At 38.7% G+C, this 115,343-nt stretch carries 115 protein-coding genes, 1 tRNA gene and 3 pseudogenes (2 of these 119 cut by a window edge); 87 read left to right on the forward strand and 32 right to left on the reverse strand.

Annotated elements, in window-relative coordinates:
- Positions 1-68, forward strand: the end of a protein-coding gene (locus AC5WOC_RS08645; RefSeq protein WP_496055011.1) for a DUF3951 domain-containing protein. Its footprint begins 145 nt before the window's first position; 68 of the gene's 213 nt are visible here — the last part of the coding sequence; its start codon lies beyond the left edge, outside the window; it ends in the stop codon at positions 66-68.
- Between the two features lie 57 nt (positions 69-125).
- Here AC5WOC_RS08645 and AC5WOC_RS08650 read toward each other — a convergent pair whose 3' ends face one another.
- Positions 126-1,070, reverse strand: a complete 945-nt coding sequence (locus AC5WOC_RS08650) for an alpha/beta hydrolase (RefSeq protein WP_496055012.1) — start codon at positions 1,068-1,070, stop codon at positions 126-128.
- A 311-nt stretch (positions 1,071-1,381) separates the two neighbouring features.
- Here AC5WOC_RS08650 and AC5WOC_RS08655 point away from each other — a divergent pair, with 311 nt between their 5' ends.
- The 11 genes from AC5WOC_RS08655 (at position 1,382) to AC5WOC_RS08705 (ending at position 11,987) form a co-directional block, all read left to right on the forward strand.
- Positions 1,382-2,152, forward strand: coding sequence for a divergent polysaccharide deacetylase family protein (locus AC5WOC_RS08655; RefSeq protein ID WP_496055013.1), 771 nt, complete (start codon positions 1,382-1,384; stop codon positions 2,150-2,152).
- Positions 2,153-2,463: 311 nt separating this feature from the next.
- Positions 2,464-4,074 carry a peptide ABC transporter substrate-binding protein gene (locus AC5WOC_RS08660; protein WP_496055014.1) on the forward strand — a complete coding sequence of 537 codons (1,611 nt, stop codon included), beginning with the start codon at positions 2,464-2,466 and terminating at the stop codon, positions 4,072-4,074.
- A gap of 74 nt (positions 4,075-4,148) precedes the next feature.
- Positions 4,149-5,078 (forward strand): ABC transporter permease, encoded by a 930-nt coding sequence (locus tag AC5WOC_RS08665; RefSeq protein ID WP_496055015.1) that lies wholly within the window; start codon positions 4,149-4,151, stop codon positions 5,076-5,078.
- A 7-nt stretch (positions 5,079-5,085) separates the two neighbouring features.
- Positions 5,086-6,009, forward strand: a complete 924-nt coding sequence (locus tag AC5WOC_RS08670) for an ABC transporter permease (protein ID WP_496055016.1) — start codon at positions 5,086-5,088, stop codon at positions 6,007-6,009.
- A gap of 13 nt (positions 6,010-6,022) precedes the next feature.
- Positions 6,023-7,039: an ABC transporter ATP-binding protein gene (locus AC5WOC_RS08675; protein ID WP_496055017.1), complete on the forward strand. Its 1,017-nt coding sequence runs from the start codon at positions 6,023-6,025 to the stop codon at positions 7,037-7,039.
- Positions 7,036-8,010, forward strand: a complete 975-nt coding sequence (locus AC5WOC_RS08680) for an ABC transporter ATP-binding protein (RefSeq protein WP_496055018.1) — start codon at positions 7,036-7,038, stop codon at positions 8,008-8,010. The genes AC5WOC_RS08675 and AC5WOC_RS08680 overlap by 4 nt, the downstream gene beginning before the upstream one ends.
- A 67-nt stretch (positions 8,011-8,077) precedes the next feature.
- Positions 8,078-8,974: an RluA family pseudouridine synthase gene (locus AC5WOC_RS08685; RefSeq protein WP_496055019.1), complete on the forward strand. Its 897-nt coding sequence runs from the start codon at positions 8,078-8,080 to the stop codon at positions 8,972-8,974.
- Between the two features lie 95 nt (positions 8,975-9,069).
- Complete coding sequence (locus AC5WOC_RS08690) at positions 9,070-9,516, forward strand: MarR family winged helix-turn-helix transcriptional regulator (RefSeq protein ID WP_496055020.1); 447 nt, start codon at positions 9,070-9,072, stop codon at positions 9,514-9,516.
- 98 nt (positions 9,517-9,614) lie between these two features.
- Positions 9,615-10,418, forward strand: coding sequence for a glutamate racemase (gene racE / locus AC5WOC_RS08695; protein WP_496055021.1), 804 nt, complete (start codon positions 9,615-9,617; stop codon positions 10,416-10,418).
- Positions 10,419-10,476: 58 nt separating this feature from the next.
- Positions 10,477-10,800, forward strand: a complete 324-nt coding sequence (locus tag AC5WOC_RS08700) for a hypothetical protein (protein ID WP_496055022.1) — start codon at positions 10,477-10,479, stop codon at positions 10,798-10,800.
- Positions 10,801-10,961: 161 nt separating this feature from the next.
- Complete coding sequence (locus tag AC5WOC_RS08705) at positions 10,962-11,987, forward strand: GerMN domain-containing protein (protein WP_496055023.1); 1,026 nt, start codon at positions 10,962-10,964, stop codon at positions 11,985-11,987.
- Between the two features lie 129 nt (positions 11,988-12,116).
- Here AC5WOC_RS08705 and AC5WOC_RS08710 read toward each other — a convergent pair whose 3' ends face one another.
- The gene (locus tag AC5WOC_RS08710) at positions 12,117-12,323 is read right to left on the reverse strand and encodes a hypothetical protein (protein WP_496055024.1); all 207 of its coding nucleotides are present in this window, start codon (positions 12,321-12,323) and stop codon (positions 12,117-12,119) included.
- A gap of 236 nt (positions 12,324-12,559) precedes the next feature.
- Between AC5WOC_RS08710 and rph the strand changes: the two genes are divergently transcribed.
- The 3 genes from rph to AC5WOC_RS08725 are packed head-to-tail and all read left to right on the forward strand — an operon-like array spanning position 12,560 to position 14,466.
- A complete protein-coding gene (rph, locus tag AC5WOC_RS08715) occupies positions 12,560-13,306 on the forward strand; it encodes a ribonuclease PH (protein WP_496055025.1) in 747 nt (248 codons plus the stop codon).
- Positions 13,299-13,919: an XTP/dITP diphosphatase gene (locus AC5WOC_RS08720; RefSeq protein ID WP_496055026.1), complete on the forward strand. Its 621-nt coding sequence runs from the start codon at positions 13,299-13,301 to the stop codon at positions 13,917-13,919. Before rph ends, AC5WOC_RS08720 begins: the two co-directional genes overlap by 8 nt.
- Before the next feature lie 43 nt (positions 13,920-13,962).
- A complete protein-coding gene (locus AC5WOC_RS08725; RefSeq protein ID WP_496055027.1) occupies positions 13,963-14,466 on the forward strand; it encodes a metallophosphoesterase family protein in 504 nt (167 codons plus the stop codon).
- Between the two features lie 431 nt (positions 14,467-14,897).
- Here AC5WOC_RS08725 and cdd read toward each other — a convergent pair whose 3' ends face one another.
- Positions 14,898-15,335 carry a cytidine deaminase gene (gene cdd, locus AC5WOC_RS08730; RefSeq protein ID WP_496055028.1) on the reverse strand — a complete coding sequence of 146 codons (438 nt, stop codon included), beginning with the start codon at positions 15,333-15,335 and terminating at the stop codon, positions 14,898-14,900.
- Positions 15,336-15,496: 161 nt separating this feature from the next.
- Here cdd and AC5WOC_RS08735 point away from each other — a divergent pair.
- Positions 15,497-15,573, forward strand: a tRNA-Arg gene (locus AC5WOC_RS08735).
- A 495-nt stretch (positions 15,574-16,068) separates the two neighbouring features.
- On the opposite strand, the gene AC5WOC_RS08740 is transcribed toward AC5WOC_RS08735, so the two are convergent.
- Both AC5WOC_RS08740 and AC5WOC_RS08745 read right to left on the reverse strand, forming a co-directional pair.
- Positions 16,069-16,728, reverse strand: a complete 660-nt coding sequence (locus AC5WOC_RS08740; RefSeq protein ID WP_496055029.1) for a glutathione S-transferase family protein — start codon at positions 16,726-16,728, stop codon at positions 16,069-16,071.
- 67 nt (positions 16,729-16,795) lie between these two features.
- Positions 16,796-16,954 carry a hypothetical protein gene (locus AC5WOC_RS08745; RefSeq protein ID WP_496055030.1) on the reverse strand — a complete coding sequence of 53 codons (159 nt, stop codon included), beginning with the start codon at positions 16,952-16,954 and terminating at the stop codon, positions 16,796-16,798.
- Between the two features lie 73 nt (positions 16,955-17,027).
- Here AC5WOC_RS08745 and AC5WOC_RS08750 point away from each other — a divergent pair, with 73 nt between their 5' ends.
- Positions 17,028-18,023, forward strand: coding sequence for a cation efflux transmembrane domain-containing protein (locus AC5WOC_RS08750; RefSeq protein ID WP_496055031.1), 996 nt, complete (start codon positions 17,028-17,030; stop codon positions 18,021-18,023).
- Positions 18,024-18,093: 70 nt separating this feature from the next.
- Here AC5WOC_RS08750 and AC5WOC_RS08755 read toward each other — a convergent pair whose 3' ends face one another.
- Positions 18,094-18,693: a hypothetical protein gene (locus AC5WOC_RS08755; protein WP_496055032.1), complete on the reverse strand. Its 600-nt coding sequence runs from the start codon at positions 18,691-18,693 to the stop codon at positions 18,094-18,096.
- A gap of 218 nt (positions 18,694-18,911) precedes the next feature.
- Here AC5WOC_RS08755 and AC5WOC_RS08760 point away from each other — a divergent pair, with 218 nt between their 5' ends.
- The 4 genes from AC5WOC_RS08760 to AC5WOC_RS08775 all read left to right on the forward strand — a co-directional run bounded on the left by AC5WOC_RS08760 (position 18,912) and on the right by AC5WOC_RS08775 (position 20,217).
- Entirely contained in the window at positions 18,912-19,154 is a 243-nt protein-coding gene (locus tag AC5WOC_RS08760; RefSeq protein WP_496055033.1) for a hypothetical protein, read from the forward strand.
- Positions 19,155-19,229: 75 nt separating this feature from the next.
- A complete protein-coding gene (locus AC5WOC_RS08765) occupies positions 19,230-19,679 on the forward strand; it encodes an Hsp20/alpha crystallin family protein (protein ID WP_496055034.1) in 450 nt (149 codons plus the stop codon).
- Between the two features lie 28 nt (positions 19,680-19,707).
- Positions 19,708-19,950 carry a hypothetical protein gene (locus tag AC5WOC_RS08770; RefSeq protein WP_496055035.1) on the forward strand — a complete coding sequence of 81 codons (243 nt, stop codon included), beginning with the start codon at positions 19,708-19,710 and terminating at the stop codon, positions 19,948-19,950.
- 36 nt (positions 19,951-19,986) lie between these two features.
- The gene (locus AC5WOC_RS08775) at positions 19,987-20,217 is read left to right on the forward strand and encodes a hypothetical protein (protein ID WP_496055036.1); all 231 of its coding nucleotides are present in this window, start codon (positions 19,987-19,989) and stop codon (positions 20,215-20,217) included.
- A 10-nt stretch (positions 20,218-20,227) separates the two neighbouring features.
- Here the strand turns inward: AC5WOC_RS08775 and AC5WOC_RS08780 are convergent, their stop codons facing one another.
- The 9 genes from AC5WOC_RS08780 to AC5WOC_RS08820 form a co-directional block, all read right to left on the reverse strand.
- The gene (locus tag AC5WOC_RS08780) at positions 20,228-20,488 is read right to left on the reverse strand and encodes a hypothetical protein (protein ID WP_496055037.1); all 261 of its coding nucleotides are present in this window, start codon (positions 20,486-20,488) and stop codon (positions 20,228-20,230) included.
- A 7-nt stretch (positions 20,489-20,495) separates the two neighbouring features.
- Positions 20,496-20,882, reverse strand: a complete 387-nt coding sequence (locus AC5WOC_RS08785) for a hypothetical protein (protein WP_496055038.1) — start codon at positions 20,880-20,882, stop codon at positions 20,496-20,498.
- A 4-nt stretch (positions 20,883-20,886) separates the two neighbouring features.
- Complete coding sequence (locus tag AC5WOC_RS08790; RefSeq protein ID WP_496055039.1) at positions 20,887-21,105, reverse strand: hypothetical protein; 219 nt, start codon at positions 21,103-21,105, stop codon at positions 20,887-20,889.
- 120 nt (positions 21,106-21,225) lie between these two features.
- Positions 21,226-22,401 carry a Ger(x)C family spore germination protein gene (locus AC5WOC_RS08795; protein ID WP_496055040.1) on the reverse strand — a complete coding sequence of 392 codons (1,176 nt, stop codon included), beginning with the start codon at positions 22,399-22,401 and terminating at the stop codon, positions 21,226-21,228.
- 40 nt (positions 22,402-22,441) lie between these two features.
- Positions 22,442-23,611 carry a Ger(x)C family spore germination protein gene (locus AC5WOC_RS08800; protein WP_496055041.1) on the reverse strand — a complete coding sequence of 390 codons (1,170 nt, stop codon included), beginning with the start codon at positions 23,609-23,611 and terminating at the stop codon, positions 22,442-22,444.
- A gap of 48 nt (positions 23,612-23,659) precedes the next feature.
- Positions 23,660-24,835, reverse strand: a complete 1,176-nt coding sequence (locus AC5WOC_RS08805; protein WP_496055042.1) for a Ger(x)C family spore germination protein — start codon at positions 24,833-24,835, stop codon at positions 23,660-23,662.
- A complete protein-coding gene (locus AC5WOC_RS08810) occupies positions 24,819-25,919 on the reverse strand; it encodes a GerAB/ArcD/ProY family transporter (RefSeq protein ID WP_496055043.1) in 1,101 nt (366 codons plus the stop codon). Before AC5WOC_RS08810 ends, AC5WOC_RS08805 begins: the two co-directional genes overlap by 17 nt.
- A gap of 21 nt (positions 25,920-25,940) precedes the next feature.
- On the reverse strand, positions 25,941-27,509 hold the full coding sequence (locus AC5WOC_RS08815; RefSeq protein ID WP_496055044.1) for a spore germination protein: 1,569 nt from the start codon (positions 27,507-27,509) through the stop codon (positions 25,941-25,943).
- Between the two features lie 33 nt (positions 27,510-27,542).
- On the reverse strand, positions 27,543-27,680 hold the full coding sequence (locus AC5WOC_RS08820; RefSeq protein WP_496055045.1) for a hypothetical protein: 138 nt from the start codon (positions 27,678-27,680) through the stop codon (positions 27,543-27,545).
- 460 nt (positions 27,681-28,140) lie between these two features.
- Here AC5WOC_RS08820 and tig point away from each other — a divergent pair, with 460 nt between their 5' ends.
- The 12 genes from tig to AC5WOC_RS08880 all read left to right on the forward strand — a co-directional run bounded on the left by tig (position 28,141) and on the right by AC5WOC_RS08880 (position 41,285).
- Entirely contained in the window at positions 28,141-29,433 is a 1,293-nt protein-coding gene (gene tig / locus AC5WOC_RS08825; protein ID WP_496055046.1) for a trigger factor, read from the forward strand.
- A gap of 90 nt (positions 29,434-29,523) precedes the next feature.
- Positions 29,524-30,105, forward strand: a complete 582-nt coding sequence (gene clpP, locus AC5WOC_RS08830; RefSeq protein WP_496055047.1) for an ATP-dependent Clp endopeptidase proteolytic subunit ClpP — start codon at positions 29,524-29,526, stop codon at positions 30,103-30,105.
- 22 nt (positions 30,106-30,127) lie between these two features.
- Positions 30,128-31,393 carry an ATP-dependent protease ATP-binding subunit ClpX gene (gene clpX / locus AC5WOC_RS08835; RefSeq protein WP_496055048.1) on the forward strand — a complete coding sequence of 422 codons (1,266 nt, stop codon included), beginning with the start codon at positions 30,128-30,130 and terminating at the stop codon, positions 31,391-31,393.
- 204 nt (positions 31,394-31,597) lie between these two features.
- Entirely contained in the window at positions 31,598-31,780 is a 183-nt protein-coding gene (locus AC5WOC_RS08840; RefSeq protein ID WP_496055049.1) for a chorismate mutase, read from the forward strand.
- A gap of 432 nt (positions 31,781-32,212) precedes the next feature.
- The gene (locus AC5WOC_RS08845) at positions 32,213-33,349 is read left to right on the forward strand and encodes a lipid II:glycine glycyltransferase FemX (protein ID WP_496055050.1); all 1,137 of its coding nucleotides are present in this window, start codon (positions 32,213-32,215) and stop codon (positions 33,347-33,349) included.
- 85 nt (positions 33,350-33,434) lie between these two features.
- On the forward strand, positions 33,435-35,150 hold the full coding sequence (lonB, locus tag AC5WOC_RS08850; RefSeq protein ID WP_496055051.1) for an ATP-dependent protease LonB: 1,716 nt from the start codon (positions 33,435-33,437) through the stop codon (positions 35,148-35,150).
- Between the two features lie 45 nt (positions 35,151-35,195).
- Positions 35,196-37,538 carry an endopeptidase La gene (gene lon / locus AC5WOC_RS08855; protein ID WP_496055052.1) on the forward strand — a complete coding sequence of 781 codons (2,343 nt, stop codon included), beginning with the start codon at positions 35,196-35,198 and terminating at the stop codon, positions 37,536-37,538.
- Positions 37,519-38,118 (forward strand): ribosome biogenesis GTP-binding protein YihA/YsxC, encoded by a 600-nt coding sequence (gene yihA, locus AC5WOC_RS08860; RefSeq protein ID WP_496055053.1) that lies wholly within the window; start codon positions 37,519-37,521, stop codon positions 38,116-38,118. The genes lon and yihA overlap by 20 nt, the downstream gene beginning before the upstream one ends.
- Positions 38,119-38,152: 34 nt before the next feature.
- Entirely contained in the window at positions 38,153-39,235 is a 1,083-nt protein-coding gene (locus tag AC5WOC_RS08865; protein WP_496055054.1) for a D-alanine--D-alanine ligase family protein, read from the forward strand.
- Between the two features lie 116 nt (positions 39,236-39,351).
- Positions 39,352-40,281, forward strand: coding sequence for an ABC transporter ATP-binding protein (locus AC5WOC_RS08870; RefSeq protein WP_496055055.1), 930 nt, complete (start codon positions 39,352-39,354; stop codon positions 40,279-40,281).
- A complete protein-coding gene (locus tag AC5WOC_RS08875) occupies positions 40,274-41,038 on the forward strand; it encodes a DUF2705 family protein (protein ID WP_496055056.1) in 765 nt (254 codons plus the stop codon). The genes AC5WOC_RS08870 and AC5WOC_RS08875 overlap by 8 nt, the downstream gene beginning before the upstream one ends.
- Positions 41,039-41,120: 82 nt before the next feature.
- Entirely contained in the window at positions 41,121-41,285 is a 165-nt protein-coding gene (locus tag AC5WOC_RS08880; RefSeq protein ID WP_496055057.1) for a hypothetical protein, read from the forward strand.
- A gap of 791 nt (positions 41,286-42,076) precedes the next feature.
- Here the strand turns inward: AC5WOC_RS08880 and map are convergent.
- Both map and AC5WOC_RS08890 read right to left on the reverse strand, forming a co-directional pair.
- Positions 42,077-42,820: a type I methionyl aminopeptidase gene (map, locus tag AC5WOC_RS08885; RefSeq protein ID WP_496055058.1), complete on the reverse strand. Its 744-nt coding sequence runs from the start codon at positions 42,818-42,820 to the stop codon at positions 42,077-42,079.
- Between the two features lie 10 nt (positions 42,821-42,830).
- Complete coding sequence (locus tag AC5WOC_RS08890) at positions 42,831-43,301, reverse strand: hypothetical protein (protein ID WP_496055059.1); 471 nt, start codon at positions 43,299-43,301, stop codon at positions 42,831-42,833.
- A 174-nt stretch (positions 43,302-43,475) separates the two neighbouring features.
- Between AC5WOC_RS08890 and hemA the strand changes: the two genes are divergently transcribed.
- The 11 genes from hemA (at position 43,476) to AC5WOC_RS08945 (ending at position 55,252) form a co-directional block, all read left to right on the forward strand.
- Positions 43,476-44,801 carry a glutamyl-tRNA reductase gene (gene hemA, locus AC5WOC_RS08895; protein WP_496055060.1) on the forward strand — a complete coding sequence of 442 codons (1,326 nt, stop codon included), beginning with the start codon at positions 43,476-43,478 and terminating at the stop codon, positions 44,799-44,801.
- 10 nt (positions 44,802-44,811) lie between these two features.
- Positions 44,812-45,630 (forward strand): cytochrome c biogenesis protein CcsA, encoded by an 819-nt coding sequence (gene ccsA, locus AC5WOC_RS08900; protein WP_496055061.1) that lies wholly within the window; start codon positions 44,812-44,814, stop codon positions 45,628-45,630.
- A 14-nt stretch (positions 45,631-45,644) separates the two neighbouring features.
- The gene (locus AC5WOC_RS08905) at positions 45,645-46,310 is read left to right on the forward strand and encodes a precorrin-2 dehydrogenase/sirohydrochlorin ferrochelatase family protein (protein WP_496055062.1); all 666 of its coding nucleotides are present in this window, start codon (positions 45,645-45,647) and stop codon (positions 46,308-46,310) included.
- Entirely contained in the window at positions 46,298-47,206 is a 909-nt protein-coding gene (gene hemC / locus AC5WOC_RS08910; protein ID WP_496055063.1) for a hydroxymethylbilane synthase, read from the forward strand. The genes AC5WOC_RS08905 and hemC overlap by 13 nt, the downstream gene beginning before the upstream one ends.
- Positions 47,207-47,219: 13 nt before the next feature.
- Positions 47,220-48,731, forward strand: coding sequence for a uroporphyrinogen-III C-methyltransferase (gene cobA / locus AC5WOC_RS08915; protein ID WP_496055064.1), 1,512 nt, complete (start codon positions 47,220-47,222; stop codon positions 48,729-48,731).
- A gap of 22 nt (positions 48,732-48,753) precedes the next feature.
- On the forward strand, positions 48,754-49,731 hold the full coding sequence (hemB, locus tag AC5WOC_RS08920; RefSeq protein WP_496055065.1) for a porphobilinogen synthase: 978 nt from the start codon (positions 48,754-48,756) through the stop codon (positions 49,729-49,731).
- Positions 49,732-49,733: 2 nt separating this feature from the next.
- Positions 49,734-50,774, forward strand: a complete 1,041-nt coding sequence (ahbA, locus tag AC5WOC_RS08925) for a siroheme decarboxylase subunit alpha (RefSeq protein ID WP_496055066.1) — start codon at positions 49,734-49,736, stop codon at positions 50,772-50,774.
- Entirely contained in the window at positions 50,767-50,961 is a 195-nt protein-coding gene (locus AC5WOC_RS08930; RefSeq protein ID WP_496055067.1) for a hypothetical protein, read from the forward strand. Before ahbA ends, AC5WOC_RS08930 begins: the two co-directional genes overlap by 8 nt.
- 500 nt (positions 50,962-51,461) lie before the next feature.
- A complete protein-coding gene (locus tag AC5WOC_RS08935) occupies positions 51,462-52,286 on the forward strand; it encodes a MerR family transcriptional regulator (protein WP_496055068.1) in 825 nt (274 codons plus the stop codon).
- A complete protein-coding gene (locus tag AC5WOC_RS08940; protein WP_496055069.1) occupies positions 52,276-53,481 on the forward strand; it encodes an MFS transporter in 1,206 nt (401 codons plus the stop codon). Before AC5WOC_RS08935 ends, AC5WOC_RS08940 begins: the two co-directional genes overlap by 11 nt.
- 1 nt (position 53,482) lies before the next feature.
- Entirely contained in the window at positions 53,483-55,252 is a 1,770-nt protein-coding gene (locus AC5WOC_RS08945) for a CocE/NonD family hydrolase (protein WP_496055070.1), read from the forward strand.
- Between the two features lie 228 nt (positions 55,253-55,480).
- On the opposite strand, the gene AC5WOC_RS08950 is transcribed toward AC5WOC_RS08945, so the two are convergent.
- On the reverse strand, positions 55,481-55,561 hold the full coding sequence (locus AC5WOC_RS08950; RefSeq protein WP_496055395.1) for a hypothetical protein: 81 nt from the start codon (positions 55,559-55,561) through the stop codon (positions 55,481-55,483).
- Positions 55,562-55,867: 306 nt separating this feature from the next.
- Between AC5WOC_RS08950 and AC5WOC_RS08955 the strand changes: the two genes are divergently transcribed.
- Positions 55,868-56,128 (forward strand): hypothetical protein, encoded by a 261-nt coding sequence (locus AC5WOC_RS08955; RefSeq protein ID WP_496055071.1) that lies wholly within the window; start codon positions 55,868-55,870, stop codon positions 56,126-56,128.
- 214 nt (positions 56,129-56,342) lie between these two features.
- Here AC5WOC_RS08955 and AC5WOC_RS08960 read toward each other — a convergent pair whose 3' ends face one another.
- Positions 56,343-56,693 carry a hypothetical protein gene (locus AC5WOC_RS08960; protein WP_496055072.1) on the reverse strand — a complete coding sequence of 117 codons (351 nt, stop codon included), beginning with the start codon at positions 56,691-56,693 and terminating at the stop codon, positions 56,343-56,345.
- A gap of 170 nt (positions 56,694-56,863) precedes the next feature.
- Here AC5WOC_RS08960 and AC5WOC_RS08965 point away from each other — a divergent pair.
- The 12 genes and pseudogenes from AC5WOC_RS08965 (at position 56,864) to AC5WOC_RS09020 (ending at position 67,638) form a co-directional block, all read left to right on the forward strand.
- Positions 56,864-57,292, forward strand: a pseudogene (locus AC5WOC_RS08965) (DUF4279 domain-containing protein).
- 675 nt (positions 57,293-57,967) lie between these two features.
- A pseudogene (locus AC5WOC_RS08970) lies at positions 57,968-58,273 on the forward strand (GNAT family N-acetyltransferase); the annotation flags it as partial.
- A gap of 876 nt (positions 58,274-59,149) precedes the next feature.
- Entirely contained in the window at positions 59,150-60,133 is a 984-nt protein-coding gene (locus AC5WOC_RS08975) for a thiamine pyrophosphate-dependent dehydrogenase E1 component subunit alpha (RefSeq protein WP_496055073.1), read from the forward strand.
- A 14-nt stretch (positions 60,134-60,147) separates the two neighbouring features.
- On the forward strand, positions 60,148-61,146 hold the full coding sequence (locus AC5WOC_RS08980; RefSeq protein ID WP_496055074.1) for an alpha-ketoacid dehydrogenase subunit beta: 999 nt from the start codon (positions 60,148-60,150) through the stop codon (positions 61,144-61,146).
- Positions 61,147-61,149: 3 nt separating this feature from the next.
- Complete coding sequence (locus AC5WOC_RS08985) at positions 61,150-62,376, forward strand: dihydrolipoamide acetyltransferase family protein (protein WP_496055075.1); 1,227 nt, start codon at positions 61,150-61,152, stop codon at positions 62,374-62,376.
- 72 nt (positions 62,377-62,448) lie between these two features.
- On the forward strand, positions 62,449-63,420 hold the full coding sequence (locus AC5WOC_RS08990) for a sugar-binding transcriptional regulator (protein ID WP_496055076.1): 972 nt from the start codon (positions 62,449-62,451) through the stop codon (positions 63,418-63,420).
- An 80-nt stretch (positions 63,421-63,500) separates the two neighbouring features.
- The gene (locus AC5WOC_RS08995) at positions 63,501-63,893 is read left to right on the forward strand and encodes a transcriptional regulator GutM (RefSeq protein ID WP_496055077.1); all 393 of its coding nucleotides are present in this window, start codon (positions 63,501-63,503) and stop codon (positions 63,891-63,893) included.
- Between the two features lie 41 nt (positions 63,894-63,934).
- Positions 63,935-64,474, forward strand: a complete 540-nt coding sequence (gene srlA / locus AC5WOC_RS09000) for a PTS glucitol/sorbitol transporter subunit IIC (RefSeq protein ID WP_496055396.1) — start codon at positions 63,935-63,937, stop codon at positions 64,472-64,474.
- Between the two features lie 24 nt (positions 64,475-64,498).
- Positions 64,499-65,488, forward strand: a complete 990-nt coding sequence (srlE, locus tag AC5WOC_RS09005; RefSeq protein WP_496055078.1) for a PTS glucitol/sorbitol transporter subunit IIB — start codon at positions 64,499-64,501, stop codon at positions 65,486-65,488.
- A gap of 63 nt (positions 65,489-65,551) precedes the next feature.
- Complete coding sequence (locus AC5WOC_RS09010) at positions 65,552-65,917, forward strand: PTS glucitol/sorbitol transporter subunit IIA (protein WP_496055079.1); 366 nt, start codon at positions 65,552-65,554, stop codon at positions 65,915-65,917.
- A 24-nt stretch (positions 65,918-65,941) separates the two neighbouring features.
- Positions 65,942-67,243, forward strand: coding sequence for an NAD(P)H-dependent oxidoreductase (locus AC5WOC_RS09015; protein ID WP_496055080.1), 1,302 nt, complete (start codon positions 65,942-65,944; stop codon positions 67,241-67,243).
- A gap of 65 nt (positions 67,244-67,308) precedes the next feature.
- Positions 67,309-67,638: a bh protein gene (locus AC5WOC_RS09020; RefSeq protein WP_496055081.1), complete on the forward strand. Its 330-nt coding sequence runs from the start codon at positions 67,309-67,311 to the stop codon at positions 67,636-67,638.
- Positions 67,639-67,672: 34 nt separating this feature from the next.
- Here the strand turns inward: AC5WOC_RS09020 and AC5WOC_RS09025 are convergent, their stop codons facing one another.
- The gene (locus tag AC5WOC_RS09025) at positions 67,673-68,788 is read right to left on the reverse strand and encodes an NADH-dependent flavin oxidoreductase (protein WP_496055082.1); all 1,116 of its coding nucleotides are present in this window, start codon (positions 68,786-68,788) and stop codon (positions 67,673-67,675) included.
- Positions 68,789-68,967: 179 nt separating this feature from the next.
- Here AC5WOC_RS09025 and hemL point away from each other — a divergent pair, with 179 nt between their 5' ends.
- The 3 genes from hemL (at position 68,968) to zwf (ending at position 74,456) form a co-directional block, all read left to right on the forward strand.
- Entirely contained in the window at positions 68,968-70,254 is a 1,287-nt protein-coding gene (gene hemL, locus AC5WOC_RS09030; RefSeq protein WP_496055083.1) for a glutamate-1-semialdehyde 2,1-aminomutase, read from the forward strand.
- 535 nt (positions 70,255-70,789) lie between these two features.
- Positions 70,790-72,841, forward strand: coding sequence for a glucose-specific PTS transporter subunit IIBC (ptsG, locus tag AC5WOC_RS09035; protein WP_496055084.1), 2,052 nt, complete (start codon positions 70,790-70,792; stop codon positions 72,839-72,841).
- Between the two features lie 124 nt (positions 72,842-72,965).
- Complete coding sequence (gene zwf / locus AC5WOC_RS09040; RefSeq protein WP_496055085.1) at positions 72,966-74,456, forward strand: glucose-6-phosphate dehydrogenase; 1,491 nt, start codon at positions 72,966-72,968, stop codon at positions 74,454-74,456.
- 534 nt (positions 74,457-74,990) lie between these two features.
- Here zwf and AC5WOC_RS09045 read toward each other — a convergent pair.
- The 5 genes from AC5WOC_RS09045 to AC5WOC_RS09065 all read right to left on the reverse strand — a co-directional run bounded on the left by AC5WOC_RS09045 (position 74,991) and on the right by AC5WOC_RS09065 (position 79,063).
- Entirely contained in the window at positions 74,991-75,734 is a 744-nt protein-coding gene (locus AC5WOC_RS09045; protein WP_496055086.1) for a hypothetical protein, read from the reverse strand.
- 101 nt (positions 75,735-75,835) lie between these two features.
- Complete coding sequence (gene gnd / locus AC5WOC_RS09050) at positions 75,836-77,248, reverse strand: NADP-dependent phosphogluconate dehydrogenase (RefSeq protein ID WP_496055087.1); 1,413 nt, start codon at positions 77,246-77,248, stop codon at positions 75,836-75,838.
- A gap of 359 nt (positions 77,249-77,607) precedes the next feature.
- Positions 77,608-77,922, reverse strand: coding sequence for a hypothetical protein (locus AC5WOC_RS09055; RefSeq protein ID WP_496055088.1), 315 nt, complete (start codon positions 77,920-77,922; stop codon positions 77,608-77,610).
- 132 nt (positions 77,923-78,054) lie between these two features.
- Positions 78,055-78,516, reverse strand: coding sequence for a cysteine dioxygenase (locus AC5WOC_RS09060; protein WP_496055089.1), 462 nt, complete (start codon positions 78,514-78,516; stop codon positions 78,055-78,057).
- A gap of 205 nt (positions 78,517-78,721) precedes the next feature.
- Positions 78,722-79,063 carry a hypothetical protein gene (locus tag AC5WOC_RS09065; protein WP_496055090.1) on the reverse strand — a complete coding sequence of 114 codons (342 nt, stop codon included), beginning with the start codon at positions 79,061-79,063 and terminating at the stop codon, positions 78,722-78,724.
- A gap of 227 nt (positions 79,064-79,290) precedes the next feature.
- Between AC5WOC_RS09065 and AC5WOC_RS09070 the strand changes: the two genes are divergently transcribed.
- The 3 genes from AC5WOC_RS09070 to AC5WOC_RS09080 all read left to right on the forward strand — a co-directional run bounded on the left by AC5WOC_RS09070 (position 79,291) and on the right by AC5WOC_RS09080 (position 82,578).
- Positions 79,291-80,181 (forward strand): LysM peptidoglycan-binding domain-containing protein, encoded by an 891-nt coding sequence (locus AC5WOC_RS09070; protein ID WP_496055091.1) that lies wholly within the window; start codon positions 79,291-79,293, stop codon positions 80,179-80,181.
- Positions 80,182-80,197: 16 nt separating this feature from the next.
- A complete protein-coding gene (locus tag AC5WOC_RS09075; RefSeq protein WP_496055092.1) occupies positions 80,198-81,133 on the forward strand; it encodes a phosphotransferase in 936 nt (311 codons plus the stop codon).
- Between the two features lie 167 nt (positions 81,134-81,300).
- The gene (locus tag AC5WOC_RS09080) at positions 81,301-82,578 is read left to right on the forward strand and encodes an MFS transporter (RefSeq protein WP_496055093.1); all 1,278 of its coding nucleotides are present in this window, start codon (positions 81,301-81,303) and stop codon (positions 82,576-82,578) included.
- A gap of 222 nt (positions 82,579-82,800) precedes the next feature.
- Here AC5WOC_RS09080 and AC5WOC_RS09085 read toward each other — a convergent pair whose 3' ends face one another.
- Both AC5WOC_RS09085 and AC5WOC_RS09090 read right to left on the reverse strand, forming a co-directional pair.
- Positions 82,801-83,472 carry a hypothetical protein gene (locus tag AC5WOC_RS09085; RefSeq protein WP_496055094.1) on the reverse strand — a complete coding sequence of 224 codons (672 nt, stop codon included), beginning with the start codon at positions 83,470-83,472 and terminating at the stop codon, positions 82,801-82,803.
- A 282-nt stretch (positions 83,473-83,754) separates the two neighbouring features.
- Positions 83,755-85,146 (reverse strand): tetratricopeptide repeat protein, encoded by a 1,392-nt coding sequence (locus AC5WOC_RS09090; RefSeq protein WP_496055095.1) that lies wholly within the window; start codon positions 85,144-85,146, stop codon positions 83,755-83,757.
- Positions 85,147-85,433: 287 nt separating this feature from the next.
- Here AC5WOC_RS09090 and AC5WOC_RS09095 point away from each other — a divergent pair, with 287 nt between their 5' ends.
- On the forward strand, positions 85,434-85,607 hold the full coding sequence (locus AC5WOC_RS09095; RefSeq protein WP_496055096.1) for a hypothetical protein: 174 nt from the start codon (positions 85,434-85,436) through the stop codon (positions 85,605-85,607).
- A gap of 32 nt (positions 85,608-85,639) precedes the next feature.
- Positions 85,640-85,993: a hypothetical protein gene (locus AC5WOC_RS09100; protein ID WP_496055097.1), complete on the forward strand. Its 354-nt coding sequence runs from the start codon at positions 85,640-85,642 to the stop codon at positions 85,991-85,993.
- A gap of 226 nt (positions 85,994-86,219) precedes the next feature.
- Here the strand turns inward: AC5WOC_RS09100 and AC5WOC_RS09105 are convergent, their stop codons facing one another.
- A complete protein-coding gene (locus AC5WOC_RS09105) occupies positions 86,220-86,588 on the reverse strand; it encodes a hypothetical protein (RefSeq protein WP_496055098.1) in 369 nt (122 codons plus the stop codon).
- Positions 86,589-86,730: 142 nt separating this feature from the next.
- Here AC5WOC_RS09105 and AC5WOC_RS09110 point away from each other — a divergent pair, with 142 nt between their 5' ends.
- The 11 genes from AC5WOC_RS09110 to ftsZ all read left to right on the forward strand — a co-directional run bounded on the left by AC5WOC_RS09110 (position 86,731) and on the right by ftsZ (position 101,128).
- Positions 86,731-88,647: a stage V sporulation protein D gene (locus AC5WOC_RS09110; protein ID WP_496055099.1), complete on the forward strand. Its 1,917-nt coding sequence runs from the start codon at positions 86,731-86,733 to the stop codon at positions 88,645-88,647.
- Positions 88,648-88,937: 290 nt separating this feature from the next.
- The gene (locus tag AC5WOC_RS09115) at positions 88,938-90,425 is read left to right on the forward strand and encodes a UDP-N-acetylmuramoyl-L-alanyl-D-glutamate--2,6-diaminopimelate ligase (RefSeq protein WP_496055100.1); all 1,488 of its coding nucleotides are present in this window, start codon (positions 88,938-88,940) and stop codon (positions 90,423-90,425) included.
- On the forward strand, positions 90,415-91,800 hold the full coding sequence (locus AC5WOC_RS09120) for a UDP-N-acetylmuramoyl-tripeptide--D-alanyl-D-alanine ligase (RefSeq protein ID WP_496055101.1): 1,386 nt from the start codon (positions 90,415-90,417) through the stop codon (positions 91,798-91,800). Before AC5WOC_RS09115 ends, AC5WOC_RS09120 begins: the two co-directional genes overlap by 11 nt.
- 79 nt (positions 91,801-91,879) lie before the next feature.
- A complete protein-coding gene (gene mraY, locus AC5WOC_RS09125; RefSeq protein ID WP_496055397.1) occupies positions 91,880-92,845 on the forward strand; it encodes a phospho-N-acetylmuramoyl-pentapeptide-transferase in 966 nt (321 codons plus the stop codon).
- Positions 92,842-94,197, forward strand: coding sequence for a UDP-N-acetylmuramoyl-L-alanine--D-glutamate ligase (murD, locus tag AC5WOC_RS09130; protein ID WP_496055102.1), 1,356 nt, complete (start codon positions 92,842-92,844; stop codon positions 94,195-94,197). Before mraY ends, murD begins: the two co-directional genes overlap by 4 nt.
- Before the next feature lie 31 nt (positions 94,198-94,228).
- Entirely contained in the window at positions 94,229-95,329 is a 1,101-nt protein-coding gene (spoVE, locus tag AC5WOC_RS09135) for a stage V sporulation protein E (RefSeq protein WP_496055103.1), read from the forward strand.
- Between the two features lie 13 nt (positions 95,330-95,342).
- Positions 95,343-96,458 (forward strand): undecaprenyldiphospho-muramoylpentapeptide beta-N-acetylglucosaminyltransferase, encoded by a 1,116-nt coding sequence (gene murG, locus AC5WOC_RS09140; RefSeq protein WP_496055104.1) that lies wholly within the window; start codon positions 95,343-95,345, stop codon positions 96,456-96,458.
- A 27-nt stretch (positions 96,459-96,485) separates the two neighbouring features.
- Positions 96,486-97,400 carry a UDP-N-acetylmuramate dehydrogenase gene (gene murB / locus AC5WOC_RS09145; protein ID WP_496055105.1) on the forward strand — a complete coding sequence of 305 codons (915 nt, stop codon included), beginning with the start codon at positions 96,486-96,488 and terminating at the stop codon, positions 97,398-97,400.
- A 471-nt stretch (positions 97,401-97,871) separates the two neighbouring features.
- Positions 97,872-98,579, forward strand: coding sequence for a cell division protein FtsQ/DivIB (locus tag AC5WOC_RS09150; protein WP_496055106.1), 708 nt, complete (start codon positions 97,872-97,874; stop codon positions 98,577-98,579).
- Between the two features lie 145 nt (positions 98,580-98,724).
- On the forward strand, positions 98,725-99,960 hold the full coding sequence (ftsA, locus tag AC5WOC_RS09155) for a cell division protein FtsA (protein WP_496055107.1): 1,236 nt from the start codon (positions 98,725-98,727) through the stop codon (positions 99,958-99,960).
- A 16-nt stretch (positions 99,961-99,976) separates the two neighbouring features.
- On the forward strand, positions 99,977-101,128 hold the full coding sequence (gene ftsZ, locus AC5WOC_RS09160) for a cell division protein FtsZ (protein ID WP_496055108.1): 1,152 nt from the start codon (positions 99,977-99,979) through the stop codon (positions 101,126-101,128).
- A 173-nt stretch (positions 101,129-101,301) separates the two neighbouring features.
- Here the strand turns inward: ftsZ and tnpB are convergent.
- Positions 101,302-102,428, reverse strand: a pseudogene (gene tnpB, locus AC5WOC_RS09165) (IS200/IS605 family element RNA-guided endonuclease TnpB).
- 220 nt (positions 102,429-102,648) lie between these two features.
- Between tnpB and AC5WOC_RS09170 the strand changes: the two are divergent.
- Positions 102,649-103,533 (forward strand): hypothetical protein, encoded by an 885-nt coding sequence (locus tag AC5WOC_RS09170; protein WP_496055109.1) that lies wholly within the window; start codon positions 102,649-102,651, stop codon positions 103,531-103,533.
- A gap of 83 nt (positions 103,534-103,616) precedes the next feature.
- The gene (locus AC5WOC_RS09175) at positions 103,617-104,516 is read left to right on the forward strand and encodes a PhzF family phenazine biosynthesis protein (protein ID WP_496055110.1); all 900 of its coding nucleotides are present in this window, start codon (positions 103,617-103,619) and stop codon (positions 104,514-104,516) included.
- A gap of 595 nt (positions 104,517-105,111) precedes the next feature.
- On the opposite strand, the gene AC5WOC_RS09180 is transcribed toward AC5WOC_RS09175, so the two are convergent.
- Together AC5WOC_RS09180 and AC5WOC_RS09185 are read right to left on the reverse strand one after the other, a co-directional pair.
- Positions 105,112-105,669, reverse strand: coding sequence for an HD domain-containing protein (locus AC5WOC_RS09180; RefSeq protein ID WP_496055111.1), 558 nt, complete (start codon positions 105,667-105,669; stop codon positions 105,112-105,114).
- 251 nt (positions 105,670-105,920) lie between these two features.
- The gene (locus AC5WOC_RS09185) at positions 105,921-106,280 is read right to left on the reverse strand and encodes a hypothetical protein (protein WP_496055112.1); all 360 of its coding nucleotides are present in this window, start codon (positions 106,278-106,280) and stop codon (positions 105,921-105,923) included.
- 439 nt (positions 106,281-106,719) lie between these two features.
- Between AC5WOC_RS09185 and spoIIGA the strand changes: the two genes are divergently transcribed.
- The 3 genes from spoIIGA to sigG all read left to right on the forward strand — a co-directional run bounded on the left by spoIIGA (position 106,720) and on the right by sigG (position 109,298).
- The gene (spoIIGA, locus tag AC5WOC_RS09190) at positions 106,720-107,628 is read left to right on the forward strand and encodes a sigma-E processing peptidase SpoIIGA (RefSeq protein ID WP_496055398.1); all 909 of its coding nucleotides are present in this window, start codon (positions 106,720-106,722) and stop codon (positions 107,626-107,628) included.
- A gap of 21 nt (positions 107,629-107,649) precedes the next feature.
- Positions 107,650-108,372 carry an RNA polymerase sporulation sigma factor SigE gene (gene sigE / locus AC5WOC_RS09195; RefSeq protein ID WP_496055113.1) on the forward strand — a complete coding sequence of 241 codons (723 nt, stop codon included), beginning with the start codon at positions 107,650-107,652 and terminating at the stop codon, positions 108,370-108,372.
- Between the two features lie 149 nt (positions 108,373-108,521).
- Entirely contained in the window at positions 108,522-109,298 is a 777-nt protein-coding gene (sigG, locus tag AC5WOC_RS09200) for an RNA polymerase sporulation sigma factor SigG (RefSeq protein ID WP_496055114.1), read from the forward strand.
- A 404-nt stretch (positions 109,299-109,702) separates the two neighbouring features.
- Here the strand turns inward: sigG and AC5WOC_RS09205 are convergent, their stop codons facing one another.
- Positions 109,703-110,326, reverse strand: coding sequence for an FMN-dependent NADH-azoreductase (locus tag AC5WOC_RS09205; protein ID WP_496055115.1), 624 nt, complete (start codon positions 110,324-110,326; stop codon positions 109,703-109,705).
- 109 nt (positions 110,327-110,435) lie between these two features.
- Here AC5WOC_RS09205 and AC5WOC_RS09210 point away from each other — a divergent pair, with 109 nt between their 5' ends.
- The 6 genes from AC5WOC_RS09210 to AC5WOC_RS09235 form a co-directional block, all read left to right on the forward strand.
- The gene (locus AC5WOC_RS09210; protein ID WP_496055116.1) at positions 110,436-110,948 is read left to right on the forward strand and encodes a MarR family winged helix-turn-helix transcriptional regulator; all 513 of its coding nucleotides are present in this window, start codon (positions 110,436-110,438) and stop codon (positions 110,946-110,948) included.
- A 139-nt stretch (positions 110,949-111,087) separates the two neighbouring features.
- Positions 111,088-112,527, forward strand: coding sequence for an NAD-dependent succinate-semialdehyde dehydrogenase (locus tag AC5WOC_RS09215; protein WP_496055117.1), 1,440 nt, complete (start codon positions 111,088-111,090; stop codon positions 112,525-112,527).
- 191 nt (positions 112,528-112,718) lie between these two features.
- Positions 112,719-113,033, forward strand: a complete 315-nt coding sequence (locus tag AC5WOC_RS09220; RefSeq protein ID WP_496055118.1) for a hypothetical protein — start codon at positions 112,719-112,721, stop codon at positions 113,031-113,033.
- A 619-nt stretch (positions 113,034-113,652) separates the two neighbouring features.
- Positions 113,653-113,922 (forward strand): YlmC/YmxH family sporulation protein, encoded by a 270-nt coding sequence (locus tag AC5WOC_RS09225; RefSeq protein WP_496055119.1) that lies wholly within the window; start codon positions 113,653-113,655, stop codon positions 113,920-113,922.
- Positions 113,923-114,005: 83 nt separating this feature from the next.
- A complete protein-coding gene (gene pgeF, locus AC5WOC_RS09230; RefSeq protein ID WP_496055120.1) occupies positions 114,006-114,824 on the forward strand; it encodes a peptidoglycan editing factor PgeF in 819 nt (272 codons plus the stop codon).
- Positions 114,817-115,343, forward strand: partial view of a YggS family pyridoxal phosphate-dependent enzyme gene (locus AC5WOC_RS09235; protein ID WP_496055121.1) — the 5' portion only. Its footprint extends 154 nt past the window's final position; the window shows 527 of its 681 coding nt (coding positions 1-527); its start codon is at positions 114,817-114,819; the stop codon falls past the right edge of the window. The genes pgeF and AC5WOC_RS09235 overlap by 8 nt, the downstream gene beginning before the upstream one ends.

The raw sequence follows: 115,343 nt of genomic DNA on the forward strand, positions 1-115,343 counted from the left end.
TTCATGAAGAAAAAGAAGAGAAAGAAGAAAATCAAGATAATGGTGATGATAAGGATAAAAAGCACTAATTTTTGTGCTATGTAATAAATGAAGGAAAAAGAGCTGAGATTATATCATCAGCTCTTTTAAACTACTTCTGCATTATTCTCATTGATAATAAATACTTCTTGAAGAAAAGAACTAACTTCCTCTTCATATTGTTGTTTGTTCCGCCGAAAGGCATCACTATGCCCTGCTCCCTCCACGATCCACAGGCGTTTCAATCCGTTTTGCTTTGCTTCATATAATTTTTTGCTCATCTCCGTTGGGATAAAGCGATCCCTATTTCCATGAATAAATAGAATTGGCAGATCACTTTTCGCCACTGCTTTTATTGGACGGACATCAGATAGACTGAACCGTGCAAAAATTTTGACGAAGAAATCGATTGTATAATAAAAAATAAAGGTAGGTGCTTTATATAAATAACGTATTTGATAACGAATTAGCTCTGCTAAATCGGAGTATGGGCAATCGGCAATGATAAATTTGGCATGTTCATTGATATGAAGGTACTCTAGTGCTGTTCCTCCGCCAAGGGAGACGCCATGAAGGCCGATTATGGCATCGGTTCCAATTTCGGTTCGAGCCCAATCAATCCAGCTTTTCACATCATACTTTTCATAATAACCATAGCTGGTGAAGGTTCCCTCACTTTGTCCATGTGCACGTTGATCGATAGCTAAAAGGTTAAAGCCCTGTTTCATATAGAGATCAGTGAATTGCATGGTCATGGGGTATGCTCTTGTATAACCATGTATAAGAATCATTACTTTTTTGGAGTAGGGATTGGTTTCAATGTAGTAACCATGCAGTTTTAATCCATCTTTGTTTTGGATATTGATTTCTTTTTTTGGTAATTCGTTAAATTTTGAACGGGTGTAAAGCCCTCTCTTCTCAACTAGTTGAAAACATTCCTCGGTTGATAATTTCTTTTTTCGTGTTATATTTTGATATCCCCATAAAGATATACTGTAGACGACAAGAGAAAAAAGTACAGTTAATCCAAGCAATACCCCCCACCAGATCATCCCACAACCTCCTATTTACATATTCAATATTCAAAACCTTATATAAAAGAATTTTCTACTAATATTAAAATATATATTTCTATCAATTTTCAAGTCATTATTATTTTATTTACAAAAAAATTAATGTAATTAATAAACAAAAACCCTTCATTTTTGCGCTGATGGGAATAAATGATAGATTTGAAATCCCATAATAATAAGGTTATAAATCATCATTTTATCGAATCATTTTTATTGAAAAAATTAACAAGGATAATCCTTTTAAGGTTAGCAAAAGATGTTGATAAATAATAATAAAGAGAGGACTGTGTATGAAAAAAAAGGCAGCATTTTTACTATGTTTTTTTAGCGTAATTGCTTTGTCATTCAGTTTTGTTTCGGATGCTTCTAGTGGTACAAAGCAAGTATCGATTATTATCGATGACTTAGGAAATAATTTGAAGGGAACAGAGGAGTTATTTTCGATCAAGGCACCGCTCACTGTTGCGATTATGCCATTATTACAATCATCCAAAGTCGATGCAGTTCGGGCGAAACAAGCTGGTTTTGATATACTTCTTCATCTCCCGATGGAGTTTACACATGGAAAAAAAGAATGGCTTGGCCCTGGGGCGGTCACTACAGATATGTCCACTGATGTAATAAAACAACAAGTGAGAAAAGATTTGGATAGTATCCCTTATGTAAAGGGTATAAATAACCATATGGGGTCAAAGGCAACTAGTGATGAAAGGGTTATGCGTGCAGTGTTGGAAGTGGTGAAAGAAAAAAATCTTTTCTTTGTTGATAGTGCAACCAGCACTCATTCCAAAGGGAAAAAAGTAGCAGATGAGCTGGGTGTTCGTTATATCAAACGTGATATCTTTCTAGATAATGTCCATTCTCGTTATGCGATCGAAAAACAAATTAAAAAAATGATAGAGGTGGGAAAACAAAAGGGAAAAAGCGTAGCCATTGGACATGTTGGAATACAAGGAAAAAAGACGATGAGTGCGATTCGTTCTATGCTCTCTGTAATCCAAAGCGAAGGATTACAGATGGTTCCCGTTTCGTCGCTACTCTCCAAATCAAATCAAGAATAAAATTCGTTTCACACAGGGTTATAATATTATAAAATACGTTTATATTATAATTATAAATAAGTAAACTTTTCAAGTTTGATAAAAAACAAAAAAAAGTTTTACGTAAAAACACTAATAAATACGTATGTTTTTTGGTATTGCATTTATTTCCAACAAGAATATGGTTTACAGAATTGTTATCTCTATTTTAAAATAACAAATAGAGCTTTAGGATATTTATGAATGAATATTCATTCAGAATATTTTCGAGTTTAAGGCCATTTGGTCTAGACTATATATTTCAGCAGTAATTATTTCGAGGAGGATAAGGAATGAGCAAGAAAAGATGGTCTATCTTTACTGCTATTATCTTGGTTTTAAGTATGGTATTAACTGCTTGTGGTGGAGGCTCAACTGATCAAGCTTCCAAGGATACACTTGTATTGACGGATAAATCCGAACCACCAAACCTTGACAGTGCGAAGTCTACCGACCAAGTGTCCTTTCAAATCTTAACCAATTCACTAGAAGGTTTGATGAGACTGGATAAAAACCAAAAGCCAGTTCCAGGAATTGCAAAAAGTTATGAAGTAAGTTCAGATAAATTAACTTATACTTTTCATCTTCGTGATGCAAAATGGAGCGATGGCAAAGCAGTAACTGCAAATGATTTCGAGTATGCTTGGAAGCGTGCTTTGGATCCTAAAACTGCTTCTGAGTACGCTTACATTCTAGAGCCTGTAAAAAATGCAATGGAATACAATTCAGGCAAAGCAAAAGCGGAAGATGTCGGCGTGAAAGCCTTGGATGCGAAAACGCTTAAAGTTACATTAAAAGCGCCATCACCCTATTTCTTGGAATTAACTTCATTTTCTACCTTTATGCCACAACGAAAAGATATCGTTGATAAGTATGGCAGCAAGTTTGCACTTGAAGCAAAGAACATGGTATACGATGGTCCATTTGCTATCGACAAATGGGAACACGGTGTAAGTGTTCATATGATCAAGAACACAAACTACTGGGATAGTAAAAATGTAAAACTTGCAAACGCAGAAGTTAAATTTTTAAAAGAAGAATCAACTCGCGTAAATTTATATAAAACCAATAAAATTGATTTCACCGAAATCACAAAAGACTTTGCAGATGCGTTTAAATCCAGCCCAGAGAAATTTGTGCTGAAAGAATCTTCTGCATGGTATCTCGAATTGAACCAAAGAGAAGGTATCTTTAAAAACAAGAAACTTCGTCAAGCAATTGAATTAGCTATCGATAAGAAAACATTGACTAATCAAGTATTAAAAACTGGTTCTACCCCTGCAGGATCTCTAGTACCACCTGATATTCATGCAAATAATACACAGAAATTCCGCGATCTTTTTAAAGATCAAGTGAAATATGATCCAGCTCAAGCGAAGAAATTGTGGCAAGAAGGCTTGAAAGAAGAACATATCACAAATCCTGGGAAAATCGATCTTCTAGGTGATGATACAACGAATGCAAAAGATCAAATGGAGTTCATCTCCGATCAGTTGGAAAAAAATCTTGGTATCCAAGTTACACCAGCTCCTGTAACGTTTAAAGAACGTTTGCAAAGAGGGAAAGACGGTAACTTCCAATTGCTATTGTCTGGTTGGGGTGCTGACTACAACGACGCAATGAGTTATCTGGATATCTTTACGACTGGTCAAAGCTATAACCGTGGAAGATGGAGTAATGCGGAGTACGATGCTCTAATTCAAAAATCGAAAAACAATCCTAATTTCACGGAACGTGTTCAAGATTTAGCAAAAGCCGAGAAAATCTTAATTGATGATCAAGGAATTGCTCCACTCTACTACCGTACTCGATTGAGCCTTTTGAAACCATATGTTAAAGGTGCAGCTTGGAATACAACATGGGGCTTCTTTGACTTAAAAGGGGCATATCTAGACGGCAAGTAAGATGACCTAATAAGGTATATGCATTAGGCATATACCTTTTATTTTTTATGTAGGTGGGAGAGGAGTGATTTCACTTGTTGAAATATACATTAAAGAGATTAGCTTTAATGTTAGTTACACTGTTTATTATTACAACGGTGACTTTCTTTCTTGTTCGTTTGCTTCCTGGTACACCGTTAGCCAATGAAGAGAAGTTACCAGCAGAAATACGGGAACAAATCCTTGAACAATATGGTTTAAAGGAACCGTTATATATACAGTATGGCAAGTTTATGGGGCATTTGGTACAAGGTGATTTGGGGATGTCATTGAGCCAAAGTGGACGTTCAGTCAATGAGTTGCTCAGTGATCGTATTGGGCCTTCCGCAATTATCGGATTTCAAGGGATTTTAATTGGTATTGTCATTGGTCTATTACTCGGTATTGCAGCAGCATTAAGGCGAGGAACCTGGGTGGACAGCCTTGCTTCTGCGACTGCTGTTTTTGGAGTGTCTATTCCTAACTTTGTATTAGCGGGCTTGTTATCTTATTGGATCGGGGTTAAGTTTGGTTGGCTGCCGCCAGCACTTTGGGGCGGGTATGAATATACCATCTTACCGTCACTTTCCTTATCGGTTTATGTCATAGCGCAAGTTTCTAGGTATATACGTACGGAAATGGTCGAAGTATTGGATCAAGATTACATTCGGACAGCAAAAGCAAAAGGGCTCAGTTGGCGAAAAATCGTAATTAATCATGCTTTGCGAAATGCGATGATTCCTGCTGTTACTGTACTAGGCCCATTGACTGTTAATATTTTGACGGGTTCGCTTGTAGTGGAAAATATCTTTGGGGTTCCTGGTATTGGTAACCTTTTTGTGGAGTCTATTATGGTGAATGATTATACCACGGTTCTAGGTACAACCATTTTCTACAGTATTTTATTTTTGGGTGTAACCTTCATAGTAGACGTATTATATGGAATTATTGACCCGCGTATTCGGATTTCAGGTGTGAAGGAGTGATGGTTAGATGAGTATATCCAAAAAAATGGAAAATAGAATGTTTGAGCCCCTTGCGCCGTCTGAAAAAAATAGTGAGGTCTTAGCTCCACAAAGGGGTTACTGGAAAGATGCATGGATGCGTTTTAAAGCGAACAAAGGTGCACTTGTTGGTTTAGTTTTATTGGTGCTGTTGCTTTTAGTAGCTTTTATTGGTCCATTTTTCAATCATTATGATTACAGCACACAAGATCTAACCAATACAAACCAAGAACATTTGGGAGATCATTACTTAGGTACAGACAGTTTAGGTAGGGATTTATGGCAGCGTGTTTGGTATGGTGCAAAAATTTCATTGCTAATCGCCTTGATTGCTGCTTTCTTGGATGTCGTTATCGGGGTTACCTTCGGTGGCGTTTCTGGTTATTTTGGCGGTCGTGTGGATGCTGTAATGCAGCGAATACTCGAAGTCATGTACTCTATACCCAATATCGTCATTATCATTTTATTGATGATGTATCTGGAGCCGGGGGTACTGCCGATTGCAGTTGCTTTGGCTTTTACCGGATGGGTTCCAATGGCACGGGTAGTCCGAGCACAAATATTAAAATTAAAAACACAAGAGTATGTACTGGCAGCTCGTACGATGGGAGCAAGTCATTACCGTATCTTGTTTAAACATTTAATACCAAATGTGATGGGGCCAATTATTATTGCCGTTACATTTTCGATTCCATCAGCTATATTTTTTGAAGCTTTTCTAAGTTTTATTGGGCTTGGGCTTCGCCCGCCGTCAGCGAGTTTAGGTATTTTGGTCAGTGAAGGTTATCGCTATTTGCAGTTGTTTCCATTTGAATTATTTTGGCCAGCTCTAGTTTTATGTATTATTATGCTTTCTTTTAACTTGATTGGTGATGGGATGAGAGACGCACTTGATCCAAAAATGAAAAAGTAAGGAGGGAGTAAGGATGAAAGCTCTATTGGAAGTATCTGATCTTCATGTCACGTTTCGCTCGGACCATCAAGAAGTAAAAGCAATCCGTGGCGTGGATTTTACAATCAGAGAAGGGGAAGTAGTTGCTTTTGTAGGGGAATCTGGAAGTGGGAAAAGTGTAACGTTCCAATCGATTATGCGCCTCCTTCCAAAACCGCCTGCGAATATTGATAAAGGAAAAATTATTTATAATGGACAGGATCTGACAAAAGTATCTGAATCAGAAATGCAGAAGATACGTGGGAAAGAAATGGCGATGATTTTCCAAGATCCGATGACTTCTTTAAACCCAACGATACGAATTGGAAAACAAATTACAGAAAGCTTGATGAAACACCAGAAGCTGTCCAGTCAAGAAGCGAAAAATCGAGCGATTGAACTATTAAAAATCGTAGGAATACCGAGTCCGGAGGAACGAATTCATCAATTCCCTCATCAATTTAGTGGAGGAATGCGTCAACGGGCAATGATTGCAATGGCTCTAGCTTGTTCTCCAAAGCTGTTGATTGCGGATGAACCTACGACTGCATTGGATGTAACCATTCAAGCACAAATTATTGATTTGTTAAAAGACTTACAACAAAATACAGGGTCATCGATTGTATTTATTACGCACGATTTAGGTGTTGTTGCGGAAATCGCTGATCGAGTTGTGGTGATGTACGCGGGAAAAGTAGTGGAAACAGGCACGTTGGATGAAATTTTTTATGAACCGCAGCATCCATATACTTGGGGATTACTGGCTTCTATGCCGAGATTGGATCAAAGCCGTGACCAAGATTTATCGTCGATTCCAGGTACTCCACCTAGTTTGGTAAATCCGCCAGTTGGTTGTCCTTTTACTGGGAGATGCCCGCATGCGATGAAAGTATGCCAAGATAAAATGCCAGAGATAACAAAATCATCGGATTCTCATCAGGTAGCATGCTGGTTACAGCATCCAGATGCACCGAAAGTAGAAAATCCAATCACAGGGAGGGGAGAAAATTGACTCAACCAATCCTAGAAGTAAAAAACTTAGAAAAACATTTTCAAATCGATGGAAATAGAGTACTAAAAGCTGTAGATGGTATCTCCTTTCAAGTATTTCCTGGGGAAACTTTTGGACTTGTAGGAGAATCAGGTTGCGGTAAGTCTACAGCTGGTAGAACAATCATAGACCTCTATAATGCCACCAATGGTGAGGTGCTGTTTGAAGGACAAAACGTGCATCATTTGAAAGGCAAAAAACAAAGACAGTTTCGACGCAATATGCAAATGATCTTTCAAGACCCTTATGCATCGTTAAATCCAAGAAAATCAGTGATGGAAATTATTGCTGAAGGATTAGAAATCCATGAGATTGGATCTGGGAAGTCAAGACAGGAAATTGTATATGAATTGCTAGAGACAGTTGGTTTGAATCGAAGTCATGCAACTCGATTTCCACATGAATTTAGTGGTGGACAAAGGCAACGTATTGGTATTGCCCGTGCGCTTGCTATGCAGCCTAAATTTATTATTGCGGATGAACCTATCTCCGCATTAGATGTTTCGGTACAAGCACAAGTGGTTAATTTGATGCGCAAATTACAGAAAGAAAAAGGGTTAACGTATCTCTTTATCGCTCATGATCTGTCGATGGTAAAATACATCAGTGATCGTGTAGGTGTGATGTATTTAGGAAAAATGGCTGAGCTTGCTGAGAGTGATGAGTTGTACAAAGATCCACTGCATCCATACACACAAGGTCTTTTGGCTACCGCTCCTATTCCAGATCCTGAATTAGCTAGAGAAAGAGAAAAAATTCGTATCAAAGGGGAACTTCCTTCTCCTTTAAATCCTCCTAGCGGCTGTCGTTTTCGTACACGTTGTCCACATGCTATGGAAATCTGTGCGAAAGTAGATCCAGCCTGGCAAGAAGTAAAGCCAAAACACTGGGTTGCTTGTCACTTATATCCCAATTCGAATCCTCAATCATGAGGATTCCTTTTTTTAATAGATTCTTGGTATGATAGGTGAAAATAGTGATTAGGATGAGTAGATAAGCATGATTCAATTTGTAGTAACAGCTGAAGAAAATGGGAAAATGGTCAAGCAAGTTTTGCAAAATCGTTTTCATTTTTCCAGGCGGTTTTTCCGGCGTTTGCGAGAGGAAGAGCGTGTCAAAGTGAATGATCAAGTTGTTTATTACACTTCTCGGCTTTCACAAGGAGATCGCGTGTCGGTACAGCTAGAAGAAGATTCATTCGTAGACCTAAAAGCGGAGCAAGTTAATTTTGAGGTGGTCTACGAAGACGATGCTATCCTAATTATTAACAAGCCTGCTGGAATTGTGGTTCATCCAACATCGGGTTATCCAGATGGAACACTGGCGAATGGAGTAGTTTTTTATGCGATGCAAAAAGGTGAATCGTATGCCTTCCATCCTGTCACCAGGCTGGATAAAGATACTTCCGGTTTAATGATCGTCGCCAAACATGCTTATGCGCATGCTTCTTTGTCTAAACAAATGAAACAAAAACGATATCATCGCAATTATTTGGCATTTTGTCATGGGAATACAGCTGACATTGGGACTATCACACTGCCAATTGGTATATCTCCTACAAGTATTATTGAACGAGTTGTGGATGAACAAAACGGCAAAGAAGCAATTACACATTATAAAAAGTTATGTTCTTTTCCAAATGCATCACTTGTATCCGTTTCTATTGAAACAGGGAGAACGCATCAAATAAGAGTTCATTTGGCTGCAATTGGGCATCCGATTATTGGGGATACTTTATACGGTTTGAAAAATGAAAGTCACCTGATCAAGAGACAAGCATTGCATGCAAATGAAATAGCTGTTTTTCATCCAATCAAACGAGAATGGATGAATTGGGAGATCGAATTACCAGCAGATATGAAGGAACTTGGTATTGTATTGCGTAAAATGAAATAGAAGATAAGTTTACATTTTTGTTTGTAATAAAACGCTTTCTATTCTATAATTTTATTACTGTTTGGCATTTAATTTGATAACTTAAGGGGAGTCTTATGGATAACCACCATCCGCCTAGTACGGTGAATGAGATTGAGTTTTTTTTGCGTGAAATTAGCGTGATTATGAAACGGAAGGGTCGCGACATACTTGCTGATTTTCCAATCACCCCTCCGCAGTTTTCCGCGCTTATCTGGTTAAAACAGGATGGGGATATGACCATCGGTGAACTTAGTCAAAAAATGTATATCGCTTGCAGCACGATGACTGATTTAGTGGATCGTATGGAAAAAAATAAGCTGGTTGCCCGTGTTCGTGATGATCGTGACCGCCGAGTGGTTCGCATTCAAATGTTAGAGTATGGACATGGCATCATACAAGAAGTCTTATCTGCACGACGTGCCTACTTAAATCGGATTCTGGACAAATTTACACAAGAACAAGCTCTGCAGGCGGAACAAACGTTGCAGTTGATATATAAACAAATGCTAACTACTGATTAGCCATTGACCCCTTTGTCACAAAAGGGGTTGCTTTTTTGTAAAATATTCATAGACCGTTTTATTAGACTTGGCTTTCTTATTATTAGGAGGACATATACATGAATAACCATGCTATTGGTGTTTTTGATTCAGGAGTTGGTGGAATAACGGTAGCAAAGGAGATAATGAGACAGTTACCGCATGAAACCATTTATTATTTTGGGGATACATTGCGATGTCCGTATGGTGAGCGATCGAAAGAGGAAGTAAAAAAATTCACACTGGAAATCGTCGATTTTTTATTGCAGTTTCCCTTAAAAGCTATTTGTATTGCCTGTAATACAGCCACTGCTTCTGCACTGCCGGATGTATTGGATCATGTTTCGGTTCCAGTAGTAGATGTGATTGGATCAGGGGCACGAGCTGCTATTAAAGAAACGGTTAGTGGAAAAGTAGGCGTTATTGGTACGGTTCGAACGATAGATAGTGAAGCATATACCCGAACATTACGCAGAATTAATCCAGATATTCAGGTACATTCACTTGCTTGTCCTGCATTTGTACCATTAGTTGAAAGAGGATTAAGTGATACACCGGAAGCAGATGAAGCGGTGAAAGATGCGCTTGCTCCTTTTTCTAATATAGAGATGGATACATTAATTTTAGGATGTACTCATTATCCTCTCCTAGCATCTTCGATCCAAAAAGCAATGGGTGATAAAGTAACATTAATTAGCTCTGCGGAAGAAACAGCCTCTGAACTGAGTACTATTTTACAATATAGAAGTATTTTAGCTACAAAAAACCAAGGAAACCGCTTTTTTACGACAGGAAATAAAGAGCAATTTTCAAAAATAGTAGGGAGCTGGCTTGGGATAGAAGTTGAAGCAGAGCAAGTATCCCTAGCCTATGAGCATAGATAGAGAAAAATAGATACGATATAATGAACTTATTCGATTCAATTGTACCTGGAGCATACCAATGTCTAGTGCATACAACAGCGAAGATGTTGACCTCTTCGACGCTTTGCGGCAGGAACTGGAACAACCGGAGACATTGAAACAGCGTCTGCTTGCTTGTGAGTTCCCTTTTTTGGCGGTAGAGAGCAATGGGAAAGAGCTGCTTGTTCCAAGATTTATTTTGTTGAATGGAGTAAAAGTAGAAGCAGAATGGTTCATGCGCAAAAAAGGTGTTCCATTTCGTGTAGTGGAAAGTCATGGGGGAGATGATCTTCCTGAAGTGTCCATCGAAGTGCTGGCACTGCACTCGAAGCTGCTCAGTGTTTTTCATCGTTTGATAAAATGAAGTCGAATACATTGTCTAGGCAACAAAAGTTGTCTAGGCAAAAATGAATCTGTTTCCAAACCATGTTCAGTCAAACATGGTTTTTTTATAAAAAAAGTTGTCCTATTTTTCCCAGATGGCTCGTATACATGTTTTAAAACCAAGTCCATGGGAGGACAATTATGAGAAACAAAGCAAAAATGATGATTTGTACATTCCTTTTACCTTTCGCCTTGACAGGTTGTTTTTCCAATACGAATGCAAAAGTATCGAAGCCAATCGATCCTCCTCGGGAAGATGCACATGTTGTCCAAGCTACTGTATCTTCTAAAAAAGAAACTGGTTACATGACAGAACTATACACGATGAATCAAGACGGGTATGTGCTCCCCTATTCGGTGGAATTACCTGGAAAATCTTTAGCAAAAAGTTCTTTGGAGTGCCTAGTAGATGGATCATCCAGTGCTTCGTTGCTGCCAAAAGGGACAAAAGCTGTTTTGCCAAAAGGAACAAAAGTGCTGGGTGTGAAGATTAAAAATGGAGTAGCCACTGCAAACTTCTCAAAAACATTCCGTGATTATAAAGCGGAAGATGAAACAAAAATACTCAATGCCATTACGTGGACATTAACCGGTTTTAAAAATATTAAGTCGGTAAATCTACAAATAGAAGGAAAAGACTTAGCTGAAATGCCAAAAGGAAAAACAGTAGCTGCCAATTTGTCGCGTGCAGATGGGATAAATGTTGAAGTGGCAAATGGTGTGGATATCAGTGAAAGTATGCCAGTTACGTTGTATTTTCTAAGTCAAGCGGACGATGATTCGATCAGTTATGTGCCTGTGACAAGATTAGTAAACCGTTCTTCGAATATTGGAGAGACAGTAGTAAAAGAATTAGTGAGAGGACCACTGGAAAATAGTCACTTGATCGGTCCTTTGGACACATCAACGACAGTAAAAGAAGTAAAAGTAAGCGGCAAGCAAATAACTGCGAACTTTGGGAAAGAAATTTTACAGTACAATGATCAAACTGCAGCATCAAAAAGTGCTTTGGAATCCATTGTATTGTCCTTAACTCAAAACATGAATGCAAACAAAGTGAAAATTGTAGTTGATGGCAAACAAACCATTGGTGTGATTAATAATGATGGGAAAAATGTGGATTTACCAGTAACACGGCCAAAGCAAATTAATCCAAGTGGTTTGTAAGTAGAATGAAAAGAAGCCACTACCATTGTATACAGTAGTGGCTTCTTACTATATATGGGACGATCATTGATTACTCGGAGTGGGGGGCAGAACAGAGTCTGCCCTCCACTATTATTTGGTCACAAAACCTTAAAGCTGCTTCCAATAATCCTTGGGATTATAACCAGAGTAATAAAATGCCGAAAGGAGTCTAGAAAGCAGGGGGTCTTGGATACCATTATTCTTTTCATGTGATTCTTTCAAAAGATTGATGATCTTATCACGATCGGACATCTTATCGATATTAAGTTTCTTGATCTTCTTTCGGAGTTCGGTATACACTACTTCATCAGCCATGAGTGTGACCTTTCAACTCTCTATGAGGGTCTTCCCTCTGTAAGTAGTATAGGCGAATTCGCTTTTTCTCGCAATATTTAATAGTAGATAAATTAAAGAGTACTGTTTACTCATTGGCTTAACGATATTAGAATAGGACAATCGTATTTTATTTTCGAATGTTATTGTAATGATTAATAAGTTATTTGCACAACCTATGTTATACTGAGTTATCGAGAATTGAGGGGGAAGGGCCTTTGCGAACGGACGGAAGAAACTATGATCAATTACGAAGAGTAGAGATTATAAGAGACTATATTAAACCAGCAGAAGGATCCGTCTTTATTTCCATCGGAGACACAAGAGTAATCTGCACAGCTACTATCGAGGAAAAAGTCCCTCCCTTTTTACGGAATTCAGGAAAAGGGTGGATTACTGCCGAGTATTCCATGTTGCCTAGAGCTACTGGAGTTAGAACCATACGTGAGTCTAGCAAAGGTAAAGTGACTGGCCGGACAATGGAGATCCAGCGTTTAATTGGAAGGGCGCTACGATCTGTTGTTGATTTAAAGGCTTTGGGAGAGCGGACGCTCTGGATTGATTGCGATGTCATTCAAGCTGATGGCGGAACAAGGACAACATCGATTACTGGAGCCTTTGTTGCCATGGTAGATGCACTCATTCCTCTCTATGAGAAAAAAGTTTTTAAAAGATTCCCAGTGAAAGATTTCCTCGCTGCTACAAGTGTAGGGGTGATTGGGGAAAAGGCTTGTTTAGACTTATGTTATGAAGAAGATTCAACAGCAGTAGTTGATATGAATGTCATTATGACTGGAAAAGGAAAGTATGTAGAAATTCAAGGAACAGGCGAAGAAAATCCATTTACTCCTGAACAACTGCAAGAGATGTTGATACTGGCGAAAAAAGGAATTGGAGAATTGACAGTTATTCAAAAGCAACTGCTCGGAGATAATGCAGTATTTATTGGAGGAAAAAATGGATAGACAGCCTTGGCCCTTTTCAACCATTATTATTGCAACAGCCAATAAAAATAAACAAAAACAGTTTGTTGATTTATTTTCGCCTCTAGGACTAGAAGTAAAAGGATTAAATGATTTGCAAAATGTACCGGAAATTATAGAAGATCAACCCACTTTTGAAGGAAATGCAGCGAAAAAAGCAGAGATTATCTCTGAATGGCTGAATGGTCCAGTCATTTCTGATGATTCGGGTATTGTTGTTCCTGATCTAGGTGGAGAACCTGGTGTCTATTCGGCGCGATATGCTGGGGAACATGCGACAGATGAAGCGAATAATGAGAAGTTATTGCAAACGATTGCAAATGCAGGTTTGCATGATCCTAGTGCGCATTATGTTTGTGTGATGGCTGTGGCCCTTCCTAACCAGTCTACAAAGTTATTCCGCGGGGAATGCTATGGTAAAGTGATAGCAAAGCCCAAAGGTGAAAATGGTTTTGGGTATGATCCAATCTTTTATTTACCTGAAGAACAGATGACGATGGCGGAACTGCCTAGTGAACGAAAATACACCATAAGCCATCGTGCAATAGCAACAGCGAAGTTGTTAAAGTGGTTACAGGAAACCTATACTTTTTAGTCCTATTCATTATTACATAGAGATGCAAAAAGGGGGTCCTAAAATGAGAGTACTTGTAACAAGTGACTCACATGGAAGTGCGTTATTGCTGGAGGAAATCGTGAACCGTGAACAAGCAGATTACGTGATTCATTGTGGTGATTTTTGTACGGATAAAGAAAAACTTCCTGATGTCCCTGTGACCGTGGTTCGAGGAAATTGCGATTTTGAGGATGTCCCAAAAGAAGCAGAACCCAATCTAAATGGTTATCAATTTTATGTTACCCATGGCCACCGGCATCAAGTTAAATCCAGCCTTTTACCCCTGTCATTGCTTGCACGGGAAAGAAAAGCAGATATTGTTTGTTTTGGTCATTCGCATTATCCTCTATGTGAGCAGGAAGATAAAAAATTATTTCTCAATCCAGGGAGTATTGTTGCACCAAGGGGATATACAGTGCCTACCTATGTCATTCTAGATTTAGAAGAAAACCGAGCAGTAGAGGTTAATTTTTTTCAACCGAATGGAAGAAAAGTTCCTAATCTTGGCGGTACTTATACTTTGTAATGATGCGGATAATATTATAGCATTGCGAGCAAGAAAACCCACGATTTAAATCGTGGGATGAAAGTGAGTGTTGAACGAGGGGAAGGAATTTCCCTTCAGCAGTTCAACCTTTGGAAAAAAAAGGTTTACAAACAAACATTCGCATGGTAATATATGTATAGTCGCGACAGACGAAAACCAAGTCTGCTCGAGGCAAAGAAAAAACTACAAACATAAACCGTGGGGCGCACGGGGTTAGCTTGGTAATGAAATAGTCATAAGGCTATAGTCCCAAGAATCCAACGGCTTTAGCCGTATGGAGTTGTCAATTTGGTTGATCGCCCTTATGTAGAATAAGGGATTTTTCTTTTTCTTCTTTGCTAGCTTGAAAAGTAAAAGGGGATAACGGGGCTAATGACTTGCAGCCGAGACAGATGTCTCGGCTGCTTTGATCAGTTGAGTTCGAAGGAGAAGGGAAGAAGTTCCCTAACAGTGGCCTTCTTAATCAAATCTGCTGTTTGATTCGCCATCCAAACTGGTGTATCAAAATGGCAAAACTCTGCAAGGATCTGCCTGCATGAACCACATGGAGAGGTAAAAGTGTCGCTACTGCCGATTACAAAGATGCCCGTGATGAGCTTTTTCTCTTTCACATCAAGGGGAATCGTACTAAAGGCTGCGGGTTCTGCACAAATGCCGACGGGAAAGCTGGCATTTTCCATATTGGCTCCAGTATAGATCTTGGAGTCTGTTCGAATCGGAAAGCCGTCTCCACAGATTGTCGACTCCGTTCGAATGGCAACTCCTACTTTGAACCTTGAGTAGGGAGCATATGCATTTTTCCGTGCATCAAGAGCACTTTCCAGCAGGTCGGGATATTCAAAATCCATTTTTTTAGTCTCTCTATCGTTTCGATGGATTATCAATACCATTATAGGTAGTTTTCCTTTTCCTGTCTATTCAAGTATGTAGGTACTTTGTTCTAATTTAAAATTCCCAAATCTTAATGGTTGACATATGAACTCATATGTTTTATTATAGTCCATGTTATGTCTCTGTAGCTCAGCTGGATAGAGCAACAGCCTTCTAAGCTGTGGGTCGGGGGTTCGAATCCCTCCGGGGACGCCAATAATAATAAAAAGAGATCACTTTCTTAAAAATGGGAGGTGATCTCTTTTTGTATTTCTATCTTTAAATAATTCAATCAGCGGGAGTATTTTACATTATTTTTAGAATATTGATATAACGATCGTTGATCTCAGGACAGGCGTCGATCATGGAGAACACTACAACATTGCTGTCTGATATGCTCCTGATTACCATGATCTATCGTTGGCATTGGAGAACATTTGAAAGTCTCTAGATGTTTATGGAAGCCCTGATAAGGTAAAAGAGCATCTCTAGAAACTCCGTAGAAGTATTCTGTTATCATTGAGAATGCTTGATTACAAATGAATAAATTATTAAATACTAATCTTTTGCTTAGAAGTCCCCGCATGAGGTATCGTTGTGGGGGCTTCTTAAATTTGATTCATTCTATTGGTGATGAATAATGATAAAAATTGGGCTCCACTCATGGAGTGGAGCTGTTGATCTGTCCTCGTATTTGAATCGTTTATGGTTTCAGATGTCAAATAGACACGTCAGCTTTTTATTGCTGATAAACCACTTACTGCCTTCAGGGAAGTTAATCCACTTATTGCTGACTTTGGTATTTTTGTACAAACCACTATTAAATGCAGATTTGGTATCTACTTCAAATACATTTTGGATGTTATTTGAAATGGGAAGAATCAGGATACGAAGTCCTCCACCACATAGGAATACCATGTAATCTGCAAGGATGTGAATGTTGATATCCCCTTCTTTTTTTGTTTTTTGCAGGGGACTTATGAAAAACATCTCTCCATTGGTTAGTTTTAGATCCAAAGATTCAAGGGTTTCATATGGATGCAGTTGTCCTTCGCTGATATGAAGCCATTGATAGTAGTGAGTATAGGAACGTTTTAGACTACATCTTGTGGTCGTGGGATCATCACTAACACCAAACCAGTATTTTTTTGGTTTTTTTGCGTTTTTTGGCAAAACCATAAAGGTATTGCTGTTGACGATCACGATAAAGTCAGTAGTTGTGATTAGCTCATATGCACCCATCTTTTGCTGATCTTGGAACTTTCCAAAATCAATTAAGTGTCTGCGTTCATCAACGCCTTTTTCAATAACCGCTTCCAAATAAAAGATCTTGTTACGACGGCTGCGTATAAAAGTAAAGGGTTGATTCATGCTTCCTCCTTGAGGAGATCAACATTTCTAAATAATCCATATCACTTTTTATTTAAACTGTAAAGGTTTATATTTGTTTATATTTTTGGTAATAATGACTCAAAACAATGAGGGGACAAACATAAGGATAACTATGATAATAGGAATAAAATTCTCTGCTAGCCCATTTCCAACTGGATAATAATTCACTTGATAAGTTACTGATCATTTTGCTGATTTGTTTCATCTGCAATGATACCACCTCTCTACTGAAAAAAATATGCTTTTAGACAGGTAATCATGAAAATGAGTTTTCATGATTGAAAAACGTTATCATTACTATTTACGAAATTGATGAAATAAGTTATGATGAAAATAAGCTTTTCTTACAGTTGATCAAAGCCATGGAGGTAGCAGTGTCTCACCAGCATCATCAGTCGAAGGATTCATTCGATATCCAAGAAACACTTGCAAAAATCAAGATGATGAAGTGGGTTATTCTACTTGTCTTGTTTGGTTCCATTTTGGAGATGTATATTGGAGGCGAACACGATTCAAACAGCCTGATTTCTGACGCGATTCATTTGATTACCGATTCGGTTGGAAATCTAGTGGTACTAATCGCAAACTGCATCGTGGCAGTGATCTATTGGGTTATGCATGATCGTGGTGAGACGGCCTTGTCAGATGAAGATGTCCGAGTAAAGAAAACTAGCAGGTTGTACCGATTGGGTAGGAAGCCAGTAGCAAAGTTCCTTTTGCGGAATAATCAGCGTATCTATGATCAGATGATTCAGAACAATAAGTTTCTTATTTGGGCTGATGTCATCAATGGTTTGGTGATGTTTGCTGCAGGAATCTATGTACTTGTCCAGGCGACATATCATTTCTTCCATTACCGAGAAGTGGATGCAGATGGATATACGATTCTTGTTGCATTGATCGGACTTGTTATTTTCGCTGCATGTGGAGTGATGCTGCATTGTTCTGAAGCAAAGGGGGGGCTTCAGAGTGTGTATGCACATGTTAAGGGAGATTTGGTAGGATCAATTTTTAATGTTGTAGCTACCTTTACTGTAGCTTCGTTGGGGCAAACACACTGGTTTATGGATCCCTCCGCAAGTATTGCCATCGGCCTCATCATGATGAAGTTTGGTTACTCCATTATGAAACCAAGTCTTTTGAGGCTCCAGTGTGCCGAAGTAGAACGTCTGACAAAAGCAATGGGCAAAGAGATGGCTGATATGCCTCTATTGGTACTATTTGGGCTCATTTGGTTTTTCCGTACGGAAAAAGTGACAGAAAAAACGGCTTAAAAAAATAGAGAGAAGCAAAAATTCCCCATCTGCGGTAACGCAGATGGGGAATCTGATTATTCAAATAATATTAATTCCCAGTGGTGATAGAAGATACTTGGTCGTTCCAATTGGTGCCATTTGGCATGTTATAACTTGTCAAATTCTGGAACCAATAGCCTCCGCCATTATTGACTAAAGTTAGATAGTAACCTTCATAATGCCAGTCTTGATAGAGTGTCACATGGGAATATGGGTAAATGTCTAGAGCAGATATTCGATCATTCCAACTATTTCCTACATAATAGTATGCGCTGCCGACAGACAATGTTATATACGATCCTAATCCGCGGCTGTCGAAAGATGCATTTTCATAAAAATAGTCTGTTCCAGATGCATTAGCGGATTGTGGAGTAATGTTTTTATGCAGATATGCTTTATATTTTTCAACTGTTGAAAAGCCAAGAACATGATGTCCGTTTACAGCATTGCGATACATAATAAAAGCAACAACTTTTTTGTGTAACTGGGGCGAATATGTTACTCCATCAACAGTATCGATTTTCAAATTTTTACTTACATGAGTGGTTGGGTTAGCCATCGCTTCCGTTTTCATTATGCCAAAGCTAAAGGAAAACAGAAAAGCAAATATTACAAACACATTCCATACAACAAAAAACTTTCTTGTCATTCAAATCCCCCTTAGGTACATGGTAACAACATTTCATTGTATTTGAATATAGTTGTAATTATTCATTTTTTGTTACGAAATTAATTAGGAATGCCCTTTTACTTGCGGTTTTATAGCTAAGAAGATTGTTGGAGTGCACACTTCACTGTCTGTGGAATATATATAGTCAGATATCACATATCAAGACAGCAGGATACAACTTCAGAGGAGATGAGGGAATGCTAGTACATAATAAAATAGGATTCGTCCATATTCAAAATAGCCAAACATTATCCTCTGTGTTTTTAGGAGAAGCAGCAGCTTCTGGCTGGACCATTAATGAAAAAAAAATGCCAGGATTGGTGGACCTAGAGGGCAATGGAAATTTAGTATCTGCTAATTTCAGCATACAATCAGATATTGATGGAGCAGATATACCATGGACAATACCTGTAGTAAGAAATGGTTTTGGATTAGGGTAATAATTTGTATTTATGAACGCAATATACGCAGAAGAATAATATAGCATAGACAAATATCACAAGGAGTTGGATGAAATGCAAGATAAAAATTTTGGACCATTTAATTTAAATGAATTTATAAGGTCATTTCAACAATCGTCATCCAATCCGAATTCTACATTTGAAATGGATTTTTCGAAAGTGGAGGAGTTTATTAACCATTCGATGAATGATATGTTCCAAGCGAATCCGTCTATCCATCAGTTTAATAACGGTTCTTCTAGACAAGAAGTTTTTGAAACGCATGATTATATGATTGTGAAAAAACCTATTCCTGAGAACGTAAATGCTAGAGATATCAGTGTGTTTTTAGATACAAATATATTAATGATTACAGGTTTAGAAAATGAAATAGAAAAAATTTTTTTACCGATGAATGGAAACTTAACAGGAAGCCAAGCGTATGTCAAAAATGGAATCATGGAGATAAGAGTTCCAAAAAATGAAAAAAAGAACTTCCGAGAAATAACAATTAAGTATCTTTGACCTAGGTTCCATTGGGGGATGGTGAAAAATGCCTGTACTAAATAACGTGGGGTTTGTAAATATTACCAATGCAAATACACAATCATCCATTTTTTTGGGGAATACAACTGCTTCCGGATGGAGTGTGAATCAAAAGAAAATGCCAGGTGTTGCAATTGTTGACGGAAATTGCAATCTTTTGGTTGGAAATTCTTCTATACAATTTGATAACGATGGTTTGGATACACCATGGAACAGCCCATCCAATAGACAGGGAGTCCTCTTGGGTTAAATTTCAAAGGATGTCATGTGGAAAAAGGGAGAAAGTATGGTGGAACAACAAAAAAATGCAAACAAAATGATGGTTAATATAGGGGGTATTGCCGTAAGTGTTATGGATAATACGTCGGGGATTTTTGTAGGGGAAACCAATGCGTCAAAATGGTCTTCCAAATACAAAACAAGTACTTTCTTTCGAATAGGTGGAAATTACAATTTGGTTTGTAAAAATAGTAATATTGGATTTGATAATGATCTTATTGATACGTATATTAGCTAAGTAAAGTTGCTTATTTATTCACCAATTTTTCCACCCATTCCGGAATTTCACCATGCAAATTTGGTGAATCCAATGTATCAGGGTCATGGAGCATGGTACGAGCTCCTTCGATTTTATTGCTGTCGCCACCGACTGTTCCAAACCCTTGATTATGTTTTTTATGGCTTTCGAAGTGACTAGGGGTATTATTTCCTAAATTTATACATGATGCTCCTTCCACGCTTCCTATGCGGATGTTGCCAATAATAAAATTGTTTGTTATATTGCTCATTACTTTTTCACCACTCATTTTTTCTGTCCATGTTCAATCGGAAACCAGATTTTGTTTTTGCAAAGGTGTTTATGTTTGCTTTATCATTTTGAGGAGTGGATTTTGTATTTGTTTTTTTTGTTTGGACTGCTCGGTAATCCTTATTTTTATTATCTTTTACTCCGAAATTATTTCCTACATTTAAAGTTCCACTTAGTTCTTCAATATCAAGTGAATCCATACGAAAAATTAAGTTTTCAAGTTTTGGATTGTCGACAGTAAGATGTTCAATATGAATAGGAGGATTGTTTGTGATACTAATTTCTACTGTTTTTTCTAATTTTTTAATCTGCTCTGACAACGTTTTGAGTTCTTCGTGGACATTTTTGCGATCTCGCCACCATCCAAATAACATATGATTATTCCTTTTTTTTCGTATTTAAAAAGTCAAAAGTATCTGAATCCCCTAAAATAGTGACTGAATGAGATAATTGATTGCCATCTCCTAAGATAGTGCCAAATCCTTCATTGCACTTTGAATGATGTTCCCAATAATTCATTGTATTTTCGCCTGAAAAAACACCAGAAGAATTCGCTATCTCACCAACATCTAATTTTTGTAAAGAAATATTATTCAAATTAGCCCTCCTTCTGATAGCTTCATCCAATTGTTCGATACTACACACTGTATGAATTTTATGTCTGTCTTATTCCATGGTTTCAAATGAATCGGATTAGTTATTGAGGATATATCTCGTTTATTTTGACACTTCTTTTCTGCCTTTTACCATGTAATCACGTATCGTGACTTTTACATGATACTTAATAGGTACTTTGCTAAATCGCTTATCCCAATCTTTCTCCATTTGCTTCCATTCTTTTGGATAATGAATACGCAGTTGTTCGCCAAATCCAGCTACATCAATTTGGTATGTTTTTTGTAGTTTGGTCAGTGTTTGTTTGATTTGTCTTTTTATTTCTTCTGTGGCAGCAATTTCTGCCCGTTTGATGAATTTATTGGAAAAAGCATTACCTGCAAGTACCCAATCTTCATTTAATCGACCTACAGACTCAATGTTTACATCAAATGAAGCATGATCACCTTTTACATGGGGAATAATTTTGCTTTTTACGGATGATATATCATAGGTGATAAGTCCATTTGTTTTTGGATCTCTCCCTTTTACAAATCCACCTTTTATTTTGCCTGTAATCCAGTTTAAACCTTCTACCTCTTCTTCATTTAGAAGTCCAACTAGTTTTTTTGTGTCTCCCTTTATGAGAGCTCCACCATTAAATTTGATCTCTTTGTTTTGAGTTCGTACGCTTTGAACCGCAAAACTTGTATTTGCCTCTAAAAGGCTTTGTAATTTGCCATGTGTAACAGTTGGGAGTAATCTATTTGTTTTATACTGATTGTCACTGATACCAACTAATTCAAATGAAGGTATATCAGCTGCTATTTTTAATGCATCCGCTGCTGAACCTTGAGATACTAACATAATACAACTATCTCTCACTTCATAAGTACGAGCATGGAAACTGAGTAATAGTTCTAAATTCATTTCTCGTAACAAACTTTCACTTATGACGGATACTTTTAAATGTGCTCCGACTCCCGGGTACTCGGTCATCAATGCGAGTTGACGAATGATTTCTAATTTGGAGTCACCAGTACCGGATACATTTTGGTATAGTTTTTGCTGTTTATTTCCTTGATCAGATTGCGAGCCGCTTGGACGGTGGGAGATCGTTTGGATAGTTAATTTAACACGGTTTTTCTGACGGTGTTTTTCATCAGAAGTTCTGGAAGGCGCTTTATCAAATGCCGATCCAACGATAAAATTGACTTGTTCAATATCATGACTGTCCCAGCATCCGGTTGAAATAAGGAAGATGCAAAAGACAAGAGCAATTTTATAGAATCGGAACATCTGTTTCACCTCCTTGAAGCTTTGCTGTTAGTGTTAAATGCTATTTTGAGATTTCTTTACTTCCTTTTACCATAAAATCACGTATCGTAATGTTAATATGATAAGTGATCGGAACATGGGTAAAATGTTTGTCCCAATCTTTTTTCATTCGTTTCCATTCTTTTGGATAATGAATACGGAGTTGCTCATTAAAACCAGCCACATCGATTTGATATTTTTGTAATTTGGTTAAAGTTTGGTGTATTTGTCTATGTACTTCTTTTTCGGTAGCAATTTCTGCTCGTTTGATAAATTTATTGCTAAAAGCATTACCTGCTAACACCCAATCTTCATTTAAACGACCAATAGACTCAATGTTTACATCAAAGGAAATATGGTTCCCATTTAGGTGGGGAGTAATTTTATTTTTAACCGAAGAAATCTCGTACATAATCAGTCCACCCGTTTTTGGGTCCCTTCCTTTTACAATTCCTCCTTTTGCCTTACCCATCAACCAGTTAAGCCCTTCAATTTCTTCTTCATTTAAGAATCCAACTAGTCGATTTGTACCGCCTTTCATAATAGCTGCCCTGTTAAAGTTGATTTTCCCCTTTTTGGTTTGGACGCCTTGAATAATAAAGTCTTTACGAGCTGACATGATGCTGATTGCTTTTCCGATCGTAAGCGGTGGTAGCAATTTAGCTGTTTTGTATTGATGCTGATCAATGTCAATAAGAGTAAAAGCAGGAATATCTGTATGGATATTTAATGCATCGGCTGCTGATCCTTCGGCGACCAGTAATATACAACTGTCTCTTATTTCGTATGTTCGGGTATGCTGATCAAGGATTTCTTCCAGATTCATGGTTTTCGCAAGTGCTTCGCCGATTACGATAACTTTTAAATGCTGCCCGTAGGAAGGATGTTCATTTTCTTGGGAAAATGATTGAATAATTTCAATTATCGAGTTCCCAACACCAGATATATTTATATATTTTTGTGGTTGTTGGCTAATTTGATCCGATTCGCTGGAAGATTGTTTATTAAAAACAGACTGGGTTGTCAATTTGATCGCATTTTTTGAATGTTTTCCATTGGAAGTTGATGGAGAGGCTTTATCGAGTGCTGTGCCGACGTGAATATTCAATTGCTCAATATCATGGCTATCCCAGCATCCACTTAAAAATAAACAGAAACAGATAATGATGATCAAGTTATGAAATCGGTACATGCTTTTCTCCTTTCAACTTCCAATAATTCGCCATCTATTTCCATACGTTTAGTCCGATACTTCTTTTTTTCCTTTTACCATATAATCTCGAATCGTGATGGAGACATGTGACTTAATAGGTACTTGACTAAACCGTTTGTCCCAATCTTTCTCTAGGTGCATCCATTCTTCTGGATAGTGAATGCGTATTTGCTCATTAAAACCAGCCACATCAATTTGATATGTTTTTTGTAGCTTGTCTAAAGATTGCTGAACAACATCCTCTATTTCCTTTTTAACAGCCACTTCTGCTCGTTTTATGAATTTATTGGAAAAGGCATTTCCTTCATGAACATGATCTTCATTTAAGCGGCCTTCCGATTCTATATTCACATCAAAGGAGATATTTTTTCCGTCTAGATGAGGGATAATTTTACTTTTAACGGATGAAACTTCATAGGAGATTAGTCCATGTGTTTTTGGATCTTTTCCGGTTATGATTCCGCCTTTTAAATTACCTGTGACGAAATTTAATCCTTCAATCTCATCTTCATTGAGGAAGCCTATTAACCTATTGGTGTTCCCTTTGATAATGGCTCCGCCACTAAATTTGACTTTCTTTTTCTGAGTGATGGTACTTTGTATAATAAAATTGGCATGATTCGCCATTTCACTTGTTACTTTTCCAAGTCTCATCTCTGGTAACATCTTCGCTGATCGATAACGGTTCTTTTCGATACCAATTAAAGTGAAAGCAGGGACATCTGTGGCTAGTTTTAATGTATTAGCAGCGGAGCCTTTGGCGATCAGCAAAATGCAGCTGTCTCTCACTTCAAATGTACGATCAAAAAGGCTGAGTAAGATTTGTAAATTTTTTTCTTTGATAAGTTTCTCTCCGATGACAAGTACTTTTAAATGCTGCCCATAGGGAGGAGCGTCTTTTTTTAATGAAAATTCACGAAAGATTTCCAGTATGGAATCTCCTGAGCCTGTTAAGTTTTCATATTTTTGTTGCTGAGCCCCTGTGTCTGATTGCGGGCTGGATTTCGGAGAAATATTTTGCAGCGTCATTTTGATCATATTTTGTTTATGGTATCCTTGTTCCTGGTATGATTTAGGGTTACTAGTTTTGTCAAGTGCGGCGCCAACCTCCATAGATAACTCTTCAATATCTTTACTGTCCCAACATCCTGAGATTATAAAGACAGAACAACAAACAAGGAATATTTTAAGAAGCTGGAACATGTTTTTTTCCTCTTAACATCGCAATAATGATCAAGATACTAGGAACAAGGATGATAAAAGCTACCCCTACATAACCAAGAAAATCACCAAGATGAAAAAAATCATTGACGTTTTTAGGGGAAAGTGAGATTACAAACATAAATGGCGCTAAACCAAAGATGCATGGTTTTAACTCTTTTTTAAATATTTGAGAGAATCCAAGAGCAGATACATATAGACAGGTCACAAAGGTAGTGAAAATTTGTAAAATCCAAATTGCCAGCATAAACGTTTCAAACCGTTCAAATATGATTCCGGTATATTCAAACTGGCGAAATAAACTTAAGACAGGCCATGTTTTGGTTTGAACTCCTGCAACACCTAATGAACCCAAGGTAAAAATGGTTGTCATAATATAAAAGAACAAAGGAGTAGCAATCCCAATAGTAGCTGCTTTGATACCTTTCTGTGGTTCTTTCATAAAAGAAATGACAACCAGCATCGTCTCTGGCCCTGTCAAAGCTAGAGCTGTAGGTTGCATTCCTTTGAGTACAGGTAATATCCCTTGTCCCAAAACCGGTCGGATGTTATTAAGTTCAAATGTCTTTAAACTTAATAGAATAACGATGATAAAAATGAGAATAGAAGGAGTAAACAATACTTCAAATAAACGAACGAGGGGATTGATACCACCTACAGTTAAATAAACGCCTAGACAAATAAAAGGTATAATTGTTGCCATGAATGGGGTGCGGGGTAATAAGTACAAATGTGTTACTTCAGCCATTCCTCGGATTTCGAATGAACCTAGCAAAATAAAATAAGCTATTAAGGTGAAACTCAGCAAAATGCCGAACCATTTCCCAATGATTTTAGGACTGTACTGATAGAATGTTTCTTGAGGAAATCGTTGGCAAAGTTTTACTAGTACAATAGCAAATAGATTGATAACCAGTCCGGAAAGGAGGATAGAAAGCCAGCCATCAGGAGTTTGCGCTGACGCAGTTACTGCTCTAGGTAAGGTGAGGATTCCCAGAGCTGTCATATGAGTAGATACATAGATAGCCAATTGAGTAGTGGTTATTCGATCTTTTTGATTCATCATGGATATTACCCCCCCATCTATTCAACTATTGTCTTTTTGCCGTTTGTTATCTAGGGTGTGCATCATTTGAGGCCGTTTTTTCATCGTAAGCAATGGAAATCGAAAAATAAAATCTTTCCAATCATTTAAATGGTAAGGAGCCGCAGGGGAAATGTAAGGGACTCCAAAGCTCTTTAATTTGCACATATGAATGGCGAGCAAAAGGAAAAAGAGAATAACCCCATAAAGACCCCAGATACCAGCGCAAAACATCGCCCCAAAACGCAGCATCCGTAGTGCAATACCAGCTCCATATTGAGGAATGGCAAAAGAGGAGATAGCAGTTATCGCAACGATGATGACCATAATAGGACTGACAATGCCAGCTTTCACTGCTGCTTCTCCAACTACTAATCCACCTACAAGCCCTACGGTTTGACCAACAGGCCGCGGCAGTCGTAATCCTGCTTCTCTTAATACTTCAATAGCTGTCTCCATCAGTAATGCTTCAATAAGGGAAGGGAAAGGCACACCTTCACGTGTGGCAGCGATGGAGATTGCTAGTTTTGTAGGAATGAGTCCTTGGTGAAAAGAGATAAAGGAAACATAAATAGATGGGAGAAATACAGTAACAAATGCAGCTAAATAACGAAGGATACGGATAAGGGAACCAGAAATCCAACGTTCATAATAATCTTCTGGAGATTGTAACATCATGGAAAAAGTAACAGGAATAATCAATGCAAATGGAGTTCCATCTAATAAAATTGCTACTCTGCCTTCTGTAAGTGCTGCGATAACTCGGTCTGGACGTTCTGTACTCTGAACTTGTGGAAAAAGGGAAAAATGATCATCTTGGATGAATTGCTCAATATAGCCAGATTCTAAGGCGATATCGAGATCGAATTTTTCTAATCTCTTTTTGGCGATAGTGAGTAAATCAGGATTAGTGATTCCTTCCATATAGACAAGTAACAGTTTTTTTTTCGATCGTTGTCCCATTTCATATTCCAGCATGGTGAGAGCAGGGTCCGGCAGTCCTCGTCGAAGCAGTGATCGGTTGTCTGATAAGATCTCGGTGAATCCCTCTCTTGGTCCCCTTACTAAGGCCTCGGTAATGGGCTCTTCGATGGGACGTGATTTAAACGAAGTTGTCCCTAAAAGAAAAATCGTATTGATGTTATTTATTAATAAAGCAGTAAAACCTGTTAAGATCGAAGCAATCACGTTATCTAAGCAGTTTTCTTCTTTTACCTCGCTTACAGAGATAACATTGTTGTTTATCCAATCTTTTACATGATCGGGCTCAGAAAGCTGTTCTTCTGAGTAAATGTTAGATAAGTCATAAATCATGGATTTTAAAATTTGATCTTGGATCAAGTTTTTATCTACTAAACCATCTACATACACAATAGCTGCTTGTAATTTCGTCGTGCCGAGTTGAAAGGAACGAAAGATTACATCCGTGTTATGGCCAATGCTTTGTTTTATTTGTTCTACATTTGTATGGATATCATCAGTTACATGCTGATATTTCGCTTGTTGTGATTTATCTTCGTTTTTTTCAGTGTTTTTATCTTTATTTGTAGAACTTTTTTTCGAGTCTTTCATTGTAATCCTCCTTTCGCTTCAATCCGGAAACATCTATTCTGAAGTAGAGTCGTCTAAACTTGCATTCAAAAAATCATATAGCTTTTGAATTCCTACTGGAACGACAAAAGTTACCAAAGCACCAACCCAGATATTCCACTTGAGTAGATTTGAAAAAAAACTTTCGAACATATTTTTCGCACCTTTTTCCTTTGTTGGAAGATATTTAGAATAATATTTCTTATCTTGTGCTATGAATCAATGCTTTATGTAAAAAGGATAAAAAATTTTAAGAAGACTGGGGAAAACGCTTTATAATATTCCGTCCAAATAACATGCTTTTCTTTAAAAGGGGTATCGGGAGGAAACTTAAGCGGGATTGCAACATAGTTTGTAGAGAACACAAACGTGTTTGAAGGTAAGTTCATGTTATTTTTTATCGTATAAACTAAAAAATAGGAGGCAGAAAATTGTTCCATCTTCTCACTTACCTATATTTGTTGTAAAATAAAGTTTATCTGGCCATATACATAATGCTAAAAAATACCCATTGGGGTTAATTTATTGCGCAAAGCCTACAACGTGTTTATAATGGAATGGTTGTAAGTGCTGATACGGCAAAGATTTTATGGACTTGTAGGAGGTTCTTTCGATGACAGCTAGTTTTGTAAAGAGTGATAATAACCAAGTGGTTTTAACGGTAGAAGCACCAGAAGAAAAGGTATCTCAAGCTCTAGATCAAGCATTTAAAAAGGTAGTAAAAAAAGTAAATGTACCTGGTTTTCGTAAAGGAAAAATTCCGCGTGCAATTTTTGAAAAACGTTTTGGAGTGGAGTCCCTTTACCAAGATGCATTAGATATTTTGCTTCCACAAGCATATGAAGATGCGATTAAAGAAACAGGGATCGAACCAGTTGATCGTCCTGAAGTGGATGTAGAACAACTTGAAAAAGGGAAGTCCCTTATTTTTACTGCTACGGTAACAGTGAAACCGGAAGTAACGCTCGGTGAATACAAAGATTTAGAAATAGAAGAAAAAGATTTTTCAGTAACAGAAGAAAAAATAAACGAAGAATTGCTCAAGATGCAAAAACAACAAGGTGCATTAGAACCAGTAGAATCCGGTTCAGTAGAAAATGGAGACACAATTGTGATGGACTTTGAAGGCTTTGTTGACGGTGTTGCGTTTGAAGGTGGAAAAGGAGATAACTACACACTTGAAATAGGCTCAAATACATTTATTCCTGGTTTTGAAGAGCAATTGGTCGGATTGGAATTAGGAGAAGAAAAAGATATTGATGTAACCTTCCCAGAAGATTATCGTGCAACAGACCTTGCAGGAAAACCTGCTACTTTCCGTGTAAAATTGCATGAGATTAAACGTTTGTCTCTTCCGGAATTGGATGATGATTTCGCACAAGATGTGAGTGAAGAGGAAACACTAGCAGATCTAAAAAAAGATATTGAGCATAAACTAGAAGAGCGATTGAAAAAAGAAGAAGAAGACTATATCCGTAATCAAGTAGTTGAAATCGCTGCATCTAATGCAGAAGTTGATATTCCAGCAGCGATGATCGATCATGAAGTGGAACATATGTATGGGCATTTTGTTCAAAACTTAAGTTATCAAGGGTTGAGTATTGAATTGTATACCCAACTCACTGGTCAATCAGAAAGTGATATTAAAGCACAGATGAAAGAAGATGCAAGTAAAAAAGTTCGTGCTGATCTTGTGATTGAAGCAATTTCACATGCAGAAAATGTAGAAGTGACAGAAGAAGAAATTAACGAAGAAATCGAGCAAACAGCAAAAGAAATGAATCGTGAAGTAGAAGAGGTAAGAGATATTATTAACAAACAAGGAAATATTGAATCATTACGTGATTCTCTAAAACGGAAGAAAACTATCGATCTACTTGTATTGAACCGCAAAAATACGGCATAATGGAATAAGGAGATTGTTCTTTTCAAGGCACGTCCTCACGTGCCTTGTTCTGTAGCATTATCGCATTTTTGAAAAATGAGGTGTTTACCTGTGCCTTTGGTTCCGATGGTGGTAGAGCAGTCCAACCGTGGCGAAAGAGCTTATGATATTTACTCACGACTGTTGAAAGATAGGATTATTTTTATCGGTAGTCCTATTGATGACAATATTGCTAATGTAGTAGTAGCGCAGCTTTTGTTTTTAGCAGCAGAAGATCCAGAAAAAGATATTCACATGTACATAAACTCACCAGGTGGTAGTGTAACAGCAGGCATGGCGATTTTCGATACCATGCAATTCATTGGTCCAAATGTTTCTACCATGTGTATCGGTCTTGCAGCCAGCATGGGAGCATTTTTACTTGCGGCTGGTGAAAAAGGAAAACGCTTTGCATTACCGAATAGTGAAATTATGATACATCAACCACTTGGTGGTGCAAGAGGACAGGCATCAGATATAAAAATTCACGCTGATTGGATCCTCCGTACCAAAGATCAATTAAATCGAATTCTTGCGGAACGGACAGGGCAATCTCTAGAAAAAGTAGCTAGAGATACCGATCGAGATAATTTTATGAGTGCGGAAGAAGCAAAAGAATATGGACTAGTAGATGATGTGCTAGTACGTATCTAACATTGAAAGGGGTGAACCGATCTTGTTCAAATTTAATGAAGAAAAAGGTCAATTAAAGTGCTCTTTCTGTGGAAAATCCCAAGATCAAGTACGTAAACTAGTTGCAGGTCCTGGAGTTTACATCTGTGATGAGTGTATCGAACTATGTAACGAAATTGTGGAAGAAGAATTGGGTAGTGAAGAAGAATTAGATCTGAAAAATTTACCTAAACCCCAAGAGATTCGAGACATATTAGATCAGTATGTAATCGGTCAAGATCTTGCTAAAAAGTCGCTTTCCGTAGCCGTTTATAACCATTACAAACGTGTAAATTCAACACCGAAAACAGATGATGTGGAATTATCCAAGAGTAATATCTTGCTGCTTGGTCCAACAGGAAGCGGGAAAACCTTGTTGGCTCAAACAATGGCAAGAATTTTAAATGTACCATTTGCAATTGCAGATGCTACTTCTTTAACAGAAGCAGGTTATGTCGGGGAAGATGTTGAAAACATCTTACTAAAATTGATTCAAGCAGCAGATTTTGATGTAGAAAAAGCAGAACGTGGAATTATTTATATCGATGAGATCGACAAAGTAGCAAGAAAATCAGAAAATCCTTCCATTACTCGAGATGTATCTGGTGAAGGTGTACAGCAGGCACTGCTCAAAATTTTGGAAGGTACTGTTGCAAGCGTCCCTCCTCAAGGCGGAAGAAAACATCCACATCAAGAGTTTATTCAAATTGATACGAGTAATATTTTGTTTATATGTGGTGGAGCGTTTGATGGCTTGGAAACATTGATCAAACGGCGTATCGGTAAAAAGGTGATTGGTTTCGGTTCTGATATGCAAACTGTCACGATGAAACCAGGGGAGTACCTCAAACTGGTTTTACCAGAGGATCTACTCAAATTTGGTTTAATTCCAGAGTTTGTTGGTCGTTTGCCAGTTGTATCTACACTAGAGCCACTAGATGAGCAGGCATTAATCCAAATATTAACCGAACCAAAAAATGCTCTCGTCAAACAGTACAGTAAGTTGCTTGAGATGGATAGCGTGGAGTTACACTTTGAAGAGGAAGCATTAGCTGCGATTGCTGCGGAAGCGATCAAACGAAAAACGGGAGCCAGGGGATTACGTGCGATTATTGAGTCTATAATGCTCGATGTGATGTTCGACCTGCCTTCCCGAGATGATGTGACGAAGTGTTCCATAACCAAAGATGCGGTAGTAAATAAAGAAGCTCCGAAATTGACAACACGCGAAGGTAGAGTTGTTAATAAGAAAAAAGAAGAATCGGCGTAAGATAAGGCAATTTTGAACTCGAATTGGGGTTCAAAATTGCCTTTTTCTATACTCAGTGTCTATCACTTCAATAGTTTATATACTTTAATGAACATTCTACTAATTCATTTCTTCAGCATGGGAAGGAGAATATAAAGCGTAAAGGTTTTTGACTTTCCGTGTTGTTAACAGTAAAATAGTGCTTTAATAGAGAGGTGAGTGCAGATGAGCAAAGAAAGTTTAGTTGAGATTAGAAAATCGATTGATGAAATCGATGAACAGATAGTAAAATGTATTGCGGCTCGAAGTCAGTTTGTGTTGAAAATAACAAAGTATAAAAATAATAAACATGAGATTTCTGCACCTGCACGTGTAGAAGAAGTTATCTCAAAAGTGAAAATATTATAGCATTGCTAGTAAGAAAACCCACGATTTCAATCGTGGGATGAGAGCGAGCAAAAGATTGATTGCTTTATCCAACATGAATGGGAAGAATTTAAAATGAATACTCAAAATGATAATGAAATTTAACATGGATAAAATTTACAATTTTAATGATATAACTAGGAATATTAAGTAGTTTTAAGAAACAGGAATATATTTATTTTTTACGGATTTTTTTCAAAATTTCTAAGAATATTCGTTTGTAAAGTCTAAATTTGATTGCTTTTATATAGGAAGTATTTCTTTTTTTGTGTCAAATTTGTGTATGATGTGCTAAAATGAAATAGCTATTTACAGACAAGTACAAATAGCAGTTCTACCTAATATCGGTTGAACTGCTTTTTATTGGTATCTAAAACATAGAAACAATTGCATCAAAGAAAGGCGTGAAATTCGTTGTTAAAATTAGTGGTGGTCGACCGAAAAAATTATTTGAATTTCGTAGAAAATCACCCTTTGCGTAATTTTTTTCAGTATCCTTCATGGTCTGATTTGAAGTCAGAATGGAAATGGTCAAATGAATTTTTGGGATGGATCAATAAAGATGGAGCAATGGTAGGCGGTACGAATGTTCTATATCGAAAAGTACCAGGTTTAAACAAATATCTTGCATACATACCACGAGGACCACTAATTGATTGGTTTTCTACTGAGTACAGTCTAAAAGATTGGTTTTACGTTTTGTTTCACCACTTGAAGAATCGAAATGTTTTCAGCGTGAAGATCGATCCGCCTCTCATAAAAAGAAAATGGTCAAGTGAAGGTATTACCAATGGAATGCTTCAATTTCAAACACATGGACTAAAAAACAAAAATATTACAGATATACCACCTAATCATGTCTATCGTGAGGTTGAATTCATTCAACAAGAATTAAACGAGATGGGTTGGAGACAGAAGATAGCAGAAGATAGTTTTGATTCAGTTCAACCTAGTTATATTTATCGTTTGGATATGTCGAATAGAGGTTTGGATCAAATATTTGCATCCTTTCACCCCATCTGGCAAAAGAAAATAAATCAAGCCGAATGGGAAGGGGTGGAGGTAAGCGTCGGAAGTTTGCAGGATATTCACGAATTTCATGCTCTTCTGTCACAAGAGGCTAGGCATGATCAGAAAGAGTCTAGAGATATTGTTTACTTTCAAAAAATGATTGAAAAACTATCCAAAGAAGATCCTTCTCGGGTTAAGATTTATTATGCAAGACAAAATAACGAGCTAGTTAGTGCTTCTTTAACGACTCGGGTTGATGGACAAGTATGGGATCTTTATAGTGCTCAGTTACGTAAAACCGATCATGCTGCGAGTTATTTGCTCCGTTGGAAGATAATCCAAGATGCACATGCAAATGGAGATCAAGTAATTGATTTTCGCGGGGTCAGTATTTCTTTGGATGAAAAAAATCATTATTTTGAACTCCTTAAGTTTAAAGTTGGTTTCGCGGGCGATGTATGTGAATTAATTGGAGAGTGGGATTATCCGGTTATCCCAATGTTGCACTGGGCATTTGATATGTATATGAAAAAACGGTAGTTGTTTCTTTCTAAAGGATATATTCTTTCTCATTTCGGTGATACTAAGAGAAGTAGATGGAGTTTAGGGGAAAGGATGTCCTATTATGAATTGGACTACCATAGTGATGGTTTTGCAAGTTTTTTTCTCAATTGTAATTGGCTTATATTTTTTCAATCTATTAAAAACACAACAGAGTAATAAAAGTGCTGTTGATAAAGAGTCCAAAAAAGAAGTAGAAAAACTCACGAAAATGCGTAATATCTCATTAACGGAACCGCTCGCTGAAAAAACAAGACCAGTCGGTCTAAGAGATATCGTCGGTCAAGAAGAAGGATTGCGGGCATTAAAAGCTGCATTATGCGGACCGAATCCGCAACATGTTTTAATTTATGGACCGCCTGGTGTGGGAAAAACAGCTGCTGCGCGTGTCATATTAGAAGAAGCAAAAAAAAGCGCTCACTCTCCGTTTAACAACGAATCAAAGTTTATTGAACTAGACGCTACGACTGCTCGTTTCGATGAAAGAGGGATTGCAGATCCTCTTATTGGTTCTGTGCATGACCCCATTTATCAAGGTGCTGGTGCCATGGGAATGGCGGGAATTCCGCAACCAAAACCAGGAGCAGTAACAAAAGCACATGGTGGAATTTTGTTTATTGATGAAATTGGCGAACTGCATTCGATCCAAATGAATAAGCTTTTAAAAGTATTAGAGGATCGAAAAGTTTTTTTGGAAAGCGCTTATTATAGCAGGGAAGATAAAAATACACCTCACCATATTCATGATATTTTTCAAAATGGTTTGCCAGCAGATTTTCGATTAATTGGAGCAACAACAAGAACACCTGATGAAATTCCTGCTGCTATTCGTTCACGATGTATGGAAATTTATTTTCGTCCACTCCTAGCAAGTGAAATTCGTAAAGTTGCTGAACAAGCATTAAAACGAATTTCTTTTGCATATGATCCAGAAGCAATCCGTGTACTGGAGCGTTATGCCGGCAGCGGAAGAGATGCAGTGAATATGGTGCAAACAGCAGTCGGTTTAGCGATGACAGATGGCAGAAAAAGAGTGGAGACTTCTGATTTGGAGTGGGTAGTTCATGTAAGTCAATTGAGCCCGCGACCGGAGTTACGTATGCCAGCATCAGCTCAAATAGGACTTGCCACTGGGCTTGGGGTATTCGGTCATCATACAGGAATGATTTTGGAAGTAGAGGTCACGGCAACAAAAGCGACAAATGGAACTGGTTCTCTGCAAATAACAGGTGTAGTAGACGAAGAGGAGTTAGGCAGCAATCGAAGGACCTTGCGAAGAAAGAGTATGGCAAGAGGTTCCATTGAAAATGTGATAACTGTTTTACGAAAAACAGATATCAATCCAGAAGCATATCATTTACATGTTAATTTTCCAGGTGGTATTCCTTTAGATGGGCCGTCTGCGGGGATAACAATTGCTACAGCTATTTATTCTGCTGTAAGAGGAATTCCTATCGACAATGAATTAGCGATGACTGGAGAGCTCAGTATACATGGAAACGTAAAGCCAGTAGGCGGAGTGATTGCGAAAGTAGATGCGGCACGCCAAGCTGGAGCAAAACGTGTGTTTATTCCTTACGATAATATGCAATCACTTTTTCATGATCTGGAAGATATAAACGTTATTCCTGTAAAACGTTTGGAACAAGTAATTGAATTGGCTTTCGAACCAAAATCGAAAAAAATAGCTGAAACCGCAACACTTACGAATAATTGGGCAACTGATGGAGTGATTCCTTCTATGGAATCTTCTTATGATTGGACAAACAAAAACGAATAAGATAAAATTTTTCAAGACTATAGCTGACAGCATGGAGGTGCAGACATGGCTCAACATGAACAAGAAAAAACTTATCCACTTCTTCCATTACGTGGACTTTTGGTTTTTCCCAGTATGGTTCTCCACCTGGATGTAGGTAGAGAGAAGTCGATAAAAGCGCTGGACCAAGCAATGGTTGAGGAGAACCACATCTTGTTGGCAACACAACAGGATGCTCAGATAGAAGAGCCAGCTCAAAAAGATTTATTTGCTGTCGGGACAATTGCAAAAGTAAGACAAATGCTAAAATTGCCTAATGGTACAGTACGAGTGTTAGTAGAGGGGCTGCAAAGAGCAAATATTCTCTCCCTAACCGAAAATGAATCTTATCATGAAGCCAGCGTGTCAGAGCTGCATGATGAAGTAGCAGTAGATCAAGATATGGAAGCTTTGATGCGTTCTGTACTTGATCACTTTGACCAGTATTTACGTTATTCTAAAAAGCTTTCTGCGGACACCTATCAAACCGTAGAAGATATCGAAGAACCTGGCAGATTAGCAGATACTATCGCATCGCATCTTCCATTAAAATTAACAGATAAGCAAGCTATTTTGGAATTGCCAACCGTAAAAGAACGTTTGGAGAAGTTGTTGAGTTTGCTTCATAATGAAAAAGAAATATTGCAATTAGAACGAAAAATACATGCACAAGTAAAAAAACAGATGGAGCAGGCACAAAAAGAGTACTATTTGCGTGAGCAAATGAAAGCAATTCAAAAAGAATTAGGGGACAAGGAAGGTCGAGCTGGAGAAGTCGGAGAACTTCGAGAAAAACTTTTAAAACTTGAAGCAGATGATACAGTTAAAGCAAAAGTAGAGAAAGAAATCGATCGTTTAGAAAAGACACCAGCTACCTCTGCTGAAGGTGGAGTAATTCGAAATTACATCGATTGGTTACTCGATTTGCCTTGGAATTATGAAACGGAAGATCAACTAGATATTATAGCTGCTGAAAAGATTTTAGATGAGGATCACTTTGGATTGGAAAAGCCAAAAGAACGGATTCTAGAATATTTGGCAGTTCAGCAAATGGTTAAAAAATTAAAAGGACCTATTCTTTGTTTAGTTGGCCCACCAGGAGTTGGGAAAACATCTTTAGCAAAATCAATTGCGAGGTCGCTCGATCGTAAGTTTGTTCGTATTTCTCTTGGCGGAGTTCATGATGAAGCAGAAATTCGCGGTCATCGTCGAACGTATATTGGTTCTTTGCCAGGAAGAATTATTCAAGGCATGAAAACAGCTGGTTCAGCTAATCCTGTTTTTTTACTGGACGAAATTGATAAGATGTCCAGCGATTTTCGCGGCGATCCAGCTTCTGCACTCTTGGAAGTATTAGATCCAAACCAAAATTCGACCTATAGTGATCACTACATTGAAATACCTTATGATTTATCTAAAGTTATGTTTATTACAACTGCTAACACCATGTATAGTATTCCGCGACCATTGCTTGATCGTATGGAAGTGATCAATCTTTCTGGTTACACAGAATTAGAGAAGGAACAAATTGCAAAAACTTATTTGATCTCAAAGCAATTGGAGGAACATGGTCTAACAGACGAAATGTTATCTATTGCAGACGATGCAATTTTAGGGATAATCCGCTACTATACTCGTGAAGCAGGCGTTCGTAGTTTAGAACGTGTGATCGGTTCTATCTGCAGAAAAGCTGCAAAAGAAATTGTTGCTGGAAAGACAGAACAAATCGTTGTTACAGAAGATAAGTTAGAAGATTTATTAGGACCGAAGAAATTTCGTTTTGGCAGAAAAGAAACAAGAGATCAAGTAGGAATGGCTACTGGATTGGCATGGACAGAAGTTGGTGGAGAAACACTTGCTATCGAAGTAACACTACTACCCGGAAAAGGGAAACTGACGCTTACTGGTCAGCTTGGAGATGTTATGAAAGAATCAGCTCAAGCTGCGTTTAGTTACATTCGATCACGTGCCCATGAATTGAACATACCTGAAAATTTCCATGAACAAAATGATATTCATATTCATATTCCAGAAGGTGCTATCCCCAAAGACGGCCCATCTGCCGGGATTACAATGGCAACTGCGCTTGTATCTGCTTTGACCAATACGCCAGTATCTAGTAAAGTTGCAATGACAGGGGAGATTACACTGCGAGGTAGAGTGCTGCCCATCGGTGGACTGAAAGAAAAGTCACTTGCTGCCCATCGCGCAGGAATTGAACATATTATTTTCCCACAAGAGAATCAGAAAGATCTTGTCGATATACCAGCAAGTGTAAAAGATGAACTGACATTCACCCCTGTTTCACACTTAGACGAAGTACTAAAGATTGCACTGACGAGGGAAATAGATGAAAATCACACAAGTTGAATTTTTAACGAGTGCCGTATTACCAGATCAATATCCAACGGAAAATCGGCCGGAGATCGCACTCTCTGGCCGTTCCAATGTTGGAAAATCATCATTGATCAATTGTCTAGTAAATCGTAAAAATATTGCACGGATAAGCTCTAGACCTGGAAAGACACAAACTATCAATTTTTTTCTTGTCAATGAACTAATGGTGTTTGCTGATGTTCCTGGTTATGGATTTGCAAAAGTATCAAAAAAGATGAGAGAATCTTGGGGAAAGATGATGGAAGCATACTTCACGAACCGGGATAAATTGGTCAGTGTAGTTCAGATTGTCGATCTTCGACATCCGCCTTCCAAAGATGATCAAAATATGTACCAGTTTTTGAAGCATTATGGAATACCAGTTATTGTAGCTGCGACAAAAGCAGACAAATTGCCAAGAAGCAAATGGCATAAACATTTAAAACAGGTAAAAGAAGTATTGCAAATGGATTCGTCAGATGCTTTAATCCTATTTTCATCCGAGACCCGAATGGGCAGAGATGAACTATTAGCTGAAATTGAAAAGCGAATAGTTGAGTCTTTTAAAGAATAACATTAAATATTTGTAGGAGAAGGCTGGGGAAACCATGAGCGAAAAAAAGTGTGTTGCAATTGTATTTGGCGGGAAATCCGGGGAACATGATGTAAGTGTGCTGTCTGCGTCTTCTGTCCTGCAAGCAATCGATTTATCCAAGTATATACCGCTTCCAGTGGGAATCAGTAAAACGGGCGAGTGGCTTACAGGAGAAGAAGCATTCAATTATTTAAGCAATCATGTAGATGCAGCGTTTTTAGATCGATTAAAGCTTGAACTTCCTGATGTGGAAAATTATAATGGAAACATTTTTCCAGCACGTACGTTTGAGCTGGCTGATGTTGTATTTCCAGTATTACATGGAACGTATGGCGAAGATGGCACCATACAGGGAATGCTTGAAATGCTAAATATTCCGTATGCTGGAGCAGGAGTGCTTGCATCCGCTGCTGGAATGGATAAAGCGATTAGTAAGGTTCTCTTTAAAGATGCATGTTTAGCCCAAGCGAAATATATTGTAGCCCAGTTTTCTGAGGCATCAGAATCAATTATTCAAAAAGTCGAACAGCAATTAGGATATCCCTGTTTTGTAAAACCTGCGAATTTAGGTTCTAGTGTAGGTATTTCTAAGGCAGAAGATAGAGATGCATTGGAGACTGCTATTGCATTTGCACGTGAGTACGACAGAAAAATCGTGATTGAGGAATTTGTCCCAGCACGCGAAATTGAAGTAGCAGTATTGGGCAATGAAAACCCACAAGCATCCAATCCTGGAGAGATCATCTCTTCTAATGACTACTATGATTATGAAGCAAAATACATAAGTGGTACTTCAAAAATGCAGATTCCAGCTGAGCTTCCAAAAGAAACATTGGAGCAAATAAGAGAAATGGCAATTACTGCTTTTCAAACGATAAACGGAAGTGGACTTGCGCGTGTAGACTTTTTTGTTCATAAGGACAATGGAAAAATCTTTATTAATGAAATTAACACGATGCCAGGCTTTACTGCGTATAGCATGTATCCAAAAATGTGGGAGCAAGTTGGTCTACCTTACACATCTCTTATCACCGAATTGATCCAGCTTGGGATACAACGCCACCAGTTAAAAAATGCGTTAAACACATCCAGATAAAGGGTTTCCAATATGGAAACCTTTTTTTCATCATACAGATCTTGCCAAAAAGAGGATATTTAAACATAATAGTGGGACAATCGATTCTTAGAAAATAAGGAAAGAGGAGCTTTTGCATGTCGAATCAAGCAGTAGTGCAATTAGAAGAGATAACAAAAGTGATTGGAAATAAAACCATTATCGATCAGTTATCTTTTACATTATATCCAGGGGAAGTAGTTGGTTTTTTAGGACCAAATGGTGCTGGTAAAACAACAACTATTCGAATGATCGTTGGGCTGATGGCCCCAACTTCCGGCAAAATTTTTATCCAAGGAACTGATGTCAGTGAAGACTTTGAAAAAGCTATTGAACATGTAGGTGCCATTGTTGAAAATCCAGAATTATACAAATATATGTCTGGATATAAAAATTTGCTGCATTTTGCTCGTATGGTTGATGGTGTTACAGAAGAGAGAATTGAGGAAGTAATTGAGTTAGTTGGTCTGCAAAATCGAATTGAGCAAAAAGTTAGTACCTATTCACTAGGGATGAGACAACGGCTTGGATTAGCACAAGCCCTGCTGCACCGTCCTAATTTATTGATATTAGATGAACCTACGAATGGACTTGATCCAGCAGGTATCCGAGAATTTCGTGACTATCTTCGTATGGTGGCAAATAAAGAAAATGTATGTGTATTTGTATCTAGTCACCTATTATCAGAAATCGAATTAATGTGTGATCGAACCCTTATTATTCAAAGTGGGAAACTAATTGGTGAAAAAATCATTCAGAAAGAAGATAAAACAGTAGAAGAAAAGAAACAAATTGTGCAGTTTCAAGTAGATCCAGTAGAAAAAGCAACTTCTTTGCTGGAATCGGATGGTTTCGTTGTATTACACACAAACGGGACTAGCTTTGAAGTGGAGATAGATCGAGATAATGTGCCGAGCTTGGTAAGAAATTTAGTGGCAAATGATATACAAATATATGCAGTAGAGACAAGAGTAAAATCTTTAGAAGATGAGTTTTTGGAAATAACTGGAGGGAAGTCAGTTGATTAAATTTATTCGCCTCATCCAAAATGAAAACATGAAAATGTTTAGTCGTGTGAGTAATTGGGTCATGATCGGATTTTTTTTCGTAATCATCTTATTTAATGTGGTAATGGCTCCTGTGGATCAAGCAGATGCTTTGATTCCAGATCCATTTTCTTATTTTTTAAGTAGTTCGGATACACCTATGATCATCATTACAACGCTTTCGATTATTTGGGCTGCAGGAATAATGGCAGCGGAATTTTCCTCTGGTACAATAAAATTGCTTTTGATAAGACCAGTGACACGTACAAAAGTACTATGGGCAAAATATGTTCTAGTTGTGCTTTATGCACTGATTTTGACGATACTGTACTATGTACTAACCATGTTGTTTGCATTTTTACTTTATTCACATGCATCTTTTTCGAGTGAAGGATTGACTATTCTAGCAAAGGCTGCAGGACTATCTTTTCTTGAATCTTTTTTTATGATTACACTGACATATATGATTGCTGTTTTGACTTATAACCGTTCTTTAGCATTAGGTGTATCGATGTTTCTTTATTTGACCAATACTGTCATCGCGTTTTTTTTACAAACCAAACCATGGGCCAAATTTTTATTTTTCACCCAGTTGAATTTGACCAAGTACGCTACTCATGATGGAGTGGTTTCTTCACCAAATACATTAGCGTTCGCTTTATGTGTCTTGGGTGTGTATTTTATTTTGTTTATTGCTGCTACATGGATCGTGTTTTCCAATCGAGATGTAGCGAGTTAATTTGGAGATTTTACCTACTTCTTTTATGGTGGTTGTAATATAACCAAAATGACAAAGAAAAAACCTGCTCCCAGAAGAGAAAATGGCAGCGAAAAAGAAATACTATGAATGTAGGGCAATGCGTCCAAGTGCACAAGGAATGGGAGTGTGTCGTAACCCAGTTCCTTGTCAGAATGATCATGATAAGGCTATCCTCGATTCCGACTATGTGCCACACCGTTTTACAACAGAAGTGCCTGATGAGTGATTGAAGTACTGCAGTCTCAATCACATTTGGACGAGTTCCACACAAAAAAATGGGACTCGTTCCCAATATTTTCATTTTATTTGTCTACGATAAACATTAAAATAAAAGAAAGCTGTCTACTTTGAAAGGATTCATCATGGCTCAGGCTTGTACGTATGTGCTTTCTGTTACACAATGCGGAGACACTGTGCGGAGTGCGGGCTCTATTGCCGTTTCTGTCATGGGTCTGCAAAGACAAAAGGACTCATGTCTTACTTCCATGATTTCGTGGAGCCGGAAGGAGAGCCTCCGATGAAAAAGGCAAGTAAGTAGACAGCAGGGGCGATAGAAATGATATCGCCCCCCCAAAAAATAAACAATAAACCCAGATAAGTAAATCCTTATCTGGGTTTATACAGAATTATGCTGGTTGAAAGCGCACGGTTTCAATCGTGGGATTAAAGCAGCGTTGTTCGAAACCCCAAAAAAAGGGCTTCAAGAACAACAAATCTTTTGTATACTAGAACACATGATCGGTGATCATCCTACTGGTAGTAGGTTTGTTCTTTGAAAATGTAGTGGTATAGGGTTTCGATGGCAAATGGATACGTCTCCCACCGAGTAAAACCATTAGAGGCAGGAAAAGAACTAGAGCGCTGGTAACAGGCGTTCCGCCCATGTGGGTACACTTCTAACTGCATGGGATGGGCTGATGAGACAGCCCCAAACTTAGGAGTTGCACAAAACAGAAATGGACGCACGTAGCAGAACTACCTAAGAATCTCACGACTTTAGTCGTGGAGAGTCTCAAATTATTGCTCTGTTAATATAAGTGGACCGTCTTTGGTAATTGCAATGGTATGTTCATATTGAGCGGATAAGCTGCCATCTGCTGTTACTGCTGTCCAGCCGTCGCCTAATACTTGAACATGATGTTTTCCAAGATTGAGCATCGGTTCAATGGTAAAGACCATCCCCTCTGTAATCAGCGGTCCTACATGCGGTGGTCCATAATGTGGGACTTCTGGTGCTTCATGCATTTTCTTCCCGATTCCATGTCCGATAAACGGTCGTACTACCGAGAGACCATTTGCTTCAGCAAAGGTTTGAATCGCATGAGAGACATCTCCAATGCGATTGCCGGCATGTGCTTGCTCAATTCCTCGATATAGTGCTTCTTTTGTCAGGTGTAATAATCGTTCAGCATCCTCGCTTACTTCTCCTACAGCATAACTCCATGCAGAGTCCGCTAGCCATCCATCTAAATTAACAACCATATCAATGGTAACGATATCGCCGTTTTTTAGTTTTTCTTTGCGTGGAAATCCATGACATACTTCTTGATTAATAGAAGCACAAGTGGCGTAGGGAAAGCCTAAATAACCTTTTTGCTCAGGAGTAGCACCATGTTGTAACAAATAATCTTCTACAAATTGATCGATTTCCCATGTTGTAATCCCAGGGGTTATTCGGTTTGCGATTTCTTTATGACAGGATGCCAATAGCTCTCCTGCTTTTTTCATTTTGCTTATTTCTCCTGTAGACTTTGTCCCCATTATACTCCTCCTATTTTTTTACAATAAAAATCGCTCCTAAACCAACAATAAAAATAGGCCAATACACATTGGTAAATGTAGCGATTGGAGCTAGATAACTAATTTCTTTTAATCCAGGCCATGCGAAAACACCGCTTAAAAGTAATACAATTCCGATGACTAAAGTTATGTTATTCTGGTTTAGGATATATTGTAACATCAATGTTGCTCCAATCATAATTACGATGATACTCCAATGTTTAGGCCAATTCTCAACATATTGAAAACCCCAGACACTAATACCAATGGTGGCAAATATTCCACCTAATAATGTCAAATGGCTTTGTTTTTGTAAAAATGAAAGGAAAATGAGGAAGATACCAACAACAAATAAAATAAAAGACCAACTTAAGAAGGAGTCTAGTTTTGCCCAATTTGTTTCTACGATGAGTAAAATAGCTCCCATAATCACTAGAAAAAAACCTATAACTCGATTCTGCATGCGTAAGTCGCTCCTTGATTAAAACATTATGACTTTTCCCTTTTTTATCATATCATACATGCTTCAAGAGGTGTTCACAGTTATGACTAGAGATTGGCATCGTTTGTGCTATAATGGGGAATGGTTTTATGATCGGTTATTATGTTAATTTAATAGAAATCGAGGTGAGAAAAGATGCATACCCTTGTCGTTGGTCTCAGTCATCAAACAGCTCCTGTTGAGTTGAGAGAGAAGTTTTCTTTTGACCCAGAGCGTATAGTAATGCCATTGCGTTCTCTTCGTGATATGAAGAGTATGCTCGAATGCGTGATTGTCAGTACTTGTAATCGGACTGAGTTGTATATTGTTGCTGATCAGCTTCATACTGGGGAATACTATGCCAAAGCTTTTCTCGAAAGTTGGTTTCGTGTTTCACGAGATGAATTTGTCCCTCATCTCTATGTAAAGACCAATCAAGAAACTGTTGAGCACTTGTTTCGAGTAGTGTGCGGTCTTGAATCTTTGGTTATTGGTGAAACACAAATTCTAGGTCAAATCAAACACGCTTTTCAATCTGCTCTACAAGCAGGAACTACTGGAACGCTTTTCAATCATTTGTTTAAACAAGCTATTTCATTAGGAAAAAAGGCACATACAGAAACAGAAATTGGGCAAAATGCAGTGTCTGTTAGTTATGCTGCTGTCGAATTGGGGAAAAAATTGTTCACTTCTTTTTCTAAGAAAACAGTATTACTTGTTGGTGCCGGGAAAATGAGTGAACTCACAGCAAAACATTTTCAAGCTTCCGGTGTCAAGGAAGTTCTTGTTGTTAATCGTACATTCTCCAAAGCGAAAGAGTTGGCTCAATTATTTCAAGGCACCGCTTTTGCATGGGAACAACTACCGATTGCTCTTCAACAAGCAGATGTAGTTGTTAGTTCCACGGGAGCAAAAGATTATGTTATTAACCATGAAATGGTACAGACAGTGCTGGATCAGCGAAAAAAAGCCCTTTTTTTTATCGATATAGCTGTACCTAGAGATATTGATCCTTCCGTCAACGAGTTAGATAATGCCTTTTTATATAATATGGATGATCTGGAAGAAATTGTTGCAACAAATATGGGATTGCGCAAGCAAGAAGCAGAGCGTGTAGAAACATGGATTAAACAAGAACAAGACTATTTTCAAGAATGGCTTGATACACTTGGGGTAGTGCCTGTGATTTCTGCTCTACGCTCCAAAGCATTGCAAATTCAGACAGATGCGATGTTGAAAATTGAACGCAAAGTCCCAGATCTAACTGCGCAGCAACGCAGAGTGATCAATAAACAAACGAAGAGTATTGTCAATCAGATGATGCACGATCCTATTATGCGTATGAAAGAATTAGCTAGCACAGAAGAGAAAGAAGTAGCACTTAAATTATTCCAACATTTTTTTGCGATTGAATTAGAAGAGGGAACAACAACTGACCAGGTTAAAGAAAAGGTTATGGCTGGTCAACCGATGATGAATTAGGGGACGAGCTATGTTTACAGAGCGCTGGGTTTTTGATTTTGTCCTTTATACCTATGTGTTGAGTTTGCTATTTTCTTATGCAACGCTACTTCGCCCTAGTAAACAAGCAAGGATCTTATCTAGTTCCTTGCTTATTGTTGTATGGATTATCCTCACATCCGACGTAGTTATGCGCTTTTTCGACAGAGGTTTTCATTATGGACAAATGGAACCATTGCTAGTGTATACATGGGCGTTACTGACGATAACATTGATTATTTCGTTTGCGTTTCAACAAGATCTATTTGTGTTTTGTGCAAGTTTAATCGGAATCACAGTACTAGCGATTCATTTATTTTTGTCTAAGGAAGTAGCTTTGACCGCACCGCCGGGTGTGATTACCGAGTTGGTATTTGTCCACATCACTCTTGCAGTATCTGCCTATGCAACTTTTTCATTAGCAGGTATCTGTGCTATGTTATATCTGATAAGTAGGTCGATGTTAAAAAGAAAAAAATGGAATCTATTGCTTCGCCGACTTCCTAGTTTGGATCGTTTAGAACAATTTATGTTTTGGATGCTCGGGATTGGTGCTTTGCTTCTTTTAATCTCGTTGTTACTTGGAAGTGTTTGGGCCTATCAGGTATATGGGAATCTCCATTGGACCGATATAAAAGTGATCGGTTCGCTGGTATTATTTCTTATTTATGTGGTTCTTTTTGGTTTGGCTTGGACAAGATGGATAACAACACAAAAAATTGCTTGGTTCGTTGTTATCTCTATGCTTTTTATCATTACCAATTATTTTTTATCCAAGGTTTATTTTTCTTTTCATCACTGGATTTCTTAAAAAGAGGGGTACTTATGGCACATTCTTACCCAATGATGGTTGATCTGACAAATCGTAATATTTTAGTTGTAGGTGGCGGAAAAGTAGCAGAACGCAAGATACAATCGTTGTTACCGACTGGTGCAAATGTATTTGTTGTCAGTCCTACTATTACAGATGAGATTCGCCGTTGTGCACGAAACAGAAAAATTCGTCTGCAACTAAGAAACTACCAATCAGAAGATGGGGAGAATTGTTATCTTGTCATTGCCGCGACGAATCAAGCATTAATCAACCTGCAAATATATGAAGATGCTCAAAAACGAAATCAGTGGATCAATGTAGTTGATCAGCCGTCTTTATGTAATTTTACTGTGCCATCTGTTTTTAAGAGAGGGAAACTAACAATCGCAGTTTCTACAGAAGGATCAAGTCCCACATTGGCAAAACAGATAAAACAAAAACTAGAGTTTCAATTTGGTGATGAGTATGAATTACTTCTCGATATAACGCAGGAACTTCGTCTAAGACTGCAATGGGAAATAAATGATCCGAAAATAAGGTACCAATTGATGAAAGATATGGTAAGTGACAAATGGATTGAGGTATGTCGTTTGCGTCCTCATTCTGCAAGATCGGAAATGCTGGATTGGATAGACACACAGATTCATATAAAAGGAGGAGCAGAATGCGGGAATTAATAATCGGAACCAGAAAAAGCAATTTGGCGATTACTCAATCCAATTGGGTGCGTACAAAATTACTGGAATATAAGCCAGAACTCTCCATTGAATTGGAAAAAATCATAACAAAAGGCGATAGAATATTAGATGTGACGCTTTCAAAAGTTGGAGGAAAAGGATTATTTGTTAAAGAGATCGAACAAGCCCTCTTAGATAAACAAATAGATTTAGCAGTACATAGTTTAAAAGACATGCCTTCTGAGTTGCCAAAAGGATTGGTTATTGGCTCGATTCCAATTCGGGAAGATGCACGCGATTGTTTGTTGTCGCGCGATGGGCTTACTTTAGAAGAGCTCCCAACGGGTTCTGTTGTGGGAACAAGCAGTCTTCGTCGGCAAGCACAAGTCTTATCCATTCGACCTGACTTAGTAGTAGAACCGATCCGCGGTAACGTGGATACACGAATCGCTAAATTGCGCGATGGGAAATTTGATGCCATTATTGTTGCAGTAGCTGGATTAAAGCGATTAAATTTATGCGATGAAATCAGCGAATATTTATCCATTACTACCATGTTGCCTCTTGTAGGACAAGGAGCATTGGCGATTGAGTGTCGTGAGGATGATCAAGAGATTTTGACTTTGCTTCAAGGAATCCATGATGAAGCAACCGGAAATGCTGTAAAAGCTGAACGAGCTTTTTTACAAGCGATAGAAGGGGGCTGTCATCTTCCGGTGGCAGGATATGGAATTTGGGAAGATGATAAGGTTCACCTAACAGGTTTGGTTGCTTCTCCAACAGGTAAACCTGTTATCAAAGAGACAGAAATAGGATCTAATCCAATTCAAGTCGGGAAACAGCTCGCCTATAAACTTATGGAACAAGGTGCAAAAGAGATTTTGGCAATGGTATAGAGGAGTGCAAAACATGAGTGCAATGGTTTATATAGTAGGAGCAGGGCCAGGAGACCCAAATCTCATCACTTTAAAAGGGAAACAAGCAATAGAAAAAGCGGATGTGATTGTATATGACCGTTTGGCTAGTCCGCAACTTCTGCAAAATGCCCGACCTGATGCTGAAAGAATATATGTTGGTAAATTACCTGATCGTCATACCATGAAACAAGAGGAAATCAACGAATTATTAGTTCAAAAAGCAAAAGAAGGCAACATTGTCACACGTTTAAAGGGTGGGGATCCTTTTATTTTTGGACGAGGCGGAGAAGAGGCAGAGCGGTTGGCTGATGCTGGTATTCCATTTGAGATTGTGCCAGGAATCACCTCGGCAATTGCAGTACCAGCATATGCAGGTATTCCCGTAACCCATCGCGATTTCAACTCTTCCTTTGCGATTGTCACAGGACATGAACGGCCTGAAAAGACAGAGTCATCCATCAACTGGGAGAAGCTTGCCACTGCAACAGAGACAATTATTTTTTTAATGGGTGTCTCTAATCTCCCCTTTATTGTTGAACAATTAACTACATACGGGCGCGCGAAAACTACTCCTATCGCACTGATCCGTTGGGGTACGAGGATTGAACAAGAAACATTGGTTGGCACACTGGATGATATTGTTCAAAAAGTAACGGAAGCCCGTTTCGGGTCCCCAGCGATCATTATTGTGGGAGAAGTAGTGAAACTGAGAGAAAAGCTGACTTGGTTTGAACGAAGACCCTTATTTGGAAAGCGTATTTTGGTTACTCGTTCTAGAAGTCAAAGCAGCGAGTTGTCACAGCTGATTAACGATCTAGGTGGTGAATCGATCGAGTTCCCTGTAATTCGGTTGGTAGAACCTAGACGTGTACATGTATTTAATGAGGCTCTTGAAAAGATTTCTGAATATCAATGGGTCATTTTTACAAGTGTAAATGGTGTGAAGTTTTTCTTTGATCGAATTCGTAAACAAAAAATAGATATACGGTCAATGCATGCCCGTCTTGCAGCGATTGGTCCAAAAACAGCTGCTGCATTACAAGAAAAAGGATTATTAGTAGAAGCATTACCTGAGGAATACAAAGCAGAAGCATTAATAGAACATCTTCGTCCCTTAGTACAAAAAGGAGAAAAGATCCTCCTCCCACGTGCAGATATAGCAAGAGAAGTATTGGCAGTAGAATTGCGTGAAATGGGTTGTGAAGTAACAGAAGTTGACGCGTATGACACCAAAATTGATGCCACAAATGCACAAGAAATTGTGTCGATGCTATTGCAACAACAAATTGATGTCATTACATTTACTAGTTCATCTACCGTGCGTAACTTTGTCCACTCTATTCGACTGGCTACAACAGATATGGAGACACTCTTACAAAAAACGCGAATCGCATGTATTGGACCAATCACCGCAAAAACGGCAGAGACCCTTGGTTTAAAAGTGGATGTAGTAGCAGAAGAATATACTATTGATGGACTTGTGAAAGCAGTACAGACATTATAAACATTTTTGGGGGGGACTAGCCATGCACTTTCATCGCCATCGGCGCCTTCGTCGCAGCCAAGCAATTCGTAACATGGTAAAAGAAAATCATGTTCGTGTAGAAGATTTTATTTATCCTATTTTTGTAGTAGAAGGCGAAAATATAAAAAGTGAAATTTCTTCTATGCCTGGGGTCTATCATTTTTCATTGGATCGTTTAAATGAAGAAGTAGAAGAACTTGTGTCATTAGGAATTTTATCGATTATGATTTTCGGAGTGCCACATGACAAAGACGAGTGTGGATCAACTGCAGATGAGGAGAATGGTATAGTACAAAAAGCAATTAAACAAGTAAAAGAAAGTTTTCCAGCGTTGTATGTTATGGCAGATACTTGTCTATGCCAATATACTTCTCATGGACATTGCGGTATTGTGGAAGATGGTGAAATCGATAACGATGAATCATTGAAACGTTTGGTAGCAACCGCAGTTTCGCAAGCTGCTGCCGGAGCAGATATGATTGCACCTTCGAATATGATGGATGGTTTCGTCGCTGCTATTCGGCAAGGGTTAGATGAAGCTGGATTTGAAAATGTACCGATTTTATCTTATGCAGTCAAATATGCTTCTGGCTTTTATGGGCCTTTTCGTGATGCTGTGCATAGTGCTCCGCAGTTTGGCGATCGTCGAACCTATCAAATGGACCCCGCGAACGCAAGAGAAGCATTACGGGAAGCTGCTTCTGATGTTGCTGAGGGCGCAGATATGTTGATGGTAAAACCAGGTCTGGCATATCTCGATATTATTCATCGTGTTTATCAAGAATTCAATCTTCCAGTCGTTGCCTATAACGTGAGTGGAGAATATGCGATGGTGAAAGCTGCTGCACTCAATGGATGGATTGACGAGAAAAAAGTAGTAGCGGAAACACTAATTAGTTTTAAACGAGCAGGAGCAGAACTTATCCTTACATATCATGCGAAAGATTTTGCCAAATGGCTAAAAGAAGGGAGTATTTAAATATGGATCACATCGATCAAGAATTGCTCAATATACTCCAAGCAGGAATAGAACTGGTACCAGAGCCTTTTCAAGTAATAGCAAATAGACTGGAAATCTCAGAAGATGAAGTATTGAAGCGGACTAAACAACTAAAGGGAGATTCCATTCGGCAGTTATCAGCTATTTTTGATACCCGAACACTTGGATATAAATCTAGTTTGGTTGCCGCAAAAATTCCAGAAGACCGTCTGGATCAAGCAGCTCAAATAATCAATCAACACCCTGGAGTAACCCATAATTATAAGCGGAATCATGACTATAACCTTTGGTTTACGATTGCTGTGCCTCCCAATAGCAAACTTGGATTAGAAAAATCAGTTGATTTACTTGGAAAATTAGCTGGTGTAGATGTCATCCGTCTGATGCCGACATTGAAATTGTATAAAATCGGTGTACAGCTCGATATGACCGGAAAAGAAGATGCGACCAAAGCAAAAGCAAAACCCCAATATACTGAAGCAGATCGCCAAAATGCCGTGAAAGAGATTACAGATTTTGATATTGCTGTGATCCGTCAATTACAAAAAGATTTACCAATTAACTCCCGTCCTTTTGATGAGTGGGCAAAAGAAATTGGAGTCTCAACAGAAGCATTGCTTTCTGCTGGCAGACAAATGATTGAACGCAAGCAAATGCGTCGTTTTTCTGCTGTACTCAACCATCGCAAAGCAGGATTCCGCTTTAATGGAATGGGTGTATGGGCAGTACCAGATGATAAAACCGATGAAATTGGATATCAAATGGCATCTTTTAAAGCAGTGAGTCACTGTTATCTACGCCCGACCTATCCAGACTGGCCTTATACTATCTTCACGATGGTACATGGCCGAACACATGAAGAGTGTGAAGATATACTGCAAGCGATTGAAGATGAAACGGGTATCAAAGAACGTGTAACATTGTATTCAACCAAAGAATACAAGAAGACAAGAGTTTCCTACTTTACACCTGAGATGGAAGTATGGGAAGGAAAGGTAATCGAAGAAGGATTGCATGTGTAATAAACAGAGTCGCTTATCACTAGATAAGTGGCTTTTTTCTTTATTTATCTATCAAAAATCAGCTGGACAAATAAAAGGTAAGAGAGTGAGTTTTGCTTTTTTGGTAGTGATGCTTACGAATCAGTATCTTTTGAATAAGGGCAAGTTGTTTTTTGTGATCCAGCCAGTTGCTTTACTGTACATATGAAACCAACTGGAAATTCTGCAACTCGTCCTGTTTGGGTCAGCCAATCAAAATAGGATTTTAAAGTAACAAATTTTTTGTTAGAGGTAGCAGGTTTACATTATTCTAAGGAGATATCGCCTGTATTCTTCATCTATAGGGGTCACATCTTCAGGACGAAATAATTCTCCTGAAGTATCTTCCATTTAACATGCAAATGTCTAAGAATATTTTCGTATGTGGAGATGGTTTTGGGTTGTTTTCTTTTGGCTTGAAGTTGAGACAAAAACAAGGGAATCGTTTCGGACATGAAGCCATTCATTCTGCGATGAAAATTAAGAGAGATAATCACCCTTTTTTTCTAGATTTCTGCGACATATACCCTTCTGATTATGCCGTAGAATGGAATTTCTAAGATATTAATTTATTACCTATCATATTTGTCTTGACTTTCCCCTGCACTGGAAGGTGTATATTCAGATAGAAGAGGGATAGAAACTGACTACATAAAAGGAGATGAGATCATGTTTAAAATTAGTGAGTTTTCCAAGCTAAGTCAGATTTCGGTGAAAACTCTTCGTTATTATGATCAAATTGATTTATTAAAACCGGCTCATACGGACCCAGATACAGGTTATCGCTACTATACGGCTAATCAACTTTTTCCATTGAATCGTATTTTGGCATTTAAAGAACTGGGATTTACACTCCATCAAATTACTCAGTTAATGAATGACAACATTCCAATAGACCAAATAAGAGGAATGTTTCGTTTAAAACAGGCTGAAATTCAAACCCTTTTGGAAGAGGAACAAACTCGATTACAACGGATTGAAAACCGACTTCAACAAGTAGAAAAAGAAGGAATATTGAAGAAGGAGCATGAGATAGTTCTAAAAAAAGTGGATAAACAACCGATGCTTTCTTTACGACAACGTGCTTCCATTCAACAAATTCCCCAATTATTTGCCCAGTTAGATCATGATTTAGGAAAAAACTTTTCTTCTTTATTGTCTCAGGCTATCCTTTGGTATGGCTGTGAAGAATGTGAAGAGGCGATTGATCTTGAAGTAGTTTATCTGTTAAAGCAAGTTCCTGCTGATTTAGGCGTTCGTGTTCAATATTTACCTGAAGTTTCCTTGATGGCAACACTATTGCATCGTTGTCATCCTACTAGACCCTGCACAGCTAGTTCCGATTTAGCCATTTGGATTGAGCAAAACGGATACCAGATCAAAGAGAATGAACCACGACGAGAAGTATTTCTGCATCCAGATCATGAACATACGAATGATTATTTTGCAGAAGTTCAGATCGCAGTTGAGAAGGTGCAATCTAATGTACGCTGAAGTAAACAAAAAATCACAGTCGATGCCCATTGCGCTTTGGACATTAGCTCTGGCCTCTTTTGGAATTGGGACAACTGAATTAGTTCCCATGGGTCTTTTACCCATCATGGCCGAAGATTTGAAGGTATCTCTTTTAGCTGCTGGTCTTTTAATTACGGGATATGCCTTAGGTGTGGTGGTAGGAGTTCCACTGATCTCTTTGTTCTCAGCTAAAATTCCTCGTAAAACATTGCTTTTGCTCTTGATTGGCGGATTTGCTTTTGGAAATCTACTTTGCGCATGGGCACCAAATTATACATTTTTGATGATTGCTAGAATTATTGTTTCTTTTATGCATGGAACGTTTTTTGGTGAGAGTTATGTAGTTGCGGCGAAGCTGGCTCCGCATACTAAAAAGACCAGTGCTTTGGCTTTAGTAGCATCCGGTTTAACTCTGTCTACTGTATTGGGGGCACCTCTTGGCACCTACTTAGGTCTCGCTTATGGATGGCGTACTCCTTTCTATGTGATAGCAGGAATTGGAGTTCTCGCATTTGTGATCATGACTTGGTTGTTACCCTCTATGGAACAAGAAAAAGTACCTTCTTTACGGAAACAGGTAAAGGTACTGCGTCGTCCTCAAGTTTTATTGGCTCTCTGTATGACAGTATTTGGGTTTGGAGGAGTTTTTACTGCTCTCACTTATATCACCCCTATGCTAGAACAAATAACTAGATTTGCTACACAGGATGTAGCAACGATTCTGTTGGTTTACGGGATTGGATCATTAGTCGGTAATTTTGCGGGAGCAAAACTGGCTGATCATCGCTTAATGCCTACCTTATTAGGAGTATTACTATCTCTAGCTGTTGTTTTGGCTGTCTTGACTTTTACCATTTACCATCCCATCGCAGCAATCATTACAATTTTTTTTTGGGGAGTAGCTGCGTTTGCTACTGTTTCCCCGTTGCAAATGCGTATTTTGGAAAAAGCCTCAGATGCTCCACAGTTTGCTTCTGGACTTAATGTAGCTGCTTTTAACTTAGGGAATGCATTGGGAGCTTTTTTAGGAGGAATTGTAGTGGAGACCCCTGTGTTGAATCTACAGGCATTACCTTGGGTGGCTGCTTTGGTTACTTTTGTAGGTGTGTTGTTCACAATTATCAGTATTTGGCTAGATAAACAAACTTTTACAAACGCAAAGGAGAAAGCATAAAATGACACATTCTTTGCAAAAAAAGATGATCACAGAGTTTAATGTACCTGTAGAAATGAGAGATGGAACTGTTCTACGAGCAAATATCTATCGACCACAAGAAGGTGGGAAATGGCCAGTTCTTCTTACTCGCTTACCATATGGCAAAGATACATTTGCCCAACCTTTTTTGATTCAAGTGCCCCAAGCTGTCCAAAAAGGATATGTAGTCATCATCCAAGATACGCGTGGTCGTTTTGCTTCAGAGGGAGATTGGGATCCCATTCCAAGTTTCAATCAAGAAGCTTTCGATAGTTACGATACGATTGAATGGATCTCCAATCTTCCTTATAGCAATGAACAAGTAGGTATGTTTGGGTTATCTTATTACGCTTTTACACAATGGGCGGCTATGTCTTTGCATCCCAAAACACTCAAAGCCATAGCACCTTCTTTCAGTTGGAATGATCCTTATGATGGGGTTATATATCGAGGTGGAGCTTTCGAGTTAGGACTGTTAACTTATTGGCAAATGGGCATGTATTTAGATACGCTTCCCAGACATTATTCGGATCAGCAAGAGTTAGCGTGTGCCGTTCAGCGCTTAATCTCGGATATCGATCAATTACCCAAACAAGTTCAGTCACTTCCATTAAAAAACTATGCCCCATTTACACGAAACAAAGTCGCTCCTTCCCTGATAGAAGTGATCAAACGTGGATATATGGACCACCATTATGTTGATTCTTTAACATGGAAAGATAAACAGGAAAAGCTAACCTTACCCACTTTGAACATTACAGGTTGGTATGATGTTTTCCTACAAGGAACTCTCGATAATTTTTTACAAATGCGTCATCATACGGAGAGCCCAAAAGCACGTGACAGTCAATTAATCATTGGCCCTTGGAGACATTTGGATCATAGTCATCATGCGGGAGAAGTAAATTTTGGTTTGCAAGCGAATTCTGAATTCATCAACCTATCCGGAATTCAACTCCGTTGGTTTGATCATTTCTTAAAAGGAAAAAATACCGGAATGCTGCAAGAAGCACCCATCAAACTATTTGTCATGGGCGAAAATGTTTGGCGGGATGAATATGAATGGCCTTTGAAACGTACAGAATATATCGATTTTTATTTGCATAGCCAAGGTCAGGCCAATACACTTCAAGGAAATGGGATGCTCAGTATTCAACCTCCTGATCAAGAAATTCCTGATCATTTCACCTATGATCCATTGAATCCCGTTCAGACAAAGGGAGGATCCCATCTTATGTTACCTGATTTTATCGATGGACCCGTTGATCAGAGAGAGATTGAATCTCGTGAAGATGTTTTGGTATATACCAGTTCTGTTTTGGAAGAGGATGTTGAAGTAACAGGACCAGTAAAAGTGAAACTCTGGGCGACTTCCAGTGCACCCGATACAGATTTTGTTGCTCGATTAGTAGATGTATTTCCAGATGGTACAGCGATTAATTTAACTGATGGTATCATTCGTGCTTGCTTCCGAAATGTGCAAAAAGGAGAGGAACCAACCCTAATCCAACCAGGAAAAGCTTATCTCTATGAAATCGACTTATGGTCAACAAGTAATTTGTTCAAAAAAGGGCATCGGATTCGCTTGGATATAACTAGTAGTAGTTTCCCACGTTGGGATCAAAATCCAAATACAGGTCATGATTTAGGAGAGGATCAAGAGACAGATTTTGTAGTTGCTCAGCAAACGATCCTACATGATAAAAAACATCCTTCTTCGATTGTTCTTCCTATTATTCCAAGAAGATAATTATAACATTGCGAGCGAGAAAACCCATGGTTTAAATCGTGGGATGAAAGCGAGCGTTGAACGAGGTAAGGAATTCTCCTTCACTAGTTCAACCTTTGGAAAAAAGCAAGTTTACTATGATATCAATTGATTTATCGAATTTTCTTTCTATTTTTCTTACAAGTCGATCTACCATCTGTTTTTTTGTAATATCTGCATAAAAATATGTCGCTTGTCCTTTTTCACTTCCTATGATAGAGATTGTTTCGTCAGCATTCTTGATGTCTTTATGGCAACACAGGCACCATTTCTTGCCAACATAATAGCGATCCATCTACCTAAACCTCTAGATCCTCCTGTAACGAGTGCTAATTTACCAGCTAAATTATTCGTGCATTTTTCATCAACTCATCCTTTCCTAAGCTATTTCAAAGGAAACAGGGTAGATAAGGCATATTTTTTGATGTAATTGTGAGAGTGTCTCTCTTTATTATTATATATTTAAATATTATAAGTGATGAGTGAATCATCTTTTCGCATCATTGGGATGAAAACCAAATGAAAGATAAATCATCTGAAATTGATTTAACCTTTCCGAATTTTTTGGTAATATATAGATAGAGGAAAGGAGTTACAGTGGACACGCTGGAGCTATATAACTACCTATTAAGCGAATTTTTGGAGTGCAGAATTCTTGGTTCATTTTCCAAAAAGGCCTGGGATAAGCTGCTTAAAATTACCGTTCCAACTGGAGCTGATGTCGCAAAGGAAAGTGCCATCAAAAAGGGAGCCATGGTCAAGTTTAAAAAGGCTCTCCAGAATATGGACCCAGATTCCTTGAGCGGTGCAGATCAGATGTGGCGGGAGCGAATTCTTCAGGCGCTCCAATTTATCTAAACTGTGACTCCCCCCTGTCATAATGGCAGGGGGCACATTTAAATTTACAGAAATCGGATTTTTAATAGTTTGTAGTGAGATCTAGTAGAGAGTAAACGGATATATGATTGGGATTAAAAGGGTGCACAATTGATTCGAGTCTCTGAACATTTCGTTCAGAGACTCGATTTCTGTTAAGAATGCTCAGATGATCTATTAAAAGCTAGGAATTCTCTTAAGGCCGGAGATTTCTGATGTGATTGTTAATTGAACCCACAGGTCCTGCCGTATTGAAGTTTTCCATAGATTTCAGCTGTTCAAGGAGTATTTTCATTTTTTTCTTAGCATCACGCAGCTGCTGGGAAGCATCTTTTTTTATAGCATTCAGAACTTTTATCGCTTGCTTATTTTTTTCTAGTGCTTCTATATTAGCGATAGCCTGTGTCACTTTATCAATCGATGCTGCTCGATTCTCAGGCTTCGAACTGATACCCTCGATGCTCAAGAACTGCCACAGGAGTATATCAATGTTGGTTTCTGAAGGGTTTTTACCAGCAGCTAGAATAGCTGAAATGAGGCTTTTCAAAAGAATCTCCCACTTAAGCGAAGTGATTTTGCCTGACTTGTTTATTATATCGATCAATCGAATAGCAGTAAAATTGGATTTTTTAGCGAGAGAGGCGTGATAGTAGGAATAACACCTGTTTTTCAATTATCCCTATCTCTTTGATTGTTATTTAAAGCTGTCTATCAGGATTGGAAACAAAAGAAGATAACAGCTGTAGAAGCCATGTAAAAAATACATTTCCTATAGAAGAGATCACTATAAGACTTAATATTAAACCAACAACATACAAAATAGGCGATATTATTGCAAATAAGAACCTAAATCCTGTATCTAGTAATAAGTTAAGGAAAAGACTAGAAACATCATGGGAATGAAGTACAGATTACCAAAAATCATATGATATCAATGATCAATTATATCTTCTTTTAGGCATGCTACACAGAAAAGCAAAAGACCTCAATGAGTTAAAAGAACAGTATGATTTATCGTATATGTTTATGATTGTAATTGAAGTTGAAAATAATCAAACCCCTGCAATCTATTTAGAAAGCAAGATTATAAACTTTGCTAGTTCTATAAATGCTGAAATATATTTTGATTTATATGTTTGCAGCTGATCAAGCTTTTTAACTAGGAGTGGATCTGTAAGGTCACACGTATTGGTTAGTAGGCAGATAAATCCTGCTGAAACCTGATGCGCTCCGTCTGGGCAGCATCCAGTTGTCCAGATATCAGAACATAAGTAAATCATATAGATGAGAGTCGTCATAGGGCGGCTCTTTTTTAGGGAGTCGATCGAATGGTTCCAATTCTCAGAGAAGGCGATACAATTCAATTGAAAGATGGTTTCAGGGGAGTTGTATTTTACATTAATCGGTAGAATTAAGCATTATCAGGTGATTTACAGAGATGATTATCAGGCGCTTGTGAGATTTGAGGATGTGAAATTAGGTGGACCAGTTGCGAAATCAATCGCAACTGGTCCATGAACCCTAGAACAGGGAGGAGAACATTTTGATCGCTCCTTAATCGTATCATTTCGGAAAAGTTGTATGTTTAAACATTCTTTAGATACAATATATCAGATTACCTGTACGCTAAGGATCATAGTAACTCTTTCTAGAATGGAGAGAGCTTGGACATATTTTTTTATAGGAGGAAAAGTATGGTCATTAGGGAGATGATTGCAGATGACATACCTAAACTTGCACAGTTATACAGACAATTTTGGAATGAAGACTCTTGTATCGAGAGCATGTACATGCATTTAATAAACTAAAAAAAATAATTCACACATATTAGTCAGTGCGATTGAAAGTAACAAATTAATTGGCTCAGTTATGAGAGTAATATGCGAAGAATTATATGGTGATTGTAAGCCTTTTTTAGTTCTTGAAAACATGATAGTCGATAAGAATTATAGAAACAAAGGAGTGGGTAAAGCATTATTGTTCGAGCTTGAGAAAATAGCTACTAAGAGGAATTGTACCCAAGTGATCCTTGTAACAGAAAGCAATAGAATTGATGCATGTGAGTTTTATGAGTCAGCAGGATATAACTCTCAAACTCATAAAGGATTTAAAAAGAAGCTCCAATAGAGCCACACTGGAAAATATATATATCATGCCACTTTTGGACTTACTTCGGGGGATCTCCAATATTTTTTATATTATAAACATTAATACTTTTGTTTCATTTTCATGTATAATGAAATGGTAATCACCACATGTAAAATGAGGGATGTTGATGATGCAAGTTCGTAAAATAGGTCTCATCACCTGTAGTTTTGCGGTTGCTCTACTCCTTGGAGGCCTTCTTGGGAACCTACCACTCGTAGGAGGTATTGTCTAACAGAGGTACGTCAACTTTCAATCATTATTTTCATATAAGGCCTAGTGACGGGTTCCTATCATAGACTGCAAAGTAAGTTAAACCACTTCTCATGAGGTGGTATTTTTATTGGAATCAATCTCCTAAATACATCATATATCGGCAGCGCTAAACTTTGGAAAGGTGATGATCTAATGTATGTTACTTCAAAGAATAGACCAACCATTCAGCGATGACGACCACATATGTGAGTTAAAAATAGATGGTATTCGATTATTGTTGTTCACTGCGCAATCTATATCAGCAAAGCCTATATCAGAATCCATTTCTAAATTTGGAATCTTATTTATCATTTAACTCTATACTATCTATAAATATGTGCACAAAACTTCATTCTTCTGATGAGGAGAATGAAGTTTTTTTATGGTTATACAAGAACCTTTTTCATCAAGTGCAAAAACACCTGTCATTCGTCATATGTACATGAAATGGGGACATCAAATTTTATTATATTTAGAGTGTTGAAAATTATTCTATTTATGAATACTACTTGACAGTTATCAGAAATCTAGCATATGATAATTACAAATGTAACTATAAAGAACAAATGTAAAATATTTTGTTAGAAAGAATGGAGGATAAAGATGATTACAACAGAGATTCCAGCATCACTAACAACCGAAAAAATCCTCAATTTATACTATCAAATGTGGTTGATTCGTTACTTCGATGAAAAAGTAGACGAGTTCTTTGCCCGTGGAGCGATTCATGGAACAACGCATTTATGTGTTGGTCAGGAAGCAACAGCAGCAGGTGCATGTTTTGCTTTGGAAAGCGAAGATAAAATCACCAGTACACACCGTGGACATGGACATTGCATCGCCAAAGGTGCGGATGTGAATCGAATGATGGCCGAGTTATTCGCCAAAGAAACAGGATACTGCAAAGGAAAAGGCGGTTCTATGCATATTGCTGATGTAGACCAAGGGAATTTGGGAGCAAATGGAATAGTAGGGGGAGGAATCCCGATCGCAGTTGGGGCTGCGCTTACTTCCAAAATGAAAAACCTCGGATATGCAGTGTTGTGCTTTTTTGGTGATGGAGCAGCAAACGAAGGAAGTTTTCATGAAGCACTCAATCTCGCTTCGATTTGGAAGCTGCCAGTTGTTTTCTTTTGTGAAAATAACCAGTACGGCATGAGTGGTCCAGTCAAAGAAATGGTTAATATTGAAAATATTGGTGATCGTGCCGCATCTTACGGTATTCCAGGGAAAGTGATTGAGGGAAATGATCTTTTTGCAGTTGTCAAAGCAACAGAAGAGGCAGTGAAACGAGCAAAAGCAGGCGATGGACCAACGCTGATTGAGGCAAAGACTTACCGTTATAAAGGGCATTCCAAAAGTGATGCGAAAAAATATCGCACCAAAGAAGAAGAACAATATTGGCGGCAGGAAAAAGATCCTATTTCCTTATTAGCAAATAAAGTCATTTCCGATGGAATTGCCACAGCAGAGCAAATGAAAGCGCTTCAATTAAAAGCAAAAGAAGTAATCGAAGATTCTGTAGTTTACGCAGAAAAAAGTCCAGCACCTTCATTAGATACATTGGAAACGGACGTCTACGCATAAAAGGGGTGAGGATAATGAAAACAACAGAGATGACCTATGCAGAAGCTGTGCGTAATGCCATTGCTCTTAAAATGAGAGAAGACAATGATGTATTTATGTTAGGCGAAGATATAGGAATCTATGGCGGAGCATTTGGTGTGTCCCGTGGTTTGATCGAAGAATTTGGTCCAGAACGAATCCGCAATACCCCTATTTCTGAGTCTGGAATAGCAGGCGCAGCAGTAGGTGCTGCTCTAACAGGGATGCGTCCAATTTTAGAGCTGCAATTCTCCGATTTTATAACAATTGCTACTGACCAGATTATTAACCAAGCAGCCAAAATCCGCTATATGTACGGAGGAAAAGGCAAAGTACCCATGGTTTTGCGTACACCAGGCGGCTCTGGTACAGGAGCTGCGGCACAACACTCCCAAAGTTTAGAAGCTTGGATGGCACATATCCCAGGTTTGAAAGTGATACAACCTTCAAATGCTTATGACGCAAAAGGTTTGTTAATTTCAGCGATTGAAGATAACAATCCGGTTATATTTTATGAACATAAATTGCTCTATGGATTAAAAGAACAAGTGCCAGAGGATATTTATCGTATTCCACTAGGCAAAGCAGCAATAAAGCGAGAAGGAAAAGATGTTACAGTTATCGCTACATCTATCATGGTTCCGAAAGCTTTGGAAGCAGCCAAAAAGTTAGAAGCAGAAGGAATCGATATTGAAATCATTGACCCTCGCACCCTCGTACCGTTAGATGAGGAGACACTAGTGCGTTCTGTACAAAAGACAAGTAGAGTTGTAATTGTACATGAAGCTGTAAAACGGGCAGGATTTGGAGCCGAGATAGCTAGTGTGATAGTAGAAAGCGAAGCATTTGATTATTTGGATGCTCCTCTCGAACGGCTAGGAGGCAAAGCAGTTCCCATTCCCTACAATCCGGAACTGGAAAGACGTGCAGTTCCACAAGTCGAAGATATTGTACAAGCAGTGAAACGCACACTTCAACGAGAAAGAGAGGTGTAAAACATGGCGAAAGAAGTGTTTATGCCCAAATTGGGAATGACCATGGAAACAGGAACGATCATGAAATGGTTTGTACAAGAAGGGGAAGAAGTTACAGAAGGTGACGTTATTTTAGAAGTGATGACCAATAAGATCAACATAGAAGTTGAGGCATATGAAACCGGAACAATCTTAAGACTTCTTTATGAAGAAGGGGAAGAAGTTCCTGTGAATCAAGTAATTGCGTACATCGGACAAAAAGGGGAGAAGATAGATGATTTGACTTTGAGTGTAGAGCAAGAGTCACAACAGCCTCTAACCGAACCTGTTGGACAGTCAACATCAAACGGAAAAGTCATCTCTGCTAGACAAGAACTCAATGGAGATAAGCCAAGAGCCACTCCTTCTGCGAGAAAACTAGCCCGCGAACATGATATTTCGTTAATGAACATCAAAGGAACTGGTCCCAAAGGCCGGATTCATCGCAAAGATGTAGAAATTCATATAGAAAAACAGATCTTCTTGTCAAAAGAGACGGATGTAAAACAAGAGGAGTCTTTCACGGATGAAATTGTAAAGGTAAGAGGAATGCGCAAAGTGATTGGGGATCGCATGCAGCAAAATAGTGTACAAGCACCGCATGTCACTTTACACAGTGAAGTAGATATGAGTGAAGTGGTACGATTACGCAAGCAACTATCGCCAATTATTGAAGAAAAAACAGGATTACGTGTGTCGTATACGGAGATTATACTGAAGGCAGTTGGTATTACTTTACAAGATCATCCTTTAGTAAATGCGACTTTAAGTAATGATGCAATCCATCTTCATTCCCGGATTGATGTTGGATTAGCAGTCAGTCATAAAGATGGATTGTTGGTTCCAGTTATTCGCGAAGTAGACAAATTGGGATTAGCAAAACTAACAGAGCAATGCAAAAAAGCAGCACGAGAAGCCAGAGAAGACAAACTTCAACCGGAGCAACTGCAAGGAGGTACATTTACAGTTAGTAATCTAGGTATGTACCGTATTGACCATTTTACTCCGATAATTAATCTACCAGAAACAGCTATTTTAGGAGTTGGACAAATCAAAGAAAGACCAGTGGGATTGAACAATGAGATTGTCTTACGCCCAATGATGTCTTTAAGTCTGTCCTTTGATCATCGAACTATCGATGGAGCACCAGCAGCAGCTTTTCTAACGCAACTAGCAGATACATTAGAAAATCCTGCTAGATTATTAATTTGAAGAAATGAAGCTGGACAAATATATGATAAGATCGACATACTTAAGGAACTTTAACGATTTGAAGGTGTGCCTATGATTAATCAAGATGAAAAGCGAAAGCTGATCAAAGTAGCGAAAATGTACTATATTGAAGAATTAACTCAAGCTGCGATCGCTAAGCGGTTAGGTGTTTCTAGACCGATTATCTCCAAAATGCTGCATCAAGCAAAAGAAGAAGGAATTGTTAAAATTACCATTTATGATGAAGGTTTTGATGTAGTGGAATGGGAGCAAAAAATAGCTCACGCTTTTGGTTTGAGTGAAGTAATCATCACTTCTACAGAAAACATGAATGAAGAACAGGCATTGCGTGCTGTTGGCAAAACAACAGCAGTGTATGTTAAAAAAGCAATTCGTTCGATAAAAAAACTGGGAGTATCTTGGGGGAAATCGTTATTGGCAATGGTTGAAGAATATCCGATTGAACAGAAAAATGTTACCATTATTCCTCTTGTTGGAGGGATGGGTCCAAAAGAGGTTGCATTACACTCCAACCAAATTGCTTATGAATTTGCCAAAAAAATAAATGGACAATGCGAATCACTTTATGCTCCAGCGATGGTTGCAACAGTTGAACAAAAAGAAGATCTAGTCCAACTTCCATTTATCTCTAGTGTATTGGATCAAGGAAAACAGTGTGATTTAGCGATCGTAGGAATAGGAAATCCTTATGAGCATTCTACGATGTATGAAATTGGCTATCTAAATGATGCGGATCTAGAAGAACTAAAAAAGGCAAAAGTAGTTGGAGATATTAGTTCCAAATATATTCTTGCTAATGGGGATCTAGCAGATGTTTCTATTAATAAAAGAGGAATTGGTATTGAACTCAGTGAGTTAAAAGAAATAGACAAAGTAATTGGCGTAGCAAGCGGCACGCATAAAGTAAATAGTCTGATAGCAGCTTTAAAAGGAAACTATGTTGATGTTTTGATTACAGATGACAAAACTGCAGCTTTATTGATCGATTTACTGGAAGATAGTAACGAAAAGAAATTAAAATAAAGCGTTTTCATTTTCATTTCTATCACGTATAATAATATTTACAAATGTAATATGATTGAACAATTGAAAGGGGTGATTCGATGAATCAATGGGGAATTTTGATAATTGTATTTGTTTGTGCATGGGTTCTCCAAGTGATTCTCAGTTATTATCAAAATCGGCATTATGGACAAACCATTAGAGCAATGAGTGCTGCACATGATTCAGGATATTTGGGCGTAGGGGTTATAAAAAGACGTTTTGGTATCGGATCTGTCGTAATACTTGTTTCTGATTTAGCTGGTTTTGTAGTTGATGCAAAGGAATTAACAGGAGTCACTGTCTTTTCACGATTCACCCCAAACGCAGAATTAAACGGCAAAAAAATTGAAACACTTGAGTCTTTATCCGGTCAAGATCATCGAACCAAAGCTATTCAGATGGCAGCAAATCAGATTGTGAAACAAAAAAATCAACAGGCATCAGATGTTTGAGCCATATGATGTAACTGAAAACTTGGGGAGGTTTGATGAAGATGGACTTTCTTGTACATCTTGCAAAAGGCTTTGTTGGTATGTTTCAAGCCGGCGGAGCCCAGTTCATGGGTTTGGCGAAGGGCATTTTACCTACACTTATTTGTTTGATTGTTATTGTAAACGCTTTAATTAAGTTTGTAGGAGAAGAGCGAATTTATCGATTTGCACAAAAGACGACGAAATATGCAATTTTGCGGTATACCATATTTCCTATACTAGCTGTATTTTTCCTGACGAACCCAATGTGTTATTCGTTTGGGAAGTTTCTGCCAGAAAGGCAAAAACCAGCTTTTTATGATGCTGCTGTATCCTTTGTACATCCAATCACAGGATTATTCCCACACGCTAACTCTGCTGAATTATTTGTTTATTTAGGAATTGCCAGTGGCTTAACGACTTTGGGTCTTTCTTTGGAGCCTCTAGCTGTCCGATATTTGATCGTCGGTATTATTGTTATTTTGCTTCGAGGTCTTGTAACAGAATGGATTACAAATATGATGTTAAAACGTCAAAATCAATCCACACAATCCACCACCTAAGAAGAGGGAAAGGGGCAAATCCAAATGGCTACTTATTCAGCAGTGAAAGTGAGTAAAGGAGCAGGTGGTTGGGGTGATGCATTGATCATACAACCAACTGAAGCAAAAAAATATATTGTTTCCGTTACGGGTGGAGGGATTCATCCCATCGCTCAAAAAATTGCTGAAATGACTGGTGCGGAAGCAGTGGATGGGTTTAAAAATTCCGTAGATAAAGAAGAAATGGCTTGTGTGGTTGTTGACTGCGGGGGAACAGCACGTTGTGGGGTCTATCCCAAAATGGGAGTATTGACGATCGATATCACTCCGGTTTCTCCTTCCGGACCCCTCGCCTCTTTTATCAATGAACAAAATTTTGTTTCTGGTGTTACTGAGAAAAATATTACGCTAACCGAAGGCGCTGCATCTGAATCAGTAACAGAAGTGAAAACAGCAAAAGAAATAAAAGAAGAAGCAAAACAAAAAGCAGCAGAAGTTTATCCGCAAAAAACTAACTTTCTCGTAAAAATTGGACGAGCCATGGGCAACGTGGTAGGAGTCTTTTATCAGGCAGGACGAGAAACCATTGATATGGTAATACGTAATATTTTACCGTTTATGGCATTTGTTAGTACCATTATTGGGATTATCACTTATACGGGTATCGGCGATTGGATAGCTCATTTGGTCACACCACTTGCGGGGAATATTTTTGGGCTCGTTATTCTTTCCATTATCTGTGCCATTCCGATTCTCTCCCCGATGCTTGGCCCAGGCGCGGTAATAGCACAAGTGGTTGGCGTGTTAATTGGAGTCGAGATTGGGAAGGGAAATATCCCTCCACAATTGGCGTTGCCAGCTTTATTTGCCATCAATCCACAAGTTGGTTGTGATTTTGTGCCTGTAGGATTGACTTTAGGAGAAGCAAAACCTGAAACGATTGAAGTCGGCGTACCGGCTGTGCTGCTTTCCCGCCAATTTACCGGACCAATTGCAGTTTTAATTGCATATGTATTTAGTTTTGGATTGTATTGATAAATAAATAATTATGGGCTGGGTGACAGACTTCAGCCCAAATATAAGATTTCAGGAGGATCTATGACAGTACTATTCGAAGTCACAGCGAGCCAAATTGGAGAACTCGTTTCCGATTTTATGAAACAAAAACTATTAATTTTATTTGATGAGAATGCACCAAAGGAGCTTCATGACATCACGGTGCTGCATACAAACCGGAAAAACAACGGGGAAATAAAACCGGATGACATGTTAGTCATTGATAATCAAACCTTTCGAATTCAATTTGTAGGGGGTACTGCCAATCATACGATTCAAGAATTAGGACATGTAACCCTTAAGTTTGATGGGAGTACGGAAGATTTACCAGGAAGTATTTGTTTAGAAGATAAGCCGATCCCTGAAGTTCGTGTTGGATCGATCATCCAAATTGTACGTAATGAATAAAATACAACAAAGCGGGGTCATCTTATGCCTATTCATCACAAATTGGAAACTTTACAACAAGCAGGAAACCGGATACGAGTTGGTCTTATTGGCGCAGGTCAGATGGGAAGAGGAATGATCGCACAAATCACAGCTATGCAAGGCATGGAAGTGGTGGCGACAGCTGATATTCATGTGGATAATGCAATTCATGCATACCTACACGCAGGATATTCGATGTCAAAAATAAATCGATGTGAGCAGGTAGAGAAGGCAGAACGTGTAATTGAAGAAGGCCATGTTGTTGTGACAACAGATATGCACCTTGTATTAAATTTATCTTCTGTTGATGTGATAGTTGATGCTACAGGAATTCCTAACTTAGGAGCAGAGATTGCTTGGAAGTCAATCTTAGCAAAAAAACATATCGTCATGTTAAATGTAGAGACAGATGTCACGGTGGGGCCGCTTCTTCACCAGATGGCACAAGCAGCTGGAGTTGTATATACGGGTGCTTCTGGTGATGAACCGGCAGCCATCATGGAATTGTATCATTTTGCAAAAACAATTGGTTTCGAGCCTCTAGTGCTCGGTAAAGGAAAAAACAATCCATTGAATCTAGAAGCAAATCCTGAATCAGCAAAACAACAAGCATTACAAGTGAATATGAACCCCAAAATATTAGCATCTTTTCAAGATGGAACGAAAACGATGATTGAAATGACCGCAGTCGCCAATGCTACTGGTTTTTTACCGGATGTACCAGGAATGCATGGACCTGTAGCTACAGTAGATCAATTGACCAATATTTTACGTAAACGAGAAGAGGACGGTATTTTGAATACTTACCAGACCGTTGAGTATGTCAATGGAGTAGCACCTGGTGTATTTGCGATTATCACTTCGGATCAAGCAGAAGTACATCGAGAATTACAATATTTAAAAATGGGTGACGGACCTAACTATCTATTGTTCCGCCCATATCATTTGACTAGTTTGGAAACACCTATTTCTGTTGCAAAAGCTTACCTTGAAAAAGAAGAATCCATTGTTCCTTATCATGGACTTGTGGCTGAAACTGTTACGGTAGCAAAAAAAGATTTAAAAGCTGGTGATTATTTAGATGGTTTAGGTGGTTTTACATCCTATGGTCAAATAATGAAGGCCACAGAAGCGAAACAGATAAATGCACTTCCGATCGGATTAGCCGATAGCACTATTCGTTTGACTCGGGATGTGAAAAAAGGGGAAATAATCACATATGATGCGATCGAACAGACCAAATCTCAGATTATTTGGGAACTGCGAAAATTAATGGAAAGAGATACAAATCTATATAAAGCATAGTTTCAGCATATTTTTGTTGTATAATAGAGATCATTGTTGAATCCAGGCTTGTGGAGGGATGATAGGTGAAAGAAAAACAAATTACCACTGAGTTTTACTGTATCCACTGTTTGAGTGATACACCGCATAGTGTCACCTATTTCAATGACTCTATTTCCCATATCCATTGTGAAAATTGTGGTCGAAGCATAAATCTAAAAGTAGATGTGAAACATGCATTATATGAAGAAGTAAAAAATCGCCTTACGAGCAAACCGTCCCGAATCTTGAAAGAGTACCAGACAAATCGGACGTATTTTTTGAAAAGAATTCCACAGCGTATGTTGAAAAAACCTTACCGTTTATATAAAGAAGCCAAAGAAGTAAAGTATTTTATCGGCAAGTATGCAAAGTAAAATCGCACACCACTCATAGGTGTGCGATTTTACTTCATTCCTTGTCTACTGTTACCCATCCCATGTTGATAATTAGGTTTCTTTGTGCATTTGGTAACTTTAATTCATCTTGATCATGTTTTGATAGTGTTGTTTTGATTTCATCTTCACGGCTCTCTTTTACTTTCATAACCCAGTCTGGTTCCAGTAACAGTTCTCGGCCGATTGCAATAAAGGACACTCCAGTATTTAAAGCTCTTATGGCATCTTCAGGGGTATAAATGCCTCCTACTCCTATGATGGGTAAGAGATGACCGAGACGCTCATAGATGATTTCCAAACGTGGTCTATTGTCTTTAATCCCATGTCTTGGTGGAGTCCAGAAATGATTTAATGAAATATGGAGATAATCCAGCTGTTCCGTTGGTAACGCATCGATAAAGGTAAGGGTATCGTCCATAGTGATGCCTGGTGTTGTTGTTTCTTCAGGGGAAAGTCGATACCCAACGATGAATGGTTTTTTCGCATGTTCTTTTACTGTATGTCTTACTTTTTTGATGATATTAAGGGCAAATCGCATTCTTTTATCGATCGTACCTCCCCATTTGTCTGTTCGTTTATTGGAATGGGGGGAGAAAAATTGTTGGATTAATCCACCATTTGCACCGTGAATTTCGACGCCGTCAAATCCCGCTTGGATCGCACGTCTCGTAGCTTCACCAAAAGCTGTAATGATCTCGATAATTTCATTTTCATTTAGTTCATGAGGAATAGGAGCATCTTGTCTTTCCTCTGGAATAGTACTAGCACTTACTACTTCTCCGCCTTCCACAGCAGTTGATTGGCGTCCTCCATGAAAGATTTGAAGAATAGCTTTTGCTCCATTTTGTTTTATAACAGAAGCAAGTTTCTGTAAACCAAAAATCATCTCATCTCGATCTGCCGCTGGTGCCCCGATTAACCCGCCATTTTTCATCACGTATGTTCCAGCAGTTATTATTGCACTGACGCCGTCTGCCCGACGTGAATAATAGTTTAATTCTTCATTAGAAATACTGCCATCATGATTGGAAGATAGATGTGTCATAGGTGCCATTATAATTTTATTTTTAAACGTTATCCCATTTTTTAATGTTTCAGGTTCAAATAATTTTTCAAATGATTTTCTCATATTTTGTCCCTCACTTCGTGTTGTTGAGTTAATGATACTTCTATTTTTTAATAAATAAAAATATATGTATTTATATATATTCATTCCTTTTGGTATATGGATTGACTCCTTTTTCATTTTCAAAACATATCATGGTACAATAGAATCACATTGGATGGATTGTGAGAGGAAGTGTAGTCTTGGCTAGAAACTATCAACAAGCAAAAGAAGAATTTGAAAAGGTACTGCCACTAATACCAGGAGGTGTGAACTCACCTGTTCGTGCTTTTCGATCAGTGATGGATCATCCTGTATTTGCGGAGAGTGGAGCAGGTTCAAAGCTCAAAGATATTGATGGAAATACATATATTGATTACATTGGTTCATGGGGGCCTTTAATTTTAGGGCACACTCACCCAAATGTCGTCTCAGCTTTGCAAGAGGCAGTGATAAAAGGGACAAGTTTTGGTGTTCCAACTGTTTTGGAAACAGAAATGGCTGAAATAGTGATCGATCGTGTACCCTCAGTAGAAGTGGTACGGATGGTCAATTCAGGTACCGAAGCAACGATGAGTGCATTACGTTTAGCACGAGCGTATACAGGTAGGAAAAAGATTTTAAAGTTTGAAGGTAGCTATCATGGGCATTCAGACAGTTTATTGATCAAAGCAGGATCCGGAGTGGCAACACTTGGACTGCCTGATAGTCCTGGTGTATTGGAACATACAGCCCAGCATACATTGACAGTCCCTTATAATGATTTAGATAGCGTGCGGCTCATTTGTGAAAAAGTAGGGGAGGATCTTGCTGCGATAATCGTTGAACCAGTAGCTGGCAATATGGGCGTTGTGCCGCCACAATCTGGTTTCCTTGAAGGGCTGCGTCAATTGACAGAGCAATATGGTATTGTGCTTATTTTTGATGAAGTAATGACTGGCTTTCGTGTAGATTACCAGTCTGCACAAGGGCGTTTTGGAGTGACCCCGGATTTGACGACAATGGGGAAAGTGATTGGAGGAGGTTTACCTGTAGGAGCTTATGGTGGAAAGCGAGAAATCATGCAGATGATTGCTCCAGCAGGAACGGTGTATCAAGCAGGAACACTTTCTGGAAATCCACTTGCAATGGCAGGCGGAATCGCAACATTACGAGAATTATCTCCATCCTCTTATGTCCAATTAGAAGACAGAGGAGATCAACTGGAACGTGGAATCCGTGCGAATGTTGAAGAAGCTGGTGTGCCATACCATATCAATCGAGTAGGTTCTATGATTTGTTTATTTTTTACGAATGAAAATGTTATTAGCTACGAGGAAGCGAAAACAGCAGATACAGAGCTGTTTGCTCGATACTATCGTAATATGCTGGAAGAAGGTGTCCTTTTACCGCCTTCCCAATTTGAAGGTATGTTTCTCTCTTTGGCGCATAGTGATGAGGATATTGCTCGCACGTTGGAAGCAAATCGCAATGCATTGAAAAACTTGTAATAAATGATATCCCGTCTTTCAATAGACGGGTTTATCATTTTTATAAATGAAAAATAATTAAACAAAATGTGCTCAGCCTGAGTTTCAACAAGGAACACAGGCTGAGGACTTCTCGAGAGAGGATCGACCTCTTGCACGGTTACTCTGCATGATGTTTTACTCCTATCAAGCTAGAGAGCGAAACACCTGATTTCCTTAAAGTATAAAATCTGTAATAGTCCTGTCTATAGTTTTATATTTTTTTGTTGATTTATTTAATATTTTATAGTTTAATGATATTTGTTCTGTTTTATCGAGATAAACAAACGATAAAGAGGGTGATTGTAAGCGCATACTTTTCTAGATGTATTATAATTACATCACATACGTGTGACTGATTCGATCAGGCATGAGTAAAAAATAACATTGTTGAGAAATCTAATAGAGATAAAAAGTCTGTCTCTTTTTGATGATTCGAATGTTATCTGTTACTTATGATCTGGTTTTTTTGCATTTATAGGCATGTAAATATTACAAATTAAGTGAGGTGCCAAATTTGTTTAAAAAGCTTTTCGGACAACTACAAAAGATAGGGAAAGCATTGATGCTGCCTGTGGCAATTTTGCCAGCAGCAGGTATTTTGCTCGGTGTAGGTACAGCTCTACAAAATCCAACGTTAATTGAATTTATTCCAGCGTTAAATTCTACATGGATTCAGTTAGTATCTAATGTATTGTCATCAGCTGGAGATATTATATTCGGTAACTTGTCACTTTTATTTGCGGTCGGAGTAGCTGTCGGTCTTGCAGGTGATGGAGTTGCAGCACTTGCTGCTATTGTAGGTTACCTGATCATGAATAAAACAATGAGTACGATTCTGGTAGCAACTCACCAATTGGATCCAGCAAAAGTTGGTTCAAATCCTGCGTTTGCAAGTGTATTGGGAATACCTACCTTGCAAACAGGGGTATTTGGTGGGATTATTGTAGGGGCACTTGCTGCAATCATGTTTAATCGTTATTACAAAATTGAACTTCCTTCTTATCTCGGTTTCTTTGCTGGAAAACGATTTGTACCGATTGTAACTGGATTTTTTGCAGTGATTTTAGGTGTCGTTCTGATCTTTATTTGGCCTCCAATTCAACATGCATTGAATGCTTTCTCAACAAACATGGTCAATGCGAATTTAACCTTATCGGCCTTTGTGTTTGGAGTTATTGAACGCTCGCTGATTCCGTTTGGACTGCATCATATTTTTTATGCTCCTTTTTGGTTTGAGTTTGGTACATATGTCACCAAAGCAGGGCAAGCAGTACATGGAGATCAAAATATTTTCTTTGCTCAGTTAAAAGATGGGGTTCCATTAACTGCTGGAACCTTTATGGTTGGGAAATTCCCATTTATGATGTTTGGTTTGCCAGCAGCAGCTTTAGCGATGTATCACGAGGCTAGACCAGAACATAAAAAATATGTTGCAGGTATTATGGGATCTGCTGCACTCACTTCCTTTTTAACTGGTATTACGGAACCCATTGAGTTTTCTTTCTTATTTGTTGCGCCATTGTTGTTTGCGATTCATGCTATATTTGCAGGACTGTCTTTTATGGTGATGCAAATATTAAATGTGAAAATTGGGATGACCTTTTCTGGCGGTGTCATTGACTATTTACTTTTTGGTGTATTGCAAAACCGCACTGCATGGTGGTTGGTTATTCCAGTCGGTCTCGTTTTTGCCGTTATCTACTATTTTGGATTTCGTTTTGCAATCCGCAAATTCAACTTAAAAACACCAGGGCGTGAAGTGGAAGACGAAGAACGTAAAAATACGAAAGTAACAGAAGGTGCCAGCGGTGAGTTACCAAACCAAGTACTCACAGCTTTAGGTGGAAAAGAAAATATTGCTCACCTAGATGCTTGTATTACACGTTTACGAGTTTCGGTCAATGATGCAAAAAATGTAGACAAAGATAGACTAAAACGGCTTGGAGCCGCAGGAGTATTAGAAGTAGGAAACAGTATTCAAGCGATATTTGGTACAAAATCAGATACGTTGAAAAGTCAAATTCAAGATGTGATGGATGGACGTGCACCTGTTAATCCTGTAAACCCCGAAACGATTAAAGCGACGATGACAACAAGCCCTGCTGAAGGCAATTTGGATGATTTTGTTGCACCAGTAGAAGGGGAAGTTGTATCATTAACAGATGTGCCAGACCAAGTTTTTTCTCAAAAGATGATGGGTGATGGATTTGCAATTTTACCATCTGTTGGGAAAATCGTTGCTCCTTGTGATGGAACTATTGAAACCTTGTTCCCCACAATGCATGCGGTTGGTATTACTTCTGCTTCTGGTCACGAAATCTTAATTCATGTAGGGATTGATACGGTTGATCTCAAAGGTGAGGGATTTACGGCTCATGTGGAGCAAGGAGCAAAGGTAAAACAAGGTCAATTGCTTCTAGAAGTCGATTTGGAGTTCTTGAAGCAGAATGTTCCTTCTATCGTGACCCCGATTATTTTTACAAATTTACAAGAGGGAGAAAAAATAACGATTCTAAAAACAGGCATGGTAAAATTAGAAGAAAAACAAATTGTAAAAATAGATTAAGGGATAGATGCAGGGGAAGGAAGATCTAGCGAAATAGGTTTTCTTCTTCCCTTTTCCCATGTCTACGGGAATATTACTGCACAACAAAAGTGAATTATTTTGCTTACAAAATGAGGTGTCTTACATGTCAACCAAGCAACCAAAAGCGATTGTTGTTATTTTTGGTGCAACAGGTGATTTAGCAAAACGTAAACTGTTTCCTTCTCTTTTTAAGTTATATAAAGCTAAAAAGTTGTCTGAGGACTTTGCAGTTGTAGGTGTTGCTCGCGGGGAGATGTCCCATGATGATTTTCGTGAGAGCGTGACGAAATCGATTGCTAAAATTGAAGGTGCGGACCGCATGAATGGTTTTGCGTCACATTTTTATTTTCAACCAGCAGATGTAACCGACAAAGAATCATTTGATAGACTGCAGCAGTTGGTGACAAAATTAGATGATCAATACCATACCGTAGGAAATCGCATGTTTTATTTAGCTATGGCTCCAGAGTTTTTTGGAACTATTTGTGAAAATCTCAAATCAAGCGGATTAACTTCTACTGATGGTTGGAATCGTGTGGTAATCGAAAAACCATTTGGTCATGATTATGAATCTGCTAAAGAGTTAAATAATCAAATTGGACGAGTATTCACGGAAGATCAAGTGTATCGAATTGACCATTATTTAGGAAAAGAAATGGTGCAGAATATTACTGTTATCCGTTTTGCAAATGCTATTTTTGAAGAGCTTTGGAACAATCAATATATATCGAATATCCAAATCACCTCAAGTGAAACATTAGGGGTGGAAGATCGCGGGAAATACTATGAGTCTTCAGGTGCACTTCTGGACATGGTTCAAAATCACATGTTACAGATGGTAGCTCTTTTGGCTATGGAACCTCCAATCAATTTAACAAAAGATGAAATTCGCAGTGAAAAAGTAAAAGTGCTGCGTGCACTACGCCCATTTACGGAAGACGAAATAGATAATTACTTTGTACGTGGACAATATGGTAGGGGCCATGTGGAAGATCGCGATGTCGTTGGATATCGTGAAGAGAGCAATGTCGATCCTAATTCTACAACAGATACGTTTGTTGCAGGTAAGTTGATGATTGACAACTACCGCTGGGCTGGTGTACCTATTTACATTCGTACTGGTAAACGTATGAAAGAGAAGACAACAAAAATCGTGATTCAATTTAAAGATCTGCCAATGAATCTGTATCGGGATAAAAATCATCCGCATCCTAACTTGTTGGTGATTCATATTCAACCGGATGAAGGAATGACACTACATCTCAATGCCCGGCAAAGCGCTGGAAAAGAAGATTCCTTACCCATTCAGTTGCATTATTGCAGCAACTGTGATGATAAAATGAATACACCTGAGGCATATGAAAGACTTTTATATGATTGCTTGCTCGGTGATGCGACGCATTACACCCATTGGGACGAAGTTTCGATCTCTTGGAAATTTGTCGATACCATCTCGAAAGCATGGAAAAATAGTGGAAATGTTTCTTTTCCTAACTATGAATCTGGATCAATGGGACCAAAAGAAGCAGATGAATTATTGAAGAAAGATGGATTTTTCTGGTGGTCGGTAGAAAACCCATCCAACCCAAAATAACAGATGAAAGACTTTTAAAAAACAAGGGATTATCCCAAAAAAGCTAGCCGTTGTGAGCGTATGCGCGAATCACGACGGTTTTTTGTATGGAGTGCGCCAAAGCTCTATTTCCTCAATACTGGATTATGCGCTTATTTGACATGAATTATTGAAGGTGAGGGAGCGATGTCATGGCGTTTTTGAGACCTGGATAGTCAGTGAAATCATCAAGAGCTGCTATAACTCCAGTAAAACAACCACTGCTAAACTATTATCGAGATAAAGATAGACGGGATTGATTTACTGTTGGAGGAAAAGCAGATGCTCTCTTCAATTGAGATCAAAAAAACAGCAAGCCCTGATTACTCGGCGATCCGCTAATTTACGGTGTAGGAGAAGACAGGATTGGCCGTTGGTAATGAGTGTGTGATCTGTTTGATCGATGATATGGTGTTGATTGGTATTGCTCGCAGGGTGAAATAAAAAATGGACTCCCGCTGCACGTTTGTACAGCGGGAGCCCCACATCTTAGCTGGCTTGTGCCAGAGAGGATGTTTACAGGAGACTCATGTGGATCTCCGAGTCATCGAAAGTCCCGACCGACTTGCGCGGGTTGAATTCGTACTCGTGGTTGGAGTCCGGGAACCCGCCTCCGTAGAAGAGGCCGCGATCGGCCTCCCAACGGAGGGTGATCCGTCCCTCGTCACCGAGCCAACGCGCCTCCAGGGTGCGCTTCAGCTGCCCATCGACACAAATATAGCGGAGGTAATCCTCAACCGTATCGTAATCCCCCTGCCAAGTGTCGAGCAGGATGGGAGATCGGCTGAGGTCGACGACAGGAATCTTCGTTCCCTCGTCGAAACGCAGGCGATGGAACTCGACCTGCTGGTGGTGCATCACCTCGCCGGTGAGATACTTCAGCTGCTCTGTCCCGTAGCGGAGCTCGTCACCGTGGAGATCGAGCCTCCCACGGGTGACAAGTTCTCCCTCCTTCGGGAGACGAAGCTGCTTCCCGTCTCGAATGAAGGGGGTGAATTCGATCACACCTTCGGCAGCAGTAGCTGGCTCGACGATGTCATCTTCCAGGTCATCGTCCCAACGGGTCGTCTCCGGCCTGGCAGGCTCGAAGGAGGGATTTTCCGGGAACACCGGGAGAAACGCCGCCGCCTCTCGTTCTCGAACGAACACCATTTCTGCCTCGAAGTCGATGGCGATAGTGACACCGCTGCCGTCCTTCGGGCGGATGATGAAGCTGTTCGCGGAGAGGGTGTGGGACACGGGCGGCAGGATCTTCTGCATAGACATCCCTTTCTAGGATGCAGGGGTGGATATTGCCTTATATTTTATTCTAATTTAATTTTCTCACATTTACAAACAAAAAAACGCCCAACTCTGGGCGTTTAGCTTTGCCATTCTGTATGGAAAGTTCCTTCTTCATCGATACGCTGGTATGTATGTGCTCCAAAGTAATCGCGTTGTGCTTGGAGTAAGTTTGCGGGTAAAGCAGCCGTACGGTAACTGTCGTAATAAGCAAGTGCGCTGTAGAAAGATGGTGTTGGGATACCGTTTTCTATGGCAACTGCTATCACATGACGCAGGGCTGACTGATATTCTTCGGCAATTTTTTTGAAATAAGGGTCTAATAATAAATTCGTCAGCTCTGGCTCGCGGTCATATGCATCTTTGATTTTTTGCAGGAATTGGGCGCGAATGATACAACCTCCACGGAAGATCATAGCAATGTTTCCATATGGCAAATCCCAATGGTATTCTTTGGCAGCAGCTCGTAATTGGGTAAATCCTTGCGCATAGGAACAGATTTTGCTTAAATACAATGCTTTGCGAATGGCTTCAATCAATGCTTTTTTATCACCAGTGTACGGCTGGATTGCTGGACCATGAAGCACTTTGCTTGCTTTCACACGCTCTTCTTTCATCGAAGAAATAATCCGAGCAAAAACGGATTCGGTGATGATCGATAAGGGAACTCCTAATTCCAATGCATCTTGACTTGTCCATTTGCCTGTGCCTTTTTGTCCAGCGGTATCCAAGATAACATCCACTAGCGGTTTGCCGGTTTTTTCATCTGTTTTGGTAAAGATGTCTGCTGTAATTTCGATAAGATAGCTGTCCAGCTCGCCTTTATTCCACTCCGCAAAAACTTCATGCAGCTCGGCAGCATCTAATCCTAATACATGTTTTAGCAAAAAATAAGCTTCGGAGATCAACTGCATATCTCCGTACTCAATTCCATTATGAACCATTTTGACATAGTGACCAGCACCATCAGGACCGATATACGTACAGCATGGCTCTCCGTTTACTTTTGCGGCAATCGCAGTTAAAATCGGTTCTACCAAGTCATAAGCTTCTTTTTGTCCGCCTGGCATGATAGAAGGACCATGCAGTGCTCCTTCTTCTCCTCCGGATACTCCTGTTCCGATGAAGTGTATTCCATTTTTTTCTAATTCTTTGTTGCGTCGTATGGTGTCATGAAAATATGTATTACCGCCATCGATTAAGATATCGCCTTTATCCAAATGAACTTTTACTTGATCAATAGTAGCATCTGTTGGTGCTCCTGCTTTGATCATCATCAATATTTTTCTTGGTTTTTCTAAGCTTTGCACAAACTCTTCTATCGTATATGTACCAATAATATTTTTTCCAGCTGCATCTTTGGATACAAAAGGATCAATTAAGTTGGTGAAGTTATCAAATACCGCAACTGAATATCCTCGACTTTCCATATTCAGAGCCAAATTCCGACCCATCACACCTAAACCAATAACTCCAATTTGTTGTTGTGCCATTAGCAGTTAGCTCCTTCTTGATCAATATACCTTTACAAGCTCATTCTTTGAAAATAACATAATAGCGCTGGTTGAGCAAATTCGTCTGCATTTTCGATATCACTTGGACATCTGATGGTGAAATAGCAGAAAATACCACTCTCTTATGTTTTGAAGAAAGAAGGAGCTTTATACAAATGAGCAGGTAACAAAAAATCTTTTTCAATTTATTTGTTGAAACAGCACGGAATGGTGGGCTTGGTTATGTTGAAAAGCGATTAAAGATTTGAGTAAGAGGCTTGTTTCCTTTTCGAGGGGTATAGGTGGGTCCACTCCGCTCTTATTTGAGTGGAGTGGATCATGCACTTTCTGCGAAAACTTTAGCTCACCAAAGAAAGCGCATAATTGACATCTTCAAGAGTAAACTCACTATGGTATAGCTGACGATTATCCTTGCTCTTCAGGCGTTCAAGAGCAGCCTTGATCTCTGCAGTCTTACCAGTGTCACGAAGTACTTTCTGAGCCTTTTTCTTTGCTTCCGGCTCATTTGTGATTGACAGTTCTACAGCTTCTTCCAAAAGAGGGTTACGAACATCAAAGAATTTGCTAATGTCAATACAATAGATGTGACTTGCCATATCAATCAGCGCGATCGCATTGCTGAGCGGAGAACTGTAAGCGGGATTAACAGCCATTATGATATCCCTTGTTCGATTAAAATGGTATTTCCATTTCTTAAAATATTTTATCATACATGATATTATGCCGTACAGTTAATCTGTGTTTTGAAAGGTTAATATTAGCGTAATTTTGATGTCGAACCGTTTTTAACTATAAAATTGGTTATTTTGAATGGGAGGAGTATATATGTGAAACGTGACAAGGGCTTCTTCACTTGGGTTGTACATGGAGTGGATTTGATCTGTTGTCACCGTAAAGTAATCATCAGTGGTGAACTTCTCTTCTCTTATTAATGCAGGTTGGGCAGAAGAGATTTCAAAGATTCGGTTATGTACTATCCCTTTTATTACCTTCACACAACAAAAAGAATCTGCATGATCATGAATAGACGTTTCTGTTTGAGGCGGGAGATTTAATACAATTACTTCAAATTGTTTGGAGGAGAAGATCACATTTCTTCCATAGTTGAGGGGAGGCACAGGGGAGGTCACAAAAGGAGTGGTGTTTGTATAGTTACATGGGATTTCACGTAAGATTTGCTCAACGTGCTCGATTGTTGGATTTGTCACTTGATTGAGAATGCGAGACAAATATTCCAATAATTCCATCTATTATCCTCCTAATGAATACATTATTGTGGATTATATGTGGAAAGACAGAAATTCATGAGGAGTATCTTTCTATATTGAGAGCGGTTTCAGAATCGCTTTATACTAATGCGAAATTCCAATCAAGTTTGGTTATATCCTATAAACTTGCACACCCCTTACACCAAGAATAAGTGATGTAGAGGGCGCGAAGCTGATCTATGAACTATACTAACTTCTTAAGAACAGGGAGAAGATTTTTGAAATGACGATCAGGGTCAGGCTTACCCTCACTGTCTACATGGACACTAAGACCCTTATGAGCATTCATCTGTTCCAGCTTACGGAGGGCATTCTTGATTTTATCTTTACCATAAGCCTCAAAAGCCTTCTTAAAGTGCTTTTCAAAGTTGTCATAGTCGTCATGATCCAGATAAATCTTAGCAAGATCCATATTCTTTCGTACATTCGGTTTTCCCGAACTGTCCTCAATGTAAACACCTGCGAAAGTCGAAAGCGCCATCAGGAAATTTCGGGGTTCATAGTACTCATATGCACGCTTGGACATGCGTCTTCTCATCTCTGCTATAGTGAAATGGGATTTTCAAATGGTCAATTTGCATTACATATGTACTTAATATCAGTCTACTTTCATCAAATTTTTTTGGAGTGCAGTTGACTTTTTAGCTTTAGTGAAATTCTGTATTTCACAAATTTGTCCTCCTTTAGTGATAACTTCCTCACCTCGTACATATATTCAGCGTAAGGGCTCAAAGGATAGAAGGAGGGAGTTACGTGGAGCAACTTCGCTTTAATATTTCGGAGAAAATACGCTTGCATCCACAGCAGGCGGGGATATCGTCCTTGCTAGAATTGGATTTGTATCCAGATGTAGAAATCAAAGACGAAGGGCAGCATCTGAAAATTCATGGTTATCTTCGTTTAAATGGTACATATGAGGGTGATTTGGATGAGGATGCAGATATATTGGAATACGATCCAGATGAAATCATGGGTGAGGAGATCGCATATGTTATTCCAGTAGAAATAACATTGCCTCGTAATCGAGCGGAACTAGCCTATGTATCAGCAGAAGTGGAATCATTTGATTATCAGTTGCTATCTCCGTTTGAATTACAAATTGAAGCAATACTCATGATTGATGGAATATTGCCAGAGCAAGAGGAAGAAGAGCTGGTAACGGAAGTATCAGTGGAAGAACAGACAAATAAGCAGGATGAACAACAAGAATCTCCAACTTTTGCCGCACAGCCTGCAACACCTGAAAAACGTATCGAAGCACAAAAAGAACAGAAAGCAGAAGAGGAAACAAGAGAGATTCATCGTGAAACTCACAAAATCGTAAAAGAGCAAGTGTCCATAGAAGAGCCCCAACAGCAACAGCCCGTAATTGTTATTGAAGAAGAGACAGCAGAAGATATAGTAGAAGAACCCACAAATGTAGAAGAAGAAGTACAGGGAAGAGATTGGAGCAGGTGGTTGATTGGTTCGAAGGAGGACTCTTTTACCGCGATGAAGATGGTCATTGTGCAAAAAGATGAATCGATTGATACATTGGCAGCGAAATATGATATCTCCTGCGATGCCATTCTCAGAACGAATCAATTTACAACAGACCGTTTAGAAGAAGGTCAGATTGTAAAAATTCCAGTAAAACGGAGTTAGAGGAGGAGAACTTTCGATGTGGGAAGTAATCCATGCATTTGGCTGGAATCCTATCTCTGTCCAGCACCGAGGTGGAGTTTGGGAAGTCGTGGACGGAGACCAGAGATATGCGTTAAAAGAAAGCCATGCTTCCGAAGAAAAGTTGTATGTTCTTCATCGGATGCTAGAGCAAGTCCGTGCAGCAGGCTATCCTCACTTGCTTCCTTGGATTCCTACTGAAGATGGGGATATGGTTGTATCTGCGTATGGTAAACAGTGGTATGCAACCCCTTGGCAGGATCCTGCAGATGAACATATTTCTGCAACAGAACTGGCTAGTTCTCTTGGCTATTTTCATCGTATTGCTGAACCCGTTGCAGCACAATTTCCAAAGCTTCATCAAGTCATCGATGGGGATATCACAAATACTTGGAAAGAGAGAGAGTCGCAATTAGCTGGTTGGCAAGCTGAACTTGTAGAAGGGGAAGCTACTATTTCGCAAAATGCTGCACAAATACCGAAAAATACTTTTTCTTTTGCTATACGTGGGATTGATCGATATGTAAATACAGAAAAAGGAATTGCTCCACGTTATACGATATGTCATCAAAGGATTCATCCATCGAATGTAATTACAAGTGAACAGGGATGGTATTTGATTGACTTTGATCATGCGGAATTGGATACACCAGTCAAAGATTTGGCAACGTTAATACATCGATATCCAGAAGAATCTCCAGAAGAAATATTAGCAGCATATGAACAGGAAAATAAACTGCTTCCAAAGGAGAAACGTTTGCTGGCTGTTTTTTTATCTTATCCAGAAAGATTGGTTCGTGTTGCCGAAAGAAAAGAAGAGACATTTGATGTGTCCCGTGAACTCAGTCATGTGCAGGCATGTCAAAAATTAGTCAAAAAACTATGGCCGCAAAAGAAAAGATCAAAATCAAGACAAAAACGAAATAGAGGATAGATACGAGGGAAACCTCGTTTTTTTATGTCTTTATAAACAATAAGTGAATCGGCTCAAATGATTTACCACCGTAAAGGATAGAGCTATACTATAGTAACAGATGAAAAATTCAGACTCTTCACCTGTGCGGGTGAGAAAAAGAGTGACTCGCAAATGAGAGGACCGGCATGTCCCGCAAATTTCCAAAGTGGAAACGGCCTGAATGGTTGACTCCACCAGTAATGATGGCGATGGCTGGAACCAATGCTTATATTGGACATAATCACTTCGTCAATTCTCCCTTCTCCATGCTGATGAAACAGCATGGACTGGAGAAGGAGATTTCGACCCTAAACGCCGTGCTTGCAGGTGTGTCCATCATCGCAGCTCTTGTGACAATGATCATCCGGGGTTCATGGGTAAAACCGGTTGTCGTGATCGCCTGTTTGGGAAATGCGATCATGATGTTTTTTTACCCTTGGGCATTGACCCAGTCAGACTCTACGACTCTCTACATCATTCGCTGTATTCAGCTTCTGCTGGACAATATGATTTATGGAGGAGTGTATGCTCTTCTGCGAATGGTGGCGGATGATGAAGGGCCAGAACATCAAAAAACAATGGCCTTGAATCAAGTACTATTGGCAGTAGTTTCCTCCACTGTCAAAATGATCGGCTTTTGGCTGATCGCTGATCCCATGAGATGGGCTGTATGTGGCACAGTACTCAATCTGCTCATCATTCCTATTGTCTTGCGGGTCGACCTCAGTGAAAAAACAGAGGAAGAGACAGAGGAAATGACACCTAGCGAGCAGAGTGTACGATCGGAACGCAGGCAATGGCTTTCGGTTGTACAATCAGAGAGTAAACAATGGGGATCTGCATTCGGCAGGTGCATTCCTACTATTGGAAATAGTCTTATCTTTATCCTCATCGGAGGAGGAGGTTATTTTCCTTTGTTTCTCCATGGGGGCTGGCTGTCTGGTGCCGCACTCGCCACATTTGCCTTCGCCAGTACAGGGGGCAGTTGGTTGTCTGCGTACATGGCGAAAACATGGGAAGAGCGAGGCGTCATCGCTGTTGCTAGCATTCTTTCCATCGGAGGGTTTCAATATCTCTACTGGACTGACATCGATCGTAGCTATGTTCTTTTCGTCACGGGCCTGTTGGGGATCACCTATGGAGTATGTTCCAATTCCTATGGCTACCTGATGAACCGTTCCACTGATCCGAAGCGCAAGGGGATCGCAGTTGGATCTGGTAATCTATTCTCTGCGGGAAGCATGATGGTATGTGCATTCCTATTTGGATGGATTGGTATTCACCGCGATCTCTGGCTCTGGGGATCGGTGATCATCTTCGGCACATTGGCTGCCCTTCCATTCATCAAATATCCCAAGTTTAATAAAACGGAGAAGAATGAGGGAGAGGCTAAGGACAAAGTCGCTTCTCTAACTGAGTCATAACACCCAACCCCCTGGCACTCTGCTATCACCAACACGGTGTGAGCAGGGCAGCTAGGGGGGATGAATTTTGCGGATCTGTCCATTTATCATGTGTAGGGGATAAAATCGGCAACTAGAATCTAGTTCCGTTTTGTGCAGCTTCCTAGCTCAGACTGGCTTATCAAACGTGATCCCACGCCGTTAGAGATGTACCCACATGGTCAAAATGTCTGTTATCAGTGTCTAGTTCTTCTCCCCGATGGAATGAGCCCAGTAATCGATCAAAGGTCCGCCGGGACGTTGAATACTAATGCCTATATCTCCATTGTCTTTCATTACAAAGTGTTCATATGTCTCATGAAATGGTTTTTCTAGATGGTAATGATCATAGTCGCCATAGTCAAATTCCTTTTGGTATTCATGGTATATCTTACTGTCTAATAATAAATGATACTGATGGATTTCTTTATTACTTGAACCGATGTAAATAAATTCATCCAGTTCGTTTTTTAAATAGGCAACTGCCTCTTGATAAGAGTGAAACTCTGGCAAATTTTTCAGCCAATTTAGGTCTAATTTGCGCTTATGTTTCTTTTGGGAAGGAAAGTAAACTTGTACATCCCCATCCTTCTTTTTCTTCATAGTGGATAGATCTTGATAAGTATTATCAAAAGGTTTTTCTAAGTTGTTGCAATCATATTTATGATTATCAAATTGTAACTGGTATTTGTCGTAAATATCTTTGTCCAACAAAATACGATATCTGCCAGCTGGATTGTCTAATGAAAGAAGTTTATAATCCCAACTCAGGACAAATACCAAATCACCAAATTTGTTTTTTAAATAGTCTTTTAACTCTTGGTCAGAGTGAAATGCAGGTAAATTTCTTAGCCAATCCTCGTCTAATTTTTTCATCGTTGTATCACTCCACTTGCTGTTTTTGCAGGTAATTTAGCGTTACTAAAAATTATCCTATAATAATAAGGATATCAGAAATCCTAGTTGATATCATCTTGAGTCTATCTGGGGAAAAAGAAGATTCAGAATCCCTTGGCTTGAAAAATAAAGAAAGAGGGGATAAATCATCCCATCTTTCCTAATATTGCGTGATTATCACCTATCAGGCGGATCACCTTCAAAAATGCTTCCGATTGTCTGAGGTTGTAAAGTCATTACTTGATCATCTCCCGCTTAAAACTACTGATCAGGTGGATCACCTTCAAAAATACGTCCAGTTGTTAATGGTTGTAGTTTCATTGTAATCATTTGTTGATCACCTCCATTTAATGATAAACTATTCTGATAAAAAATGGTCATGTATTTGTAATGCTTCTCCTGATTTTTATGCTCATAAAACTTAGTAAGTTCTAAAGCAATATCCCTTTGTTGTGTACGAAAGGAGTGTTGTTCTGCTATCTGGAGGGCTTTTTCATAATGATGGAGCGCTTCTGTGTGCATGCTTTGTTTTCGCTTACATTTTGCTAACGCGAGGTAGGATTCACAGAGCTTGAGGGCATCATTTTCCTCTTTGCTGATTTTTATTGCTTTTAGCAGAGTTTCTTCTGCTAGTTTGATATTTTCTTCTTCTAGGTATAACAATCCTAGCTGAAAATGGTTGGTTGCTGAGAGGAATTTGCGTTGAATTTTTTCTTCTAAGTTTGCCGCTGTTTGGAAACATTTCATAGCCATCTGATATTCGCCAAGTTGGTTGTAGGTTGTGCCAAGTGTTGTCCATAGTTCAAATAAGCGATCATACTTTTTTTCTCGTCTAGCAATCTCGATCCCATCTGATGCGTAGAGAATCGCTTTATCGAACATTTGGTGCTTGTTATAAAGCTTTGCTTGTAGATCATACATATTGAGTTGGATTTCGGTATCAATCTCTTCGAGATAAGGCCACATTTCATCTAATATTTTCAGTGCTTCATTATCTCGATCTAATCTTTCCAAATAAATTACCTGACTGATTAGCAAACTAAATTTAAAGTTTTTCCTTTCCCCTTTCGGATCAAAAGCCTCTAGTCCATTTTCCACACAATGTACAGCATTATCAAGATTGTTAAGCCGATAAGCAATCCGGGCAAGTTCATAGTAACTGGCAGTTTTTATATTAGCAGCCTGAATTTCTGGGTAATCATCCACCATTTGAATGGCTCGAAGAAAATGAAGATGGGCTTTCTGCCAGTTTTGCCCTTTGTAATAATATTTTCCTTTTAAATATTCGGTGACAGAGTTGTAGGGATGATCGGGAGGAAGTTGGAGCTTTTTTACTGCTTGCATCGCTTTTTTATAATCTCCACAGTCCATCTCCGTTTCAATAGACTTTAAGTCGAGTTTTAGTAAAGTCAAAGCGTTTCTTTCTCTCTGCTTTTCTTCTCTTAAAAGACGGGGTAAGTCTTGCTTACTGATTCCTACCTTTGCAAATAAACGATAGATTTTATCTATGCCTACATTTTTTTTGCCATGCTCGAAATTACTGATCGTAGTTGCGGAGATACCTTCTTCTTCTAAATCTTGTTGTTTTAACTTCTTCTCTTTCCGAATGGAACGAAAGAGCTCCCTGAGCTTCGTGTGATCCAAATGTTCCAACTTTGAACCCCCTTTGTTGCTCTATCATAAAATATTTTTTTAAAAAGAAAAATAGGACAATTCTGTGTTTAATAAAGCCTTTTTGGGAATATCAGACACTCGTTTGGTTTTATGAAACTAACTTATTGTCTTCCCGATTCATTGCGTGTTTTGATATGACCGAAAATAGGAGTAGGAAAGTAAAATTCCACTAATTTGTCAGAAAATTTAAATTTTGTTATGCTCATTTTAGATGATACACAACTAGATCGGCAACTAATTTTTGATAAATATAAGGGGGATTTGAAATGAGAGAAAGTATCATTCAGATGGTATCCATAGAAGGAAAGCGAATAACGTTTGTATTGCTTGATCCATTGGTAGTAGAGATGAGCGAAGGTATGGTTTATATACATGGGAAATCGTACGATATTTTTGCTAATCCGATCAGCAAACAAAGAAATAGAGAAATAGTAGATTGAAGGGTAATGGATGCAAAGGTAGAGAACTCACAGTGGAATTAAAAGAAACTGTTCGAGAAAGCAGTGAAATTGCAGAGTACATTGTTTACTGTTGTGGAGAAGGGGAGGAATATGTTTCCCTTGTTGATCAGTTACGTCAAGCTCATACTCGATCTAAATTGATAAAAGCGGTTTATCTTCTCTTATATTATGGAGAAGTTTGTTTAAAACAAAAAATGAAGGGGATGAGCCAAAAGAGGCTGGATGATCTTTTTCAGTTTTTCCGAACAGGAGATATTGCGAGTCTAAGCCATTTTCGCTCTGCGCTCGTCGCGAATATATCGAATTTTGAATTGGAAAAAATACATTATCAAGAGAAATATTTGCTGGAATTGCTTCGTGTGTAATATTGACTGTCACATTTGTTAAAAAATCCTCACTATATACCAGTGAGGATTTTGATGCGAACAAATATAGATAGGTGTATAGATTAGGTTTGATTCATCTTCATTTATAAATAAGTAGTATTTTACGGGGGTCTAGAGGGTTGTTACACCATTCTCTAGACCGGAACGAGAAGTTATAACTCGTTCCTACTTCCCGTCCCTACGCTGAAGGGACAGCGAGTTGGATTCAGAAGAGATTTTTGCCGAACTCCAACTCCAAGACTTTCATTGCCCGGAGTTCCGCTTCTGTGAGCGGGCCCTGCTTCTGACGGAGTTCCTCAAGTCGCTTTTTGCGTATCAACCTCAACTGATAACGCGTCATTTCCAGTGTCTCTTCTATAGTGACTCCAGTGGCGGGGGATGCTACGGCGTGGGCATAGCCAGCGCCCTTTTCATGAAGGCTACTCATTTTCTCGAAGACTGCCCAGGCATCCTCAGAAGGAAGTCCGCTCAAGGAATCACCGTTTCCGATCGGAATCAGATCGCTCTTCTTGGAAGAACGAGAGCCCATGCTGGCACGGACAAAGTCGACGAGGGCTTCCCCTGCCTTACGCATCTTTACCTCCAATAATAATCGCTTTCTGCGATACTTATATTCTATCATCGTTGCTAGTACCTTACATTAGGCAAATCGAGATTCTTTTTTACCCTTTGTCCACATAAAGTAGAGTAACAGGTCTACAGGGGAGATGAAGGACGTGAAATCATTACTGGTTATCCATAAAAAACGTCTATTTGTTATATTTTCTATCGCACTGTTTGTACTTATCGCGTTACTTGGCCGCCTTTCTTATGTGCAACTAATCCAGGGACCGATGCTCACTGGAAAAGCAGAAAATTTATGGGGCAGGGATATTCCGTTCGCATCCAAACGAGGTCGGATTTTGGATCGAAATGGAGAATTGATTGCATATAATATCAGTTCTCCATCGGTTATGGTCGTGCCAGCACAAATCAAAGATAAAGAAGGTACAGCTTATAAATTGGCGAAAATCTTACAAGTACCTGAAGAGAAAATTTTGCCTTTTGTTAAAAAGAAACAATTGATCGTGCGGATTACTCCTTATGGAAGGAAAATTTCGGAAGCGAAGGCGGAGCAGATACAAGGGTTGCAATTACCTGGAGTAGTGGTGGCAGAAGATAGTAAACGATATTATCCTTATCAAAGTTTAGCGTCTCATCTTTTAGGGTTTACAGGAATCGATAACCAAGGATTAGCAGGATTGGAGCTAGAATATAATCAGCAATTGCAAGGTACTCCTGGATATATTTCCTTCAGTGCTAATGCAAAAGGAGAAAAACTTCCTGGTGGAGTAGATCATTTTACACCTCCAAAGGATGGATTAGATTTAAAACTCACGATCGATATAAATATCCAAAAAATTATGGAGCGTGAATTGGATCAAGCGATGGCACAATACCAACCAGAAAATGTCATTGCGATCGCGATGGACCCTAAATCAGGTGAGATTTTGGGGATGAGCAGCCGTCCTACATATCGTCCAGATCAATACAAAACAACTGATCCACTCATCTACAACCGTAATTTACCTATTTGGAAAACGTATGAACCTGGTTCCACATTTAAAATTATTACATTAGCTGCTGCACTCCAAGAGAGAAAAGTTAATTTAAAAGAAGGTTTTTTCGATCCTGGTTTTATTGCAGTAGGTGGAGCTAGGTTACGATGCTGGAAAGCAGGAGGGCATGGTTCACAAACGTTTTTAGAGGTAGTAGAAAATTCCTGTAACCCTGGTTTTGTTACGCTAGGCCAGCGTTTAGGAAAAGAGAAGTTACTATCTTATATCAACAAGTTTGGATTTGGTCAGAAGACAGGAATTGACTTAAATGGAGAAGCCAAAGGGATCCTTTTCAAGCCTTCACGTATGGGGCCAGTCGAGCTCGCTACTACAGCATTTGGTCAAGGGGTAGCCGTTACTCCTATTCAACAAGTTGCAGCGGTTGCAGCCGCGATCAACGGCGGCAAACTGATGGTTCCTCATTTGGCAAAAGAATGGATGGACCCAGAAAGTGAGAAATTAGTTAGCTCTGTGAAACCAATCATAAAACGAGAAGTAATAACAGAAAGTACGTCCAGTGCCGTTCGTGCTGCTCTTGAAAGTGTTGTTGCCAAAGGTTCTGGTAGAAAAGCATTTGTCGATGGATATCGTGTTGGCGGAAAGACGGGAACAGCGCAAAAAGTAGGACCAAACGGTACTTATTTGCAAAACAATCATATTGTTTCTTTCATTGGTTTTGCACCTGCTGATGATCCTAAGATTGTCGTTTATTTGGCTGTAGATAATCCAAAGGGAATCCAGTTTGGTGGAGTTGTTGCAGCTCCTATCGTAGGGAACATTATCGGAGATAGTTTACGATATATGAAAGTACCCAAACGTAAAAATCAAATCGAACCCGAAAAGAATCCGCTGTACGATACGATTGTGTCTACACCGAATTTTGTGGGTCTTGATATCGATAAAATTAAAAATAGCCTTTATACTACTCCGATTGAAACTGTTGGAAAAGGAAAGATAGTCATCAGCCAGATCCCCCGTCCTGGTGAACGCGTGAAAAAGGGAACTCCTATTCGGATGTATTTGGGAGATAAATAACATATAAGCCTTCCATCGTTGGTTTTACATACCAGATGGAGGCTTATTTATCGAAAAAAAAGAAAATCCGAACAATTCGTTTGGTGTTCCGTCACTTTCCCTCAAGGGATTTTTCACACGAATTATGTTAAAATGGGAGTCATGATTACCAGGACCCCAAACCTGGTTTTTCTATTGTTACACTTGGTAGATAAAGAGAGTACATAAGCGTTAAGTGGTTATAAGAGGCACGCTCAGAAAGAAATTTACCAAGTTTTCTTCACAAGTGAAGTGGGAGGTTTACCAACAAAATGAAACTAAGTGAACTAGTAGATGTATTACATGTTAAAACACTCTTGAATCACGTCGATACGGATATTACAGGTATCGAAACAGATTCAAGAGAGGTGAAATCGGGTAATTTGTTCATTGCTTTACGTGGTTTTACAGTGGATGGTCATGACTTTATTGACAGAGCTGTTGAAAAAGGTGCTGCTGCTATCTTGGTAGAAACAGCGGTTGAAGCAAAGGTTCCTACCATTATCGTGCCTGATACGAGAAGAGCAATGGCATTTTTAGCAAATCGATTTTACCAATATCCATCACAAAAACTCAAATTAATTGGCATTACTGGTACCAATGGTAAAACGACTACTTCCCATCTCATTGAACAAATTTTAACAAGTGTGGGGAGGGATACTGGGATTATTGGAACCATTGGCATAAAGATCAAAAATAGGCAATTACCTGCACGCAATACTACTCCTGATGTAGTAGAGCTGCAAAAAAGCTTACAGTTGATGGTTGATGAAGGTGCAGAATATACCGTGATGGAAGTTTCTTCTCATGCCTTGCATATGGGGAGAACAAGAGGAAGTCATTACCATATTGGTGTATTCACCAATCTCACACAAGATCATCTCGATTACCATGAAACAATGGATAAATATCGAGAAGCTAAGGGTCTGCTTTTTAGCCAAATGGGAAATCGGTTTGATGGTAAGCGAGAACAAAATCAAGTAGCTGTGCTCAATATGGATGATGCCGCTTCCAATTACTATGCTTCTATTACACCTGCACAAGTAGTTACATATGGTATTCATAGCCAAGCAGATGTGCGCGCTGGAGAAATTGAGCACCAAACCGATGGTGTGCAGTTCCAATTACAGACTTATCAAGGAAATGCGAAAGTGAAATTGCCGTTATTTGGAACATTTAATATATATAATGCGCTAGCTGCGGTAGCAGTAGCATTGGTGGAAGAAATCCCACTGAAAAAGATTTGCGGGGCATTACAAAATTTAAAAGGGGTAGACGGAAGGTTTGAAGCCGTCAACGCTGGTCAAGATTACACTGTTTTAGTAGATTATGCCCATACCCCTGACAGTCTTCAAAATGTTCTTACAACTGCAAATTCGTTTGCTAGAGGAAAAGTGATCTGCGTGGTAGGATGCGGTGGGGATCGGGATCGTGGAAAAAGACCATTGATGGCACAAATTGCAGCCTCTCACAGTAATTTTGCCGTTATTACTTCCGATAATCCAAGATCAGAAGAGCCAGAAGCAATCATTGCTGATATGGTAGAGGGAATTTCCAGTGTACCATCATCACAATATGTATCCATAGTGGATCGCAAATCTGCCATTCAATATGCGATTGATCAAGCAAAGCCAGGGGATGTAGTGCTTATCGCTGGAAAAGGTCATGAAACATATCAGGAAATCAATGGTGTCAGATATCCATTTGATGATCGCGAAGTAGCGATGAAAGCAATAAAGGGTGAACTGCATGGAACGTAGAATAAATTGGATAGAAGAGACGACATCTGGATTAGTAGAAAATCAAGAGTCTTCTAACAAAAATCTTTTGATTCAAGGTGTTTCGACTGACACAAGAACATTATCAACAGGGAATTTGTATGTTCCACTTGTCGGGGAAGTGTTTGATGGTCATCAATTTTATGAACAGGCCCAAAAAGCTGGTGCAGCAGCAATGCTTTGGCAGGAGGATCGACCTCTTCCAAATAATACTTCTGTTCCTATCATTGTTGTGCCAGATACTTTAGATGCACTCCAACAAATGGCAGAACGTTACTTAACAGAAACATGCTGCAGAGTTGTTGCAATCACAGGAAGCAATGGAAAAACAACAACAAAGGATTTGGTTTATAACGTATTGGCTACCATGTACGAAGTACATAAAACAGCAGGAAATTTTAACAATCATATTGGTTTACCATTGACTATTTTACAAATGCCCGAGTCTACAGAAGTGATTGTTTTGGAGATGGGAATGAATCATCTCGGAGAAATTTCCGCTCTTTCCAAATTGGCCCGTCCTGATATCGCAATGGTAACAAATATAGGGGAGTCACATATCGGTCATTTGGGCAGCAGAGAAAAGATCGCCGAAGCAAAATTAGAAATTTGTGATGGTTTATCGAAAAATGGTTCTCTATTAATAGATGGAGATGAGCCATTGCTATATCAGCACTCGTTTGCTGGACATGTAACCGCAATTGGCTGGGATAAAAAATGTGAAGAAGGGCCCGAATCGGTAGTGATGAATGGATTGGATGGATGGTTTTTCCAATCTAGGAAAACTGGACATCTCTATCAAATACCGCTACTTGGAAGACATAATGTTAAAAATGCATTGTTTGCAATTGAGACAGGACGCCTTTTGGATATACCGGAAGAAAGTATTGCAAAAGGATTATCATCGATACCAACTACTTCAATGAGACTTGAAATGATGAATGCAAAAAATGGCATGAAGATTATTAACGATGCATATAATGCAAGTCCCACTTCCATTTATGCAGCTCTTGACATTTTGGAAGAGATAGAACCTTCTTTAGAAAAATGGGCTCTGCTTGCTGGTGTGGAAGAGTTGGGAGAACAAGAATTATATTATCATCAGCAAATAGGGGAATATGCTGTTTCTAAAAATCTTACCGGTTTAGTAACTGTTGGTTCAAAAGGATTGTGGATTTATGAAGCTGCCAATCTTGCTTCTCCTAATCAACTACAACATAGAAAGCATTTTCCATCCAATGAAGAGGCATTTTCTTATCTCAACCAAATCGGGAATGAGAATATTCTTCTCCTTGTGAAAGCTTCTAGAAAAGCTGGATTAGATCATATTGTGAAACAATTAGTAGAAGGAGCGTAGAGTGGTGGCAAATATTGATATACGGATTATACTTATTCCACTCGCAGTAGCATTTGGAATAGGAGTACTTTTAGGACCTATGATCATTCCAACACTACAGCGATTAAAATTTGGTCAGAGTATTCGAGAGGAAGGGCCAGAAGCTCATTTGAAAAAGGCTGGTACACCAACCATGGGTGGAACGATTATCCTCATGTCTGTTGTACTTACAGCATTACCATTTAGTAGTTTTATATTATTGAATAACTCAAAACCAATTGTGAACTCAGACTTGTTTTTTCTTCTGTTTGCAACGCTTGGATATGGAATTATAGGCTTTTTAGATGATTATATAAAAGTAGTAATGAAAAGAAGCTTAGGATTGACTGCAAGCCAAAAGCTGCTAGGACAATTGTTTATTGGAATTGTGCTTTTCTGGGTACTAATTGAAGTTCGTGTCCTTCGCTTAGGTGATGGAGGAGGTACTTCCAAGTTTATCTTTAATGTTGACATTCCAGGTACGGACTGGTCACTGCAATTAAATTGGTTATATTTGCCGCTTCTTTTGATAATGATGATCGGTGCTTCCAATGCAGTGAATCTTACAGACGGTTTGGATGGTTTATTAGCAGGGACTGCAGCAGTGGCTTATGGTGCATATGCTGTTATCGGTATGGTTCAAAGCAATTATACAGTTGCGATATTTGCTATTTCGGTTGTGGGAGCATTGCTTGGTTTTCTAGTATTTAATGCACATCCAGCCAAAGTTTTTATGGGAGATACAGGTTCGCTGGCCTTAGGTGGAGGACTGGCTGCATTAGCAGTTATCACAAAAACAGAGTTGCTGCTTCCTCTAATCGGTGGAGTTTTTGTTGCAGAAGCTCTATCCGTTATGCTCCAAGTACTTTCGTTTAAAACAAGAGGGAAACGCATATTCCGTATGAGTCCACTGCACCACCATTTCGAATTGACAGGTTGGTCTGAATGGCGGGTAGTCACTACTTTTTGGTGTGTTGGATTGTTTTTAGCAGCAGTTGGGATATACCTTGAGGTGTTTGTTCGATGATAAAAAAACATGACAGAGTTTCTGTGCTTGGTTTAGGAAAAAGCGGGGTAGCAGCAGCTAAGTTATTAACGAAACTCGGTGCAGATGTGGAAGTGTTTGAGCAAAAAAAGGACACTTTTGCTTGTCCAGAAGCAAAAGAGCTGGAGAATTTAGGGATTCCTGTCTATTATAAGCCATCGGTAGAACAAATTGTTCATACATCAACTGATTTACTGGTCAAAAACCCAGGCGTTCCCTACAGTAATCCAGCAGTGCAAAAAGCAATATTATCTTCTATTCCCGTTATCACAGAGGTCGAATTAGCATCTTCTTATATTGATATTCCCATTATCGGCATCACTGGATCAAATGGGAAGACAACAACAACAACTATCGTTGGGAAAATTTTAGAAGAAGCGAAGATTCCAGCACTTGTAGCTGGTAATATTGGCTTAGCACTTTCTGATGTGATTGACAATTTGCAAGAGAAAAAATGGCTCGTAACAGAATTGAGTAGCTTTCAATTAAAGGGAACACAATTGTTTCATCCAAAGGTAGCTGCACTATTAAATATTGTTCCTGCTCATATGGATTATCATCAATCAATGGAAGATTATGTTATAAGTAAAGCGAAATTATTTCAAAACCAAACACAAGATGATTATGCTGTTTTTAATTATGATAATGAAATATGTAGAGAAGTAGCGAAAAAACAACTTGGGAAAAATATATGGTTTTCTATTTTGGAAGAAGTAGACACTGGTTTATTTGTAAAAGACGGACAAGTTATCGCTCGTTTTGATGGAGAAGTTCAAGCGATTATCTCTGTTGAAGAAATTGCTTTGCCTGGAAACAAAAATTTAGAAAATGCGTTAGCAGCTATAGCTATTTCGTTAGTAGCAGGTGCAACTGTGGAAGCAGTTCGTGTTGTATTACGTGCTTTCGGCGGGGTAGAGCATCGTTTGGAATTTGTGACGGAGAAAAATAATGTGCGTTATTATAATGACTCCAAAGCTACCAATGCTCAGGCTGCAATTACAGCACTAAGTGCATTTCCGTCTCCTTTAATCTGGATTGGTGGCGGATTGGATCGGCAAGTAGATTTTAAAGAGTTAGTTCCTGTATTGCGTGAGCATGTCAAAGCAGCTATCGTTTATGGTCAGACAGCAAGAATCATGGAGGACCGTGCGAGAGAAGCAGGAATAACGACGATTGTTCATGCTGCCGATGTGAAAGATGCTGCTTATCAAGCAAGTAAAATAGCAGTAGCTGGAGACATAGTGGTATTATCTCCAGCATGTGCAAGTTGGGATCAATATACCTCTTTTGAAGAACGAGGAAGCATTTTTAAACAAGCTGTGCATACGTTGTAATATAGCAAGTCCTTAAAAGAGGTGTTGCCGTATGCATAGAAGTCTTAAAAACCCTGATAAGTTTATTGTAGCTGCTATTTTCTTGTTATTAATCATCGGGGTAGCAATGGTTTATAGTGCAAGTGCTGCGTATGCTTATCACCGTTTTGGAGATAGTTTTTACTTTGCTAAACGGCAAGTACTATTTGCAGCATTAGGTATTTTTTGTATGTTTGTTATCGCTAAAGTTGATCCTGACAAGTTTCATTTTGCTGCAAAGCCTTTGTTGATCGGATGTTTTCTCTTACTTGTGATCGTTTTGATTCCAGGCGTTGGAATTCTACGAAACGGAGCAAGAAGTTGGCTGGGGATTGGCGCATTCAGTATTCAGCCATCAGAGTTTACCAAATTAGGAATGATTTTATTTTTCGCTCGATGGTTTTCGAAGCCGACTTTTCATATGGAACAGTTTAAACAAGGCTTTTTACCAAGTATGTCATTACTATGTTTTGCTTTTGGACTGATCATGTTACAGCCTGATTTGGGCACAGGTACGGTTTTAATGGGAACAGGTTTGATACTTATTTTTGTTGCAGGTTCAAAATTACAGCATATAGGAAGTTTTTTGATGCTTGGAATGGCAGGATTTGTTGGATTAGTGCTTGCTGCGCCTTATCGAATTCAGCGAATAGTCGCTTTCTTAAATCCTTGGGAAGATCCACTCGGTGCTGGATATCATCTTATTCAATCGCTTTTTGCTATTGGCCCCGGAGGATTGCTTGGACTCGGAATAGGGATGAGCAGGCAGAAGCATTTGTATTTGCCGGAACCTCATACTGACTTTATCTTTTCGATTTTGGCAGAAGAACTCGGATTTGTTGGTGCAGGAAGTGTTATTATTTTGTTCGCTATTTTAATTTGGCGTGGTTATCGTGTGGCAATGTCTATGCCAAATCAATTTTATAGTTTATTGGCTGCTGGAGTAACGTCTATGATAATGATTCAAGCAGGAATTAATATTGGAGTAGTTTCTGGTGCTTTTCCGGTTACTGGAATTACCCTGCCGTTTTTAAGTTATGGAGGATCATCATTGACATTAACGCTAGCTGCTGTAGGAATATTGCTTAATTTATCACGTTTTGTGAAACAGTAGGAAGGAGTCAGCTATGAAACGTATTTTACTGACAGGTGGAGGAACTGGCGGACATATATATCCCGCACTTGCAATTGCACGAGCAGTTAAGGAAAAGTATCCAGAAGTAGAGATTGGTTATATTGGGACGGACAATGGATTGGAATCAAAAATTGTTCCCAAAGAAGAAGGGGTTCAATTTTTTACTGTAGAAATACAAGGATTTAAACGAAGCCTGTCATGGGAAAATGTAACTACAGTCCGCAAATTTATACGTGCTGTTAGTAAATCAAAAGAATACATAAAGAAATTTCAACCAGACGTGGTAGTGGGAACTGGTGGTTATGTAAGTGGACCAGCTGTATTTGCCGCACATCAGCTCAATATACCAACAATGATACATGAACAAAATGCAGTTTTGGGATTAACAACAAAATTCCTTTCTCGATTTGCCGATCTTGTTGCAGTTAGTTTGGAAAACACTTCCAACGAATTGACGAGTGCAAAAAAAGTGGTATACACTGGTAATCCACGTGCTACAGAAGTCATACGTGCGAATCGTGACAAAGGCAGAGAATCTTTAGGTATAGCCGAAAATGTCCCTGTTGTTCTTATTTTTGGTGGTAGCCGCGGGGCAAAAACAATTAACCAAGCGATACTTTCACTATTGCCGAAGTTACAATCGCTGCCAGGTGTACGATTTGTTTATATAACTGGAGAAGTACATTATCAAGATATCACTGCTAAAATTAATAGAAGCGATTATCCGAATTTGGATATAAGACCATTTGTTTATAATATGCCAGATGTGCTCGCTACTACAGATTTAGTAGTCTCAAGAGCAGGAGCATCCACGTTAGCAGAAATAACTGCTTTAGGCTTACCATCTATATTGATTCCCTCTCCATATGTTACAAATAATCATCAAGAGGCAAATGCCCGTGTACTAGAAGAAAAAGGCGCTGCCCGACTATTGTTAGAGCGGGATTGCAATGGCGAAAATTTATGGAAACAGTTAGAAGAACTTATTCTTGATCCAGAGGGACGTAAAGTGATGAGTGAACAAGCAAAATCGCTTGGCCGACCAGAAGCAGCAACACAAATAGTAGAGGAATTAGAAAAACTAATTGCATCACATGTCCATGCATAACGATAGAAAGATGGTGAAAAGGGAGACATGAAAGAACATCTTATAGAATTATTTCAAACTAATGGTGTAACTCATATTAAACAAAATGAATCTCTTTCCCGACACACCACCTGGAAAGTAGGGGGACCTGCTGATTACTATATTGAACCTGCCGATAAAGAGGAATTAATGAATGCCATGAAAGTAGTGAAGAAGCAACAGCTTCCTTGGAGAGTCATCGGTAGAGGTTCTAATTTACTTGTAAAAGATGGAGGAATTCGTGGGGTTGTCTTTCATCTGAAAGATGCATTCGATTATCTGCATGTAGAAGATACAGTAGTAAGAGCAGGTGGAGCGTATTCTACTATTTTACTTGCAAGCAGGACAGCAAAAGCTGGTCTCACAGGTTTAGAATTTGCAGGCGGTATTCCAGGAAATGTAGGTGGAGCTGTCTATATGAACGCAGGGGCCCATGGATCAGAAATGAGCAAAGTAGTGCGCGAAGCAGAAGTGATCACAGAATCAGGTGAATGGTTAACATTAACCAATGACGATTTACGTTTTCGCTACCGTACTACAATTTTGCAAGAAGAGATTCGGGGAATCATTACAGGTGCTACGTTTGATTTGATAAAAGGTGATCCAAAAGTGATCACAGAATCACTTGCTAATTTCAAAGATCGTCGTCGCAAAACACAGCCCTTGCAATATCCTTGTGCAGGAAGCACTTTTCGTAATCCACCTGGAGATCATGCAGGAAGATTAATTGAAGCTGCTGGGCTCAAAGGATACCGCATTGGAGATGCAGAGTTTTCTACCCTGCATGCTAATTTTATTATTAATTTGGGTAATGCCAAAGCTAGTGATGTTTTAGATTTGATCAACTATGCTCGAAAGACAATTGCAGAGAGATTTGATGTTCATTTAGTACCAGAAGTGGAAGTAATAGGGGAAAATAAGTAAAATTAATATTCGAGTTGTCCGTCACTGGACAACTTTTTTATTTTTTTTGCTATAGTGAAAGAAAAGGAACTCCAAACCGACTTGTGAGGTCTTCATGTTTATTGGATTTGTGTGTTCAAGCATTATTCTGGGCATTGCTCTTATCCTACGGCTATGATGTATCGAATGGATAACTGGACTTCTTCACAGGAAGAATCCGACTATGTCTATGCTTGGAAGAAGATGGTCACGCTGTCTGGAATGAGTACCTGTTTCTTTGGAGTATGGCTTTCACTATACTGACAGTGAAGTGCATCCCTCGCCTGAATAGTGAGTAGGTGGGGGAGTGAAATTTTTTTACAATGATATATGCACAAAAATGAATATATTAAAATGGAGATTATTGCCAATCGTTTCATCTTTGGGATTCTCTCCTTTTTTCATTTGTGGTAGTATAGAGGGAAGAAATTGGACAAAGGAGAAGGTGGCTAGGTGGAAAGGGTTCCTCCTTTTCGCATCAGAGTAGAACATAAAGCTCCGTCATTATGGGCAGTTTTGTTTATATTTTTGTTTTTTGTTGGTATTTTATTTGTACTATTTCTACGATCCCCTTTGAGTCATGTATCATCAGTTTCCATAACTGGTAATCAGATTTTAACCAAGCAAGAGATCATGCAACAGTCAGGGGTTCGCATAGGAATGTCTTTTTTTAGTGTTAAGATAAAAGATGTAGAAGCAGACCTTCATCGTTTGAGAGCAGTCAAACAAGTAGATTTGGATAAACATTTTCCTAGCAATCTAACAATTAGGCTTGTAGAATATCCAGTGGTTGCTTACATACAAGATGAGCAAACTTTTATCCCTCTTCTTGCTAATGGAGCTTTTCTCCCAACTCATCCTGCCACCTCTATGTTGAAAGCAATGCCCATATTTGAGGGATGGGATCAAGAAAAAGCATCTTTTTCGAAACTTACTTCGCAATTTGTGCAAATACCAGCTTCGATTCGTAATCAGATTGTGGCTGTTCGTCCGAATGAAAACAAGCCTGAACAAGTTGTACTATGGACTCGAAGAGAACATAAAATTGAAGTACGGATTGATCAATTAGCAGAGAGAATGAAGTTATACCCCAAATTTTTAAATCAATCACCAGGAACTTTACATCTATTAGATAGTATATGGTTTACTCCAGGGAATTAATATCTATGTATTTCCTATTACTGTAATATTATGTAATTTACATACTAGAAAAAGGGGATTTGCTTTTACTGTTGAATTATCACATGGAAGAGATACTATCCTATCCCGGTTTTATAAACTCTTCGGGCAAGGAGGTGCCCAAGACATGAGCAAAGGATATTTGGCTACATTAGATATTGGATCTTCTCAGGTACGAGTCGTTGTAGCAGAATTAACGAAGAATGGAACATTTCCTATCGTCGGTGTAGGTACTGCAGTGTCTTCTGGAATAAAAAAAGGAGCAATTATTGACATTGAACAGGCAGCAAAGGCGATAAGATCAGCAATAGAACAAGCAGAGCAAATGGTTGGTGTAGAGCTTACAGATGTCTATGTCGGACTTTCTGGAAATCATATTTCTATCCAACATAGCCATGGTGTGGTCGCGACTTTAAATCAAGATCGAGAAATCGGTGCTGAGGATGTGGAACGTGTATTACAAGCAGCAAAAGTAATCGCACTTCCACCAGAGCGCGTTATTATAGAAGTAGTTTCTAAACAGTTTATTGTGGATGGGATTGCAGAGATCCGTGACCCAATAGGGATGATTGGTGTGCGTTTGGAAGTAGATGCCATGATTATTACAGGTTCAAAAACTGTAGTCCACAACGTATATCGCTGTATTGAAAAAGCTTCTCTACATATGGCCGGATTTGTATTTTTACCACTTTCCATTAGTGAGTACGCTTTAACAGCAGATGAGAAGACCCTAGGGGTTGTACTAGCAGATATAGGTAGCGGAACAATAAAATTAGCATTTTATTCGCAAGGAAATCTAGCGGGTACGGCTGTTATTCCAATGGGAGGAGAATATATAACAACCGATTTGGTTTATGTCCTTCAAACCCAAAAAGAAGTCGCCGAAGAGTTAAAGTGTAAATATGGGATAGCAGTAAAATCACATGCGGATAGGCGAGAATCAATACCAATTTTAATGATGGCAGGAAAAGAACGATATTCCTCGCAATTAGAATTGGCTCAAATTATGGAGCCGCGTATCATGGAGATTTTCCAATTGATCAATCAGCAAGTAAAAGCAATGGGCTTCACACATGATCCTGCTGGTGGATATGTTTTAGTGGGTGGAGTAACGGAAACTCCTTATCTATTAGAAGCTGCTAAATCACAGTTAGGTCAAGGAGTACGTATTGCTAGATCAAAAGAATCATCTATCTCCTCCTCTTCTTTTTTAGCGAGTGTTAGTATGGTCCATCATTTAGCTAAACAGGGGAGTGTCTTGGTAAACAAGCCTGCTCGAACAGAAACAGTTCCACGAGCAAAAGAAAAAAAACGGATATCTGCATTTCAAAAAATGAAAAGTTGGCTAAGTGAATTTATATAGTGCTGGAGGGAAAACCATGCTGGGTTTTGATTTAGAGTTTGATATCGAACAGATCGCACAGATTAAAGTAATTGGTGTAGGTGGAGGAGGCAGCAATGCTGTCAATCGAATGATTGAAGCCGGTGTTCAAGGAGTGGAATTTATCGCAGTCAACACGGATGCACAAGCATTAAATCGTTCAAAGGCACCCATCAAGTTGCAAATTGGGGAGAAGTTGACAAGAGGTCTAGGAGCAGGTGCAAAACCAGAAGTAGGAAAAAAAGCTGCAGAAGAAAGCCGGGAACAGATCGAAAATGTTCTTCGTGGAGCTGATATGGTATTTGTTACTGCTGGTATGGGAGGTGGAACAGGGACTGGTGCTGCACCTGAAATTGCATTGATTGCACGTGAACTAGGGTCTTTAACTGTCGGCGTAGTAACAAAGCCTTTTAGTTTTGAAGGGAGAAAGCGTTCTGTTCAAGCTGAAACCGGAGTTGCATCTTTAAAAGAAAATGTCGATACTTTGATTGTGATTCCTAATGATCGATTATTAGAGATCGTCGACAAAAACACCCCAATGATAGAAGCATTTCGTGAAGCAGACAATGTACTCCGTCAAGGTGTACAAGGTATCTCTGATTTGATCGCAGTTCCTGGATTGATAAACCTAGACTTTGCGGACGTCAAGACGATTATGACGGAACGTGGTTCTGCATTGATGGGTATTGGGACTGCAGCGGGTGAAAACAGAGCAACAGAAGCTGCGAAAAAGGCCATCTGTAGTCCTTTGCTGGAAACATCGATCAATGGAGCACGAGGAGTATTAATGAATATTACTGGTGGAGCGAATCTCAGCTTATATGAAGTAAATGAAGCTGCTGATATTGTCACACAAGCATCTCATGCCGAAGTAAATATGATCTTTGGTGCAGTGATTAACGAAGATCTCAAAGATGAGATTCTGGTAACGGTTATTGCCACTGGGTTTGATAATCAAGTACAAGAATCCGGTGGACAAACCCAGTCCAAGAAACCGATCTTCCACGAACGGGAAAATGATTTCACTCCTTTGTTTAAACACAACAATATTCGATTACAGAATGAAGAGAAGAACAACAAAAACACCAACCCTGTTATTGATGAAAGTTATGAGATTCCTACGTTTTTGAGAAACCAATTTAAAAAGTAACATTTTTTAATAAGAAGCACTCTTTTTGTGAGGGTGCTTTTTTTCATTGCAGATATCCGATACATTTATTTGCAAGGTACAATTATTGTAACATTCGTATTTTTACAACTCCACACGGCTAAAGCCGTGGGATTCTTGGGTAATCCTCGGTAATCCAAGGAAGTTTACCAAGCTTAGACCATGAGCCCCACGGCAAGTAATCTTCTACCTTCTTTCACTATGTTTTTGGCTGCATTGATGTCTCGATCATGGGGAACGCCACATTCTGGGCATGTCCATTCTCGTAGCTGGAGTTGCTTCACTTCTTTGTTTTTATAGCCGCAACTCGAACAAAGCTGACTCGATGGGAAGGATTTTCCCACTTTCACCAACTTCCTTCCGTATTCTTTCGCTTTGTATTCTAACATCGTAACAAACTCCGACCACGAAGCATCGGTGATCGATTTCGACAGCTTCTGATTCTTCACCATGTTTTTACTTGCAGCGTTTCGATGCTGATGACTTGGTTTTCGTTCACCAGTTTTGTCGATAGTTTCTGTAAAAAATCATGGCGGGCATGGGTAATTTTTTCATGGATGCGAGCAACTTGGATACGAGCTTTGTGCCAGTTGGACCCGTCCTTTTTTCTTCTTGCCATCGTTTGCTGCGCTTTTGCTAGTTTTTGTTCGTATTGGCGGAAAAATCGGTTCGCATTCTTTTTTGTTCCATCATCAAAAATCGCAAAATCTTTCAGACCCAAATCAATGCCAATGGCTTCTTTTCTCGCTGGTATGGATCGCAAATAGCATCCCTCGCAAAGAATGGATATTTTATATTTCCCTGTAGCTGTACGACGGATCGTTGTAGATAAAATACGACCACTTATTTCTCGGGAGAGGACAAACTTCACCCAGCCTAATTTTGGCAGTTTGATTTGGTTCCCCTTGATTTCGATGGTCGGTCTGCTATTTTTGGGATAGTTGCATTGAGTCGTATACGCTTGTAGCTGATTTTTCCTGCTTTTAAAACGCGGAGCATCGTTTTGTTTTCGGAAAAAACGCTGAAAGGCATCCGCAAGATGTTTGAGGGTGTTTTGAAGGGAGGTAGAATCGACTTCTTTCAGCCATGTTAATTCTCGCTTTTTCTCCGTTAGGACACGGGAACAAGTGGAATAGGTCAGCCCTTTTCCGGTTGCTTGATACGCTTTGTTCCATTCACCAAGAAAATGATTGAATACAAAACGGCTACAACCGATGGATTTATGGATCATTGTCGCCTGTGCTTTGGTAGGTCGAAAACGGTAAGAAAAAGCTTTATGCATGGAATCACCCCCTTGCTGGAATTTTGCAAATATTATAGATCGTATGTTTGCTTCTTGTCAAGCTTATCTTAAACTAGTCAAACTTACGAAAGAACAAAAAAGTATCTTCTTCTGATGCTCGCTTTCATCCCACTACCCCTACCGTGGGTTTTCTCGCTCGCAATGTTATAATAATTGTATATACTGATTGATGAATCTATCCATTGGAGGGGGATTTGTAATGGTATGGGATATTATCAAAAGTTTGTTTAGCGAAGAGGATGATCCAGTCCGCTTTCAATATACTGACAAGCTCTATATCAAAGACGGCGTAGTACATAAAGGTGAATTATCAAAAGTACATAAGATATTGAAATTTTTTTGTTATAGATGTGGTAACGATAAAGATATTCCAAGTTATGGTTTAACTGATCCTCCAGCAGCACCGGTAGAATGTCCAGATTGCGGATATGAGTGGTTTTCTCATCAGAAAATGTCAGCAAAAGAATATGAACAGTTACAATTGACCCGAAAGATAGTTCGTGATTTTACACCGTGGTTGTATGCTTACAAAGCGGCTTGTAAACGAGAAGTAATACCGAATAGAGATAGATTAATCAATAAACAATCAGATTCAATTGATATCAATGTCGCTTATATTGAAAATATCACTTATCAGAAAGTTAGAATCCTCAAATTAATGGATAACCTAGACCCGCAAACGTATCTTGCTACAGTAGTGGCTGATCGACTAGAGAGACAATTTGGCGACACAAATTCTTCTGTCTATCTATTTAAACGATGTTCATATAAACCTGATCTCTCTATAAAACTAGTAGATGATTTTATGCCATGGGTATATGCTTACCGAGCTATTTGTAAAGATGAGAAAATGCCTGATGGATACAAATTGGAAAACTTTTCCTCTCAGCCAATTATTATCAGTAAAGCTTATATTGAGAATGTCTTCCATCAAAAACTGAGACTGATGGGTATCATTGGTGGTTACGATATGATTCAATCCGTGTATGTATCGCTGCACAATCGCTTTAAAGATGAAGAGATCTATTTGCAGGTATATGCTCGCAATGCGAATGGAGTTGCTGGTTGGAGGTACGAGCAATAAAGAAGAATAACGGTGGATTGTTAAACAGTAGTGAATTATAATAATTGATGAATGAATATTTAGAAAATAATAAAGGAGTCTTTATGAAGAAAATAATCGATTTGCATCAAGTGGATGCTTTTACTGATGTGATTTTTGGAGGAAATCCAGCAGGTGTTGTTACAAATGCGGATGAATTAAATGAAAAAGAGATGGCAAATATCGCAAGAGAGATGAATTTATCAGAGACTGCATTTGTATTTAAACCAACTACTCCAAATGCAGATGTTAAACTTCGTTATTTCACACCAGCTAAAGAAGTGAAATTTTGTGGACATGCAACAATTGGTGCGCTTTATCAACTTGCTAAACTTCAGATGTATGGCCTGGGTGGATCGGAACATAGATCCATTCACATTGAAACGAATGCAGGTGTATTGCAATCCTTTGTATCGCTTGGAGACAATGAACAGCCACAAATTACATTTACTGCTCCAAAAGCTTCAGTAAAGCATTACACTATGCAAGGAGAAGTATTTGCCAAACTGTTTGGCATACCAGCGGATACAATGGAGAAAAATGGAAAAATTTTAATAGACGAAGAACTCAAGTATGTTTATATTCCTGTACACTCTCTCTCACAGCTTGGAGATCTAACCTTTGATTTCAAACAAATTTATAAGCAATTTTCTACTGAAAATATCGTCGTTTTCTGTTTATATTCCAATGAAACCATGAAAACAGGATCACATCTTCACGCTCGAGGACTTGCTCCACTTGTCGGTGTGGATGAAGACCCTTTTACTGGATCAATGCAAGCGGGATTAGTATACGCTGCAAAACAGAACGGCTTGCTGCCTGCTGGACAAACGGATATTGTTATTGAACAAGGCGATTTTATTGATCGTCCTGGTTTCGCGAAGATTCATCATAATTTAGAAACAGATGAAATCCTCGTAACTGCAAGTGCTGTACATGTATTTTCAACAAAGATGGAGCTTTAGGACTGCAGTAACCAACCTGCTGAAACTATTTCTATAATATAAATGTAGAACTTTCACTTTTGGTGAACCACTTTCCAAATTCACCAAATGCCTCAGATGGAGAGTGGTTCATTTTACTACTCAATAGATCACCATTATTAAATTGTATTCTCAATTCACTTAAAAAGGTGGTACAATAGTATTAATTTAGAAGACAAAAGGTATATAGCTACTGATACAAATCATAAGGTTTTCCACCAATATTTTTAAAAGTGATTTGCTCTTATTTAAATGGATGGAGGTGAACAAATGCAACTGAGTTCCTCGTTGCATCAATAGCATACAGTATGTCATCAAATTTGAAAGCGCATACAAATATAATAACTTTATATAAATATCAGTTGCATGACAGATATGAGAGATATATTCGTCTGGATGTGCATACTAGCTTATTCCACCACTAGGGTCGTATTCCCAATAAATGAGTTGATTTTATATTTATGTGATTTTGTTATCTTGATTGCATCAATATCCTATTTTGTTTATCGAGCAATACAAAATAAATGATTGAAACCACAGCCTTGATTTGGCTGTGGTTTTGTTGTTGAAAGCCTTATTAAAGTTGTTCTGGGAAATCAAATTGCTTATTGCCTTGGATGAGAATTCGCTTATGAGCATCTTTTGCGATATCTTGCAGTAGTTCATCGAGATTTAAAAAGATTTCCCATCCTTCCCTGTTCGTTTTTCCACTGATATGCTCGACAATGCGATCCTCAAGTGAATTTACTCTTTTACCTTTCCAGCATTTATCCGCTAAACTTACAATCCAGTCTTCTATTTTAGCGTCTTTATGTTCCCAGTCTCCATGAGTATAAGAAAATCTGGCTAAGTTACTGTCAATACCATAGCTGATTAAAAGCTCAAAACCTAGCATTTCATGTGTGGAACCATTATGATACAGTTCCTCTTTCGCCATGACTTTGCCAATATCGTGTATGGCTGCTCCGAAGAGCACATCTTTATGGTTAATTGACACTTTCGGGTAATTCTCTTTAAACCAAGCTAAAATATTTTTTGCAACTTCATATACGATGGTATGGTGCGCCAATAATCGCGGGGACATTTGGTGTTTTTGGATTAAATCATCAAGAATTAGTGATTCTTTTTCATCCATATCTATATTTCATCTCTCCTCTTTTGATAGTTTTATTTATATTACGAATGAAAATTTAATTATATAAAATTATTTCCTATGGGAATACGATTGGATTATAGAAATTTTGGTGTTAATCCGCCTTTCATATAGGCCTAGTGATATAGACAGCAAAGTAGAATTATTGATTTGTATTTTTTTATATATTTTGAGTAGAGAAAAGATGAGATTCCTCCGTCCAACATGTGGTATGTAAGTCGGAGGAAGTTCACTCATGAACAGTGATCTGTCAAAGAGCGAATCAAACCACGTTTATCTAAATGAAGTGTAGTAATTTCATACGAAGAAAAAATCGAACCATCATTACCAGAAGTAAGTTTTGTTTGAATCAGGTCAACTTCATTGAATCTCACACATACACTTGAACAAGTTCCTTCAACTTTTCTTTTGAAGCGATTAGGGAACCCTTTTTTCGGAATCATCAGTTCATAACTCACATCCATCAGTTCTAGGAAACGGAATGACGGATATAGAAGGCTGAACTTGAAAAATCCTTGCCCATGTTCAAGAGTGAATTGTTTTCCAGAGAACTTTCCAGGAAGTAGTCTGTCATCTTCGTATTCGTACAACATGAGAATCTCCTTGTTGAAAGTGGTCTGTAAAAAAAATATAACAATGAAATGATATGTATTACAAGTGAGGTATGCGGGTTATGATACCCAGAGAAAAAAATACACGTCAATCCATTTTTTGGGTGCGTGTTATCACAGGGTCGGACTCCTTAGAGAAGTTCGCCTGCATGAGCACCTTGATCGCGTTGTTGGTCTTCGAGAGAAGGGTTTCCTTGATCATTTTTCCTCCAAAGGTGTAGGACTTCCACTTTCATAATAACTGATAATACAGAAATTTCAATATTTATGTTTGGGACAAGCGGTGATTTTAGTGATCTCCTTTACTTTTTCTTGTTCTTTCGTCAAAACAATTGAAAATAGTTAGGCAAGTTTCAACAGACTTCACAATATATATCTTTTATACTGCTTACCAAAGGCCAATGGAGAGGAGAGGGACTAGCTGGTTGTATATGCAGATGTCGTTTTTGTGTTAAACAGTTGTATCGACTTTCTATTACTGTGGCTAACCTCTGGCATTCGGAAAGAACGAACAACGATGTGGCGTCTATCCATTTCATCGTTAATCGGCGGTTTGTACGCTACTCTCCATCTATGGCCAAATTTCACGTTAGCTTATACATTGCCTGTAAAGATTTTGTCTTCTATTCTCATGATTTGGATTGTATTTGGCTATCGAAATCCAATCATATTTATCCGGACATTAGGTGTTTTTTATTTTGTGTGTTTTGTGACTGGAGGAGCCATGGTTGCTCTTCACTATGTCATAACTGGAGATTCGCAAGTAGCAGGTGGGATTTTATTTACTGAGACAAAAGGATGGGGTTCTCCGGTTTCTTGGGTGTTCATCATGATAGGTTTTCCACTTGTTTGGTTGTATACCAAATTTTCTTTTCAATCCATGAAAGAAAGAGACCAGATAGAACAGTATATGACTGCTGTTAAAATCCAAATTCAAGGAAAATGTTTTGAATGTACTGGATTAGTAGATACAGGGAATCAATTGCGGGACCCCATCTCACGTGCACCAGTTATGTTAGTTGAAATGAGCCAGTTGAGAGAGTATCTCCCTGAAGAAGTTCATAAAATGTTTCTTTCGAAAGATTTGGAACAAAGTTGGGCGGAAATCCCTCCTGAGTGGATGATCAAAATACGCATCATACCGTATCGTGCTGCTAAAAGTGATCACGATATGATGATTGCGTTTAAGCCGGATCAAGTGGAGATATGGAGAGATAATCAGTGGAATAATGTCGGGAAAATTCTCATAGGGATAGATGTCGGGCAATTATCTACCGATGGTTCGTATCAGGCGATTATTCATCCTTCCTGTTTATCCATTGTAAGCTAACGAAGAGAAGGAGGTAGTACCATGTTGATAAAATGGCGATTGTTTGCACAATTATTTTGGTATCGTTTACTTATACAGATGGGGCTGCGGGGAAGAGAAATTTACTACATAGGTGGAAGCGAAGCATTACCACCTCCGTTGTCCCGTGAAGAAGAAGAACACTTACTCGTACGTCTCCCCAGCGGAGATGCTGCAGTAAGGGCAATGCTTATCGAGCGTAATTTGCGTTTAGTGGTGTACATTGCTCGTAAGTTTGAAAATACAGGAATCAATATCGAAGACTTGGTTTCTATTGGAACGATTGGTTTAATTAAAGCTGTAAATACATTTGATCCGAGTAAGAAAATCAAATTAGCAACGTATGCATCGAGATGTATAGAAAATGAAATTTTAATGTATTTGCGTAGAAATAACAAAATTCGTTCCGAAGTTTCTTTTGATGAACCGCTTAATACAGACTGGGATGGAAATGAATTACTGCTGTCCGATATATTAGGAACAGAAAACGATACTATTTATCGTGATATTGAAGATCAAGTAGATAAAAAAATATTACGAACAGCACTAGAAAGCCTTTCTGATAGAGAACGTAAAATCATGGTATTGCGATTTGGTTTAAATGGTGAAGAAGAAAAAACGCAAAAAGATGTTGCGGATATGTTAGGAATTTCACAGTCTTATATTTCCCGTTTGGAAAAGCGAATTATTAAACGATTGCGCAAAGAATTCAACAAAATGGTTTGAAAATAACCGAATTCATCGGATTTTCTTCTTATGCCACAAGAGGATGACTACTGAAACAAATTAGTAAATTTACATTTTGTTCCTATGAATTATAAATTTCCCTCCAAAGGACATACTTAACATGATTTCATCCTGAGGAGGGACTTTTCTTGGCTCGAAACAAAGTAGAAATTTGTGGAGTAGATACATCCAAATTACCAGTCCTTAAAAATCAGGAAATGAGGGAACTGTTTCGCGAATACCAAGCTGGAGATATCGATTCCAGAGAGAAGCTTGTCAGTGGAAATCTTCGCTTGGTGTTGAGTGTGATACAGCGTTTCCATAACCGCGGGGAATGTGTGGATGATTTATTTCAAGTAGGCTGTATAGGGTTGATGAAAGCGATCGACAACTTTGATTTAGGTCAAAATGTGAAATTCTCTACATATGCAGTGCCAATGATTATTGGTGAAATTCGGCGTTATTTGCGGGATAACAATCCGATTCGTGTTTCTCGATCATTACGCGATATTGCCTATAAGGCTTTACAAATGAGGGACAACCTCACAAATCGTCATTCCAGAGAGCCTACTGTCAATGAGATATCCAAAGCTTTGGGTGTTCCAAAGGAAGATGTGGTTTTTGCATTGGATGCGATTCAAGATCCAGTTTCTTTGTTTGAACCTGTGTTTCAAGATGGTGGAGACCCAATCTATGTAATGGATCAAATCAGTGATGAAAAAGCAAAAGATATTCAATGGGTGGAAGAAATAGCTTTAAAAGAAGCACTTGCTCGATTGAATGATCGAGAAAAAATGATCTTATCTATGCGTTTTTTTGAAGGAAAGACACAAATGGAGGTAGCTGACGAAATTGGAATTTCTCAAGCACAAGTTTCTCGTTTGGAAAAGGCCGCCATTAATCAGATGCATCGCTACGTAACATAATGCCATAATTTAAAAAGAACTTATCGTTTATAACACGATAAGTTCTTTTTTTGTAAGTGTCGAGAAATAAGAATAGTATATAAATTAAATTATTTATTCTTCATTTACACCAGTTGCCTTATGGTTAGCCAATATACGATTTCAATTTAATCTTGTGTTTATCTACGGTTAGGTTATTTGCTTAATGATTTTTCAGTAAATTTTGTAGGCACCAACAAGAAGTCAAATCTGTTGCTCCTGTAATTGTTATGATAAAGTAAAAAAATTCACTTGGACACTGAGGTATCAAAGTGTACTATGATCTTCCTCGTCTGTAGTTAAAAAGAACAAATGGGACGCTCCGATCGCCTTACATCTGCGCATCTAAGAAAAATTATGCATCAAGCAAAAGAAAGAGTTATCGATTAAAAAGATCGGGCAGTTTTTACTGCTATTTTCAGATCACTTTCCATTAATCTATTTTCTTTGGTCAACGATAAGTTGGTGTGATCAATCGTAATTGTTTCAATATCATTCATGCCAAATTGATTGAGATTATTGATCAGAAAGGAAACAGCCATTTTTTGTGTCCCATCATATGCAGTGAAGCAAACTTCTTCTCGTGCATGTAAAATTACGACTTTTTTATCAGTTACAAGTCCTATGGGGCCGTTTGAGGTATAACGGTAAGTAGTGCCTGGACGATTTAAATAGTCAATATAGGTGTGAAGAACAGCTGGTACAGTGAAATTCCAAACCGGAAAGCTAAAGACCATTTTGTCTGCGTCTAGGAACTGATTTAAGTAATTTGTGGCTGTATCATAAGCATTTTGCTCAATCGGAAGTAAAGGAATGTCTTGTCTCTTTTTCACAATTCCGGTAAAAGCATCATTACCAAAGTAAGGCAAAGATACTTCGAACAAATTAAGCTCAACAATAGAATCATGGATATGAGATATTTTGTATTCAGAGAGAAATGCATTGTATAATTGGGTACTGATCGATTCGGTTTCTGGTCGATTATTGGCATTAACAAATAATGTTTTCATGGGATAAGCCCCTTTTATCTCAAATTAAGGTGAAATACTATTAGTTAATTACAGAGTTTACTCTTATAGAGTATACTCCGTTTATATTTATGTCAAGGAGGTTACAGGTATGAAGGAAGACAAAGACATAACAGATAAACTTCATGTTTCAGCTAGTAGATTGCTCCGAACTATATTTCGCACATCACATTATTTACATCGTCAGTTTGAATTACAATTGGTGGAGGACGGCTCACCATTACCATTGACTGGGCCAAGACTGCGGGTGTTAGTTGCAATTGCAGAAGCAGAGAAAATAAGAATTAGTGAATTAGCACCGAAATTAGGTATTCATCCAAGGACAGTGACTCAATATGTAGATGCATTAGAAAAAGAAAAATTTCTTGTTCGATCACCTGATCCAGAAGATCGACGTGCGACTTTACTACAAGCGACAGAGAAGTCCCAGCCTTATATAGATAAAATCAGATTATCAATGGATAGAGCCGCAGAAAAAGTTATCACAAATTTTCCAGCAAAACAGCGAAAACAACTGATGACGTTGTTATTTTCTTTGGTGGATAATGAAGATGAGCAGAAATCAATTTATCGTGAGTTAAAAAGTACTTTTGGCAATCAATAAGTTTAAAAATAACTCTTGTTCGTTATAATCTATTTTTTTATTAGAAAAAGCCATTTCAAATGTAGAGTATTCTAGTAAGCACAATTGATGAATGTAGTGAATTACATAGAAATGGGTTTTGAAGAAAAGGGATGATACGATGAAACTTTATCACTATGGAAATTACATCAATGGACGATGGATAAAAAATGAAGGACAAGAGCTAAAAGTAACAGATCCAGCTACAGGAGAGTTGGTTGGAACGGTTCCATTAGCGGGTTCTGTACATACAACAAAAGCAATCGAAGCTGCCTATCATGCTTTGAGTAAATGGAAAAAGGCAACTGCAGAGGAACGAGCTTCAACAATGCATCGACTGGTTGATCTCATGAATCAAAACAAACAAGAGCTGGCAAAATTAATTACAAGAGAAATGGGTCGTCCTTTCTCCGAATCACTTGGAGAAGTGGATTATGCTGCTTCTTTTTTGACATGGTTTGCGGAAGAAGGAAAGCGGATATATGGCAGAATTGTTCCTGGAAAATCGGAAAATCATCGAATTCAAGTGATCAAACAGCCTGTAGGTGTAGTAGCTGCGATTACACCTTGGAATTTTCCAGCTTCGATGATTACTCGTAAACTGGCTCCAGCACTGGCAGCCGGATGCACCTTTATTGTAAAACCAGCAGAACAAACCCCCTTGACTGCACTTCTCCTCGCTGAATTGTCAGAGAAAGCTGGTATTCCAAAAGGTGTTATCAATGTCGTTTGTGCTGATCCCATCGCATTTACTCATACAGTTATGGAAGACAGCCGAGTGCGAAAAGTATCATTTACTGGTTCGACGGAAGTGGGCAGAAAAATTATGGAGCAGAGTGCCAAACAAGTAAAGCGTATTTCTTTGGAATTAGGAGGACATGCTCCATTCATTGTCTGTGAGGATGCTGATATAAATAAAGCAGTAGATGCCTTGATTGCGAGTAAATTCCGAAACAGCGGACAAACATGTGTCTGTACCAACCGGGTTTATGTTCACGAATCCATCTATGAAAAATTTATACAGCATGTAAAGAGAAAAGTAGATAAATTAGCAGTAGGTAATGGTTTTGACTCCAAAACGAATATAGGTCCTTTGATTGATCGCGATGGCTATGAAAAAGTAGCAAATCAAGTAAAAGATGCTTTTCAAAAAGGAGCCAAGTGTCTTGTAGGAGGAAAAGGGATTGTTAATGAAGAAAAGCAAACATATTTTTTTCAACCTACATTATTAATTGATATGAATGAAGAAATGAATATGATGAAAGAAGAAACATTTGGACCAATTGCTCCGATTCAAAAATTTAAGGAGTATTCAGAAGCAATTGAACTAGCAAACAATAGTCCTTTTGGATTAGCAGCATATCTCTTTACAGAAAATATAAGTAGAGGCTATCGATTAGCAGAAGAATTAGAGTATGGGATTGTTGGCTGGAACGATGGTGTACCGTCTACTGCTCAAGCGCCATTTGGAGGAATAAAGCAGAGCGGTCTAGGAAGAGAAGGAGCAACCGAAGGCATAGAAGAATATTTGATAACAAAATATGTATCTTTAAAATTATAATTCAATCATTTTAATATGGAGTCATGGAGTTGTCTTATCTCCATCGATTTGAATAAGTATCCAGCTTGTGAGCCGGATGAAATTTTTTCTTAGTATGTTTTCCTTCTTGCTATTAAATGATGGATATGCTTACTTGTATTTGTAATATAATTATTCTGCATAGCCCATCTTGGCATAGTGAGGATCCTAGCATGGCTAAACTCAAACTTCATCCAGTCAATGAGCTCACTTGGGATATTTCCTGTCATGTTCCAGCTGTCGCTGGTAATGAAGATACAGCAGTTTCAATGATTGTCGGACAGCAGATTCAGTATGCTGAGCTCGAGGGACACTATTTTATTGGGGTATCACCTATTGGTGTTTCTGTACATTATTATCGTTCGGATTCAGAGCCTGTAGAGATCCGTACTGTGGCTGCTGGAAGGAGAATCCTAAAAGAAGAGATGGTTTATGATGGCAGCAAGCTAATTTGCACAATCAAGCAGAAGAAACTTCTGGAAGAATGATTATTGCGTTGAGAATACTTTTCCTTCGTAACGGATATCCGTTGAAAATTATTTAAAAATGCAGTTTATCATTCGTCTTGTCTGGGGAGGAGATAATTACTTCCCCAGACCCAAATAAAATTTAAATATCTAACTTTGCTTGACGAAGTGTCAAACGAGATGTGATGTATTTTTTTACATGGATTGGGCTATATGGGGATCTTTTTTTAGAAATCTCCTTGAGCAAAATACGATACAAAAAATCCCAAGCGAAGATATACTAGTGTGAGGCTGTATGTCGAGGTAATTTGGATTAAAAAGTTATCTGGAGTCCAATAATAGAGTTTTATCTTATTAGAGCCTGTTGCATTATTCATCTCAAAAGCGCAGATGTGTGTGGGTGGAGCGTCCTTTGTGTTTTTTTAACAACAATTGCTGCAAACATACACATCGAGCGACTTTAACCTGTGTTCAAATTTTATGCAACAGACTCTTATTAAAATCATATCAAACAACCATAAATTAGCTAATAGAGCAAAATTATGTGTTTTGCATATCTTGATCAAAAAAACTTCTCGTGGTCAAATATCTTGCTTCTTCATATATATATCATAACCTTGTTTCTAATGGAGTGGCAGATATGATGAAAATATCAGAGTTGCAAGCAAAAGATGTTGTGAATATTGCCGATGGAAAGAAATTAGGGCAAATACAAGACCTTGAACTGGATTTAAAACATGGAAAGATTCAAGCGATAGTTGTTCCTACAGAACAAAAATTATTTAGCTGGCTTTCCAGTGGGCAGGAAATCGTCATCCCGTGGCATCAAATTGTAAAGATTGGATCGGATGTCATATTGGTTCGTTTGGGAAACAGATACCAAGAAATGGAATCCTATACACAAAAATAACAAGATTCCTTAATAGGAATCTCTTTTTTATTTTGGTGTAAACACTTTTGAAATGATAAGATAAAGGTTAGGAGGCTATCTGCATGGAACCATTTGTATTATATAGTAAAAATCATCCCTATTTACATATAGCATCTTGGGAAGCACAATTTCCACATCTTGTAGTAGGGATGAGTGTTCGAACAGAACAGAATCGAAATTATGCGCTGCATGTTGAAGATAATCCGAAGCATGTTATTCAAAACCGTAAAGCATTAGCGCATTCTTTATCATTCCCTTTTGAAAGCTGGACTTGTGGAGAACAAGTACACAATGACGATATACAAGTAGTTGATAGTGTCGGTCGTGGCAGAGGGAGAGAGGCACGAGATTCTGCGTATCCTGATACAGATGGATTGATAACTAAGGTATCTGATGTTTTACTGACATCTTTTTATGCAGATTGTGTACCTCTTCTGTTCTATAGTCCTGATAGCGATATCATAGGAGTAGCACATGCTGGTTGGAAAGGCACAGTGAAAAATATTGGTGCGAGCATGATAAAGAAAATGCAATTGTTAGGAGCGGATAAAAAGCAAATAATGGTAGCAATTGGTCCTTCAATTTGTTCAAGTTGTTATGAAGTTGATGAACGTGTTGTGCAACCGCTTCAACAGGTATTGCCGAATGCGCTTGAATCGAATATCATTACACCTACAACAGATCGCCATTATCAATTGGATTTAAAATTGGCAAATAGGCAATTAATATTAGAGTCAGGTCTAGAAATAAACCAAATTTTGGTAAGTTCGCGGTGTACACAATGTGAAGATACTTTGTTTTTTTCTCACCGTAGAGAAGGAACAAAAGCAGGTAGAATGGTTGCTTTCATTGGGAAAAGAAGGAGTAATTCAAATGGTTAATTATGCTGAAGGGATCACAGCAGTACAAAGACGTATCGAGCAAGCTTGTTCCCGTGTAGGCAGAAATCCAAAAGAAGTACAAGTGATTGCTGTAACCAAGTATGTTGACACAGAAACAACTAAATTAGTGATGGATGCCGGTTGTCTTCAGATCGGAGAGAGTCGTGTACAAAACGCCGTTCCAAAATGGAAACTGCTTGGAAGTCGTGGGACGTGGCATTTTATCGGTCATTTACAAAAAAATAAAGCAAAAGATATAGTAGGACGGTTTGAGTATCTTCATGCATTGGACAGTCTGCAATTAGCTACAGAGCTAGACAAACGCTGTGCCGCGCAAAATACATCAATTAAGTGTTTTATACAAGTAAATGTGTCAGGTGAAAAAACAAAATTTGGAATTTCTCCTGTCGAATTAAATGATTTTGCCATGTCAATGGCGAATTTCTCTCATATTGAGCTTGTGGGTCTGATGACAATGGCGCCAAATACTCCTCATCATGAAGAAATTAGACCTGTTTT

Source organism: Shimazuella sp. NTD247, from assembly GCF_059510415.1.

Excerpts from the sequence above, each read along its gene's own strand:
- hemC (WP_496055063.1), top strand. The coding sequence starts at position 46,298 with ATGCGGGAATTAATAATCGGAACCAGAAAAAGCAATTTGGCGATTACT.
- AC5WOC_RS08745 (WP_496055030.1), bottom strand. The coding sequence starts at position 16,954 with ATGAAACAAATCAGCAAAATGATCAGTAACTTATCAAGTGAATTATTA.
- AC5WOC_RS08810 (WP_496055043.1), bottom strand. The coding sequence starts at position 25,919 with ATGATGAATCAAAAAGATCGAATAACCACTACTCAATTGGCTATCTAT.
- AC5WOC_RS08815 (WP_496055044.1), bottom strand. The coding sequence starts at position 27,509 with ATGAAAGACTCGAAAAAAAGTTCTACAAATAAAGATAAAAACACTGAA.
- sigE (WP_496055113.1), top strand. The coding sequence starts at position 107,650 with ATGTTGATAAAATGGCGATTGTTTGCACAATTATTTTGGTATCGTTTA.
- AC5WOC_RS08980 (WP_496055074.1), top strand. The coding sequence starts at position 60,148 with ATGAAAACAACAGAGATGACCTATGCAGAAGCTGTGCGTAATGCCATT.
- AC5WOC_RS09185 (WP_496055112.1), bottom strand. The coding sequence starts at position 106,280 with ATGTTGTACGAATACGAAGATGACAGACTACTTCCTGGAAAGTTCTCT.
- AC5WOC_RS08785 (WP_496055038.1), bottom strand. The coding sequence starts at position 20,882 with ATGTTATTTGGATGGTGGCGAGATCGCAAAAATGTCCACGAAGAACTC.
- AC5WOC_RS08990 (WP_496055076.1), top strand. The coding sequence starts at position 62,449 with ATGATTAATCAAGATGAAAAGCGAAAGCTGATCAAAGTAGCGAAAATG.
- AC5WOC_RS08940 (WP_496055069.1), top strand. The coding sequence starts at position 52,276 with ATGTACGCTGAAGTAAACAAAAAATCACAGTCGATGCCCATTGCGCTT.
- lon (WP_496055052.1), top strand. The coding sequence starts at position 35,196 with ATGGCTCAACATGAACAAGAAAAAACTTATCCACTTCTTCCATTACGT.
- AC5WOC_RS08870 (WP_496055055.1), top strand. The coding sequence starts at position 39,352 with ATGTCGAATCAAGCAGTAGTGCAATTAGAAGAGATAACAAAAGTGATT.
- AC5WOC_RS09180 (WP_496055111.1), bottom strand. The coding sequence starts at position 105,669 with ATGGATGAAAAAGAATCACTAATTCTTGATGATTTAATCCAAAAACAC.
- zwf (WP_496055085.1), top strand. The coding sequence starts at position 72,966 with ATGTCAACCAAGCAACCAAAAGCGATTGTTGTTATTTTTGGTGCAACA.
- srlA (WP_496055396.1), top strand. The coding sequence starts at position 63,935 with ATGGACTTTCTTGTACATCTTGCAAAAGGCTTTGTTGGTATGTTTCAA.
- cdd (WP_496055028.1), bottom strand. The coding sequence starts at position 15,335 with ATGGATTTTGAATATCCCGACCTGCTGGAAAGTGCTCTTGATGCACGG.
- hemB (WP_496055065.1), top strand. The coding sequence starts at position 48,754 with ATGCACTTTCATCGCCATCGGCGCCTTCGTCGCAGCCAAGCAATTCGT.
- AC5WOC_RS08945 (WP_496055070.1), top strand. The coding sequence starts at position 53,483 with ATGACACATTCTTTGCAAAAAAAGATGATCACAGAGTTTAATGTACCT.
- AC5WOC_RS08905 (WP_496055062.1), top strand. The coding sequence starts at position 45,645 with ATGGCACATTCTTACCCAATGATGGTTGATCTGACAAATCGTAATATT.
- spoVE (WP_496055103.1), top strand. The coding sequence starts at position 94,229 with ATGCATAGAAGTCTTAAAAACCCTGATAAGTTTATTGTAGCTGCTATT.
- gnd (WP_496055087.1), bottom strand. The coding sequence starts at position 77,248 with ATGGCACAACAACAAATTGGAGTTATTGGTTTAGGTGTGATGGGTCGG.
- AC5WOC_RS09205 (WP_496055115.1), bottom strand. The coding sequence starts at position 110,326 with ATGAAAACATTATTTGTTAATGCCAATAATCGACCAGAAACCGAATCG.
- AC5WOC_RS08760 (WP_496055033.1), top strand. The coding sequence starts at position 18,912 with ATGCTAGTACATAATAAAATAGGATTCGTCCATATTCAAAATAGCCAA.
- ahbA (WP_496055066.1), top strand. The coding sequence starts at position 49,734 with ATGGATCACATCGATCAAGAATTGCTCAATATACTCCAAGCAGGAATA.
- AC5WOC_RS08865 (WP_496055054.1), top strand. The coding sequence starts at position 38,153 with ATGAGCGAAAAAAAGTGTGTTGCAATTGTATTTGGCGGGAAATCCGGG.
- AC5WOC_RS08720 (WP_496055026.1), top strand. The coding sequence starts at position 13,299 with ATGGATAGACAGCCTTGGCCCTTTTCAACCATTATTATTGCAACAGCC.
- tig (WP_496055046.1), top strand. The coding sequence starts at position 28,141 with ATGACAGCTAGTTTTGTAAAGAGTGATAATAACCAAGTGGTTTTAACG.
- mraY (WP_496055397.1), top strand. The coding sequence starts at position 91,880 with ATGATCATTCCAACACTACAGCGATTAAAATTTGGTCAGAGTATTCGA.
- AC5WOC_RS08820 (WP_496055045.1), bottom strand. The coding sequence starts at position 27,680 with ATGTTCGAAAGTTTTTTTTCAAATCTACTCAAGTGGAATATCTGGGTT.
- murG (WP_496055104.1), top strand. The coding sequence starts at position 95,343 with ATGAAACGTATTTTACTGACAGGTGGAGGAACTGGCGGACATATATAT.
- AC5WOC_RS08775 (WP_496055036.1), top strand. The coding sequence starts at position 19,987 with ATGGTGGAACAACAAAAAAATGCAAACAAAATGATGGTTAATATAGGG.
- racE (WP_496055021.1), top strand. The coding sequence starts at position 9,615 with ATGAATAACCATGCTATTGGTGTTTTTGATTCAGGAGTTGGTGGAATA.
- AC5WOC_RS09015 (WP_496055080.1), top strand. The coding sequence starts at position 65,942 with ATGCCTATTCATCACAAATTGGAAACTTTACAACAAGCAGGAAACCGG.
- AC5WOC_RS09075 (WP_496055092.1), top strand. The coding sequence starts at position 80,198 with ATGTGGGAAGTAATCCATGCATTTGGCTGGAATCCTATCTCTGTCCAG.
- AC5WOC_RS09045 (WP_496055086.1), bottom strand. The coding sequence starts at position 75,734 with ATGCAGAAGATCCTGCCGCCCGTGTCCCACACCCTCTCCGCGAACAGC.
- AC5WOC_RS08805 (WP_496055042.1), bottom strand. The coding sequence starts at position 24,835 with ATGTTCCAGCTTCTTAAAATATTCCTTGTTTGTTGTTCTGTCTTTATA.
- AC5WOC_RS09210 (WP_496055116.1), top strand. The coding sequence starts at position 110,436 with ATGAAGGAAGACAAAGACATAACAGATAAACTTCATGTTTCAGCTAGT.
- AC5WOC_RS08765 (WP_496055034.1), top strand. The coding sequence starts at position 19,230 with ATGCAAGATAAAAATTTTGGACCATTTAATTTAAATGAATTTATAAGG.
- AC5WOC_RS08975 (WP_496055073.1), top strand. The coding sequence starts at position 59,150 with ATGATTACAACAGAGATTCCAGCATCACTAACAACCGAAAAAATCCTC.
- AC5WOC_RS09085 (WP_496055094.1), bottom strand. The coding sequence starts at position 83,472 with ATGAAAAAATTAGACGAGGATTGGCTAAGAAATTTACCTGCATTTCAC.
- AC5WOC_RS09095 (WP_496055096.1), top strand. The coding sequence starts at position 85,434 with ATGAGAGAAAGTATCATTCAGATGGTATCCATAGAAGGAAAGCGAATA.
- AC5WOC_RS09080 (WP_496055093.1), top strand. The coding sequence starts at position 81,301 with ATGTCCCGCAAATTTCCAAAGTGGAAACGGCCTGAATGGTTGACTCCA.
- AC5WOC_RS08780 (WP_496055037.1), bottom strand. The coding sequence starts at position 20,488 with ATGAGCAATATAACAAACAATTTTATTATTGGCAACATCCGCATAGGA.
- pgeF (WP_496055120.1), top strand. The coding sequence starts at position 114,006 with ATGGAACCATTTGTATTATATAGTAAAAATCATCCCTATTTACATATA.
- AC5WOC_RS08655 (WP_496055013.1), top strand. The coding sequence starts at position 1,382 with ATGAAAAAAAAGGCAGCATTTTTACTATGTTTTTTTAGCGTAATTGCT.
- AC5WOC_RS08670 (WP_496055016.1), top strand. The coding sequence starts at position 5,086 with ATGAGTATATCCAAAAAAATGGAAAATAGAATGTTTGAGCCCCTTGCG.
- AC5WOC_RS09220 (WP_496055118.1), top strand. The coding sequence starts at position 112,719 with ATGGCTAAACTCAAACTTCATCCAGTCAATGAGCTCACTTGGGATATT.
- ftsA (WP_496055107.1), top strand. The coding sequence starts at position 98,725 with ATGAGCAAAGGATATTTGGCTACATTAGATATTGGATCTTCTCAGGTA.
- AC5WOC_RS08690 (WP_496055020.1), top strand. The coding sequence starts at position 9,070 with ATGGATAACCACCATCCGCCTAGTACGGTGAATGAGATTGAGTTTTTT.
- AC5WOC_RS08710 (WP_496055024.1), bottom strand. The coding sequence starts at position 12,323 with ATGGCTGATGAAGTAGTGTATACCGAACTCCGAAAGAAGATCAAGAAA.
- srlE (WP_496055078.1), top strand. The coding sequence starts at position 64,499 with ATGGCTACTTATTCAGCAGTGAAAGTGAGTAAAGGAGCAGGTGGTTGG.
- AC5WOC_RS08755 (WP_496055032.1), bottom strand. The coding sequence starts at position 18,693 with ATGACAAGAAAGTTTTTTGTTGTATGGAATGTGTTTGTAATATTTGCT.
- AC5WOC_RS09010 (WP_496055079.1), top strand. The coding sequence starts at position 65,552 with ATGACAGTACTATTCGAAGTCACAGCGAGCCAAATTGGAGAACTCGTT.
- lonB (WP_496055051.1), top strand. The coding sequence starts at position 33,435 with ATGAATTGGACTACCATAGTGATGGTTTTGCAAGTTTTTTTCTCAATT.
- AC5WOC_RS08935 (WP_496055068.1), top strand. The coding sequence starts at position 51,462 with ATGTTTAAAATTAGTGAGTTTTCCAAGCTAAGTCAGATTTCGGTGAAA.
- AC5WOC_RS08930 (WP_496055067.1), top strand. The coding sequence starts at position 50,767 with ATGTGTAATAAACAGAGTCGCTTATCACTAGATAAGTGGCTTTTTTCT.
- AC5WOC_RS08740 (WP_496055029.1), bottom strand. The coding sequence starts at position 16,728 with ATGAATCAACCCTTTACTTTTATACGCAGCCGTCGTAACAAGATCTTT.
- AC5WOC_RS09025 (WP_496055082.1), bottom strand. The coding sequence starts at position 68,788 with ATGAGAAAATCATTTGAAAAATTATTTGAACCTGAAACATTAAAAAAT.
- yihA (WP_496055053.1), top strand. The coding sequence starts at position 37,519 with ATGAAAATCACACAAGTTGAATTTTTAACGAGTGCCGTATTACCAGAT.
- AC5WOC_RS09065 (WP_496055090.1), bottom strand. The coding sequence starts at position 79,063 with ATGTCCAAGCGTGCATATGAGTACTATGAACCCCGAAATTTCCTGATG.
- AC5WOC_RS08995 (WP_496055077.1), top strand. The coding sequence starts at position 63,501 with ATGAATCAATGGGGAATTTTGATAATTGTATTTGTTTGTGCATGGGTT.
- AC5WOC_RS08685 (WP_496055019.1), top strand. The coding sequence starts at position 8,078 with ATGATTCAATTTGTAGTAACAGCTGAAGAAAATGGGAAAATGGTCAAG.
- AC5WOC_RS08705 (WP_496055023.1), top strand. The coding sequence starts at position 10,962 with ATGAGAAACAAAGCAAAAATGATGATTTGTACATTCCTTTTACCTTTC.
- AC5WOC_RS09175 (WP_496055110.1), top strand. The coding sequence starts at position 103,617 with ATGAAGAAAATAATCGATTTGCATCAAGTGGATGCTTTTACTGATGTG.
- AC5WOC_RS09225 (WP_496055119.1), top strand. The coding sequence starts at position 113,653 with ATGATGAAAATATCAGAGTTGCAAGCAAAAGATGTTGTGAATATTGCC.
- AC5WOC_RS08800 (WP_496055041.1), bottom strand. The coding sequence starts at position 23,611 with ATGTACCGATTTCATAACTTGATCATCATTATCTGTTTCTGTTTATTT.
- ftsZ (WP_496055108.1), top strand. The coding sequence starts at position 99,977 with ATGCTGGGTTTTGATTTAGAGTTTGATATCGAACAGATCGCACAGATT.
- hemA (WP_496055060.1), top strand. The coding sequence starts at position 43,476 with ATGCATACCCTTGTCGTTGGTCTCAGTCATCAAACAGCTCCTGTTGAG.
- AC5WOC_RS08700 (WP_496055022.1), top strand. The coding sequence starts at position 10,477 with ATGTCTAGTGCATACAACAGCGAAGATGTTGACCTCTTCGACGCTTTG.
- AC5WOC_RS08890 (WP_496055059.1), bottom strand. The coding sequence starts at position 43,301 with ATGCAGAATCGAGTTATAGGTTTTTTTCTAGTGATTATGGGAGCTATT.
- AC5WOC_RS09060 (WP_496055089.1), bottom strand. The coding sequence starts at position 78,516 with ATGGAATTATTGGAATATTTGTCTCGCATTCTCAATCAAGTGACAAAT.
- map (WP_496055058.1), bottom strand. The coding sequence starts at position 42,820 with ATGGGGACAAAGTCTACAGGAGAAATAAGCAAAATGAAAAAAGCAGGA.
- AC5WOC_RS08660 (WP_496055014.1), top strand. The coding sequence starts at position 2,464 with ATGAGCAAGAAAAGATGGTCTATCTTTACTGCTATTATCTTGGTTTTA.
- AC5WOC_RS08725 (WP_496055027.1), top strand. The coding sequence starts at position 13,963 with ATGAGAGTACTTGTAACAAGTGACTCACATGGAAGTGCGTTATTGCTG.
- AC5WOC_RS09120 (WP_496055101.1), top strand. The coding sequence starts at position 90,415 with ATGGAACGTAGAATAAATTGGATAGAAGAGACGACATCTGGATTAGTA.
- AC5WOC_RS08985 (WP_496055075.1), top strand. The coding sequence starts at position 61,150 with ATGGCGAAAGAAGTGTTTATGCCCAAATTGGGAATGACCATGGAAACA.
- AC5WOC_RS08880 (WP_496055057.1), top strand. The coding sequence starts at position 41,121 with ATGGCAGCGAAAAAGAAATACTATGAATGTAGGGCAATGCGTCCAAGT.
- murB (WP_496055105.1), top strand. The coding sequence starts at position 96,486 with ATGAAAGAACATCTTATAGAATTATTTCAAACTAATGGTGTAACTCAT.
- murD (WP_496055102.1), top strand. The coding sequence starts at position 92,842 with ATGATAAAAAAACATGACAGAGTTTCTGTGCTTGGTTTAGGAAAAAGC.
- AC5WOC_RS08795 (WP_496055040.1), bottom strand. The coding sequence starts at position 22,401 with ATGTTCCGATTCTATAAAATTGCTCTTGTCTTTTGCATCTTCCTTATT.
- AC5WOC_RS08675 (WP_496055017.1), top strand. The coding sequence starts at position 6,023 with ATGAAAGCTCTATTGGAAGTATCTGATCTTCATGTCACGTTTCGCTCG.
- AC5WOC_RS08770 (WP_496055035.1), top strand. The coding sequence starts at position 19,708 with ATGCCTGTACTAAATAACGTGGGGTTTGTAAATATTACCAATGCAAAT.
- AC5WOC_RS09105 (WP_496055098.1), bottom strand. The coding sequence starts at position 86,588 with ATGCGTAAGGCAGGGGAAGCCCTCGTCGACTTTGTCCGTGCCAGCATG.
- cobA (WP_496055064.1), top strand. The coding sequence starts at position 47,220 with ATGAGTGCAATGGTTTATATAGTAGGAGCAGGGCCAGGAGACCCAAAT.
- AC5WOC_RS09215 (WP_496055117.1), top strand. The coding sequence starts at position 111,088 with ATGAAACTTTATCACTATGGAAATTACATCAATGGACGATGGATAAAA.
- AC5WOC_RS09170 (WP_496055109.1), top strand. The coding sequence starts at position 102,649 with ATGGTATGGGATATTATCAAAAGTTTGTTTAGCGAAGAGGATGATCCA.
- ccsA (WP_496055061.1), top strand. The coding sequence starts at position 44,812 with ATGTTTACAGAGCGCTGGGTTTTTGATTTTGTCCTTTATACCTATGTG.
- AC5WOC_RS09055 (WP_496055088.1), bottom strand. The coding sequence starts at position 77,922 with ATGGCTGTTAATCCCGCTTACAGTTCTCCGCTCAGCAATGCGATCGCG.
- AC5WOC_RS09115 (WP_496055100.1), top strand. The coding sequence starts at position 88,938 with ATGAAACTAAGTGAACTAGTAGATGTATTACATGTTAAAACACTCTTG.
- AC5WOC_RS08840 (WP_496055049.1), top strand. The coding sequence starts at position 31,598 with ATGAGCAAAGAAAGTTTAGTTGAGATTAGAAAATCGATTGATGAAATC.
- AC5WOC_RS08650 (WP_496055012.1), bottom strand. The coding sequence starts at position 1,070 with ATGATCTGGTGGGGGGTATTGCTTGGATTAACTGTACTTTTTTCTCTT.